Below are 113985 nucleotides of genomic sequence, written 5' to 3' on the forward strand. Positions count from 1 at the left end.
GAGCTCGCGCGGGGGCACCCCCATTCGCCCCGCTCACCAGCGCCGATGAGGCACCGCCCGTGCCCTGCGACCTGATCCGCCGGACAGGCCCTAGCCTGCCCGGTATGCCCGACGACACCACGCCCGCAGGGCGCGACGACCGGCCCGAGGAATCACGGCGGGTGCGCCTCAGCCGGACGTTCGACGAGGACGCGGAGCTGTACGACCGGGCCAGGCCCGGGTATCCGCCGGAGCTCTACGACGACCTCGCGCAGCTCGCGGACGCCGGCCTGGGCGAGCCAGGTGTGGGCCTGGCCGCGGGCGGTGGCCTCCTCAAGGGCCGCGGGATCGGTGCCGTGACGCAGTTCGGCGGCTGCGGCCTGGGCCCACATGGGCAGGCCCTTGCAGGCGCCGACGGCGGCATCGGCAGCGGCACCATCGCGAACGCCGGCTGAACGGAGATAGGTTCGGACCTCCCGGGCTCCCCACGGGGGCAGGGGCTCCTGCCGGGGGCGGGGGCGCAGGCCCGCCGCCCGTACAAGGCGATCTGGGTCAACCACGAGCCCCTCGCCTGACCCCGGCGCCCAGCGGGGCAAGGGGCGTGCACGCTCTCGTTCTAGCCGTTGATGTCGAGTGCTGTTCCGTACAGCCGGTCCACCTTCAACCGGATGACCACTCGGCGCTCGGCAACCAACTGCTCCAGAAACGCGTCCTCATCCTCCGGCTTCGCAGCCTGCGGGATCATTCCGAGCAGTTCCCGGCCGACCGCGTCGCCAGGAACCGTCGTGATCTCGGAGACCTCGGCCTCCCCTTCGGCGACGGCGAACGACCACACGTCGCCGCCCTGCACATGCAGCGAGGCACGCGGATCGCGTCGCAGGTGCCCGACCTTGATGCGGTCGGCCGTCGTGGAGAACCGCACGATGCGGGCCTCGGGGTCCCAGCTGTACAGCATGGTGGTCAGGTGCGGATGTCCACTGCGCTTGACGGTGGCGAGCGTGCCGAACTGCTGCTTGCCGAGCAGGTGGGAGAGGGCTTCGTCGGACAGGGGGCGAGGCGCTGGTCCTTGAGTCATGACGTGATCAACATCCGTGGCCGCCCAACAATTTCGTGCACACCGTGAGTCCCACTCCCACTTCCACGACACGCCCTAGAAGAGGCGGGTGCGCATGTGCTGGGTGAGGCTTTCGAGTATCTCGCGCAGCCACGCGCTGCGGACGGCCGGTAGTCGGACCAGGGTGTGGTGGAACGTTCCCCAGTCGGCCCGGAACAGGCGATGAGGGCGTGGCGGTGGCGGGTCGTCGCGCAGGACGCCGTCGGGTACGGCGCCCGGCGTGGGAACGGGCAGGTGCGGCCGGGGGAAGGCCGGCGACAGCCACACCCCGAACGGCAGCGGCACCGGGTACGCCGATGCGGCCGGGCCGGCGGGGACCCAGGTCTGCCCCGTCTGCGGGTGGACCGGCACGAGGACGATGTCGACGCCCGCGTCGGGGGCGGACATTCCCGGACCCGCCAGGACGGCACGCCGCGCCGGTGGGCCCGCGGGCAACAGGACGTCGAGAGTGCGTTGGAACACCTCCTCGGTCAGGCCGCCCGGGACGGTCACCGGCCCGCCGTGCGAGGCCGCCAGCAGGTGGGCGAGCGCCCGGCCGGCTGCCGCCTCCCACCGCGGACTCCATGACCAGTAGTGGCTCGTCCCGAGCCGCCCTCCCCACGTCGCCATCGGCTCGAACGGGGGCGTGCGCTTCCCCTCCGCCATCAACTCCTCCCAGGAGAGCGGGGCGGCATCGGTGCCGTCGACGAGGAGGCGGTGCACGGCGTCCGGGGAGAGCCACACCGCCTGCCAGAGCGAGCAGTCGTCGATCCTGCTCGCCACGGGCAGGCCGCACGTCTCGCAGACCATGTTGGGGCCGTCGGCTCCGTCGAGGCCGCAGCAGGCACCACCGCGCTTCTCCGGGATCAGCCGCGTGCCGCGGGCATCCCCGGGTGCGATGACGATCGCGCCGGGCACGCCGTCGGACAGGGCGTACACCGGCGCGTAGACGCCGCGGGCCGCGGCCTCGTCCGGACCGATCTCCTCCCACCTCCGCCACGGCGGCCCCCAGGGCTCCGGATCCACCGCGAACGTGCCGGACTCCATGAGCACCGGGAGCTGAATCCCGTTCCCGTACTTCTGATGGGCATGGGCCGGCAGGGCGACCTCGGACAGCGGCGCGGTCAGATGAGCGCCACACCCCGCACACGCGAAAACGAACAATGATCCTCCGCCTGGGCAAAGAGGGGCATCATCGCAGCACGGTGCCGGCCGGCCAACGTGTTGTCACCCGTGGTCGCCCAGTCTCAGCCCGCCAGCCCCAACTCCCGGGCGATCAGCATCCGCTGGACCTCGCTCGTGCCCTCGCCGATCTCCAGGATCTTGGAGTCGCGCCACATGCGGGCGACCGGGTACTCGTTCATGAAGCCGTAGCCGCCGTGGATCTGGGTGGCGTCGCGGGCGTTGTCCACGGCGATCGTGGAGGAGTACAGCTTGGCCAGGGCCGCCTCCTTCTTGAAGGGCTCGCCCATGACCAGGCGGCTCGCCGCGTCGCGCCAGGCCAGGCGGGCGGTGTGGGCCTTCATCTCCATGTCGGCGATTCGGAACTGGACGGCCTGGTTGGCGCCGATGGGCCTGCCGAAGGCGTGGCGTTCCTTGGCGTACTTGACCGACTCGTCCACGCAGCCCTGGGCCAGACCGGTCGCCAGGGCCGCGATGGCGATGCGGCCCTCGTCGAGGATGCGCAGGAACTGGGCGTAGCCCCGGCCCTCCTCGCCCAGGAGGTTGGCGGCCGGGACGCGGACGTCGGCGAAGGACAGCTCGCGGGTGTCGGAGGCGTTCCAGCCGACCTTGGAATAGGGGGCGGCCACCGTGAAGCCCGGGGTGCCGGACGGGACGATGATCGAGGAGATCCGTGGTTTGCCGTCCGGCTTGCGGCCGGTCACCGCCGTGACCGTGACCAACCCCGTGATGTCCGTGCCCGAGTTGGTGATGAAGCACTTGCTGCCGTTGATCACCCACTCGTCGGTGTCCGGGTCGAGGCGGGCCGTCGTACGGGTGGCACCCGCGTCGCTGCCGCCGTCCGGTTCCGTCAGGCCGAACGCGCCCAGGATCTCGCCCGAGCAGAGGCGGGGCAGCCACTCGCGTTTCTGTTCCTCGGTGCCGAAGAGGTGGACCGGCATCGCGCCCAGGGAGACGCCCGCCTCCAGGGTGATGGCCACCGAGGAGTCCACCCGGGCCAGCTCCTCCAGGGCGATGCCCAGCGCCAGGTAGTCGCCGCCCATGCCGCCGTACTCCTCGGGGAACGGCAGGCCGAACAGGCCCATCCGGCCCATCTCACGGACGATCTCGTAAGGGAACTCGTGCCGCTCGTAGAAGTCACCGATCTTCGGCGCCACGACGTCGTGGGCGAACTCCTCCACCGTGCGGCGGAGTTCCTCCAGCTCAGGGGAGAGGCGGTGGTCCATGGCGATCACTGGTCCTTGTGGGAGAGAGCACGAACGGTGCGGGACGGGCTGGGCCGGCCCAGCTGTTCGGCCATCCACACGCTGGTGGCGGTGAGACGGCCGAGGTCGACCCCGGTCTCGATGCCGAGGCCGTGGAGCATCCACACGAGGTCTTCGGTGGCGAGGTTCCCGGTGGCGGACTTTGCGTACGGGCAGCCGCCGAGGCCCCCGGCGGAGGCGTCGACCGTGGTGACGCCGTGCTGCAGTGCGGCGTAGGTGTTGGCGAGGGCCTGGCCGTAGGTGTCGTGGAAGTGCACGCCGATCACGTTCGTCGGCACGCCCGCCTCGTTGAGGGAGGCCAGGAGCTCCAGGACATGGCCGGGCGTGGCGACCCCGATGGTGTCGCCGAGGCTCAGCTCGTCGCAGCCCATGTCGGTCAGCGCCTTGCACACGCGCACCACCTGGTGGATGGGCACGGCGCCCTCCCAGGGGTCGCCGAAGCACATCGACACGTACCCGCGTACGTGCACGCGCCCGTCCTTGGCGTGCCGGACCACCGGTTCGAACACGGCCAGGGACTCGTCGAGGGTGCGGTTGAGGTTGGCCTTCGCGAAGGACTCGGTGGCGCTGGCGAAGACGGCGACGCGGCGGGCGCCGAGCGCGAGGGCGCGGTCCAGGCCGCGCTGGTTGGGCACCAGCACGGGCAGTGCCACGTCCAGATCGGCGACGAGCGGGAAGAGCTGCTCGGCGTCGGCCAGTTGGGGCACCCAGTTGGGGTGGACGAAGCTCGTCGCCTCGATGGTGGTGAGGCCCGCTCCGGCGAGCCGGCGGATGAACTCCGCCTTGACCTCGGTGGGCACGGCCGTCTTCTCGTTCTGCAGGCCGTCGCGCGCACCGACCTCGTGGATCCGCACCCGGGCGGGCAGATCCTGGGCCGGTACGTTCATGGGGAGTCCGTCGGCGGTCATTCCGCCACCTCCTCGTGCGGTGCGATGACGGCCAGCACCTGGTCCATGGCGACCGCCGTGCCGGGCCGCACGTCCAGTTCGGCGACCGTGCCGGCGTGCGGGGCGGAGATGACGTGCTCCATCTTCATCGCCTCGACCACGAGCAGGCTCTGGCCCGCGGTGACCTCGTCGCCGACGGCGACCTTCACCACCGTCACGGTGCCCGGCATGGGCGCGGTGAGCGAGTCGGCGCCCGCGTGCGCGGACCGGGTGAGGGACGCCGCCACCGGGTCGTGGTCGCGCACCTGCCAGGCGTCGCCGTCGCGGCCGAGCCAGTCGGCGGCCCGGTGGAAGGTGTGGCGGACGCCGTCGAGGGTGACGGCGACCCGGTCGCCGGTGACGGTGTGCGTGCCGCGCGGGACGTACTCCACCGGGTCCTGCACCCGCAGGTGGAAGCCCACCGGCTTCGGTGTACCGCCCAGCCGCCAGCCGCTCGGCACCGAGAACGGGTCCGTCCAGCCCTCGCCGGAGGGCCTGAGCGCCTCCAGCCGTACGGCCGCCGCCGCCTCGTACACCTCCTCGGGCACGTCCGTCGAAACCAGCTCGTCCACCACCCGCTCGACCAGCCCGGTGTCCAGCTCGCCCGCGACGACCGCCGGGTGGGCCAGCAGCCGCCGCAGGAACCCGGCGTTGGTCTGCACGCCCAGCGTGACCGTCTCCGCGAGGGCGGCCCGCAGCTTCCGCAGCGCGGTCGCGCGGTCCGGCCCGTACGCGATCACCTTGGACAGCATCGGGTCGTACAGGCTGCCGACCTCGGTGCCCTCGCTGAGCCCGGAGTCGGTGCGGACGCCGTCGCCCTGGGGCTCGTGCAGCCTGAGCACCGTGCCGCCCGTGGGCAGGAACCCGCGCGCGGGGTCCTCGGCGCACAGCCGGGCCTCGACGGCGTGCCCGGTGAGGGTGATGTCGTCCTGCCCGAACGGCAGCCGCTCGCCCGCCGCGACCCGCAGCTGCCACTCCACCAGGTCGAGCCCGGTGATGAGTTCGGTGACCGGGTGCTCCACCTGGAGGCGGGTGTTCATCTCCATGAAGTAGTACGAGGAGGGGTCCTCGCCGGGGACGATGAACTCCACCGTGCCCGCGCCCCGGTACCCGCACGAACGTGCCGCCTGCACGGCGGCCTCGCCCATCGCGGCCCGGGTCTTCTCGTCGAGGAGCACGCTCGGCGCCTCCTCGATGATCTTCTGGTGCCGCCGCTGCAGAGAGCACTCGCGCTCGCCCAGGTGGACGACGTTCCCGTGCCCGTCGGCCAGCACCTGGATCTCGATGTGCCGCGGCCGGTCAACCCACCGCTCCACGAGCAGCGTGTCGTCGCCGAAGGAGGCGCGGGCCTCGCGGCGGGCCGCGGCGATCTCCTCGTCCAGCACGGCCAGGTCCCGCACCAGACGCATGCCCTTGCCGCCCCCGCCGGCCGACGGCTTGAGCAGGACCGGCGCCCCCAGCGAGCGCGCCGCCTCCGCCAGTTCGGGGTCCCGCCCGCCGGGCACGACCGGCACCCCGGCGGCCTGCACCGTCTCCTTGGCCCGGATCTTGTCGCCCATCAGGGCGATCGCGTCCCCAGGTGGCCCGATGAAGACCAGCCCCGCCTCCTCGCAGGCACGCGCGAAGCCCGCGTTCTCCGCGAGGAAGCCGTATCCGGGGTGCACGGCCTGCGCGCCCGTGCGGGCGGCGGCCTCCAGCAGCCGCTCCACCGACAGATAGCTCTCGATCGCCGGCGCCGGACCGATCCGCACCGCGGTGTCGGCCTCCCGGACGTGCCGCGCGTCGGCGTCGGCGTCGGAGAACACGGCGACGGAGCGCACGCCCATCGACCGCAGCGTACGGATGACGCGTACGGCGATCTCGCCCCGGTTGGCCACCAGCACTGTGTCGAACATGGTCGTCAAGTCCCCCCTCACATCCGGAAGACGCCGAACTGGGGCGCCGTGTAGTCCCTTTGGGAAAGCGGCGCGTTGGCACAGGCGGTCAGGGCCAGGCCCAGCACCTGGCGGGTCTCCAACGGGTCGATGACCCCGTCGTCCCAGAGCCGGGCGGTGGCGTAGTAGGCGTTGCCCTGCCGCTCGTACTGCGCGCGGATCGGCGCCTTGAAGGCGTCCTCGTCCTCGGCGGGCCACTCCTCGCCCCGCGCCTGAAGCTGGTCCCGCTTGACGGTGGCGAGGACGCTGGCGGCCTGCTCACCGCCCATCACGGAGATCTTCGCGCCCGGCCACATCCACAGGAAACGGGGCGAGTAGGCCCGCCCGCACATGGAGTAGTTCCCGGCGCCGTACGACCCGCCGACCACCACCGTCAGCTTCGGTACGCGCGTACAGGCCACGGCGGTGACCATCTTCGCGCCGTGCTTGGCGATACCGCCGGCCTCGTAGTCCTTGCCGACCATGAAGCCGGAGATGTTCTGGAGGAACACCAGCGGGATCCCGCGCTGGTCGCACAGCTCGATGAAGTGGGCGCCCTTCTGGGCGGACTCGGAGAACAGGATGCCGTTGTTGGCGACGATCCCGACCGGGTGGCCGTGGATCCGGGCGAAGCCGGTGACCAGGGTCTGCCCGAACTCGGCCTTGAACTCGGCGAACCGGGAGCCGTCGACCACGCGTGCGATGATCTCGCGGACGTCGTAGGGGGTGCGGGGGTCGACGGGGACCGCTCCGTAGAGCCCGTACGGGTCCACCTTCGGCTCGACGGCGGGCCGGACCTCCCAGGGCAGGGGCCCGCGCGCGGGGAGGGTGGCGACGATGTCCCGCACGATCCTGAGGGCGTGGGCGTCGTCCTCGGCGAGGTGGTCGGTGACGCCGGAGACCCGGGAGTGCACCTCGCCGCCGCCGAGCTCCTCGGCGGTGACGACCTCGCCGGTGGCTGCCTTCACCAGCGGAGGCCCGCCGAGGAAGATCGTGCCCTGGTTGCGGACGATCACGGCCTCGTCGCTCATCGCCGGGACGTACGCCCCGCCCGCCGTGCACGACCCGAGCACGGCCGCGATCTGCGGGATCCCCGCGCCGGACATACGGGCCTGGTTGTAGAAGATCCGCCCGAAGTGCTCCCGGTCCGGGAAGACCTCGTCCTGCATGGGCAGGAAGGCGCCGCCGGAGTCGACGAGGTAGAGGCACGGCAGCCGGTTCTCGAGGGCGACCTCCTGCGCGCGCAGGTGCTTCTTCACCGTCATCGGGTAGTACGTCCCGCCCTTGACGGTGGCGTCGTTGGCGACGATCACGCACTCACGCCCGCCGACCCGACCGATACCGGCGATGACCCCGGCGGCCGGGGCCTGGTTCTCGTACATCCCGTCGGCCGCCAGCGGGGCCAGCTCCAGGAAGGGTGAGCCGGGGTCGAGGAGGGTGTCCACCCGGTCCCGGGGCAGCAGCTTGCCGCGCGCGGTGTGGCGGGCGCGGGCCTTCTCGCCGCCGCCGAGCGCCGCCGCGGCGAGCTTGCCGCGCAGCTCCTCGACGAGGGCGCGGTGCGCTTCCTCGTTGGCTCGCCAGGCCTCCGACGCGGGGTCTGCCGCGCTGTGAAGCTCCGGTGCCTCGTGCATCCTTGCGGTCCCCTCACCCAGTGATCGACTGTTAATGAGCGTTAACCATTTCCTTCAGGTTAACGAGCGCTAACCTCGCTGTCTAGAATTGTGCTCATGGCCACCAGAACCGACGCCTCCACCCGCCGCGAGCAGATCCTCAAGGAGGCCGCGCGGCTCTTCGCCGAACGCGGCTTCCACGGCGTCGGGGTCGACGAGATAGGGGCGGCGGTCGGCATCAGCGGGCCCGGCCTCTACCGCCACTTCCCGGGCAAGGACGCGATGCTCGCCGAGCTGCTGGTCGGCATCAGCGGCCAGCTGCTGACCGGGGCCAAGCGGCGCCTGGCGGAGGCCGACGGCGCGGCTGCCCCGGAGGCGGTCCTCGACTCGCTCATCGAGGGGCACATCGACTTCGCGCTCGACGACCGTCCCCTCATCACCCTGCACGACCGCGAGCTGGACCGCCTCCGCGACAGCGACCGGAAGCTGGTCCGCCAGCTCCAGCGGCAGTACGTGGAGCTGTGGGTGGAGGTGGTCCGCGAGGTCTACCCGGAGCTGGCCGAACCGGCGGCCCGCTCGGCCGTCCACTCGGTCTTCGGCCTGCTGAACTCCACACCGCACCTGGGCCGCGCCGGCTCCCTCCCGGGGCGGGGCACCACGGCGACGCTGCTGCACCGGATGGCGCGGGGGGCGCTCGCGGCGGCGTCGGGGGACCGGCCCGGCCCGGCGTGACGAGCGTTACGCCCGGCCCACCCTGGACCAGGTTCGTACTCACCGGTACCTTTGGTCTGAGCAAGCGCTTAGACACGCGCTGAGTACATGCCGGGATACGTGGAGGTGGCGCGGTGCGCCGGACGGTGTTCAACGAGGATCACGAGGCTTTCCGGGAGACCCTCCGCGCCTTCATCGAGGCCGAGGTCGTCCCCGTCTACGACGAGTGGTTCGCCGCGGGCCAGGCGCCGCGCGACTTCTACCACAAGCTCGGTGAGCTGGGCATATTCGGCATCAACGTGCCCGAGGAGTTCGGCGGCGCGGGCCTGGACACCCACAAGTTCGAGGCCGTCCTCTACGAGGAGACCGCCCGCGCGGGCGTCCAGTTCGGCGGCTCCGGCGTGCACGTGCTGCTCGCCCTGCCCTACATCAAGATGCTCGCCACCGACGAGCAGAAGAAGCGCTACCTGCCGAAGTTCGTCACCGGCGAGGAGATGTGGGCGCTGGCGATGACCGAGCCGGGCACCGGCTCCGACCTCGCGGGCATGAAGACCACGGCCAAGCTGTCCGAGGACGGCACGCACTACGTGCTCAACGGCGCCAAGACCTTCATCACCGGCGGTGTGCACGCCGACCGTGTGATCGTGGCCGCCCGCACCTCCGCGCCCACCGCCGAGGACCGCCGCTTCGGCATCTCCCTGTTCGCCGTGGACACCAAGTCCGAGGGCTACTCCATCGGCCGCAAGCTCGACAAGCTCGGCCTGAAGACCTCCGACACCGCCGAGCTGGCCTTCGTCGACGTCAAGGTGCCCGCCGAGGACCTGCTCGGCGAGGAGAACAAGGGCTTCTACTACCTCGGCCACAACCTGGCCTCCGAGCGCTGGGGCATCGCCTTCGGCGCCTACGCCCAGGCCAAGGCCGCCGTCCGGTTCGCCAAGAGCTACGTGCAGGAGCGGACCGTCTTCGGCAAGCCGGTCGCCTCCTTCCAGAACACCAAGTTCGAGCTGGCCGCCTGCCAGGCCGAGGTCGACGCGGCGGAGGCCGTCGCCGACCGCGCGCTGGAGGCCCTGGACGCGGGCGAGCTCACCCCCGCCGAGGCCGCCTCCGCCAAGCTGTTCTGCACCGAGGTCGCCCACCGCGTGATCGACCGCTGCCTCCAGCTCCACGGCGGCTACGGCTTCATGAACGAGTACCCGATCGCCCGCCTGTACGCGGACAACCGCGTCAACCGTATCTACGGCGGCACCAGCGAGATCATGAAGACGATCATCGCCAAGGACATGGGCCTGTAAGCGGCCCGCAATCACTGGCCTATACAACTGACTCCATGAGCCAGGCACTCCAGGAGCTCCTCGATCTGCTCGACCTCGAGCAGATCGAGGAGAACATCTTCCGCGGCCAGTCCCGGTCCGCCGTCGTCCCGCGCGTCTTCGGCGGACAGGTCGCGGCCCAGGCGCTGGTCGCCGCGGGGCGCACGGTCCCCGCGGACCGGCCCGCCCACTCCCTGCACGCGTACTTCCTGCGGCTCGGGGACCCCGGCGCGCCCATCGTCTACGACGTCGAGCGCATCCGCGACGGCCGCTCCTTCACCACCCGCCGGGTGGTCGCGATCCAGCACGGCAGGCCGATCTTCACCCTGTCGGCGTCCTTCCAGACGTACGAGGACGGCCTCGACCACCAGACCCCGATGCCGCCCGCACCCGACCCGGTCACCCTGCCCACCTCGCGGGAGCGGCTGCGCGGCTACGGCCATCTCGACCCGCAGGTCGTGGAGCGGTTCCTGGAGGCCCGCGAGGCGGTCGACCTGCGTTACGTCGACGAGCCGCCGTACGGGAGGTTCGGCGAGCCGCGCGACCCGCACTCCCAGGTGTGGTTCCGCGCGGGCGGCAAGCTCGAGGGCGCCATCGACATCCCCCTGCTGCACGTCGTCCTCGCCACCTACGTCTCCGACATGACCCTCCTGGACTCCGTGCTGCTCGCGCACGGGCGGGGCGGCTGGGCCGTCGGTGACGTCGTCGGCGCCTCCCTGGACCACGCCATGTGGTTCCACCGGCCGTTCCGCGCCGACGAGTGGCTGCTGTACGACCAGGAGTCGCCGTCGGCGTACGGCGGCCGCGGGCTCGGCCAGGCCCGCATCTACACCCAGGACGGGCGGCTCGCCATCTCGGTCATCCAGGAGGGCGTCGTCCGCGTCCCCAGATGAGACGCGGGCCCGCGGCGGGGCGGGGACGGCTCAGGACGCCGGCAGCCCCGCCTGCGCCAGCAGATACGCCGTCAGCGGGTCGTAGTGGCGCGGGCTGAGCACGTGGTCGTCGAGCGGGACGGCCACCTGCAGGGTGCCCTCCGACTCGGCCAGGAACAGGGCGGGGTCGTTGCAGTCCGCGTATCCCACCGCGTCGACGCCGTGCTGTCCCGCGTACCCCGCCCAGCCGTGGTCGGCGACGACCAGGTCGGGCAGCGGGCGGCCCTGGCGCTCAAGTGCCGTGAGAATGGCCCGCATCGGCTCCCCGGAGTGGGTGTGCCACAGGGTGGCGCCGTGCTCCAGGACGGCCACGTCCGCGAACTGCATCACGTAGCCCTCCTCCGTCTGCAGCCCGTCGGGGATGACGACGATCTCGCAGCCGGCGGCGCGCAACGCGGCGGCCGTGGCCCGGTGCACATCGAGCAGGCCACCGGGGTGGCCGGTGGCGAACAGCACCCGCTGCTGCCCGTCCGCGGCCTTGCGCAGCCGTCCCGCCAGGCGCTCCAGGGCGTCGACGGTCAGGTCGGGATCGATGGTGTCCTGGCCGTACCGGTACTCCGCGTCGTCGTTGACACCGACCCGCTCCGCCATCACCGCGAGCACGTCCTGCTCGTCGCGCCAGCGGTCGCCGAGTTCCAGGCCGAGCCAGAAGTTGCGCTCGCCGTTGGCCAGCCTGCGGTAGTGGGAGAGGTTGTTCTCGCGGGGCGTCGCGACGTCGCCCGCGATGCGGGTCCTCACAAGGTGGTCGACGAGCTCGGCGCGGCTGGGTGTCCCGGGTATCGGCATGCCTCCCATTGTGAGGCAGGCGACCGTCCGCGTCCCTGGCATGGCGCCCGCTGGGACGTGGGTCACTCAGCAGGTCACCTCATGTGTGCCGCAGGGCGAACCACAGCTCCATCCGGACGTCCGGGTCGTCCAGATCGGCGTCCAGAAGTGCCGCGCAGCGGGCGATCCGCTGCCGGACGGTGTTGCGGTGCACCGACAGGGCGACCGCCGTGCGGTCCCAACTGCCGTGCAGGGAAAGCCAGGTGCGCAGCGTCTCGGTGAGCGCGGCGTTCCCCGAGACCGGGCCGAGGAGTGCACGGGCGTGCGCCTCGGCCTCGCCGGGCGGTACCAACTCGGCCAGGCCCGGGCGGCCGCCGTGCCGGACCAGCGCGGTACGGGTGGCACGGGCCCGGGCCAGGGCACGGGCCGCCTGGGTGTCGGCGGCCGGCAGGTCGTCCGGCGTCACGGGGGCGCTCACCCCTAGGGCCCAGCCGGACTGCGGGGCGGGCTCACGGCCGGCCGGGACGAGGACCCGTACGACACCGTCCGCCAGGTCGGCCAGCGCGGACCCGAGGGCGGCGCCGAGCGCGGAGGCCGCCAGGGGATCGGGAGCCTGCCCCTCGGGCCGCGCGTGTACGACGACCCACCGCTGCGCCCCGAGCAGCGGGGCGACGTCCGCGGGCGGGACGCCCAGCAGCAGCCGCACCAGCGCCGACGAACGGGCCGCCCCCGCCCCGCTGTGATGCTCGCCGGTGAGCAGCGAGAGGAGGACGGCGGCGACGGAGGCGAGGGTGTGGTCCCCGGGCTCGCGCCGCACCGAGGCGACCCCGAGCACGAAGCCCCGGCCGGCGCCGAGGGCGTAGGCGGCCAGGTGGGTGCCGCAGACGGTGTCGGTGGCGGACGAGGGGGCCTTGGCCCGGTCGGGCCGGACCACTTCCGCGAGCCCCGCCAGCGCCGCCCGCACCTGCTCAGGAGGCTGGTCGCCCGCCGCCGCGATCTCGGTGCCGTCCGGGCCGTAGAGCGCCGCCCGGCCGTCGAGGTGCCGGGCCAGCCGGCGCAGCACCGAGGGCACCGGATCGGGGCGGGAGGCGGCGGAGGCGAGGCTCTGCTGGGCCTCCGTGACCCGGCGCAGCTCCGCCAGCCGGGCCTGCGCCATCAGCTGCCACACCGCGCGGGCCACCCCGGAGAACGTGGTCTCGGGCGGCACCTCCAGCAGGGGGAGCGCCTGGGCGTCGCAGGCGGCGACCAGGGCGCGCGGCACCGTGTCGTGCACCGGCGCCAGCCCGAACCCGAGGGCCGCCCCGCCCGCCGCGACGATCCGGGAGACGTAGTCGTCGAAATAGGTGCCTGCCCCGGCCGCCTCCGGCACGTGCACCCCCGCCGTCAGCAGCAGCTCGCCGCCCAGCAGGTACGGGTACGGGTCGGCCATCTCCGAGGTGTGCGCCCAGTGGATCACGACGCCGGTGGCGTCCGGGCCGGCGAGCTGTCTGAGGCCGAGGTCTTCCCGGGCCAGCAGCGCCGCGAGCGGGACCGGCGGGGTGGGTGGGACCGCGGGTGCCGAGGCGTCCGGCATGGTGTGCGTTTCCTTCATGGCATCGCCTGTATATGGATGAAACGTACACTTACGCCGCTGTCCTCGGCCACCTAGGGTCGACAGAGGCGTAGGCGCAGAACAAGAACCGCATGTGCGGCGAAGCGTAGGAAGAAGGCAGTACCCATGAGCAGCAACGAGACGCCCCGCGGCCCCGTCGACTCCTCCCGCGTCCCGCGGTACGCCGGACCGGCGACCTTCGCGCGGCTGCCCCGCCTCGACGAGGTCGGCACCACCGACGTCGCCGTGGTGGGCGTGCCGTTCGACTCCGGTGTCTCCTACCGGCCGGGTGCCCGCTTCGGCGGCAACGCCATCCGTGAGGCGTCCCGGCTGCTGCGCCCCTACAACCCGGCGCAGGACGCCTCCCCCTTCGCCCTCGCGCAGGTCGCGGACGGCGGGGACATCGCGGTGAACCCGTTCAACATCAACGAGGCCGTGGAGACCGTCGAGGCCGCCGCCGACGAACTGCTCGGCACCGGCGCCCGCCTGATGACCCTCGGCGGCGACCACACCATCGCGCTGCCCCTGCTGAGGTCCGTGGCGAAGAAGCACGGCCCGGTCGCCCTGCTGCACTTCGACGCCCACCTCGACACCTGGGACACCTACTTCGGCGCCGAGTACACCCACGGCACCCCGTTCCGCCGGGCTGTCGAGGAGGGCATCCTCGACACCTCCGCCCTCTCCCACGTCGGCACCCGCGGCCCGCTGTACGGCAAGCAGGACCTCACCGACGACGAGAAGATGGGCTTCGGCATCGTCACCTCCGCCGACATCTACCGCCGGGGCGCCGACGAGGTCGCCGACCAGCTTCGCCAGCGCATCGGCGACCGCCCGCTGTACATCTCCATCGACATCGACTGCCTGGACCCGGCGCACGCGCCCGGCACCGGCACCCCGGAGGCGGGCGGCATGACCTCCCGCGAACTGCTGGAGATCCTGCGCGGGCTGGCATCCTGCAACCTGGTGTCGGCGGACGTCGTCGAGGTGGCCCCCGCGTACGACCACGCGGAGATCACGTCGGTGGCCGCGTCGCACACGGCGTACGAACTGACGACGATCATGACCCGGCAGATCGCGGCGGCGAAGCAGGAGAAGGCGGCCAAGTGACCCACGACCACGACCTGGTACTCCGCCCGACGCCCGCCCAGACGGAGGCCGCGCTGAACCCTCCCCCCGGCCGAGGCGGCGGAGACCTGGTCGTGGAGAGCCTGGCCGGGCTGGGCGCGACGACCGTCTTCGGACTGCCCGGCCAGCACGCGCTGGGCATGTTCGACGCCCTGCGGCGGTCCGCGCTGCGGTACGTCGGCCTGAGAGTGGAGAACAACGCGGGGTTCGCGGCGGACGCGTACGGCCGGATCACCGGCGAGGCCGCGCCGCTGCTGCTGTCGACCGGCCCGGGAGCCCTCACCTCCCTGGCCGCGCTCCAGGAGGCGGCGGCCGCTTCCGCGCCCGTCCTGGCGATCAGCAGCCAGATCCCGACCGCGGGCCTCGGCGGCGGCCGGCACGGCTATCTGCACGAACTTCCCGACCAGGCGGCCTCGTTCCGGGGTGTGGTCAAGTCGGTCCACACCGTCCGCGCCCAGTCCCAGATCCCGTCGGCCATCGCGGCGGCCTGGAAGTCGGCGCTCACCGCCCCGCACGGCCCGGTGTGGGTGGAGATCCCGCAGGACGTACTGCTGGCGCCGACCGCCCTGCCGGTGGTGACGGCGGTGGACGCGACCCCGGACGAACTGCCCCCGCGCCCCGAACTGACCGCCCTGGCAGCCGACTTGCTGTCCCGCGCCACCCGGCCGGCGATCATCGCGGGCGGGGGAGTGGTACGGGCGGACGCCTCCGGCAAGCTGAGGCGGCTCGCCGAGCGGCTCCAGGCACCGGTGGTGACGACGTTCGGCGGCAAGGGCGCGTTCCCCTGGACGCACCCCCTGTCCCTCCAGTCCTGGCTGGAGGACCGGCACACGACGGACTTCCTGGAGGACGCGGACGTCCTCCTCGTCGTCGGCTCCGGACTCGGTGAACTGTCCTCCAACTACCACACGTTCAAGCCCCGCGGACGTGTGATCCAGATCGAGGCGGACCTCGGCAAGCTGGAGTCCAACCACCCGGCGCTCGGCATCCACGCCGACGCGCGCCTCGCACTCCAGGCGCTGCTGGAGACGGTCGAGGAGCGTGACGACGAGACGGCACGCGAGCGGGTCGGCACACTGCTCGCGAAGGTCGGCGAACGGATCGCCGCCCAGGAACTCACCCTGGAACAGGAGGTGCTGGCGTCGGTCCGCCGGGCCCTGCCCGCCGGCTCCCCGTCCTTCTGGGACATGACGATCCTGGCCTACTGGGCCTGGTCGGCCTTCGACCCCCAGGGCCCGAACACCATGCACTCGGCCCAGGGCGCCGGCGGCCTCGGCTACGGCTTCCCGGCGGCACTCGGCGCGGCCGCCGCCGACCCGACCCGCCCGGTGCTCGCGGTGTCGGGCGACGGCGGCGCCCTGTACTCGATCGCCGAGCTGGCCACGGCCCGCCAGTACGACCTCGACATCACCTGGCTGATCGTTGACGACGGCGGCTACGGCATCCTGCGCGAGTACATGACCGACGCGTTCGGCGAGGCCACGGCGACGGAACTGACCCGCCCGGACTACGTGGCCCTCGCGGAGTCCTTCGGGGTGCCGGGGGTGCGTACGACGCCGGAGACCCTGCAGGCGGACCTGGCGAAGGCACTGGCCTCACCGGGGCCTTCGGTGGTCGTGCTCCCGGCGGTACTGCGGATGTTCGCGCCGACGCACCTGGACTGACGGGACCGGCGCCCGGGATCAGCAGTAGCCCGGACCCACTCCGTCGATACGGCCGCCGAAGTCGCCGAGGTAGCGGGAGCGCCAGTCGCCGTTGTAGACGTCCCGCTTCTCGACCGGGTCCCAGTTGATGAAACACGCCTTGGTGCTCGCGACGGCCGAGCCGACGTGGTCGTGCAGGAAGGACGGCATGTCGCGGTAGCCGCTGCGGGCGGTCCACTCCCAGTAGCTGCCGCTGAAGCCCTCCCCGCTCCAGAAGCACACGGATCCGTCCGGACACGGGGGCGGGGCGGCGGCCCGCGCGGACGCCGCCTGGGCCGGCAGCACCAGGGCGGTGAGCGTGAGGACGGCGGCGAGGGACCAGGAACGAAGCGTCATGGGGCTCTCCGGAGAAGGCGGACGGAAAGCCCCGGCGGAACTGCCGGGGCTTCGCCATGCTCGTGCCCGGCGACGGGGACACGCCCGGGGACAAGATCGGCATCACCGGTGTGAGCGAACTAGTCGCACTTTCTGGGGCGTCAGCTCACGTCCGACGGGTCCAGACGGTAGACGGTCGACGTGCTGGAGGAGTTCGACGAACCGGTGGACCTGGACGGTGTGCTCGACGACGAACTCTTGCCGTACGCGCTCTCCTTCACCGCCGTGCCGTTCTTCTCCACCCAGGCGGTGATCTGCTGGTCGAGGCTGCTGTTGCCGCCCATACCTCCGCCGCCGAGCTGGATGTAGTGCAGCTCGCCCTTCTTCACGAGCTCCTTCAGCTTGGCCAGGGTCATCGCCTGGTCGGAACCGGTGAAGCCCCACATGGAGATGACCGGCTTGCCGGTGCTGATGATCAGCTGTCCGGCGCTCTGCGAATCGGACACCGCGAGCAGCCACTTGGCGCCGTCCTGGTGCTTCTCCAGATACGACACGAGCCCGCTGTCGGCGCCTCCCATGCCCGCCATGCCACCACCACCGAAGCCGCCGCGCCGACCACCGGGCAACTCACCACCCTGCTCGCCCGGTTGACCGGCCGCCTGGCCGCCAGGCGCGCCGCCCTCAGGGATTTCGCCGCCGCCGGGCGTCATCTGCCCGGGCTGTCCGCCGCCGGGCAGCTCACCGCCCGCCTGGCCGCCCTGCCGGGTACCGCCGGGCATCCCGCCGCCGGGACCGCCGGCGAAGCCGCCCCGGCCCCCGCCGGGACCGCCCCCGCCGGGGCCGCCGTTGCCGGTGGACGGGCCCGCCGTCGGGTTGGTGCCGCCCATGCCCCCGCCCCCCGAGGAAGCGAAGGCGGGCGAGGCGGCGTACGCCGTCGGGCCGGCGAGGGCCGCCACGATCGCCGCGGCCACGGACGCGGCGAGCAGCCGTGCCCGGTTGCCGGAACGGAAGACGAACAGGCCCACGACGGCCAGCACCATGAGCCCGCCGACGGCCGGCCACAGCCAGGTGTTCCAGCCGGAGGCCCGGCGCAGCAGCACGACCGCCCAGACCCCGGTGACCGCGAGTCCGGCGGGCAGCACCCATGACCAGCGCGCGTCACCGCCGCGGAAGGCACGCCACAGCATGACGCCGCCGCCACCGGTCAGGGCCGCGATACCGGGGGCGAGCGCGGTCGTGTAGTACGGGTGCATGGTGCCCTCGGCCATGGCGAAGGTCAGGTAGTGCAGGCCCAGCCAGCCGCCCCACAGCACCAGCGCGGCACGCGTGAGGTCGGTGCGCGGGGCCCTGCCGCACAGCACCAGGCCGCCGACGCAGGCGATCGCCGCGAAGGGGATCAGCCAGGAGATCTGCCCGCCGAGGATGTCGTTGAACATCCGGCCGATGCCCGCGGTCCCGGCGAAGGTGCCGCCCCCGCCCCCGCCACCGCCGCCGTTGCCCTCGCCGCCGAACACGCGGCCCAGGCCGTTGTACCCCATGATCAGGTTCCAGGCGCTGCCGTCGGTGGAGCCGCCGATGTACGGCCGGTCGTCGGCGGGCACCAGCGACACGGCCGTGGCCCACCAGAAGCTGGAGACGGCCAGGGCAACGGCGGCCAGCGCCAGGTTCACGGCCTTCTTCCGCCGGCCGAGCCGCGACGCGTACACGTACACGGCGAAGACGGCCGGCAGGGCGATGTAGCCCTGGAGCATCTTCGTGTTGAACGCGAGCCCGAAGCAGACCGCGGAGCCGAGCAGCGGCAGCAGCCTGCCGTCGCGGGTGGCGCGCAGGGCGAGTGCCGCGCCGGCGACCATCAGGAACACGAGGACGGTGTCGGGGTTGTTGTCCCGGTCGATGGCGACCGTGATCGGGGTCAGCGCCAGGACGAGCGCGGCGATGGCGGCCGCCGCGTGCCCGAAGACCCGCTTCACGGAAGCGTGCAGGATCCAGATGGTGCCCAGTGCGGCCGCGATCTCGGGGGCCATCATCTGCCAGGTGCCGTAGCCGAGGATCCGGCAGGACAGGCTCATGATCATGAGCGCGAACGGCGGCTTGTCGACGGTGATGAAGTTGCCCGCGTCGAGCGAGCCGAAGAACCACGCCTCCCAGCTCTTGGTTCCGCTGTAGACGGCCGCGCTGTAGAAGCTGTTGAGGCTGGAACCGGAGAGGTTCCAGGAGTAGAGCACCGCCGCGAGGATCATGATCGCGATCAGCGCGGGGAGGGACCAGCGGGGCGCCGCCTCCGTGGCCGCCGCGCGCGGGGCGGGCGCCGACGGCTCAGGGGTCACGGTCGGTCGGGGATGTGGATCGGTGGCAGATGTCACGGGCGCAGCCTGCCGGGCGGGCGTGGGTGAGGGCTGTGGCGCACCTGGCCGCCGCCTGTGAATACGCGCAGGGGCCGGTCATGCCCGTCGGCCGACTCGCCGTACAGGCTTTGCCCAACGATCAGCCGTCTTCGTACAACCATTCACTCGAACCTGTGAGTCATCAGATGCATGACTCACCGGAATTCCAGAAGGGCCCGAGTGCTGGCGGCCGTTGTCGGCGCCGCGGTGCTCATACCGGGCGTCGTCGCCGCCACCCCGGCCGCCGCGACGACCCCCACGGTCAGCTGTACGTCCGCCAAGGCGGGCCTGGCCGACAAGTTGCAGAAGGACATCACGGCGGCCCTCGCGAACCGCAAGGGCACCGTCGCCGTCGGTCTCTACGACCGCTCCACCAAGACGACCTGCACCCTGCGCGCGACCACGTCCTACGACTCGGCCAGCACCGTCAAGGTCACCGTCCTCGCCACGCTGCTGTGGGACGCGAAGAAGCACAACCGGTACCTGACGACCACTGAGCAGTCGCTCGCCAAGGCGATGATCACGCAGTCGGACAACGCCGCGACCACCAGGCTGTGGAAGCAGCTCGGCGTGACGAAGATCAAGGGCTTCCTGGCCGCCGCCGGCATGACGAAGACCACGCCCGGCGCGGACGGCTACTGGGGACTGACCCAGGAGAACGTCACCGACGAGCAGAAGCTGCTCCAGCTCGTCACCGCCAAGAACACGGTGCTGAGCGACAACTCCCGCGCGTACATCCTGAAGCTGATGAGCCAGGTCATCTCCTCGCAGCGCTGGGGCACGCCCGCCGGTGCGCCGTCCACCGTCGCCGTGCACGTCAAGAACGGCTGGCTGCAGCGCGCCACGCACGGCTGGCGGGTGCACAGCCTCGGCACCTTCAACGGCGCCGGACACGACTACATGATCTCCGTGCTGACGCAGGACAACAGCACCATGGACTACGGCGTCACCACCATCCAGAACGTCGCCAAGGCCATCCACAAGGACCTGGTGCCGACCACGTCCGGCGTCACCACCTACACCCCGACCAGCACGCCCCGCGAGGCTTTCGTGGCGGTGCCGGAACAGGGCTGACGCCCGGTCACCGAAAGGGGCCGACGCTTCACGAGGCGGTCTCCCGCCGGTCACCGGACCGTCCTACGGTGACCGGCATGCGCCTGAGAACCGTACTCGCCACGCTCACCGCCGGCCTGGCGGCGGCCACCTGCCTGTCCGCCGCCGGGCCTGCCGACGCCGCCGACAGCCACGCCTGTTCGCCCGCCGTCTCGATCGACCGCTTCTCCGACGCGCTCGACAAGACGACGTACCAGGGCACCTTCGTCGGCAACTTCTCCGCCCTCGCCGTGGACCGGCGTGGCACGCTCGCCGCCCTCTCCGACCGCTCGTCCCTGTTCTCCCTGGACGCGAGGACGCTCGCCCCGAAGGCCGTCGTCCCCCTCGCCGACGAGAACGGCGCCGCGCTCGACTCCGAGGGCCTGGTCGTCGACCGGGACGGCACCCGCCTGATCACCTCCGAGACCGAGCCGTCCGTACGCCGCTACTCCCGCGAGGGCAAGATCCTCGACCGGCTGCCCGTGCCGAGCGCACTCCAGGTCGCCCCGGCGGGCCGCGCCCAGTCCAACGGCACCTTCGAAGGACTCACCCTGCTCCCCGGCGGGCGCACCCTGCTGGCGTCCATGGAGTACGCGCTCTCCGGCGACACCGCCGGCATCGTCCGCTTCCAGACCTGGCGGCGGACGAAGGACGACCACTTCGGGCTCGGCGCCCAGTACGCCTACCGCACCGACCCCGGACTCGGCGTCCCCGAGGTGCAGGCGACCCCCGACGGCCGTCTGCTGGTCCTGGAGCGGGGCTTCACCTCCGGCGTCGGCAACACGGTCCGCCTCTATCTGGCCGACCCGCGCCGCGCCACCGACACCAGCGGCATCGAGAACCTGACCGGTCAGGCCGGCGTCCGCCTGATCAGGAAGACCCTGCTCACCGACATCGCCACCTGCCCGAGCCTGGGCGCCACCGCCAGGCAGCCCCAGCCCAACCCCCTCCTCGACAACATCGAGGGGATGGCGGTCACGGGCCGGGCGAAGGGCCGCCTGAAGGTGCTGCTGGTCAGCGACGACAACCAGAACGCGGTGCAGACGACGCGCTTCTACCACCTGCGGGTACGGATCGCCTGAGGCTTCACCGGTCCGGCAGGCCCCGTCCGGTCTGCCGGTCCGCGGCGCGGCTCGACGGGTGTGCCACGTCGTTCAGCAGGCCGCTCTGCGCGGTCAGATAGGCCAGTTGCGCGCGGCTGTTGCTGCCGAGCATGTCGGCCACCTTCTTGAGATGGCTGGCCACGCTGCGCGTGCTCATGCCGAGCCGGCTGGCGATGGCGGCGTCGGTGTAGCCGTCCACCATGAGCCGCAGGACGCGCAGCCGGGTTTCGTTGGTGAGGAGCCGGGGCCGCTGCTGGTCCTGCTCGTAGACGACCGGCTCGGCCCGCTCCCAGGTGTGCTCGAACGCCGACACGAGGAACTGCACGACGCCGACGTCGGTGACCCGCAGGGCGTGGTTGCGGTGCTCCTTCTCCTTGTCCGGGATGAAGGCGACGGAACGGTCGTAGATGAGCAGCCGGTCGAAGACCTCGTCCACCGTCCGCACCTGGACGCCGACCTCGGTGACGGCCTTGATGTAGTCGAGCGTGGGGCCGTGGCTGCGCACCGTGTGCTGGTACAGGGTGCGCTGCTTGACGCCCCTCTCGCGAGCCGCCAAGGCGATCGGTAGGGCTTCGACGAGCAGGTGCTCGGGTCGCCCGCCCCCTGGATGCGCGGTGAGGGACTCGTGCTGGGCGGAGCGGGCCGCATCGTCGATGGCGGCGGTGATCAGCGACGCTCCGGTGAGTCGCTGGACGGCGCCGTTGTCCTGCCGCCGCATGTCCCGGTAGACGCTCTCCACCTGCGCCATCGTCTCGTGCACCGCGGCCACGGCCTGCTGCTGCTCCAGGATCCGCTGCTCCAGTGGATGGGTCAGCGCGGCCGCGGCCACCTCGGGCGGAACCGGCACGACGGACCGCCGGTCGCCCACGGCCGGCGCCAGCAGGCCGAGCGCGTCCAGGCATCGGGGGGCGCCATCCCGTGCGGTTTTCCCGCGGAGTAAGGCGCGCCGGTAGAACTCCACCCCCTCGGAGCAGAGACCTATATGGTCGCCAGTTCCGCCTATGTCCGTTTCTTCACACATGGCACCGTCCCCCTTCTGAGTCATGCAACGCATGATCATGAACCCTGAAGCCGCTTCCGGCAAGCGTGCCTCGGGGAGCATTCTTTTTGTGTACGGCAGTACCGAAGGAAGGGCTGCCGGAAAGCATCCAGGGGGATCTGGAAATGAAGCGCATCTCGTTCGTTCGCGGTGTTGCCGGAGTGATGGGTGGGATCGCTGCCGCGGTAATCGCCTTTTCCGGGGTTTCCGCCGCCTCCGGTCACAGCGGGACGACCGCCGGCGACACGGTGGCCGTCGCGACCGCGCCCGGTGACGATCGCTGGGTCTGATCTGCTCGCCGACCTCCGGGAGGCAACGCCCCGCCAGTGCAGTACCCGTGACCGAATCGGCAGTCCGGGCATTTTGCATGCCTTTCTGAGATGTACGGGCCTTTTCGCATGGCCCTATGAAAAGGAGTTCCAAGAATGACCCTTGCAGTCACGGCCCCGAAGTGCCTCGTCTGCGACACCGAAATCGAGGCGCGTGCCGACTGGGAAAAGGGGGAGATCACCGAGTGCACGGCCTGCGGCCAGGAGCACGAGGTCGTGGAGAAGTCCGACGCGGTCGTCCGCCTGGACCTCGCCCCTGAGGTGGAAGAGGACTGGGGCGAGTGACCGCCTCGGACCAGGTCCTGGTCTCGGTCACGATGCTGCGGCCCGAGGAGAAGCTGCTCCTCGAGGCGCTGCGGGCCGCGGGGCTGGCGGCACGTCCGTTGCTGAGGGAGGAGTTGGCCGACGTGGTGGCGGGTCGGATCGACCCCCCCGCCCTCGCCCTGATCCGGAACCTCTCCCACCGCGACGCCATCGGCGTCTCCCATCGGCTCGAACACGCCGGCATCCCCACCCTCAACCGCGCCTCAACCATCGAGACCTGCAACGACAAGGGGCTGCAGGCGCTGCTCTTCGCCCGGCACGGCATCCCGCACCCGGTCACCCGGCACGCCTACAGCTACGACCAGGTCCGGGCCACCGTCGCCGAACTGGGCCTGCCCGCCGTCGTCAAACCCGTCAGCGGGTCCTGGGGGCGGGGGGTGACGAAGATGGCCAACGCCGAGTGCGTGGAGGCATGGGCCGGCGGCCGCGAATCCGCCGACGCGGCGGGGAAGCTGTTCCCCGTCGTCGTCCAGGAGTACGTCGACAAGCCGGGTCACGACATGCGGGTGGTCGTCGTGGGACGCACCCCCGTCGTGGCTATCGAACGCGTCTCGGGAGACTGGCGGACCAACACGCACCTCGGCGCCACCGTGCGGCGCGTCGAGATCACCGCCGAGACCGAGAAGCTCTGCGGACAGATCGTCGACATCCTCGGCCCCGGCTTCTACGGAGTCGACCTGGTCGAGGACCGGACCACCGGGGAACTGCTCGTCCTGGAGGTGAACGCCAACCCCGAGTTCGCCCGCTCGTCGTAAGCACGGGGTGAACGTGGCCGCCCACCTGGCCGCGTACGTCAGCGGACAACTCGCCCTCGCGGAGGCGCAACCGACCGCTGCGTAGGCACTCCGCCGGGTTGTGCCGCGATGCGCCGTCCGCGTGTCCGCATGTCTGCGGCGTGTCCGTCCGTGGCGCCGCCTTGGCCGGCCGGCCCGCGCGGCGGGGCGGCATGTTCCCTGCAGCCCCGCGCCCCTTCGGGGCGCACCCCACGGTCACCGGGCGTGGCCGGCCGCCGAGGAAGCCGGCCGGCCACCGCCGGGGCCGTATGCCGATCGTCACCGGAGCAGACCGGAGAAAGTCCCACACCATGGATCTTTTCGACAACGCCACGGTGCTCGCCCGCGTCCTGACCTCGGGCGTGGTCATGAGCATCGAGAAGAGCGACCGGGAACTGCCCGGTCTCGAAAGGCTGTTGACCAAGCAGACCGGACGCGCCAAGGCCGTCCTGCTCAACAGCCGCACCGGAGCCGTCCACGCGGCCCTCGCCGGCCAGGGCATCGGCCACGGCGACAGCATCCGGCTGCCCGGCGCCGACGCCGCAACCGAGGCGTTCGTGAACTGGCTCGGCGTCACCGTCACGGCCCAGGAAGGCCCGGCGGCGTACGACCACATCGCCGTGGACCATTCCCACGCCCACCGCCTGGCCGAGCTGGCAGCCGAGGCCACCGCCCCCGTGCTGGTCGTGGACCTCACCGGCCTCGGCTTCGGCCCCGCCGCCGCCGTTCTGACCGACGACGAGCGGATCTGGGCCCGCGCCGAGCGCCTGAAGATCTTCGGCGCCTACGACCTGCGCACGATGTGGACACAGGACGAGGCCGACGCCTCCCTGGTGCCCGGCGTCCAGTTCAACTACCGGCTCAGCCCGCTGGTGGCCGCCTGCCTGCGAATGGCCCTGACCCATGCGACGCGCCCCGCCGCCGTTTCCGGAGCCCACTGATGATCACTGACTTCCCGGCCGCACCGCTGCCCCTGCCCGACGCCGCCGAACTCGACAGCGAGCTCGCCGCCCTCGGCGGCGACCCGCTGATCCCCAAGTCGCTGCGCCGCACGCTCTTCCCGGTCATCACCAAGGAAGACGTGTTCAACCTGCTCCTCGCCCAGCGCCAGACACCCGAGAAGGTCGTCGCCGACTTCGCCGAGGCCTACCGCTCCTACGTCGGCGCCGCGTACGCCCTGCCCACTGCCAGCGGCACCTCCAGCCTGCACCTGGCCCTGGTCGGCGCGGGCGTACAGCCCGGCGACGAGGTGATCGTCCCGGCGTTCACCTTCATCGCCACCGCCCAGGCCGTCGTCGCCGCTCACGCGATCCCCGTGTTCGTCGACATCGATCCGGTCACCTACTGCATGGACCCACAGGCCGCGGCGGCCGCGATCACCGACCGCACCCGGGCGCTGATGCCGGTGCACGTGCACGGTCTGCCCGCCGATGTGCCCGCGCTGCGCGCCCTCGCCGACCGCCACGGCATCGCCCTGGTCGAGGACGCCTCGCACGCCCACTCCGCGAAGATCGGGGAGCAGGTCGCCGGCTCCTTCGGTGACGCGGCCGGCCAGAGCCTCATGGCCGACAAGAACTTCCCGCTCGGCGGCGAGGGCGGCATCGCCTTTTTCGCCACCCGGGACGCGTACGACCGTGCCGCCGCGTACCTGGAACGGCACGGCATCGACTACGGCATGTCCTGGGTCGCCGCCGCCTTCGGGACGAGCCAGCTGGGGCGCCTGCCGTACTACGACGCCATCCGCGCCCGCAACGCCGAGCTGCTCGGCGCCACGCTGCGCGAGACCGGCCTGTTCACCCCGCCGCACGTGCCCGACGGGCACACCCACGCCTACAACATGTACCGGGCCACCCTGCACCCCGAGGCCGTGGGCCTCGGTGACCTGCCGGTGTTCGCGGTCAAGGAGGCGGTGCACGAGCTGCTCGTCGCCGAGGGCGTGCCGGCCCGCGAGTGGCAGAACACCCCGATCCCCTGTCACCTGCCCTTCCAGCACCGCGACGGCTTCGGGGGAGGCTACCCCTTCACACTCAACCCGGCCGCTGTGCGTGACCACCGCCCGCAGGACTTCCCGGTCACCCTCGGGATGCTCGACTCCACCCTCGTGCTCTGCCGTGAGCTGCGCTCCCCGGTCGAGTACGAGCGCATCCTGCGCTACGCCGACGCCTTCCGGAAGGTCGCCCGGCGTCCGGACGCCATCCGCAAGCTGGTCGAGACGCGCGACTACCTCCGCCCGTACGAGAAGGCGGCCCGCCTTGGCTGACATCGCGCAGTCCTCCCCGGACGACAGGATCCGCGTCGCCGTCATCGGCGCCAGCGGCTACACCGGCGGTGAAGTGATCCGCCTCCTCCTCGAACACCCGCACGTGGAGCTCGCGTTCCTCTCCGCCGAGCGTGCCGCGGGCGCCACGATCGGCAGCGTCCATCCCTGGTTGCGCAACCACCCGCGCGCGGCCGGCCTCAGCTTCCGGCCGCTCGCCGACCTCGCGGACATCGAGCCCGTGGACATCGCCTTCGGCTGTCTGCCGACCGGCGCGCTGCCCGAGCGGCTGTCGCGGATCGCCGAGCGCGCCAAGCGGGTGCTGAACCTCGGCGGGGATTTCCGGCTGCGCGACGCCGGGCAGGTCCGCACCCACTACCCGGCCACCGCCGCCCACCCGCCGCTGGAGGATTTCGCGTACTACATACCGGAGTTGAGCGCCGCGGTGCCGGAGAGCCGGTTCATCAGCCTGCCCGGCTGCATGGCCGTCACAACGATCTACGCCCTCTACCCGCTGTTCGCGCCTGGCGAGCCACTGGTCGGTGACCGGGTGATCGTCGACGCCAAGACCGGTTCCACCGGCGGTGGCCGCGGGGTCGGTGAGCCGCCCGCCGAGCGCAGTGGCAATTTCCGCGTGCACAAGCTCCACGGCCACCGGCACGCGCCGGAGATCCGGCAGGCCCTCGCCGACTTCACGGGAGCCGCCGTCAACCTGCGCTTCTCCACCCACAGTCTCGACGTCGCCCGCGGCATCATGGTCACCGCGTACACCGAACTGCGCGACGGCGTAGCGGCGTTGGACGTCAAGCGCGCCTACGCCAAGGCGTACGTAGGGCGCCCGTTCGTCCGGGTCCGCCCGGCGCCCAAGGCACCGCAGGACTTCCCGATGCTCAAGGCGGTCGTCGGCTCCAACGTCGCCGAGGTGGCCATCGCCGTCCGTGACGGTCAGTGCGTCACCGTCGCCGCCCTCGACAACCTCATCAAGGGCGCGGCAGGGCAGGCGATCCAGGCCATGAACCTGATCTCCGGCTTCCCCGAGACGGCCGGACTGCCCACCACGGCGGTGTCGCCATGAACCGCCCCCTGTACGTCGTCAAGGCGGGCAGCGCGACCCTGGACCGCGGGCTCGTCCTGAAGGAGATCGCCGGCCTGGTGGCGCGCGGCGCCCGGGTGCTCCTGATCGCCGGGGGCGCCACCGGCATAGCCCGCCACTACGCGAAGATCGGCCGCCCCGAGCTCCGGCTGCGGCTCGCGAACGGCGACGAGGTCCGCTACTGCCCGCCCGAGGAGATGGCGCACCTCGTCGACGCCTACGAGCGGGTCACCCTGCCCGCCGTGGAGGAGGGCCTCACCACCCTCGGGCTGAGCGTGTTCACCGCCGTCGCCGCACGCGGCCGCCTGGTCACCGGCCGGGCCAACCGGCCCTTGAAGGCGCTGTCCGCCGAGGACCGCCCCCTGTTGGTCCGCGACCACCGGGCCGGTGTCCCCGTCACGGCCGAAACGGCACGGCTCACCGCCCTGCTGGAGGCGTACGACGTCGTCTGCCTGTCTCCGCCGGTCGCCGACGCCGCCGGCGGAGCCCCGCTGAACGTCGACGCCGACGTGCTCGCCGCGGTCCTCGCCGGCGCCCTGGGAGCCGACCACCTACGGCTGGTCACCGGCACCGCGGGGCTGCTCACCGACCCCGGCGACCCGTGCTCCACGCTGCCCGACGCCTATCGGGGCGACGGCGCCCGCTACGCCGGGGGCAGGATGCGGCAGAAGGTCCGCGCCGCCGAGATCGCCCTGGACGGAGCCGCCGACGTCGCCATCACCGGACCGCACACCCTGGGAGAGGGCACCGGCTGCACCCGCTTCTGGCCCACCCGCGAACCCGCCGCCGACCTCGCGCTGCTGACCCGCGTCGTCAGCGTGCCGTCGGTCTCCGGAGACGAGGCGGAACTCGCCGCCTACCTGGTCGAGTGGTGCCGCGAGCGCGGCATGGACGCCCACATCGACACCGCCGGGAACCTCGTCGCCGCCCGGGGCCACGGCTCCCGGCGGCTGCTGCTCCTCGGCCACCTCGACACGGTGCCGCACATATGGCCCGCCGACTGGCGCGACGGAGAGCTGTGGGGGCGCGGCAGCGTCGACGCCAAGGGCAGCCTGGCCGTCTTCCTGGAGGTCCTCGCGCACGCCGACATCCCCGAGGACGGCCGGCTGGTCGTGGTCGGTGCCGTCGAGGAGGAGATCTCCTCCTCCAAGGGCGCCTTCCACGTCCGCGACCACCACCCGGCCGACGCCGTCGTCGTCGGGGAACCCAGCGGCTCCGGGACCCTCACCCTCGGCTACTTCGGTCTGTTCAAGCTGAAGGTGACCGCCTCCGTCCCCACCGGCCACTCGGCCGGCATGGACGCGGTGTCCGCGCCGGACCGGCTGATCGCCGTCCTCGGCGAGATCCGCGCCGGTGTCCACGACGCGTCGCCGGACGCGCTGAGCGCCGTGATCGACCTCACCGGCGAGCGGGGGCGGGAGCATGACCGGGCCACCGGGATCCTCAACTTCCGCGTCCCGCCCGGCGTCGACCTCGACGCGCTGCGTGCCGTCGCGCTCGCGCACGCCGGCGACGGTGTGGACATCGAGGTGCTGCGCGCCACCCCCGGTCACAAGAGCGGACGCACCGGCCCGCTGGTGAAGGCGTTCACCCGGGCGTTCGCGGAGGCCGGGATCCGCCCCCGGTTCGTGGTGAAGAAGGGCACCTCCGACATGAACACCCTGGCCACGACCTGGCACGACGTGCCGATGGTGGCGTACGGGCCCGGCGACTCCGCCCTCGACCACACCGACGAGGAGCGTATCGGCGCGATGGAGTACCGCTCCGCGCGCTCGCTGCTGGCAGACGCGGTGAACCGCTGGTTCGCAGTGCCGGACGGCAGCCGTGGGGCCGAGGGGGACCGGTCATGAGCGCCGCGACCGAGTCCCTGGCCGCTCCCGTGGCCGAGGCCGCTCCCGGGCGGAGCGCCGTCCGGGCGGAGGCGCTCGCCGACCTCGCCGACCGCGCCGTCAGAGCCCGTCGTCTCGTCGTCGACATGGCGGCGAGCCCGCGCGGCTGCCACCTCGGCGGCAGCCTGTCCGTGCTGGACATCCTGATCGCGGGCCTGCACCGGGCCGCGACCGGCGACGGCACCGAGGTCGTGCTGAGCAAGGGACACGCGGCCGCCGGCCTGTACGCGGCGCTGTACGTCAGCGGCGTCCTGCCGGAGAACCCCGGGCCGCGCTACGGCCTGGCCGGTGAGCCGTACACCGGCCACCCGGGGCCCAAGGTGCCGGGCGTCCGGTTCCCGACCGGCAGCCTCGGCCACGGCGTCCCCTACGCCGCCGGGTGGGCGCTGGCCCGCCGGATCGGCGGCCGGGGCGGACTGGGCATCGCGGTCGCCGGTGACGGTGAACTGCAGGAGGGCCTGGTCTGGGAGACCTGCCAGGTCGCCGCAGCACAGGAGTTGGGCAATTTCGTGCTGGTTGTGGACCGCAACGGCGGTCAGAACGACGGGCTCGTGGCGGACATCTCGCCGCTGCCGTGCCTCGCCGAGCGGTTCGCCGCGTTCGGGTTCGACACGGCCGAGGTGGACGGCCACGATCTGGCGGCGCTGGCCGAGCTGTTCGCCGCGGACCGTTCCACTGCCCGCCGCCCCCTGGCTGTGATCGCCGACACCGTGAAGGGCAAGGGCGTACGCGCCGTCGAAGGCAGGGCCAACTCCCATTACGTCACCATCGACGCGGCCCGCGCGGCCCAGTGGAAGCGAGCCGTCCGATGACCGACTCGTTCGTGCCGGCACCGCTTTCGGGCCGTGACGCCTACCGTGACGAACTCACACGTATCGCCGGCGAGGACACCTCGATCCTCTGTCTGGAGGCCGACCTCGGCGGCAAGGGGCACCCCTTCCAGGTGGCTCACCCGGAGCGGTTCTTCAACCTGGGGATCGCCGAGGGCGCCATGGTCGACATGGCCGCGGGCCTGGCCGCCGGTGGCTACAAGCCGTTCGTCAGCACCTTCGCGCCGTTCGCGGCGCTGCGCGCCGCCGAGAGCCTGAAGCTGACCCTCGGTTACCTGAACGCCGGGGTCACCGTCGTGGCGCCGTACGCGGGTGTCTCCGGCGCCTGGTTCGGCACCACCCACCACTGCCTGGAGGACCTGGCGGTCCTGCGCAGCATGCCCGGTATCACCATCGCCGCGCCGTACGGCGAGGCCGAGATGCGTGCCGTCGTCCGGGCTGCCGCGCGTTCCGGACGGCCGCACTACATCCGCACCGGACGTAATGCGCGATACGCCTCGTTCGCCCTGCCGGAAGGCGAGCTGCCCCTTGTCAACTGGGAGTTCCGGGCCGACTCGGACGCCGTCTGCCTGGTGTCCGTCGGCGAGGAGGGCACCCGCCTCGCCGTCGCGGCGAGGACGGCGACGCCTGGTGTCGCCCACGCGCACCTGGTGTACGTCGATCACGAGCACCTCACCCGCGCCGCCGCCGAACTGGCCCGACACCACAGCCGGTTCGTGGTGGTCGAGGAGCACCGCGGCCAGGGCGGTGTCGCCGAGGCGCTCGCGCTGCTGCTGCCGCGCTGCGAGATCACCTCGGTCGCGGCCGACCGCACCTGGCCGTCGTACGGCGGCGACCACGCGCAGGTCATGGCCGCGCTCGGTCTCGACCTGCCCGCCGTCCTGCGGGCCCTGACCCGCGCAGGCGCCACCCCTCGCACCCACCGCCCCGCCGACCCCACAACGAGCCAGCCAAGGAGCATGACATGCACATTCTGATGATCGAATGCAACCCCAACGGCATCGCCGGCATCGCCAACGCCCTCGACCTCGGCCACGACGTCACCCTCGTCTCGGTCGACCCCGACTTCTACCTCGCCGTCTCCCCGCTGACCGAAGCGGCCTACGCGCACCCGAACTGCCATGTCGTCAAGAGCGAGGAGGCCTTCTCCATCGAGGAGCTGACGGCACTGGCCCGTCGGCTGCACGCCGAGCGGCCGGTCCACGGCGTCACCACCTACAGCGAGTACCACACCGTGCACACCGCCGCCGTCGCCGATGCGCTCGGGCTGCCGGGCATGAGCGTCGAGGGCGCCCGCAACGCCCGGCACAAGCACCTGACGCGCCTCACTCTGGCCGGCAGCGGCGTCCGCCAGCCGCGTTTCGCGCACGTCGCCGACGCCGCGGACCCCGCCGCCGTCGAGGCCGCCGTCCGGGAGATCGGCTTCCCCTGTGTCGTCAAGCCGTCCGACGGCACCGCCAGCCTGCACGTGCTGCACCTGAAGGACGAGGACGACCTGCGCGCCTACCTCACCGAACTCGCCGACGTCGCCGACTACGGGCGTGGCGTGACCCGCATCCCCGACGTGCTGATCGAGGAGTTCGTCACCGGCGAGCTGATCTCGGTGGAGTCCTGCGTCCTCGGCAAGGGCGAGGTGGTCAACCTCGGCCTGACCGACCGCCCGCTGAGCGGCTTCCCGCACTTCATCGAGATGGGCGCCACGTACTTCCGCGGCCACCCGCTCCAGGACGAGCTGTTCGACATGACCACGCGCGTGCTGAACGAACTCGGCGTGGACTTCGGATTCATCCACACCGAGTACCTGCTCGGTCCGGACGGCCCGGTGCTGTGCGAGGTCAACGGCCGTCTGATCGGCGGGATCGTACCGAGCCTGATGCAGCTCAGCTCCGGCGTCGACCCGTATCTGGAGGTCATCCGGCAGGCCCTGGGCGAGCGTCCCGAACTGCCCTTCCCCGGCGAGACCACGGCCGGCGGCCACTGGTTCGGCGCTCCGGTGGCGGGCACGGTCGAGCACATCGGCTTCGACGGGCTGGCGGACCTGCCCGGCTTCCACAGCGCCCTCGCCTACAAGAAGCCCGGCGCCGAGGTCACCCGCCTGTCGCGCAGCAACTTCGACTGGATCGGTCACGTCATCTTCACCGGCGCCGACCGCACAGAGGTCAACAAGCGCTGCGAGGAGGGCCTGGACCGCATCGACCTCCGGATGCGGGTCGAGGTGGCCCGGTGAGTCACCGCGAGCTGTCCGGCGTCGCGATCCCCGCTCTCGACGTCGGCGCACTCTTCGACGTCACCACCGAGGACGGCGTCTTCACCCGCATCGAGCCGTCCGGCGCCCGCCGGGGCGGTGAGCCCGAGTTGTGGCCCGGCTACACCGAGACCCACGCCCACGTCTCGCTGCCCGCCAACTGGGACGACACGGCCGACGACCCGCGGACCGTCGCGCTGCAGTACCTCTACCACGGGGTGACCCACGTGGTGGACATGTTCGGCTTCCCCCTGGTCGCCGACGCCTGGGAGGCCGGCCGAGCGGCTTCCCCCTGGCCCTTCCCGGAGATCGTCCACTGCGGCTACGCGGTCACCGCGACCACCGACACGGCCGGCCGCACCGGCCACGGTGTGGAGTTCCCGGCGCCGGTGCACATGCTCTCCGTCGAGGCGGACCTGGACCACGCGCTGCGCGCCAACGCCGAGCGCGGCGGCACCTTCCTGAAGGTGATGTTCACCGACGGCACCGAGCAACCGGGCAGCCCCGTGAAGTTCTCCCGGCTGTCGGAGCGGGTCCTGCGGTTCACCGCGCGGATCGCCGCCGAGCGCGGCATCACCGCGGTCATCGACTGCAACACCCTCCAGGAGACCCGCTGGGCCTACGCGTGCGGCTTCCGGCTCTTCGCCCACACCATGCGCGACCGCACCCTGGACGCCGCCGACTGGGCGGAGTTCGAGGGTGCCCGGTTCGTCTCCACCCTCACCGGCCTGCGTCCCATGGTCATGACGGGTGAGGAGTTCCTCGCCGAGTACGGCCACGAGGGCTTCGCCGAGACCCAGGATCCGCGCAACCTGGAGTTCGTCCGGGGCATCGAGAAGCCGTACGGCATCGAGTTCGGCTGCCAGGACACGCGCACCGCGGCGCTGGCCGACATGCGCCGCAACGCGCTCGCGGCGCTGGGCCGGGGCGCCCTGCTGGTCGGCACCGACTCCGGCAACACCGGCACCTACCACGGCTACTCGTTCCTGCGCGAACTCGACCTGCTGCGCGGCGACGACCCCGCGCTCGACGAGGCGTTGCGCCGCCAGGCCACGCTCGGCGGCCGCCGCTACTTCGACCAACTGCGGGGCGACCCCTCGCCCGCCCATCCCCTGCGGGTCGGGGCGAGCGCCACCTACAACCTGTTCGCCCCGGGCCGCCCCCTGGCGGCCCTGCCGCTGGCCACCGTCGTACGGGGCGTGGAGATCGACCGGCCCGCCATCGCGCGGACCATCGCGGACCTCAGGACCGCGCACCCGGAGACCCACCTGGAAGGAGAGGTCGCGCCGTGACCCCTGAACGCAGACGAGCCCTGATCGGCGTCAACGCCGGCATCTTCCTCGCCCACATCGGCAACTACATCTGGTTCCCCGTCTTCGTCGCCTCCCTCGGCGGCACCGACAGCGGCTTCTGGGCCGGCGTCGTGATGTGCATGACGTACGTCGGCCGTCTCCTCGCCACGTTCTTCTACGAGGGTGTCGCGGGCCGGATAGGCGTGCGCGGGGCGGTGTTCGCCGGCACCGCCGTCGAGGCCGTCTCGCTGGGCCTGATGGGCTTCGCCGGCGGAGTGGCCGCGTACAGCGTGCTCGCGCTGTTCATCGGTCTCGGCTCCGGGACCGCGTTCCCCGGCCTGAAGAACATCCTGGTGTCCTATCCGGACGACGAGCGGCCCAAGGCGCTGTCGACGTTCCAGATGGCGGCACAGGTCGGCCTGTTCGGCGGGGCGCTGGCCGGCGGTCTGCTCGTCGACGTGGACCTGCGGACGCTGTTCACCGTCGTGTTCGCGATCTTCATCGGCTTCTGCCTCGCGTCCTCGGCGTTCATTCCCCGCGACGGATTCCGGTCCGCCCCCGCGTCCGGAACCGCCCCCGCGCTCCGTCCGCCGCTGTTCAGCACGGCGGTGTTCAAGGGAGTCGAGGTGCGCGGCGCCACCCGTTATTTCCTGCTGTCGGCCGTCTTCTGGTTCCTGTCGATCGGCTTCATCGTCGGCATCCCGCTGCACATGGAGCGTTACGTCCCGGGCTGGGCGCCGGCGGCTCCCTTCTGGGTCACCGGCCTGACCGTCCTGTTCCTCCAGTACCCCCTGTTCAAGGCCCTCATCAAGCGGCTGGACCCCGGCACGGTCATGGCGATCGGGCTGGCCGGGATGACACTGGCGTTCCTCGCGTTCGGCGCGGGCCGCAGCGCGGCGTGGGTGTTCGCCGGCTGTCTGACGGTGGTGCTCGGCGACATCCTCTTCGTGCCCTCCTTCGACATGTGGGTCGCCCGCAAGGTCCCCGAGGACCGGCTGGCCAAGGCCATGGGAGCCATGCACTTCTTCCGCAGCGCCGGCAACATGGCGGGTTCGCTGCTCGCCGGTGTCCTCTTCGACGTCTCGCGCACGCTCGGCGTGCCGGGCGGGAACTGGTACGTCGCCGCCGCCGTGGCCGCCGGGTGCGCGCTGGTCTGCCTGGCGGGCCGCACCTCCGACACGGCGGCCGACACCCAGGACGCCGCAGAGAGCGACGACGAGCGGGCGGCCACCGGCGCCGGGGCGACGGGCTCCGGGGCTCAGGCGGCCGGTCAGACGGGCGGCGAGCAGGAGAAGGTGGTGGCGGATGCCTGAGGTCTGCGTCATCGGCGGCACCCGGTTCTTCGGCAAGCTGCTGGTCCGCCGGCTGCTGGACGAGGGCCACCGGGTCACCGTGGTCAACCGCGGCCGCACCCCCGATTCGTTCGGAGAGGTGGTGCGGCGGCTGCGCGCCGACGTCGACGCCCCCGGCGAGCTGGCCGCCGCGGTCGCGGGGGAGCGGTTCGACGCCGTGGTGCACCAGGTGTGCTACAGCCCACGCGCCGCCGTCGAGGCCGCGGAGGCCTTCGGGGAGCGCGCCGGGAAGTTCGTCCTGACCAGCAGCATGGAGGTGTACAACGCGGACACCTTCCGCTGGCGGATCCCGGCGCCGCCGATGAGCGCCTTCGCCCGCGAGGAGGAGCTCGACCCGGCGGCCTACGCCTACGACACCGAGCTGCCCTGGGACGACTCCGCCTGGCTGGGCGCCAACTACGGCGAGGGCAAGCGCCAGGCCGAGGCCGCACTGACCCGGCACGCGCGCGTGCCGGTGACCCTGGCGCGTGTGGCGCATGTGCTGGCCGCCGAGGACGACTTCACCGGGCGCTTCAGCTTCCACGTCGACCGGATCCGTCAGGGGCGGCCCGTGGTGGCCCATGCCGCCCCAGGCCGCACCTCCCTGGCGCTCGCCGACGACGTCGCCGGCTTCCTCGCCGGCGCCGCCGTCCGCGAGGTCACCGGGGCGGTGAACGTGGCCTCCCCGGACCGCGTCGACGTGTACGACGTCTGCGCCGCGGTGGAGCGGGCCACGGGCCGTACGGCCACGGTGATCGAGAAGGCGGACGCGGCCGGGGACCCCGACCTGTCGCCGTTCTCCTGCCCGGCCGACTTCGGCATGGCCACCGATCGCGCGGCCTCGTTCGGCGACCACTTCACACCGGCCGCGACTTGGCTGACCACCCTGGCCCGAAAGGCCGCTGCCACCCAGGAGGGAGACTGATGTTCGATCTGTTGGTGCTCATCCGGGTGTCCGACAGCGCCGACATCCCCACGGTCGCTGACGCCCTGGCCCGGATGCGCCCGCTGTGCCGTGCCGAGGACGGCTGCGTCGCCTGGGAGGCGTACCGGTCGCAGGCGGAGCCCGGCTGCTTCGTCCTGGTCGAGCGCTGGGCGAGCCGGGACCACTGGGAGGCCCACGGCGACGGTGACGCCATCCGGCGGATCTACGTCCCGGAGATCCTTCCGCGCGTCGAGCGCGAGGTGCACCCGAGCGCGCCCGTCGGCCCCGCCACCAGCGCGCCCGCACACGCGAATGTTGCGGCGGGATGAAATCGGCCCGCGTACACGTTGGTGCCTTCCGATAGACCAGGACGAAAACCGGAGGGCACCGCGTGACACCGCAACGGGGATGGGCACGACGACTGGCCGGATACGCGTGGCGCTATCCGAAGGACGTCGTCCTGGCCCTCGGCGCCTCGCTCGCCGGCATGGCCGTCATGGCGCTCGTCCCGCTGATCACCAAGGTGATCATCGACGACGTGATCGGCGACCACAGCCGGGACATGGCCCCCTGGGCGGGCGCCCTCGTCGCGGCCGCACTCCTCGTCTACGCCTCGGCCTACGTCCGCCGCTACTACGGCGGCCGTCTCGCCCTCGACGTCCAGCACGACCTGCGCACCGAGATGTACGGGACGATCACCCGCCTCGACGGCCGCCGCCAGGACGAGCTGTCCACCGGGCAGGTGGTCGGCCGGGCCACCAGCGACCTCCAGCTCATCCAGGGCCTGCTCTTCATGCTGCCGATGACCATCGGCAACGTGCTGCTCTTCCTGATCTCCCTGGTCATCATGGCCTGGCTGTCACCGCCGCTGACCCTGGTCGCCCTCGCGGTCGCCCCCGCGCTGTACTGGATCGCCAAGCGCAGCCGCTCCAGGCTGCACCCCGCCACCTGGTACGCCCAGGCCCAGGCCGCCGCCGTCGCGGGCGTGGTCGACGGGGCCGTCAGCGGCGTACGCGTGGTCAAGGGCTTCGGGCAGGAGGAGCAGGAGACCGGGAAACTCCGCGAGGTCGGCCGCCGCCTCTTCGCGGGACGCCTGCGCACCATCCGGCTGAACAGCAGGTACACCCCCGCACTCCAGGCCGTGCCCGCGCTGGGCCAGGCCGCCATGCTGGCCCTCGGTGGCTGGCTGGCCGTGGGCGGCCACATCACCCTCGGCACCTTCGTCGCCTTCTCCACCTACCTCGCCCAGCTCGTCGGCCCGGTCCGCATGCTCGCCGTGGTCCTCACCGTCGGCCAGCAGGCCCGCGCCGGCACCGAACGCGTGCTGGAGCTCATCGACACCGAGCCGTCGATGAAGGACGGCACCAAGACCCTCCCCGCGGACGCCCCCGCGAGCGTCGAGTTCGACGACGTGGCGTTCGGCTACGACCACGAACACCCGGTGCTCCAGGGCCTGAGCTTCGAGATCCGCCCCGGTGAGACCCTCGCCGTCGTCGGCTCCTCCGGCTCCGGCAAGTCCACCGTCTCCCTCCTCCTGCCGCGCTTCTACGACGTCACCCACGGCGCCGTCCTGGTCGGCGGCCACGACGTCCGCGAGCTGACCCTCGACTCACTGCGGGCCGCGATCGGGCTGGTCCCCGAGGACTCCTTCCTGTTCTCCGACACCGTCCGGGCCAACATCGCCTACGGCCGCCCCGACGCCACCCAGGAGGAGATCGAGGCCGCCGCCCGCGCCGCCCAGGCGGACCGTTTCATCGCCGAGCTGCCCGAGGGCTACGACACCAAGGTCGGCGAGCACGGCCTCACCCTCTCCGGCGGCCAGCGCCAGCGCGTCGCACTCGCCCGCGCCCTGCTCACCGACCCCCGGCTGCTCGTCCTGGACGACGCCACCTCCGCCGTCGACGCCCGCGTCGAGCACGAGATCCACGAGGCGCTGAAGCAGGTCATGCGGGGCCGCACCACCCTGCTCATCGCCCACCGCCGCTCCACCCTCAACCTCGCCGACCGCATCGCCGTCCTCGACGCCGGCCGCCTCGCCGACATCGGCACCCACGAGGAACTGCAGGAACGGTCCGCCCTCTACCGCCGCCTGCTCACCGACCCCGACGAGCTCGGCGGCGTCTCCCCGGGCCACGCCCAGCCCGCCGCACCCGACGAGGACACCTCCGTCCGGGACGAACTCGACGCCGAGTTCGACGCCGAGCGCGGCGTGACCCCCCGCCTGTGGACCGGCGACCGCGAACCGAAGGACACCGCCCTCGCCGGAACCCCGGCCACCCCCGAGCTCCTCGCCCAGGTGGAGGCGCTGCCCCCGGCCACCGACACCCCGGACATCGACGAGGCGCGCGCGGTCCGCCCGGAGGACTCCTACGGCCTGCGGCGCCTGCTCCACGGCTTCGGCCGGCCCCTCCTCGTCAGCCTGCTGCTCGTCGCCGTCGACGCCGGCATGGGTCTGCTGCTGCCGATCCTGATCCGGCACGGCATCGACCAGGGCGTCACCCGGATGGCCCTCGGCGCCGTCTGGTCGGCCTCGCTGCTCGCCCTGCTCGCCGTGACCCTCCAGTGGGCCGCGCAGATCGGCGAGACCCGGATGACCGGCCGCACCGGCGAACGCGTCCTGTACTCCCTGCGCCTGAAGATCTTCGCCCAGCTCCAGCGGCTCGGCCTCGACTACTACGAGCGCGAGCTGACCGGCCGGATCATGACCCGGATGACGACGGACGTCGACGCGCTGTCGACCTTCCTGCAGACGGGCCTGGTCACCGCCTTCGTCTCGGTCGTCACCTTCTTCGGCATCATGGTCGCCCTGCTGGTGATCGACGTCCAGCTCGCGCTGGTCGTCTTCGCGACCCTGCCCCCGCTGATCATCGCCACCTACTTCTTCCGCCGGGCCAGCGTGAAGGCGTACGAACTCGCCCGCGAGCGTGTGTCGGCGGTCAACGCCGACCTCCAGGAGTCGGTGTCCGGGCTGCGGATCGTGCAGGCCTTCCGGCGCGAGCGGGACGGCGGGCGCCGGTTCGCCGAACGCAGCGACAGCTACCGGCGCGCACGCATACGCGGCCAGTGGCTGATATCCGTCTACTTCCCCTTCGTGCAGCTGCTGTCCTCGGTCGCCGCGGCCTCCGTACTGATCGCGGGCGCCGGCCGGATCGAGGCGGCCACACTGACGACGGGCGCTCTGGTCGCCTATCTGCTCTACATCGACCTGTTCTTCGCCCCCGTCCAGCAGCTCTCCCAGGTCTTCGACGGCTACCAGCAGGCGACGGTGTCGCTGGGCCGCATCCAGGAACTGCTCCAGGAACCGACGTCCACCGAGTCCGCCGGGCAGCCGCGGCGGGTGCGCTCGCTCCGGGGCGACATCGCCTTCGAGAACGTGCACTTCGCGTACGGCCAGGACCACGACTCGGCGGACGGCGCCGACGAACAGGCGCTGACCGGTATCGACCTGACGATCCCCGCCGGTCAGACGGTCGCCTTCGTCGGCGAGACCGGCGCGGGCAAGTCGACCCTGGTGAAGCTGGTCGCCCGGTTCTACGACCCCACCGCCGGCCGGGTCACGGTCGACGGCACCGACCTGCGCGCCCTGGACCTCACCTCGTACCGGCACCGCCTCGGGGTGGTTCCCCAGGAGGCGTACCTCTTCCAGGGCACCGTCCGCGACGCCATCGCCTACGGCCGCCCCGACGCCACCGACGCCGAGGTGGAGGCCGCGGCCCGCGCGGTCGGCGCCCACGACATGATCGCCACGCTCGACGGCGGCTACCTGCACGAGGTCGCCGAACGCGGCCGCAACCTCTCGGCGGGCCAGCGCCAGCTCATCGCCCTCGCCCGCGCCGAACTCGTCGACCCCGACATCCTGCTCCTCGACGAGGCCACGGCGGCCCTCGACCTGGCCACCGAGGCCCAGGTCAACCAGGCGACGGACCGGCTGACGGGCCGTCGTACGACGCTCGTCGTCGCCCACCGCCTGACCACGGCCGCCCGTGCGGACCGGGTCGTGGTGATGGACCACGGCCGCGTCGCCGAGGACGGCACCCACGAGGAACTGCTCGCCCTGGACGGCCGGTACGCCGAACTGTGGCGGACGTTCATCGGACAGGCGGAGCCGGAGGAGCCGGTGGGGGCGCCCCGCTGAGCAACCGGTCGCCGCGTGCCGCTGACGATCGTGCAACCATCCGACATATGTCGTGCGTCCGTACATCAGTACGTTCATGGCTGGTACATGACCTATGTACGGAGGAACGACAGTGGACAGTGGTGCGATACGCCGGCGCCTGGCGCTCGGCGCGGCCGTGCTGGCCGCGTCCGGGGTGTTCGGCCTCGCGGCGCCGGGCGGCGCCCAGGCGGCGGCGATGACGTCCTGCGCCGGGCGCGAGGTGAAGACCCTGCCCTTCTCCACCGGCGCCGTGCACGTCTACAAGCGCAACGGCTACGTGTGCGCGCTCACCACCCCGAAGAAGAACGGCGGCAAGCGCGCGATGTCGGTCAGCGTCCAGGCGCGCGGCAACCGTCCCGTCGTCGACAGCGGCCGCTACACCCACCACGCCGGCCCGGTGACGGTGCACGCCGGCCACCGCTGCGTGTGGATCAAGGGCTCGGTGGGCCGCGGCTCGGTGAGCTCGGGCTGGATCCTGTGCTGACCCTGCGGGGTACTCACAAGCGGCGCGCGCAGCCCACCGGATCACGCCCGCCGAGCTGGACGTACAGGGCCGTGGACGGCGGGCACTGACGGCGGGCCGGCACCGCCTTCGTGATCCTGTACCGGGGCTTCCGGGTGCCCGAGCCGTCGCACGCCGTCTCGCGCACCCGGCCGCCGCCGGAGTCGTAGACGCAGTCACCCGGGACGGTGCGGGGACCGCCCCCGTCACCGGGGTCGCCGGGGTGCGGGGGTCGCAGGTTGCGCATGCAGGCGTAGCCCTGGGGGACAGCGCCCTCCCCGCCCTTCGGCGGGGACGAGCTCCGCGCGCCGATGTGCAGGACGAAGTCGGTGGTGGGCGGGCACAGCGGGCCGTGGCTCGCGGTGCCGTCGTGGCGGGCGACGACCCGGGCCGCCGCCCGTGCACCGGAGCACGGCACCTCGGTGAAGCCGGCGGTGCCGCGGGAGCCGCACTCGCCGACCGCGAGGAACCGGGCGCCGTAGCCGGTGGCCGGGATGGCCGTACCGGCGGGTGTGCCGTGCGCGGCGGGGCCGGGCGAGCGCTGGCAGCCCGTCAGCAGGGCGAGGGGCAGCGCGAGCAGCCCGCACACCAGCCCCACAGAACGTCTCACGCGCATCCCCATTCCCTCGGACACCCCCTGCCCAGCGTGACCCGTGGGGAGGGGTCGCGTCAGACGCTTCGGAGGCTTTCCGTCCCTTGTGGGGGTTACGCCCGATGCGTGACGTACGTCTAGTACGTCAGCCCATGGCCGATGGGATACAGCACCTGCGCCGGATCGTCCGCCCGCTGCACCGGCACCGGCAGCCTTCCGCGCGGCCCGACCCGCCCGGCGACCACCCGCGCGGCGGCGCGCAGTTCGACGTCGGTCCACGAGTAGGTCGCCAGGCAGGACTTCACGGAAGGCAGTACCGCGATGTCGTAGGGGTTGCGGACGGCGATCGCCACCACCGGTCGGCCCGTGCCGACCAGCCGTTCCACCAGCGTCTGCTGGCCGCTGCCCGCCGTGACGTTGTACGTCGCCACGACGACCGCGTCCACGTTCCGCGCCGCCGTGACCGCCTTGGCGACGGTCGCTTCGGAGGGGGCGGTTCCGGTCGTCAGGGCGGTGGCGGTGAAGCCGAGTTCGGTGAGGGCGGCGGCCAGGACGCCGGTGGGCGGGCCCGTGGTCCCGGAGGGCGAGGCCGGGTCGGCGCCGACCACCAGCAGCCGGGGGTGCGTACGGCGGGAGAGCGGGAGCAGCCGGCCCTCGTTGACCAGCAGGGTGGTCGTGCGCTCGGCGATGCGGTCGGCCGCGTCCAGGTGCGGGGGGATGCCGACCGTCCGGTGCACACCGGCCGCGTCGACGTACGGCTGCTCCAGCAGCCCCAGTCTCGACTTCAGCCGCAGGATCCGCAGGATCGACTCGTCGAGCCGAGCCTCCGTCAACTCGCCCTCCTTCACCGCACGCAGCACGGCGTTCCAGGCCACGTCCAGGCTGGGCGGGTTGAGCAGTTGGTCGACACCCGCCTTCAGTGCGAGCACCGGCACCCGGTCGTCCCCGTACTTCGTACGGACGCCCTGCATGCCGAGGGAGTCGGTGACCACGACACCGTCGTAGCCGAGCTCCCCGCGCAGGATGCCGGTGAGGACGGGCCGGGAGAGGGTGGCCGGGTCGCCGGAGTCGTCGAGGGCCGGGAACTGGATGTGCGCGGTCATGACCGAGTCGATGCCCGCCTTGACCGCCGCCCGGAACGGCACCGCGTCCAGCTTCTCCCACAGCTCCCGGCTGTGGGTGATGACGGGGAACCCGAAGTGGCTGTCGACGGCGGTGTCCCCGTGCCCCGGGAAGTGCTTGGCGGTCGCCGCGACCCCGGCCGCCTGATACCCCTGCACCTCGGCCGCCACCAGCCCGGCCACGGCCTGCGGGTCCGCCCCGAAGGAGCGTACGCCGATGACCGGGTTGGCCGGATTGACGTTCACGTCCGCGTCGGGGGAGTAGTCCTGACGGATGCCCATGGCGCGCAGCTCCGCCCCGGAGATCCGGCCCAGGGTGCGGGCGTCGGTGCGGGAGCGGCCCGCCCCGATCGCCATCGCGCCGGGGAACAGGGTCGCGGGCTTGCCGACGCGGCACACGGCGCCGTGCTCCTGGTCGGTGGCGATGAGCACGGGCAGACCGCGGGGCTGCTGGAGCGACGCCCGCTGGATCCCGTTGGACAGCTCCGCGATCTGCCGCGGATCCCGGGTGTTGTGCGCCCAGGTGAAATAGATGATGCCGCCGACCCGGTACCTGGCGACCAGCTCGGCGGCCGTGGCCACGCCGATCTCCTTCAGGTTGGCGTCGATGTCCGCCTGGTCGGGGGCGGTGGCCGAGTGCCCGTACACCCGCATCACGAACAGCTGACCGACCTTCTCCTCCAGTGTCATGCCGGAGATGAGGGCGCGGAGCTGCTTGTCACCGGGCTTCTTGTCACCGGGTGCGGCGTGCGCGGCTCCGCCGACCGTCACCGTCGCGGTGACCCCCGCCGTCGCGGCGAGGACGGTACGTCTGGAGGGCCGTGCGGCGTTTCCCGTGCTTCCCGTGCCGGTCTGGTGCACGTGCACTCCTTCCGGAAAGGATCCGCTGGAGGTCCGCTGAAGGAAACTTCCGAGAACTCACCCATATCCGGGAAGTTTCTGCCAGTCAAGGGAATGCACATTAACCAGAAAGGTCCCGCCACCGGCGCAGGCGGAGAAGGGCGCGCCGATGGCGGTGCGTCAGCCCAGCTCGTAGTCGAAGGAGTACGGGAAGGGCGACTCACCGGGGCGGTACGTGAAGGTGCCCGAGCCACGCAGCCCGGCCAGCTCCCCGGTGCCCGACCCCGGCACCACCTCGAAGGAACAGACGACGGAACCGTCCTCCTCGAACGATCCGCGCTCCTCCACCGCGAAGCTCCCCTCCCGGCCGTCCAGCCGCCCGGCGAGCAGCTCCAGGCCGGTGAACGTCCCCGTCTTCTCGGTGACGTAGACGATGGCGTACTCACACGTCGTACGGGCCGCCTCGATGCCGCCGGTGAAGGCGTTGACGACCGAGGCCCGGGCGAGCTTCGGACTCGCCCCTTCCGGAGTGACCGTGCGCTCCTCCCAGTCGGCGTAGGAGATGTGACCGGCGGTGTGCGTGGACATGCGGTTCCCTTCGACGAAGCGGTCTGCGCCTGTACCGCCAGCCTGCCGCCCGTACCTGACACCTTCTGTCAGGTACGGCATCCGATCGGCAGAATGACGGCATGCGCGCCGACCGCCTCCTCTCCCTGCTCCTCCTCCTGCAGAACCGCGGCCGGATGACCGCCCCCGAACTCGCGGCGGAGCTGGAGGTGTCGGTGCGTACCGTCTACCGGGACATCGAGGCACTGGGCGCCTCGGGCGTACCCGTGTGCGCCGACCGGGGCCCCGCCGGCGGCTACCGCCTGATGGACGGCTACCGCACCCGGCTGACCGGCCTCACCGACGCCGAGGCGGACGCCCTCTTCCTCGCCGGAGCGCCGGGCCCCGCTCGGGACCTGGGCCTGGGCGCCGTCCTGGCCACCGCCCAGCTGAAACTGCGGGCAGCCCTCCCGGCCGAGCTCGCCGACCGCACCCGCCGCATCCAGGAGCGCTTCCACCTCGACACCCCCGCCTGGTTCCGGGACGCCGACCCGGTGCCGTGTCTCGAACCGGTCGCGCGAGCGGTGTGGGAACAACGGGTGCTGCGCACGCACTACCGGCGCTGGCGCGGCGAGGTGCACCGGGAGCTACGCCCACTGGGCCTGGTCCTCAAGGGCGGCAACTGGTACCTGCTGGCGCTCGCCGACGGCACCGTACGCACGTACCGCATGTCCCGCTTCGTGACCGTGGACCTCACGGAGGACACCTTCGAACGCCCCGTCGGCTTCGACCTGGCCGCCCACTGGGCGGAGTCCTCCCGCCACCTGGAGCAGGCGCTCCACCAGGACACCGCCCGCCTGCGCATCTCCCCCCGGGCCCAGCGCCTGCTCCCGATGCAGTTCGGCACGCCCGGCAGACAAGCCCTGGACGGCGCCGGTCCACCGGACGACAAGGGCTGGGTCGAGGTGGAGATGCCGGTGGAGTCCCAGCCCGTCGCGGTCACCGACCTGCTCCGACTGGGCCCGGAGGCGGAGGTACTCGGCCCGGCCGAGCTGCGGCAGGCGGTCACCGAGGCCGTAGCCGCACTGGCGAGCCGCTACGGACTGGGCGGAGGCGGCTGACGACGACGTGCCCTGGCAACACCCTTCCGGGGATGGCCACTTGTTACTCTCCCCGGTCATGCGAGCCCTCTTTCCAGGATCCTTCGACCCGGTCACGCAAGGGCACCAGGACGTAGTCCGGCGCGCTGCCCGCCTGTTCGACGAGGTCGTCGTGTGCGTGATGTTCAATGCGAACAAGACCGGCCGCTTGCCCGTCGCGGAACGGCTGGACAGGCTCCGCGCGGCAGCGACCGACCTGAGCAACGTCACGGTCGACTCCCACACCGGCGGCCTGCTGGTCGACTACTGCCGCCGAGCCGCAATCGACGTCGTCGTCCGCGGGGTCCGTGGCGTTCGCGACCTGGACTACGAAATGCCGATGGCCCGTATGAACCACGAACTGGCCGGAGTCGAAACGTTCTTCATCGCCGCCGATCCCGCCCTGGCCCACATCTCCTCCACCCTCGTGAGCGAACTCCCTGCAGCGGGTGGGGGCGGCGGCCAGGGTTCCTGAGCCCCGTCCCGCGCGGTGAGGCCGACGTGCCGTTCAGGATGCCCGGGGGATCACGGTTCGCGCAGCTCCGGCGTGGTCGCGCCCACCGCCCCCACCGCCAGCAGGCACAGCAGACCGCCGATGATCAGGGAGGCGGTACCGGAGGTCCAGCCGGCCAGCAGGCCGCCGCGTACGTTGCCCAGGCTGGGACCGGCCTGGCCGACCATCGTCTCCGCCGCCGTGACCCGGCCCAGGAGGGCGTCCGGGGTCCGGGTCTGGACGATGGTGGAGCGGGAGAAGACGGAAACCGCGTCGCCCGCCCCCGCAACGACCAGCAGCCCCAGCCCGGCCCAAGGGTCGCTCGACATGCCGAAGACAACCAGCGCGCCGCCCCAGGTTCCGGCGCCGCACAGCATCACCAGCCCCGGCCGCGCGAGCCGGGTGACCGGCCCGGACAGGGCCGTCGCGGCGATCCCGCCGACCGCGAGGGCCGACAGGAACAGTCCCAGCGTGCGCGGGTCGTCACCGAAGCGTTCAGCGTTGACCAGGGGGAAGAGACTGACCGGGAAGGAGAGCACGGTCGCCGCCAGGTCGGTGATCAGCGCCCCGCGCACCACCCGGTGCCCGGCCAGGAAACGCAGACCGTCCAGCACGCCGTGCAGTCCAGCCCGTGACGGCTCCCCCTCGGGCGGGAGCGCCGGGAGGCCGAAGGCGCCGTAGAAGCCGACGCCGAAGCTGAGAGCGTCCAGCAGGTAGCAGACGCCGATGCCCGGCCAGCCCAGCAGCACACCGGCCACGGCCGGGCCGAGCAGCATCATCGACTGGCCGGCGACCTGGTTCAGGGCCAGTCCCGCGGCCACCTGTTCCTTGGGCAGCAGCCGCGGTACGAACACCCCCTGCGCGGGTGCGCCGAGCGCGCCGAACGCCGACTGCACGGCGACCAGGGCGAGGACGGCCGCCACGGGGACGTGGCCGGTGAAGCCCTGTACGGCCAGCAGCACCGAGCAGGCCGCCTGTCCGACGGTGGCGGTCAGGAAGATCCGCCGCCGGTCGCCCCGGTCCACCCAGGACCCGGCGAACAGGCCGAAGACGACCAGCGGGAGCGCCTGCGCCAGTCCGACCGCGCCGGTCCAGGCCGTGCTCGCGGTCATGGCCCACACCTGGTACATGACCGTCACCATGGTCATGAAGCCGCCCAGCACGGACACGGTCCGGCCGACCAGCAGCCGCCGGAAGGCGGGGGAGGTGTGCAGGGGGCGGGTGTCGAGGAGGGTCCGCGTCAGGCTCATGAGAGCGGCACGGGACGGCGCGGCGGCGGCTGCGGAATCACCGGCGGAGGCTAACCACCCGCCCGCCGCCCCTGCCACTCAATTAGCTTCCCTGCTCCTACGCCGAGTCGCTCAGCAGCCGCACCAGGTGCTCGCGGCCCGCGTCGAGCAGTCCGGGCAGCGGGGCGGCGGCCTCGTACCACCGTTTCTCGTACTCCCAGCACAGCCAGCCGTCCCAGCCGTGCCGGGAGAGCACCTCCAGGCACTCGGTGAGCGGCAGCACGCCGGCGCCGAGCGGCAGCGGGGTGGTGTCCTCGGCGGAGGCGATGTCCTTCACCTGGACGTATCCGAGGTGCGGGGAGAGCGCCGCGAACGTCTCGCTCGGCTGCTCGCCGCCCAGCCAGGTGTGCATCACGTCCCACAGCGCGCCGACGTGGCGGTGGCCCACGGGGCCGAGGATGCGGATCGCGTCGGCTCCGGTGCGGTGGGAGTCGTGGGTCTCCAGCAGGATCCGGACGCCGAGGGCGGCGGCGTCCTCGGCGGCCGTGCCCAGCCGCCGGGCGGCCGTGGCGTCGGCGTCGGCCCGGGACTGGCCGGGTTCGGCTCCCGGGAAGACACGTACGAAGGGGGCGCCGAGGTCGTGGGCGAGGTCGAGGAGCTGCCGGATTTCGCCGAGTACGGGTTCGTCCGGGCCTGGCGCGGCGACGCGTGCGTACCCGGCGAGCCCGAGCAGCCGGATCCCGGACGCCTTGAACGCGGCGGCGACGTCGGCCCGTTCGGCGGGGCCGAGGCCCGGGTGCACCGGTTCCTCCGGGTGGGCGCGCAGCTCGACGCCGTGGTAGCCGTGTTCGGCCGCGAGGGCCAGTACCTCCGGCACGGGCAGGCCTGGGACACCGAGGGTGGAGAACGCCAGCTTCATGGGGCGGACACTACCCGGGACCGCGCGTCACTCACCTGATTCGCGCGGATCAAGCCCCTCGGCCCTCCCCGCGCCCCCTATTCGGCGACGGGCCGGTACACGTTCACCAGCGCGCCCGTCTTCGCGGTGGTCGTCGACACCAGCTCCAGCGTCCGCTTGCCGCCGTCGGCCGGGAAGACCGACTTGCCGCCGCCGAGGATCACCGGCATGACGACGAGCTGCAGCTCGTCGACCAGCCCTTCCGCGAGCAGGGCCCGGACCAGGGTCGGGCTGCCCATCACGGCCAGGTCGCCACCGTCGGCCGCACGCAGCTCACGGACCCGGTTGAGGACCTCGGCGACGGGGATCCGGACCGTGTTGTCCCAGGCCAGCTCTTCGTCCCCGAGGGTGTCCGAGACGACGTACTTCCGGATCGAGTTCATCCGGTCGGCGAAGGGGTCCCCGGCCCGCTCCGGCCAGGCCGCCGCCATCGACTGCCACGTGCGCCGCCCGAACAGCAGCGCCTCCGCCTTCTCCAGCCCCGCGGCGAAGGCCCCGCCGACCACCTCGGGATCGAAGAACGGATGCGACCAGCCCCCGTGCGCGAACCCCCCGTCGGTGTCCTCCTCGGCCCCACCGGGCGCCTGCACGACGCCGTCCAGGCTCATGAACTCGGTGACTGTGACACGCATGGGGACCACTCCTAGTCGGCTGTGTTCGTGTGTGCTCAAGCCCTCCCGGGCGGTTACAGCGGGACAGACCCCGGCGGCGACGGAAAATCATCGCGGTTCCCGGACCTTCTTGACGCCGCTCCGCACTACTCAGCCCGTCTGGGGGCGCAGCCCCCAGGCGGCAGGGGCTTACCCCCGTGCCGGGTGCTGTATCCAGCCACGGCTCCTCCTCCCGCCGCCTCAGTCCCGCGGCACCCCGGAAGACCCCCGCACCATGAGCTCCCCCCGGACCGTCGCGATCCCCCCGGGCGGCGGGTCCTCGCGTCCCATGGCGATGCGGCCGGCCCGGGCCCCGGCCTCCGCGAGGGGCAGTCGTACCGTCGTGAGGGAGGGCACCGCGTCGATGCTGAACGGCAGGTCGTCGAAGCCGGCGACCGACACGTCCTGCGGGATGCGCAGTCCGGAGTCGCGCAGGGCGGCGCAGGCGCCGAGGGCGACGGAGTCGTTGGCGGCGACGACGGCGGTGAGGGAGGGGTCCCGGCGGAGCAGTTCCAGGGTGGCCTCGTAGCCGGAGCGCCGGTCGTAGCGGCCGTGCACCGTCCAGCGTTCCTCCTCCTCGATGCCGGCGGCGGCGAGCGCGTCGCGGTGGCCTTCGAGCCGGTGCCGGGTGGTGGTCCGCTCCTCGGGGCCGGCGATGTAGCCGAGCCGCCGGTGGCCGAGGCCGATGAGGTGTTCGGTGAGCTGCCGGGCGCCACCGCGGTTGTCGAAGGCGAGCGCGATGGCCTGGGTGTCGGGGGCCGGCGGCCGCCCGCACAGCACCACCCGGGTTCCGGCTTCCGTGAGCTTGCGCAGTTTCGCGGCCACCGCCGCCGCGTGCGGCGCCTCCTCGACCGCGCCGCCGGTGAGCACCACGGCCGCGGCCCGCTGCCGCTGCAGCAGCGTCAGATAGGTCAGTTCGCGTTCCGGTGAGCCGCCGGTGTTGCAGACGACGGCCAGTCTTTCCCCGCCGGCCCGTCCGCCGGGCCCGCCGATCTCGCCCTGGATGGCGCCGGCCATGATGCCGAAGAAGGGGTCGGCGATGTCGTTGACGAGGATGCCCACGAGGTCGGAGGTGGCTGCCGCCAGTGCGCTCGCCGGGCCGTTGAGGACGTAGTCCAGCTCGTCCACGGCCCGCAGGACCCGTTCCTTGGTGGAGGCGGCGACAGGGTAGTTGCCGTTCAGCACGCGCGACACCGTCGCGGGCGAGACCTGGGCGCGGGCCGCCACGTCCGCCAGGGTCACCGTCATCTCGTAGTCCTCCGGTCGCGCATGTCGTCGTACGTCTCGTACGTCCTCGTAGACAGGCCAGTCACTGCCACGGTTCCGTGCGGTGTCGAGCTGACCCTAAGGCCAACCACCCCTACTGTTCGACCCCTCGAACAATTCCGCTTGGACCAGGCCTTGTCCGGAGCACCGGTCAGAGGCTAGCTTCTCATGGTATAGAAAGCGCTTGCTGTATGACTTATGGTCGCAATGCTGATGAATGGGGACTGACGTGACACGCAAGACGGTGCGTATCGCCATGAACGGCGTCACCGGGCGCATGGGCTACCGACAGCACCTCGTCCGGTCGATCCTGGCCCTGCGCGAGCAGGGTGGCCTCGACCTCGGCGACGGCACCGTGCTGTGGCCGGAACCGGTCCTGGTCGGCCGCCGCGAACACGCCCTGCGGGAGATCGCGGACCGCCACGGTCTCGAGCACATCGCCACGGACGTGGACGCGGTGCTCGCCGACCGGGAGGTCGACATCTACTTCGACTCCCAGGTCACCTCCGCCCGCGAGGAGTCGATCAAGAAGGCGATCGCCGCGGGCAAGCACGTCTACACCGAGAAGCCCACCGCCACCGGCCTCGACGGCGCCCTCGAACTCGCCCGGCTCGCGCACGCCGCCGGCATCAAGCACGGCGTCGTCCAGGACAAGATCTTCCTCCCCGGCCTGCTGAAGCTGAAGCGGCTCATCGACGGCGGCTTCTTCGGCCGGATCCTGTCCGTCCGCGGCGAGTTCGGCTACTGGGTCTTCGAGGGTGACTGGCAGCCCGCCCAGCGCCCCTCCTGGAACTACCGCACCGAGGATGGCGGCGGCATCGTCGTCGACATGTTCCCGCACTGGGAGTACGTCCTCCACGAGCTGTTCGGCCGCGTGAAGTCCGTCCAGGCCCTCGCCGCCACCCACATCCCGCAGCGCTGGGACGAGAACGGCAAGCCCTACGACGCCACCGCCGACGACGCCGCCTACGGCATCTTCGAGCTGGAGGGCGGTGCCATCGCCCAGATCAACTCCTCCTGGGCGGTCCGCGTCAACCGCGACGAGCTGGTGGAGTTCCAGGTGGACGGTACGGAGGGCTCGGCGGTCGCCGGCCTGCGCAACTGCCGCGCCCAGCACCGCAGCGCCACCCCCAAGCCGGTCTGGAACCCGGACATCCCCGTCACCGAGGTCTTCCGCGACCAGTGGCAGGAGGTCCCGGACAACGCCGAGTTCGACAACGGCTTCAAGGCCCAGTGGGAGCTGTTCCTCAAGCACGTCTACGCCGACGCCCCCTACCACTGGGACCTCCTCGCCGGCGCCCGTGGCGTCCAGCTCGCCGAGCTGGGCCTGAAGTCGTCCGCCGAGGGCCGCCGTATCGACGTACCGGAGATCGCGCTGTGACCATCCGACTGCCCGACGCGCACGGCGCACTGCGGACCTACGAACCCCGCACCGAGCCGCTCGCCGCCACCCCCGGCACCCCCCTCACCTCCCGTACGGTCTTCTCGGCGGCGCACGTCGTCGCCGACCCGTACGCCGACGTGTCCCCCGACTCGCCCGCCGCCGTCGACTGGGACGCCACCCTCGCCTTCCGCCGCCACCTGTGGTCCCACGGGCTCGGCGTCGCCGAGGCGATGGACACCGCCCAGCGCGGCATGGGCCTGGACTGGGCGGGCGCCGCCGAGCTGATCCGCCGGTCCGCCGCGGAGGCCCGCAGCGTGGGCGGCCGGATCGCCTGCGGGGTCGGCACCGACCAGATCACCGGCGGGTCTCTCGTGGAGATCCGCGCGGCGTACGAGGAACAGCTCGCGCTCGTCGAGGAGTCCGGCGCCCAGGCGATCCTGATGGCCTCCAGGGCCCTCGCGGCCGCCGCCCGGGGCCCCGAGGACTACCTGGAGGTCTACGGCCACCTCCTGCGCCAGTCCGCCGAACCGGTGATCCTGCACTGGCTCGGCCCGATGTTCGACCCGGCCCTGGAGGGCTACTGGGGCTCCACCGGCCTGGACGCGGCCACCGACACCTTCCTCGAGGTCATCGCCGCCCACCCCGACAAGGTCGACGGCATCAAGATCTCGCTCCTGGACGCCCAGCGCGAGATCGACGTGCGCCGCCGCCTCCCGCAGGGCGTGCGCTGCTACACCGGCGACGACTTCAACTACCCCGAGCTGATCGCGGGCGACGAGCGGGGCTTCAGCCACGCCCTGCTCGGCATCTTCGACCCGCTGGGCCCGCTCGCGGCCGAGGCGGTACGGGTCCTGGACACGGGGGACACAGCCGGATTCCGCGCCCTCCTCGACCCCACGGTGGAGCTGTCCCGCCACCTCTTCCAGACCCCCACCCGCTTCTACAAGACGGGCGTGGTCTTCCTGGCCTGGCTCGCGGGCCACCAGGCACACTTCACGATGGTCGGCGGCCTGCAGTCCGCCCGCTCCCTCCCGCACTTCGCCCGCGCCTACGAACTCGCCGACGGGCTGGGCCTGTTCCCCGACCCCAAGCTGGCCGAGGAACGGATGAAGTCCCTGCTCGCCGTGTACGGGGTGCCCCAGTGACCGCTGCTCTCGAACGCGAACGCTTCTCCATCAACCAGATGACGGTGAAGCAGCTCTCGATGCCCGAACTCGTCGACGCCTGCCGCGACCTGGGCGTCACCAACGTCGGCCTGTGGCGCGAGCCGGTGCAGAGTCACGGCCTGGAGGCGACCGCGAAACTCGTCCGCGACGCGGGCCTCACCGTCACGACCCTGTGCCGCGGCGGCTTCCTCACGGCCATCGACCCGGCGGCACGCGCGGCGGCCCTGGCCGACAACCGCCGTGCCGTCGACGAGGCCGCCACCCTCGGCACCGAAGTGCTGGTCCTGGTCTCCGGCGGCCTGCCCGCCGGCTCGAAGGACCTGCACGGCGCCCGCGAACGCATCGCCGACGCCCTCGCCGAACTCGGGCCCTACGCCGAGGAACACGGGGTGAAGCTGGCCATCGAGCCCCTCCACCCCATGTACGCCGCGGACCGCTGCGTCGTCTCCACCCTCACCCAGGCCCTCGACCTCGCCGAGCGCTTCCCCGCCCACCAGGTCGGCGTCACCGTCGACACGTACCACATCTGGTGGGACGACCAGGCCCCCGCCCAGATCGCCCGCGCCGGAGCGAGTGGCCGCATCCACACCTTCCAGCTCGCCGACTGGACCACCCCCCTGCCCGAGGGCGTGCTCAACGGGCGCGGCCAGATCGGCGACGGCGCGATCGACATGCGCGAGTGGAAGGGCTACGTCGAGGCGGCCGGCTACACCGGTCCCATCGAGGTGGAACTCTTCAACGACGCGCTGTGGGCACGGGACGGCCGAGAGGTGCTCGCCGAGACGGCGGCGCGGTTCGCGGAACACGTGGGCGAACAGGCGGGCGAATAAAAAATTCCGGAATCCCGTGCAACCCTTCCCGCACCCGGTGGGTCGTACGTGGCATCAGGGCTTCTGAAGGGGGATCCGGGGGGATCACGGGGTTCTGATACGGGAGGGAAACGCCGAGGGGCCCGGTCGTCGGACCGGGCCCCTCGAAGCTTTCACCGAGCCCCTCGCAGACTTCGGGTCAGAAGAACACCCCGCACCGCAGCAGCACGTTCGCGTACGGCCGGGCCTCTCCCGTGCGTACGACCAGACGCGCCCCCGCCGACAGTTCCTTCAGCCGCTCGTGCGGCACCAGGGCGAGGCCGGGGAAGTGCCCGGCCAGCAGGGACGCCGCCGCTGGATTGGCCTCGCGCACCTCCGTCGCCGCCGTCGCGCCCTCCACCACCAGTTCGGCCAGCAGACCGTCCAGCACCTCGGCGAAGGACGGCACCCCGGCGCGGAAGGCGAGGTCGACGATGCGGGGGCCCTCGGGGATCGGCATGCCCGCGTCGCACACGAGGACGCCGTGCCCGTGGCCCAGTTCGGCCAGGGCGCCGGAGAGGTGACGGTTGAGGATGCCCGCCTTCTTCACAGGGTGTCCACCTCCGCCGCCGTCGGGAACGACTCCTGCGCGCCGCGTTTCGTGACGGCCGCCGCACCGACCCGGGCCGCGTGGGCCGCCGCCTCGGCGAGGGAGGAACCCGAGCCGAGCCGCCAGGCCAGCGCCGCCGTGAACGCGTCGCCGGCGCCCGTGGTGTCCACGGCGTCCACCTTCACCGACGGGACCCGCGTCACGCCTTCCATGGACGCGACCAGCGCGCCCTCGGCGCCCAGCGTGACGACCACCGAGCGCGGGCCCTTGGCGAGCAGGATCCCCGCCCAGTCCTCCGGACGGGCCCCCGCGGAGATGTCGCCCAGGATCACCCGCGCCTCGTGCTCGTTCACGATCAGCGGGTCGCAGGCCGCCAGCACCTCCGCCGGGAGCGGACGCGGCGGGGAGGGGTTCAGGACGAAACGGCTGCCCTCCGGCAGGTTCCGTACGACCTCCACGACCGTCTCCAGCGGGATCTCCAGCTGCGCCGACACCACCCGGGAGGCGTGCAGGAGGCAGCTCGCGGCACGCACGTCCGTCGGCGTCAGCCGGCCGTTGGCGCCCGGTGAGACGACGATGCTGTTGTCACCGGACGGATCGACGGTGATGAGCGCGACGCCCGTCGGCGCGCCGCCCACCAGCACGCCCACCGTGTCCACGCCGGCCGCCCGCTGCGAGTCGAGCAGCAGCCGGCCGTGCGCGTCGTCGCCGACCCGCGCCAGCAGGGCCGTACGGGCCCCGAGCCGGGCGGCCGCGACCGCCTGGTTGGCGCCCTTGCCGCCCGGGTGGACGGTCAGATCGCCGCCGAGCACCGTCTCACCGGCGCCCGGGCGCCGCTCGACGCCGATCACCAGGTCGGCGTTGGCCGATCCCACGACCAGGAGGTCGTAGTCGTACATGAATGGAACTCCCCTGAGAGATAACGCCCGTTCGCCTACGGGCGCCGGTCGTTCGCCTTCGCCGGTCAGCCGCTGAACCCGGCCACGTTCCCCTTCGTGACCACCTTCACCGGCACCTTCACCGTCGCCGCCACTTTCTTGGCCTGGATCGCCCGCAGCGCGTTGTCCACCGCGATCCTCCCGAGCTGGGTGGGCTGCTGGGCCACGGACGCGTACAAAGTGCCGTTCTTCACAGCGGTCAGGCCGTCCGGGGTGCCGTCGAAGCCGACGACCTGGACCGACTTGCCGGCCTTGGAACCCAGCGCCTTGACGGCGCCGAGGGCCATCTCGTCGTTGGCGGCGATGACGCCCTGGACGTCGGGGTGGGCCTGGAGCAGGTTCGACATCACGTCGAGGCCCTTGGTGCGGTCGAAGTCGGCGGGCTGCTGGGCCAGCACCCGGATGCCCGGGTAGGCCTTCAGGCCCTTGGCGAAACCTTCCGCCCGTTCCCGGGCGGCGGAGGTGCCCGCCTGGCCCTGCAGGATCACGATCCTGCCCTTGCCGCCGAGTTTCTCGGCGATCGTCTTCGCGGCGAGCTCACCGCCGGCCACGTTGTCGGAGGCCACCAGAGCGTCCACCGAGGCCTTGTTGACGCCCCGGTCCACCGCGATGACGGGGGTCTTCGCCTTGTCGGCGGCCCGCACGGACGGGCCCGCGGCGTCCGAGTCCACCGGGTTGACGATGACCGCGTCGAACTGGGAACTGGTGAAGTTCTGGAGCTGGTTGGCCTGCTGGGAGGCGTCGTTCTGAGCGTCCGTGACGGTCAGGTCCACGCCCAGCTTCTTCGCCTCGGCCTGGGCGCCCGCCCGGATCTGCACGAAGAACGGGTTGTTCAGGGTGGACAGGGACAGGCCCATCTTCGGATCGGCCGTGGCGGAGGAACCGCCGTGCAGGAACGAGGTCGCGCCCACGATCGCCACGGTGACCACCGCCGCGAGCGCGTACGTCCCCGCCTGCCTGCCCTTGCCACCGTCACCGGTGCCCGCGGCCACCGGGGTCGCCCCGGCCTTGCGGCGCAGCGTGTCGAGCAGCACCGCCAGCGCGATCACGACACCGATCACGACCTGCTGCCAGAAGGCGGAGACCGACAGCAGGTTCAGCCCGTTGCGCAGCACCGCCAGGATCAGCGCACCGATCAGCGTCCCCGACGCCTTGCCGGTACCGCCCGCCAGCGAGGCCCCGCCGATGACGACCGCGGCGATCGCGTCCAGCTCGTAGCCGTCGGCCGCCTGCGGCTGCGCGGAGGACAGCCGGGCGGCCAGCACGACACCCGCGGCGGCGGCGAACACACCGGACAGGGCGTAGATGGCCAGCTTCTGCCGCTTCACCCGCAGCCCCGACAGCCGGGCCGCCTCCTCGTTGCCGCCGATCGCGTACATGGACCGGCCGATGTACGTCCGCCCCAGCACGAACGCCGCGACGAGCCCCATGACGACCATGACCAGCACCGGCACCGGCAGCCAGCCGCCCAGCGTGTCACCGAGGTGCGAGACGGAACCGGGCAAGGCGATCGGGGAGCCCCCTGAGATGACCAGCGCCAGGCCGCGGGCCACCGACAGCACCGCGAGCGTCGCGATGAACGGCGGCAGCTTCCCGTAGGCGATCAGGAAGCCGTTGACCAGACCGGCCGCGAAACCGGTGGCGACGGCCAGCAGAACGGCTGTGAACACCGGCACGCCGTGCGCTGTCGCGCTCCACGCCAACACGGTGGCGGACAGCGCGGCCACCGAGCCGACCGACAGGTCGATGCCCGCCGAGACGATCACGAACGTGACGCCGAAGGCGAGGACGGCCGTCACGGCCGCCTGCACACCCACGTTGAGGAGGTTGTCGGTGGTCAGGAAGTCCCCGGACAGCGCCGACAGGGCGACGAGAAGGACGATCAGCGCGGTGAGCGCGCCGTTGTCGAGCAGGAGACGGCGGACCGCCGCGGCGCCACCGGCGCCCGTAGTGCTCTTGAGCGTGTCAGTGGCCACGGGGGGCCTCCAGTTCGGTGGGAGACGTGTTGTCGGTCGGGGGAGTGCTCACGGCGAGCGCCATCACGGCGTCCTGGGTGGCCTCCTCGGCGGCGAGCTCGCCCGCGATCCGGCCCTGGGCCATCACCAGCACCCGGTCGCTCATGCCGAGCACCTCGGGCAGATCGCTGGAGATCATGAGAACGGCGGCACCGGCGGCCGTCAGCTCGTTGATGAGCTGGTAGATCTCGACCTTGGCGCCGACGTCGATGCCGCGCGTCGGCTCGTCGAGGATCAGCACCCTGGTGTCGGCGAGCAGCCACTTGCCGATGACGACCTTCTGCTGGTTGCCGCCCGACAGCGTGCGCACATGCTGGCCGAGGCCCGCCATCCGCACACCCAGCTGCCCGGCGATCCGCTCGGCCGCCGTGTGCTGCGCCCTGAGGTCGACGAGCCCGGCCCGGGTCGCCGCCCGCATGGTCACCAGGCCCAGGTTCTCCTCGACGGAGGCGTCCAGCACCAGCCCCTGCCCCTTGCGGTCCTCCGGGACGAGCCCGATCCCGGCCGCCATGGCCGCGGGGACGTCGTGCCGCCTGAGTTCCGTACCGGAAACCCGCACGGCCCCCTCGTCGTACGGGTCGGCGCCGAACACCGCCCGTACGACCTCCGTACGACCGGCCCCGACGAGCCCCGCGATGCCGACGACCTCACCGGCGCGCACCTCGAAGCTCACGTCGTGGAAGACGCCGTCCCGGGTGAGCCCCTCGACGGTCAGCAACGCGGCGCCGGTGTCGGCGCGTTCACGCGGGTACTGCTGCTCGATGGACCGCCCCACCATCAGCCGTACGAGCTCGTCCTCGGGGGTGGAGGCCGGGACCTGCCCGACGGACCTGCCGTCCCGGATGACGGTGACCCGGTCGCCGAGCGCGGCGATCTCCTCCAGGTGGTGGGTGATGAAGACGACCCCGACGCCGTCCTCGCGGAGCCTGCGCACGATGGCGAAGAGCCTCTCCACCTCCTCGGAGGTGAGCACGGCGGTCGGCTCGTCCATGACGAGCACGCGCGCGTCCAGGCTGAGGGCCTTGGCGATCTCGACCATCTGCAGCCGGGCGATGCCCAGTTCGCGCACACGCGCGCGTGGGGAGACGCTGACGCCGACCCGCTCCAGGAGGACGGCCGCGTCGGCCTCCATCCGCTTCCGGTCGATCATCCCGAGCCGGCGCGGCTGCCGTCCCAGGAAGATGTTCTCGGCGACCGTCAGATCGGGGACGAGGTTGAACTCCTGGTAGATGGTGGCGATCCCGAGGCGCTCGGAGTCCTGCGCACCGTGGATGCGCACCTCCTCACCGCCGACCAGGATCCGCCCGGCGTCGGGCGTGTAGGCGCCGGAGAGCATCTTGATGAGGGTGCTCTTGCCCGCGCCGTTCTCACCGAGCAGCACATGCACCTCGCCCCGGCGCAGGTCGAAGTCGACGCCGTCCAGCGCGACCACGCCCGGGAAGGTCTTCCGTATGCCCTCGATGCGCAGCAACTCGTCCGGGTTGCTCACGTCGTGCTCCTTTGCACTGGGGAGGGGGGTTGCAGGGGAGAGGAGTTCTCGCCGCACGAGCGGCGTACGACGAGACGGGCGGGGAGGGTGACGGACGTGGGGGGACGTCCCTCGATGCGGTCGACCAGGGCCCGTACGGCGGCCCGGCCCAGCTCGCCCGTCGGCTGGGCGATCGCCGTGACCGGCGGATCGGTGTGCACGAACCACGGGATGTCGTCGAACGCGGCCAGCGCGATGTCGTCCGGCACGCGCAGCCCACGCGCGCGTACCGCGTCCAGCGCACCGAGGGCCATCAGGTTGTCGGCGGCGAAGACGACCTCGGGCGGCTCGGGCAGGTCGAGGAAGCCCTCGGTGACCCGCCGCCCGCTCTCCGCCTGGAAGTCGCCCTGGCCTGTGTAGGCGTCCGGGAGGGGGAGCCCGTACTCGGCCAGCGCGGCCCGGAAGGCGTCGACGCGCTCGCTGCCGGTGGTGGTGGCGGCCGGGCCCGCGATGATCGCCAGCCTGCGGTGCCCCAGCCCGTGCAGATGCGCGACGAGGTCCCGGATGGCCGCCTGCCCGTCGGCCCGTACGACGGGCACCTCCACGCCCGGGATCCACCGGTCCACGAAGACCATCGGCGTCCCCGCCCGCACGGCGTCCAGCATCAGCGGGGAGCCGCCGTCGGTGGGGGAGACCAGGAGACCGTCGATGCGGCGGTCGAGGAGCGTCCGTACGTGGTGGTCCTGGAGGTCCGGTCGCTCGTCGGCGTTGCCGATGATCACGCTGTAGCCGAGCGCCCGGGCCTCCTCCTCGACCGAGCGGGCCAGCTCGGTGAAGTAGGGATTCATCACATCGCTGATGACCAGGCCGAGGGTGCGGGTCTGGTCGGTGCGCAGCGAACGGGCGACGGCGTTCGGGCGGTAGCCCAGCGTCTCGACGGCGGCCCGCACGCGCGTGCGGGCGTCGGCGCTGACCGACGGGTGGTCGTTCAGCACCCGCGACACCGTCGCGACGGAGACGCCCGCCTCGGCGGCGACGTCCTTGATGCTCGCCATCGCCGGCTCCACCTCCTTGTGGAACTCGTGGAACTTCATGGAACCCATGGAATCGATTACATGTGGGTGTACGGAGGATTGGAATCGATTACACGGGGTTGGGGCAAGGGGGAGGGAGGGGGCTGAGACGCAATCGTGACCGAGCGCGACCCACGTCGGCAGACACGACGGTGATCGGGGTAGAACCTGTGCGGACCTTCGCCTGTGACGGCCAAGGCGCGCCTGCCATGATCGTCATCATGGGGATACACATCGCACCGGCCGCGGTGGCCGACTTCCACCAGGTCCTGAGTGATCACTCCCGTTACTGGGGCGAACGCGACCTCCGGTCGCTGCACCTTCTGGCCCTGGTGCAGGAGTTCGGTTCCACCTGCTTGGTCGCCCGGGCCGAGGACGGAATCCGGGGGTACGTCTTCGGCTTCGTCACCCCGGACGGCACCGGGTACGTGCATCTGATCGCCACGCGCGAGGATGCCCGTGGCACCGGTCTCGGGCGTCGTCTGTACACGGCGTTCGCCGAAGCGGCGGAACGTCACGGTGCCGGGAAGCTGAAGGCGATCACGTCAGTCGAGAACACCGGCTCGATCGCCTTCCATCGCAGCCTCGGCTTCGACACGGAGATCGTCGACGACTACAACGGCCCCGGCCGGGCCATGGCCGTCTTCCACCGAGACCTGCCGCTCGACATCTCGTGGCCCTGACCGACCAGCCGTCACCGGTTGAGCCAGTACGGCCCCCCAGTACTGGCAGAGCACGCAGTCGCTCCAACCAGGTGACCGGTGTGTGAGTGCAGGCAGGCGCTCGGTGACTGGCGGACATGGGCGAGCAGTGGACGGCAAACCCGCAGCTCACCGAGCTCGGACATGGCCCACGCCTGCCCATCACGCCCACCTCGCCACACTCGGCCGATACGCCCGTACGCCCCCCCTCTGGGGTCGGCCGAACGCCACTCATCTGCCCCCCGGGCACGATTGGTGGGTATGTACCAGGCCCGAGCTCAGTGACCTGCGACTTTCCCACCTCACGCTGGGACATATCCTCCAATTACCGTGCGACCTGTGACTGATGGCCAGTGTGACGAAGTGGTGAGGAGCTACCCCCTCCCCCCCCCACTCACCGATCGCCACCAAGCCCACCCGGCGTGCAGGCGAGGCGCGAGCGCGCCCCCGACCCTGCTCGAGCGCCCAGCCGACGGCAGGGACCGCCCTGCCCGGGCCCCGCTTTCCCCGGGCTGCCCGCTTGCTTCTTCCCCGTGCTGGAGCGAGCCGAGTCAAGGGTCGGCCGCAGGCCGATCGCCGAAGGCGACGCGCAGCGCCCTTTACTCGGCTCGCGGAAGCACGACACTGCAAAAGAAGCGGGCGGCCCCACGGTCACTCTCCAGCAAGGGCCCGGTTTCACCCGCCGCGTGTACGCGCTCCGAGCCGACCGTCACGCCGCCGCGACCAGCTCGCACCACACGTACTTCCCCTGGCTGCCGAACCGAGCCGACGGCTGCCAACCCCAGTACTCCGCGCACGCCATCACCAGGCCAAGCCCTCGCCCCTCCTCCGACTCCGCGATGTCGCCGAGCGGTTGCGGCGGCTCCGGCGGCGCCGGGTCCGTGTCCCATGCCCCGATCCAGACGACGCCCTCCGGTGAGCGGCGCACCCTCAGTGCGGCCGGCCCCTTCGTGTGGCGTACGGCGTTGGAGACCAGCTCCGTCGCGAGCAGCTCCGCGGTGTCAACCAGGCCGATCAGGCCGTGCATCGTCAGGATCAGGCGCAGGGTGCGGCGACAGATGGTGACGGCTCTGAGGTCGTTGGGGATGTGGAGGGTGTAGTCCCAGGTTTCAGGCATGCGTCAACTCCGTTCGAAGGATGGGGATTACGCGCACGGTGGCATTGCCGCAGCCGCCATCGCACGGCGGAGCGGTGCGCTTCCGCTGCGTGTGCGTTGCGTCACTGACGGTAGGGGTAACCTGTAATCCGTAGCAAGTCGATCGCGTAATCCACCCCCGAACGAGGAGCAACCAATGGTCCAGAGGCGCGAACCAACCGCACGGCAGATGCGCCTGGGGATCGAACTGCGCAGACTCCGCGAGGCGGCGGGACTCACCGCCATTGAGGCGGCGGCATTGCTCGGAGCGAATCGTGTCCAGATGAGCCACATCGAATCCGGGCTCGTGGGGGTGAGCGAGGAGCGGGTGCGCCGCCTCGCATCCCATTACGCCTGTACGGACGAGGAGTTCATCGACGCCCTGGTGGCGATGGCCGCCGATCGGACACGCGGTTGGTGGGAGGAGTACCGGGGTCTGTTGCCCACGCCGTTCCTGGACCTGGCCGAACTGGAGCACCACGCCACGTTCCTGCATGAGGTGGCGATCCTGCATGTGTCCGGCCTGTTGCAGACGGAGGAATACGCCCGTGCGCTCTTCTCCTCCCGGGTTCCTGAGCTCACGACCGAAGAGCTGGAGTTGCGCGTACAACACCGAATGCGACGTCAGCGAGCGTCCATCACATACCGGTTGGTGATCCACGAGGCGGCACTACGAATCAGGGTCAGCGACCGCGCCGCCTCCCGAGCTCAACTACTCAGGATCCTGGCGCTGTCCGAGGCGGACAACATCACCGTGCGTGTCATTCCCTTCGACCTGGACGGCTTCACCAGGGCCTCAAGCGCCATGACATATGTGGGTGGCCCCCTGCCCAAACTGGACACGGTGGTACGGGATGCGCCCCACGGCTCCGTGTTCATCGATTCTGCAGCGCAGCTCGACGCTTATCGAACGCGTTTCCGTAAGGTGGAGGCTGTTGCGCTCGCCCGGGACCGGTCGCGCGACTTCATCTACAAGCTGACCAAAGAGCTGTGAGGTGCCCATGCCCACCCCCGATAACTGGCGGAAGTCATCCTATTCCGGTGAGGGCGACGGCAACGCCTGCGTTGAGGTCGCCGCGACCATCACCCACACCTCCATCCGCGACTCCAAGGCCCCGTCCCGAGCCACCCTCACCTTCCCCACCCCCACCTTCAGCACCTTCCTGGAAGCCCTCAAAAAGCACCCGCACCCCTGATCGCCCACCCCCTGTCACACCCCACCGCTACCGTCGGACCATGGCTCAGGCGCAACAAGCGGCGACCCCCACGAACCAGGCGGCCCCCACACCCCCCACCGGCGACCGGCGGCTCGCCACCCTCGAAGGCGTGCTCGAAAGGATCACGTACGCCAACGAGGAGAACGGCTACACCGTCGCCCGGGTCGACACCGGAAGAGGCGCCGGTGACCTCCTCACGGTCGTCGGGGCGCTGCTCGGTGCCCAGGTCGGGGAATCCCTGCGCATGGAGGGCCGCTGGGGGTCGCATCCGCAGTACGGGAAGCAATTCCACGTCGAGAACTACACCACCGTCCTGCCCGCCACCGTCCAGGGCATCCGGCGCTATCTCGGCTCCGGGCTGGTCAAGGGCATCGGGCCGGTCTTCGCCGACCGGATCACGCAGCACTTCGGGATGGACACGCTCCGGATCATCGAGGAAGAGCCCGAACGCCTTGTCGAAGTCCCCGGTCTCGGGCCCAAGCGGACCAAGAAGATCGCCGACGCCTGGGAGGAGCAGAAGGCGATCAAGGAGGTCATGCTCTTCCTGCAGACCGTCGAGGTGTCGACCTCCATCGCGGTGCGGATCTACAAGAAGTACGGGGACGCGTCCATCTCCGTCGTCAAGAACCAGCCCTACCGGCTCGCCGCCGACGTCTGGGGCATCGGCTTCCTGACCGCCGACAAGATCGCCCAGTCCGTCGGCATCCCGCACGACAGCCCGGAGCGGGTGAAGGCGGGACTGCAGTACGCGCTGTCGCAGTCGACGGACCAGGGGCACTGCTTCCTGCCGGAGGAACGGCTGATCGCCGACGCGGTCAAGCTCCTCCAGGTCGACACCGGGCTGGTCATCGAGTGCCTGGCCGAGCTGGCGGAGCCCGCGCAGGAGGGTGAGGAGCCCGGGGTCGTCCGGGAGAAGGTGCCGGGCCCCGAAGGCGACTCGGAACCCGTCACCGCCGTCTACCTCGTCCCCTTCCATCGCGCCGAACTCTCCCTCTCCGCCCAGCTGTTGCGTCTGCTGCGTACCGACGAGGACCGGATGCCCGGCTTCCGGGACGTCGCCTGGGACAAGGCGCTGGCGTGGCTCGCGGCCCGCACCGGCGTCGAGCTCGCGCCCGAGCAGGAGGCCGCCGTGAAGCTCGCGCTCACCGAGAAGGTGGCCGTGCTGACCGGTGGCCCCGGGTGCGGCAAGTCCTTCACCGTTCGCTCGGTCGTGGAGCTGGCCCGCGCCAAGAAGGCGAAGGTCGTGCTCGCCGCCCCCACCGGGCGGGCCGCGAAGCGGCTGGCCGAGCTGACCGGGGCCGAGGCCTCGACCGTGCACCGGCTGCTGGAGCTGAAGCCGGGCGGTGACGCGGCGTACGACAGGGACCGTCCACTCGACGCCGATCTGGTGGTCGTCGACGAGGCCTCCATGCTGGACCTCCTGCTCGCCAACAAGCTGGTCAAGGCGGTGCCGCCCGGCGCCCACCTCCTCTTCGTCGGGGATGTCGACCAGCTTCCCAGCGTGGGCGCGGGCGAGGTGCTGCGCGATCTGCTCGCCGACGGCAGCCCGATCCCCGCAGTCCGCCTCACCAGGGTCTTCCGCCAGGCCCAGCAGTCGGGGGTGGTGACGAACGCGCACCGGATCAACTCCGGGCAGCATCCGGTCACGGACGGCATGAAGGACTTCTTCCTCTTCGTCGAGGACGACACGGAGGAGGCCGGGCGGTTGACGGTGGATGTCGCCGCCCGTCGCATTCCCGCCAAGTTCGGCCTCGACCCGCGCCGGGACGTCCAGGTCCTCGCCCCCATGCACCGCGGCCCGGCCGGCGCGGGCGCCCTGAACGGCCTGCTCCAGCAGGCCATCACTCCGGGCCGCCCCGACCTGCCCGAGAAGCGGTTCGGCGGCCGGGTCTTCCGTGTCGGCGACAAGGTCACCCAGATCCGCAACAATTATGAGAAGGGCAAGAACGGAGTCTTCAACGGCACGGTGGGTGTGGTCACCTCGCTCGACCCGGTCGACCAGCGTCTGACGGTGCTGACGGACGAGGACGAGGAGGTTCCGTACGATTTCGACGAGCTGGACGAGCTGGCCCACGCGTACGCGGTGACCATCCACCGGTCGCAGGGCAGTGAGTATCCGGCGGTGGTCGTCCCGGTCACCACCGGTGCGTGGATGATGCTCCAGCGCAACCTCCTCTACACGGCGGTCACCCGGGCCAAGCAGCTCGTCGTCCTTGTCGGTTCGCGCAAGGCGATCGGCCAGGCGGTGCGCACGGTGTCGGCCGGACGGCGGTGCACGGCACTCGACTTCAGGCTCCAGGGGACCGGACGGACGACCGGGCGGACCTGACATCACCAAAAATGATCGATCAAACGAGTCGGGAAGGTCACACAGCACTTCCAGATGGCGGACCGAGGGTGGAGGATGGGCAGGTTGGCGGCACTGAGTGCCGTCAGTAGGCCCAATGGTCGACCCCGAGTGCACTCTCCTGAGCCAAATGGGGGATGGTAGAGACAGTCAGGGCACCTCGAAGAAGAGGCACTACGTCGGTGAGGGAAGACGTGAGCGACAACTCAGTAGTACTGCGGTTCGGCGATGGCGAGTACACCTACCCGGTGATCGACAGCACCGTCGGCGACAAGGGCTTCGACATCGGGAAGCTGCGCGCCCAGACCGGTCTGGTGACTCTGGACAGCGGTTACGGCAACACGGCCGCATACAAATCCGCCGTCACCTACCTCGACGGCGAGGCGGGCATCCTGCGGTACCGGGGCTACCCGATCGAGCAGCTGGCCGAGCGCTCCACCTTCCTGGAGGTGGCCTATCTGCTGATCAACGGTGAGCTGCCGACCGTCGACGAGCTCACCACGTTCCAGAACGACATCACGCGGCACACCCTGCTGCACGAGGACGTCAAGAACTTCTACCGGGGCTTCCCGCGCGACGCCCACCCGATGGCCATGCTGTCCTCGGTCGTCTCGGCGCTGTCCACGTTCTACCAGGACAGCCACAACCCGTTCGACGAGAAGCAGCGCAACCTCTCGACCATCCGCCTGCTCGCCAAGCTTCCGACGATCGCGGCGTACGCGTACAAGAAGTCGATCGGTCACCCGTTCGTCTACCCGCGCAACGACCTCGGCTACGTCGAGAACTTCCTGCGCATGACGTTCTCGGTCCCGGCGCAGGAGTACGACCTGGACCCGGTCGTCGTCTCCGCGCTCGACAAGCTGCTGATCCTGCACGCCGACCACGAGCAGAACTGCTCGACCTCCACGGTCCGCCTGGTCGGCTCCTCGCAGGCCAACATGTTCGCGTCGATCTCCGCCGGTATCAACGCCCTGTGGGGTCCGCTGCACGGCGGCGCCAACCAGTCGGTGCTGGAGATGCTCGAGGGTATCCGCGACTCCGGCGGCGACGTCGACACCTTCATCCGCAAGGTGAAGAACAAGGAGGACGGCGTCCGCCTGATGGGCTTCGGCCACCGGGTCTACAAGAACTTCGACCCGCGCGCCCGGATCATCAAGGCCGCCGCGCACGACGTGCTCTCCGCGCTGGGCAAGGAGGACGAGCTCCTCGACATCGCCCTCAAGCTGGAGGAGCACGCGCTGTCCGACGACTACTTCGTCGAGCGCAAGCTCTACCCGAACGTGGACTTCTACACCGGTCTGATCTACCGGGCCATGGGCTTCCCGACCGAGATGTTCACGGTCCTGTTCGCCCTCGGCCGGCTGCCGGGCTGGATCGCCCAGTGGCACGAGATGATCAAGGAGCCGGGCTCCCGCATCGGCCGTCCGCGCCAGATCTACACCGGCGTGGTGGAGCGGGACTTCGTCCCGGTCGAGGAGCGCTGAGTCCCTTTCCAGGGCGTCCGGGGTGCGTGAGCCCTCGGACGCCTGATCGCGCTCAGGCGCAGGGCGGGCTTGACTGCGTTCAGGCGCATGACGCGCCCAGGCGCTCAGTGGCCCGCCCGCACACAAACGCATAGCAGAAGGCGCCCCGGAGCGCCGGTCCCCCCACGGGCCGACGACCAGGGCGCCTTCCCATGTCCCGGTGCGGATTCCCCCCACGGGATCCGGCCGGGCGCTCGGAGAGGACAGCGCCTGAATCGCTGTCTGAGCACAACGAGCAGAACCCGTCGCACTCCAGTGATGCGGTGCGATCTGCCGGGACAGCGCACGCAGGGAGGGCCGCTCAAAGCTTCCCGGTGTACGTGTCCCGGCAACGCATCTCTGAGGAAGTCCCCCAAGACATCCCCAGATGCCAGTCAGCGCCCCCCAAGACGCCGATCCGACATCGCCAACTTAGACCTTCGAACCCCTTCGATGGTTACGTTCGCATCACTGTGATCTGTGTCTCTTGCATATGTCCGTTAGATGCGCAAGAGCCCCGATACGGCGATCGGGACTCAAGCGTAAGGATGATGCGAGAGCCTCGTGAAGAGCTTATGTGAGGTATGCCCTGGACTCCAGGGGGACTCTGACATCGACTTCCGTAACCCCGGAGTAACTTGCGAGCCCGCACCGGAACACCTCACCGGAACCGCGGTGGAACCTCAGCGGAACGTCCTCAGCCGCAGGCTGTTGGTCACCACGAACACCGACGAGAAGGCCATCGCGGCCCCCGCGATCATCGGGTTCAGCAGCCCCGCCGCCGCCAGGGGAAGCGCGGCCACGTTGTAGCCGAAGGCCCACACCAGGTTGCCCTTGATCGTGCCCAGCGTACGCCGTGCCAGCCGGATGGCGTCGGCCGCCACCCGCAGGTCCCCGCGCACCAGCGTAAGATCGCCCGCCTCGATCGCCGCGTCCGTGCCCGTGCCCATCGCCAGGCCCAGGTCGGCGGCGGCGAGCGCGGCGGCGTCGTTGACCCCGTCGCCGACCATGGCGACGGTCCGCCCCTCGCCCTGGAGCTTGCGTACGACGTCGACCTTGTCCTCGGGCAGCACCTCGGCGACGACCTCCTCGATGCCCACGGTCCGTGCCACGGCCTCGGCCACCACCCGGTTGTCCCCGGTCAGCAGCACCGGCGTCAGCCCCAGCGCGCGCAGTTCGCGCACCGCCTCGGCGCTGGTCTCCTTGACCGCGTCGGCGACGGCGAGGACACCGCGGGCGGCTCCGTCCCAGCCGACCACGACGGCCGTACGGCCCTCCCGCTCGGCCCGGGAGCGGGCGGCGGCCAACTCCTCGGGCAGCTCGTCGAAGAGCCGCCCCACGGCCACCTCGCGGTTCGCCACGCGTCCGCGTACGCCCCGCCCGGGGACGTTCTCGAAGTGCTCGGCCGCCGGCAGCGGCCCGACCCGCTCCTCGGCGCCGGCGGTGACCGCCCGGGCGACCGGGTGCTCGGAGGCGTGCTCCAGGGCGCCCGCCAGCCGCAGTACCTCTTCCTCGTCGGCGCCCTCGGCGACGTACACCTCCTGGAGGGTCATCCGGCCGGTGGTGACCGTGCCGGTCTTGTCCAGGACGACGGTGTCCACGCGGCGGGTGGACTCCAGGACCTCCGGGCCCTTGATGAGGATGCCGAGCTGGGCGCCGCGCCCGGTGCCGACCATCAGCGCGGTCGGCGTCGCGAGGCCGAGCGCACACGGGCAGGCGATGATCAGTACGGCGACGGCGGCCGTGAAGGCGGCGACGGTGTCGCCGGTGACGGCCAGCCAGACGGCGAAGGTGCCGAGCGCGATGAGGATGACGACGGGCACGAAGACCGCCGAGACCCGGTCCGCCAGGCGCTGCACCTCGGCCTTGCCGTTCTGCGCGTCCTCCACCAGCTTCGCCATCCGGGCGAGCTGGGTGTCGGCGCCGACCCGGGTGGCCGCCACGACCAGCCGGCCGCCGGCGTTGACGGTCGCGCCGGTCACGGTCGACCCGGGGCCGACGTCCACCGGCACCGACTCGCCGGTCAGCATGGAGGCGTCGACGGCGGAGACGCCCTCGACCACCGTGCCGTCGGTGGCGATCTTCTCGCCCGGGCGGACCACGAACCGGTCGCCGACGGCCAGGGAGCTCACCGGGACGCGCACCTCACGACCGCCCACCCGTCGCCCACCACCGCCCTCGACGGAGAGCGCTTCGCGCTCGCCCTCCTCGTATCGCAGTACCGCGACGTCCTTGGCGCCGAGCTCCATCAGCGCCCGCAGGGCCGCCCCGGCGCGTCGCTTGGAGCGGGCCTCCAGGAAGCGGCCGAGGAGGATCAGGGCGACGACTCCGGCGGCCACCTCCAGGTAGATCGTGGACGAGCCGTCCATGCGCGAGACGGTGAACCGGAACTCGTCGTGCATCCCCGTCATGCCCGCGTCGCCGAAGAACAGCGCCCACAGCGACCAGCCGTACGCGGCCAGCGTGCCGACCGAGACGAGCGTGTCCATGGTGGCGGCGCCGTGGCGGGCGTTGGTCCAGGCGGCCCGGTGGAACGGCCACGCGCCCCAGACGACGACCGGCGAGGCGAGGGTGAGCGAGAGCCACTGCCAGTTGTCGAACTGCAGGGCGGGGATCATGGCGAGCAGGACCACGGGAAGGGCCAGCACGGCGGAGACGGTGAGCCGCCGGCGCAGGGCGGCGAGCTCGGGGTCCGGCTCGGTTCCGGCGGGCTGCTCCTCCTGGGCGGGCTCCGGCGGCGCGGGCTCCTCGGCGGTGTACCCGGTCTTCACCACGGTGGCGATCAGGTCGGCGACCTGGACGCCTTCGGGGTAGGTGACCTTCGCCTTCTCGGTGGCGAAGTTCACCGTGGCGCTCACGCCCTCCATGCGGTTGAGCTTCTTCTCGACGCGCGCGGCGCAGGAGGCGCAGGTCATGCCGCCGATGAGCAGCTCGACCTCGGCGCCGGCACCCGGCGCCGGGTCCGGCCCCGCACCGGAGGTCGTGCCTATGGCTGTCTCTGCGCTGGTGGTACTGGTCATGTCCGGACTCCAGACGACGGACCGGACCGCACGGAGCCAGTATCAGCTGGTCGGTACGGCCCGGTCGAGGGTGAACGGCAGATCAGGCGCGGCCCGCGAGGTCGAAGCCGGCCTCGTCGACGGCCGCGCGGACGGCCTCCTCGTCGAGCGGGGCGGTGGAGACGACGGTGACCTCGCCGGTCGACGCGACGGCCTTCACCGAGGTCACGCCGGGGATTTCGGAGATCTCGGCGGAGACGGAGCCCTCGCAGTGTCCACAGCTCATCCCGCTCACCTTGTAGACGGTGGTCACGGACGGGGTGTCGGTCGGGGCGCTCATGTCGTTACTCCTCGTCGTTGCGGGTGGGGCCGACGAGGCCCACGGTGGGGCCCGCACTCCCGAGGGTATACCCCTAGGGGGTATTTCTCCAAGAGGTGCCCCGGCGTGCCGGTGAACAGATCCAGGCGATGCCCAGCAGGGGGACGAGTACCGGGCCGCCGACGGAGAACACCGTGAAGAGGTGCTCCACCGCGGCCGCCGGCCGGGGCAGGTACCCGTGGGCGGAGTCCCACAGCGCGTGCAGCAGGCACACTCCGAGCCAGGCGCCGAGAACCGGTCCGCCTAGGCGGAAACGGCCGTTCGGGTGGCGGTGGGCGAGGAGCACCGCGCCCGCGACGGCCGTCCACAGGCCCTGCCCCAGGGGTGCCAGCACCCCGCGCAGCAGTTCGGCCCCCAGCAGCGCCCGCAGCCCGGCGTCACCCGGGACGACGGCCGCTTCGAGGGCGTGGCCCCAGCTCTCCAGCGCCGCGAAGCCGAAGCCGACGGCCGCGCCCAGCGCGAGCCCGGCGCGCATGCCGCGGATTCCGCTCAGCCGGCGCAGCGCGAACATCAGCGCGCCGAGCTTCAGCGTCTCCTCGACCGGGCCGACGGCGGCGAACGTCCACGGCGAGGGGTGGAGCAGGTGGTACTCCGCCGCCGACGCTCCGAGGACGCCGAGCGCGCCGCCGGCCAGGAAGCAGCCGAGCACCGCGCTGACGCCCAGGTCGCGCGCGTGCCGCTCGTAGGCCCACAGCACGAAGGTGACGGGGAGGAGGAAGCCGCCGAGCGGGATCAGGGTCGGCAGCAGCGCGGTGTCCGCCGTCGTGTAGGTCACCAGCGTGGTCAGCGCCCACAGCGCCAGACCGCCGCCCAGGCAGCGCCGCCACAGGCCCGCTCGGATGCGCGGATACGGGGGAGGGGGTTGCTGCGGGCCGGGGATGCGGGCGCGGGGCGCACCGGGCGGCGGAGGATGGGTCACGGCAGATCCCCTCGGGCTCCTGCTGGGTGATTTACCCGAACCCTATGCAGGTGTCCCGTGTGTCGCAGTCCGGGGGGAGGCCGGTGTGGTCCGTGCGGTGGAGTCGCTCGTAGTGTTCGCGTTGATCTCTGCGGTGGTACGGAAGGCGAGGCGAGGACACATGCGGGCTGTGGTGTTCGAGCGGTACGGGGAGCCGGCCGAGGTGCGGGAGGTGCCCGATCCGCGGCCCGCCGAGCACGGTGTCGTGGTGCGCGTCGAGGCCACCGGTCTGTGCCGCAGCGACTGGCACGGCTGGATGGGCCACGATGCGGACGTCACGCTGCCGCACGTACCGGGCCACGAACTCGCCGGGACCGTCGAGGCGGTCGGCGACCGGGTCACCGGCTGGCGCCCCGGCGACCGGGTCACCGTGCCCTTCGTCTGCGCCTGCGGCACCTGTCCCGCCTGCGCGGCCGGTGACCATCAGGTGTGCGAGCGGCAGACCCAGCCCGGCTTCCACCACTGGGGCTCGTTCGCCCAGTACGTCGCGCTGGACCACGCCGACGTGAACCTCGTCGCCGTCCCCGGGGAACTGTCCTTCGCGACGGCGGCCTCGCTCGGCTGCCGGTTCGCGACGGCCTTCCGCGCGGTCGTGCAGCAGGGGCGGGTGGCCGCGGGCGAGTGGGTCGCGGTGCACGGCTGCGGGGGAGTGGGCCTGTCGGCGGTGATGATCGCGGCGGCCGCGGGGGCACGGGTGGTCGCCGTGGACGTGTCACCGGCGGCGCTGGACCTGGCGCGCGGGTTCGGGGCGGCGCACTGCGTGGACGCCGCGCGGACGCGGGACACGGCCGCCGCTATCCGTGACGTGACCGGTGGCGGCGCCCATCTCTCCCTCGACGCGCTCGGGTCGCCCGCCACCTGCGCGGCCTCCGTGGAGTCGCTGCGCCGTCGCGGCCGGCACGTCCAGGTGGGCCTGCTGCCCTCGCCGGACGGCACGACCCCGGTGCCCATGGCCCGCGCCATCGCCCTGGAGCTCGAACTCCTCGGCAGTCACGGCATGGCCGCGCAACGCTACCCGGGCATGCTGGAACTGGTCCGCGCGGGCGTACTGCGGCCCGACCTGCTGGTGACGTCGACGATCCCGCTGGACGCGGCCCCGGCCGCGCTCGCCGCGATGGGTACGGCACCCGGCGCGGGAGTCGTCGTCATCGAGCCCTGGAGCTGACGTCCACGCGCCCTCAGGTCCGGTTGCGGCCGCGGTTGCCGGGTCTGGAGGCGACCCAGGCGCGGACGGTGTCGGCGTACCAGTAGGGCTTGCCGCCCTCCACGTGGTCGGGCGGGGGCAGCAGCCCGTGCTTGCGGTAGGACCGTACGGTGTCCGGCTGCACCCGGATGTGCGCCGCGATCTCCTTGTACGACCAGAGCCTTCGGTCGGTCATGAGCTGCACCTCCCTGCGTGCGCCGCGGCGGAGGCCGGGGGAGGCCGTCGGGGGAGCCGGGCGCTGCGCTGGTGATCACCAAGCCTGTGCCTGGTCAACGACGCAGAGTGACGACGGGAAGGGTCTGTCGGCCGGGTGTGACGAGGGGGCCGCGTACCCGGGACATGTGTGACGGGGCGGACGCGTTCGTGACAGAGGTGCAGCAGAAGTCGCGCGGGGGTGCGTGGGCGTGGCGCCTTGACGGACGCGCCGGGGGCGGACCGGACCCGACCGTTGACGGACACGCCGGGGGCGGACCGGGCCGTTGAGGGACACGCCGCGGGCGGGAACGGGCCCGAGCCTTGACGGACGCGCGGGGGCGACCGGGCCCGAGCCTTGACGGACGCGCCGGGCGGGAACCGAGCCCGAGCGTTGACGGACGCGCCGGGCGGGAACCGGGCCCGACGTCGTCCCTGATCCGGGCCGCAGGCTTCTCCGCGCCCGTGTCCGCCGTTCCGTCGCTTTGCCGAGGCGGCCCCGCCGACCGATCGCGCAGCCGAGCCACGACCCCGTCGGCACGACAGGCCGCTGCCGACGGCTGCCCGGAGGCCTGCGTCCCGCGCACGGTCGGGCGCCTGCGTCAGGCGCGACCGCCGTGTGCGCGCGGTCGGACACCGGTGTCACGCACGACCGCCGGAGGCCTGCGCCCCGCGCGCGGACCGCCGTGTGCCCGAGTCCCGGTCCGACCGCCGGAGGCCTGCGCCCCGCGCGCGGACCGCCGTGTGCCCGAGTCCCGGCCCGACCGCCGGAGGCCTACGCCCCGCAGGACCTCAGGAACGCGCGGGTTCGCCGGGCGATGGGGAGGGGCTTGTCCGGGGCGCACGGGTACATGTCCTGCTCGACGATCGCGAACAGGTCGACGTCGAGCTTCTGCGCCGCCTCCAGGACCGGGCCGAGCGCGGGCACCCCGGACGGCGGCTCGCACATCACGCCCTGGGCGACCGCGGGGCCGAACGGGGTTCCGTTGGCCCGGACGTCCGCGAGGATCTCCGGGTCCACCTGCTTGAGGTGCAGGTAGCCGATGCGTTCGCCGTAGGTCTCGATCAGCTTGACGCTGTCGCCGCCGCAGTAGGCGTAGTGCCCGGTGTCCAGGCACAGCGAGACCAGCGAGGAGTCGGTGCCGTCGAGGAAGCGGGTGACGTTGTCCTCGCTGTCGATGTGGGTGTCGGCGTGCGGGTGGACGACGATCGTCAGCCCGTACCGCTCCCGCACCTCGCGCCCCAGCCGCTCGGTCAGCGAGGTCAGGTTGCGCCACTGCTCGGCGGTGAGGGTGTCCGGCTCCAGGACCTCGCCGGTCTTGTCGTCCCGCCAGAAGGAGGGGATCACGACGAGGTGCCGGGCGCCCATCGCCTGGGCGAGCGCGGCGTTGTCGGCGACGTGCGCCCAGGTCTTCTCCCACACGGCCTCGCCGTGGTGCAGCCCGGTGAAGACCGTGCCGGCCGACACTTTCAGGCCACGCCGCGCCGTCTCCTCCGCGAGCAGGGCGGGGTCGGTCGGCAGGTAGCCGTACGGGCCCAGCTCGATCCACTCGTAGCCGGAGTCGGCGACCTCGTCGAGAAAGCGCTGCCAGGGCACCTGGGCGGGGTCGTCCGGGAACCAGACGCCCCAGGAGTCGGGCGCCGACCCGATCCGGATGCGGGACAGTGGGGCTTGTGGTGACAACGACGTCATGGCCGTCAGCGTGCGGGCCCGGAAAGCGCGTGTCAAGGTCTGGTCCGAATGTCTGGACAAAACATTGACAGGCTCCCGGGTGCGGGGCTACAAACCGGGGGGAGAGCCGTGACGAAGGGAAGCCGGATGGCGTACGACCTGATCACCATGGGGCGGATCGGAGTGGACCTGTACCCGCTGCAGACGGGAGTTCCGCTGGCCCAGGTGTCGTCCTTCGGCAAGTTCCTCGGCGGGTCGGCGACCAACGTCGCGGTCGCCGCGGCCCGCCTCGGCCGGCGCACCGCCGTGATCACCCGCACCGGCGACGACGCGTTCGGCGTCTATCTGCACGAGGCCCTGCGCGGCTTCGGCGTCGACGACCGGTGGGTCACCCCGGTCCCCGGGCTGCCCACGCCGGTCACCTTCTGCGAGGTCTTCCCGCCGGACGACTTCCCGCTGTACTTCTACCGGCAGCCCAAGGCGCCCGACCTGGAGATCGACGCCCACGAGCTCGACCTGGACGCGATCCGTGACGCGGGCATCTTCTGGGTCACCGGTACCGGCCTGAGCGAGGAGCCCAGCCGCACGGCGACCCTCGCGGCCCTCGCCCACCGCGCCAAGTCCGGTACGACGGTCTTCGACCTCGACTGGCGCCCCATGTTCTGGACGGACCCGGACGCGGCCCGCCCCTTCTACACCGAGGCCCTGCGCCACACCACGGTCGCCGTCGGCAACCTGGACGAGGTGGAGGTCGCCACCGGGGTCCGCGAACCGCACGCCGCAGCCCGCGCCCTCCTGGACGCCGGGGTGGAACTGGCGGTCGTCAAGCAGGGTCCCAAGGGTGTCCTCGCGGTGAACCGCGACGGCGACACCGCCGAGGTCCCCCCGCTCCCGGTGAACGTCCTCAACGGACTCGGCGCCGGTGACGCGTTCGGCGGCTCCCTCTGCCACGGCCTGCTGGCCGGCTGGGACCTGGAGACGATCATGCGGCACGCCAACGCGGCCGGCGCCATCGTCGCCTCCCGCCTGGAATGCTCCTCCGCGATGCCCACCCAGGACGAGGTGGCCGCCGCGCTCGAGGCCGGAGCGGTCCGGTGAGCGCCCGCCACGCCATGAGCGCCGAGAACGGCCTGAGCTCACCGAAGGTGGACGTCTCCGCACTGGTCCACACCCGCACCCACCACCCCGAGGCGATCGCCGAGGCCGCCGCCCGCCGGGTCCGCCGGCCCCTGCTGGGTACGAGCGGCCGGCTGATGATCGTCGCCGCCGACCACCCGGCCCGCGGCGCCCTCGGCGTCGGCGACCGCAAGCTGGCCATGGCCAACCGCGCCGACCTGCTCGAACGTCTCTGCCTGGCCCTCTCCCGCCCCGGCGTCGACGGCGTCCTGGCCACCGCCGACATACTCGACGACCTGCTGCTGCTCGGCGCCCTCGACCACAAGGTGGTCATGGGCTCGATGAACCGCGGCGGCCTGCAGGGCGCCTCCTTCGAACTCGACGACCGCTTCACCGGCCACCGTCCCGAGGACATCCAGCGCCTCGGCTTCGACGCGGGCAAGCTGCTGCTGCGCATCGACTACGACGACCCGGGCTCCCTGACCACCCTTGAGTCCACCGCCCGCGCCATCGACGACATGGCCGCCCGTCGGCTCCCGGTCTTCGTCGAGCCGTTCATCAGCCGCCGTGGCGACGACGGGCGGCTGCGCAACGACCTGAGCGCGGACGCGGTGACCAAGTCCATCGCCATCGCCTCGGGCCTCGGCGGCAGTTCGGCCTACACCTGGCTCAAGGTCCCGGTCACCGAGAACCCCGACGACATGGCCCGGGTCATGGAGACCTCCACGCTGCCCGCCGTACTGCTCGGCGGCGACATCGGCGACTCGCCCGAGGACCAGGTCGCCGCCTACGAGAAGTGGCGGGGCGCGCTCCAACTCCCGACCGTGCGCGGCCTGGTGGTCGGCCGGTCGCTGCTGTACCCGGCGGACGGCGATGTGGCCGCCGCCGTGGACACCGCCGTAGGACTGCTGTGAGGGCCGCATGACCAGCAACGACCTCTACCTCCGCCAGGGCGCGACCGCGGGCGCCCAGTATGTGCTCGACATCGACCCCAAGCGGGCCGGCTGGACCTACAGCAGCCTGCGCGTGGTCGAGCTGGAGCCGGGCGGCACCCACACGTTCACCACCGGCGACAGCGAATGGATCGTGCTTCCGCTGAGCGGCGGTTGTACGGTGCACGTGGAGGACGAAGAGTTCCAAGTCCTGGGCAGGGACAGCGTGTTCGACGGGGTCTCCGACTTCGTGTACACGCCCCGCGACGCCCGGGTCCAGATCGCCTCCGGCGCGGGAGGCCGCTTCGCCCTGGCAGGAGCGAAGTGCGAGCGACGACTCCCCGCCCGCTACGGCCCCGCGCCGGAGGTCCCCGTCGAAGACCGCGGCAGCGGCACCTGCGCCCGCCAGGTGCGCAACTTCGCCTCCGCGGACTCGTTCGACTGCGACCGGCTGATCGCCGTCGAGGTGATCACCCCGGGCGGGAACTGGTCCTCGTACCCGCCGCACAAGCACGACGAGCACCGGCCCGGCGAGGAAGCGGAGCTTGAGGAGATCTACTACTTCGAGATCGACGGCCCGAACGGTTTCGGCTACCAACGCGTATTCCCCTCCCGTGAGGGCGGATCGGACGTCCTCGCGGAGGTCCGCACCGGCGACGCCGTCCTCGTCCCCGACGGATGGCACGGCCCGTCGATCGCCCAGCCCGGCCACGCCATGTACTACCTGAACGTCATGGCCGGTCCGGGCGAGACTCGGGAATGGCGGATCTGCTTCCACCCGGACCACGTCGAAAGCACTGGGGGTTACCGATGACGGCGCAGACCTCAACGACGAGGCTCACGGTCGCACAGGCGCTCGTCCGCTTCCTGTCCGCCCAGTACACCGAGCGGGACGGGGTACGGCAGCGGCTGATCGGCGCCACCTGGGGCATCTTCGGCCACGGCAACGTGGCGGGCCTCGGGCAGGCGCTCGTCGAGTACGCCGGCGACATGCCCTACCACCAGGGCCGCAACGAGCAGTCCATGGTGCACGCGGCGGTCGGCTACGCGCGTCAGTCGAACCGCCTGTCCACGCACGCGGTGACGACCTCCATCGGCCCCGGCGCGACCAACCTGGTCACCGGCGCCGCGCTCGCCACCATCAACCACCTCCCGGTCCTGCTGCTGCCGGGCGACATCTTCGCGACCCGCCCGGCGGACCCGGTGCTCCAGCAGCTCGAGGTGCCGTACGCGGGCGACGTGTCGGTCAACGACTGCCTGCGCCCGGTGTCCAGGTACTTCGACCGGATCACCCGGCCGGAGGCCCTGATCCCGGCCGCCCTGCAGGCGATGCGCGTCCTCACCGACCCCGTGGACACGGGCGCCGTCACCCTCGCGCTGCCGCAGGACGTCCAGGCCGAGGCGTACGACTGGCCCGAGGAGTTCTTCGCCGAGCGGGTGTGGACCGTACGGCGGCCGGGCGCGGACCCGGCCGAACTCGCCGAGGCCGTACGGGCGATCCGGGCCGCGAAGCGGCCGCTCGTCATCGCGGGCGGCGGAGTCCACCACAGCCGCGCCGAGGAGGCCCTCGCCGAGTTCGCGGCGGCGACCCGGATACCGGTCGCGTCCACCCAGGCCGGCAAGGGCTCCCTGCGCCACGACCACCCGCAGGACGTCGGCGGCGTCGGCCACACCGGCACCGCCACCGCCGACGAACTCGCCCGCACCGCCGACCTGGTGATCGGCGTCGGCACCCGGTACACGGACTTCACCACCGCCTCCGGCACCCTCTTCGAGCACCCGGACGTCCGTTTCCTCAACCTCAACATCGCGCCCTACGACGGCCACAAGCTCGCCGGGATCCCGCTGGTCGCGGACGCCCGCAGCGGACTGCAGGAGCTGACCGAGGCGCTGGCGATGCACGACCACCGGGTCGCCGACCCGTACGCCGCCGAGTACAGCGAGGACAAGGAGCGCTGGGAGCAGCGCGTCGACGCCTGCTACGAGGCCGAAGAGCCCGACGTCCGGCCGACGCAGCCGCAGGTGCTGGGCGCGCTGGACGCGATCGTCGACGAGACGGACGTGATCATCAACGCGGCCGGCTCGCTCCCCGGCGACCTGCACAAGCTGTGGCGCACCCGGTCGCGTGACCAGTACCACCTGGAGTACGGCTACTCCTGCATGGGCTACGAGATCCCGGCCGCGATCGGTGTGAAGATGGCCGCCCCGGACCGGCCGGTCTGGGCGCTGGTCGGTGACGGGACGTACCTGATGATGCCGACGGAGATCGTCACGGCGGTGCAGGAGGGGATCGCGATCAAGATCCTGCTCGTGCAGAACCACGGGTACGCCTCGATCGGCGGTCTGTCGGAGTCGGTCGGCGGCGAACGGTTCGGCACCGCCTACCGCTACACCGCCGACGACGGCACCTTCACCGGCGCCCCGCTGCCCGTCGACCTCGCCGCCAACGTGGCCAGCCTGGGCATGCGGGTGCTGCGCGCGAAGACCGTGCGGGACCTGCGCGCGGCGCTCGCCGAGGCGCGGGCCGCCGACACTCCCACATGTGTCTACGTGGAGACCGAAACCGCAGACACAGTGTCGGGCGCGCCCCCGGCGCAGGCCTGGTGGGATGTTCCTGTGGCCGAGACCGCGACCCGATCGTCCGCGGTCAAGGCACGTGAGCTGTACGAACGGCACGTCTCGACCCGTCGCCGCCATCTGTGAAGGAGTACTCGGTCATGACGAAGATCGTCAACCACTGGATCGGCGGCAAGCCCGTTGAATCCGCCGCGGGCGCCTCGGGTACGTACGGGCCGGTCACGGACCCGGCGACCGGTGCGGTCACCACGAAGGTCGCGTTCGCGACGGTCGACGAGGTGGACGCGGCGGTCGCCGCCGCCAAGGACGCCTACGCGACCTGGGGCCAGTCCTCGCTGGCCCAGCGCACGTCCATCCTGTTCAAGTTCCGGGCCCTGCTGGACGCCAACCGCGACGCGATCGCCGAGCTGATCACCGCCGAGCACGGCAAGGTGCACTCCGACGCGCTCGGTGAGGTGGCCCGCGGTCTGGAGATCGTGGACCTCGCGTGCGGCATCAGCGTGCAGTTGAAGGGCGAGCTGTCGACGCAGGTCGCCAGCCGGGTGGACGTGTCCTCGATCCGGCAGCCGCTGGGTGTCGTCGCGGGCATCACGCCGTTCAACTTCCCGGCGATGGTGCCGATGTGGATGTTCCCGATCGCCATCGCGTGCGGCAACACCTTCGTGCTGAAGCCGTCGGAGAAGGACCCGTCGGCGTCGGTCAAGATCGCCGAGCTGCTGGCGGAAGCCGGTCTGCCGGACGGTGTGTTCAACGTCGTCCACGGCGACAAGGTGGCCGTTGACCGCCTGCTGGAGCACCCGGACGTCAAGGCGGTCTCCTTCGTCGGCTCCACCCCGATCGCCCGCTACATCCACACCACCGCCTCCGCCAACGGCAAGCGCGTACAGGCGCTGGGCGGCGCCAAGAACCACATGCTGGTGCTGCCCGACGCCGACCTGGACGCGGCGGCCGACGCGGCGGTCTCCGCCGCCTACGGCTCGGCGGGCGAGCGCTGCATGGCGATCTCCGCGGTCGTGGCGGTCGGCGCGATCGGCGACGAGCTGGTGGAGAAGATCCGCGAGCGCGCCGAGAAGATCAAGATCGGCCCCGGCAACGACCCGACGTCCGAGATGGGCCCGCTGATCACCAAGGTCCACCGCGACAAGGTGGCGTCGTACGTGGAGGGCGCGGCGGCCGAGGGCGCCGAGGTGGTGCTCGACGGCACGGGCTTCACGGTGGACGGCTACGAGGACGGCCACTGGATCGGCATCTCCCTGCTCGACAAGGTGCCCACGTCCGCGAAGGCCTACCAGGACGAGATCTTCGGCCCGGTCCTGTGCGTGCTGCGCGTCGACACCTACGAGGAGGGCGTGGCGCTGATCAACGCGTCCCCCTTCGGCAACGGCACCGCGATCTTCACCCGGGACGGCGGCGCGGCCCGCCGCTTCCAGCTGGAGATCGAGGCCGGCATGGTCGGCGTGAACGTGCCGATCCCGGTCCCCGTCGGCTACCACAGCTTCGGCGGCTGGAAGGACTCGCTCTTCGGCGACCACCACATCTACGGCAACGACGGCACGCACTTCTACACCCGCGGCAAGGTCGTCACCACCCGCTGGCCCGACCCGGCCGACGCCCCGGCGGGCGTGGACCTGGGCTTCCCGCGCAACCACTGACGTCCGCACGGTGCCCCGTCCTCTCCGTGGGAGGGGCGGGGCACCGGTGCGATCAGCTCTGCTTCTGCTTCATACGCACCGGAAGGTCACCGGAGCCGACCCAGACGTCCATGGTGATCGAGGTGATGCCGAGCGCCGTGCCCACCGGGGTGTCCCTGCCGTAGGCATCCTTCTGCGGAGGCTGCCGGCAGCGCCGCCGTACACGCCCTGACACCGGCGCGACTGCTTCGGCGCGACTTTTTTGACACCGGCCCTGCGGTTCCCGTACAGGCCAAAAGCGGGACGGCTGTTACGGAAACTGCCGTATTCGCGATCAATGGCGCTCGGAATCTACGGATTCCGTAGGCAAATACCCATTGACGCGCGGTTTTCGTCGGGGTTCCATTCCCCTCAATCCCAGCCGCCGGAGGCATCCGCACGAGTCGATCGGACCCGCCGCATGACCGATACGCTCCGCCCTGTCGAGACCGCCGACCTTGAGTCGGCCGGCAGTCCCCAGACCCTCAAGCGCTCCATCGGGGTGGTCGGCGGCACCTTGCTCACGCTGTCCTGCGTGACGCCCGCCTCCACGCTCTTCGTGGTCGTCCCGGACCTGTTCGGTTCGCTCGGCACCGCCACCGCCCTGACGATCGCCATCGGGTCGCTGCTGTGCGTCGCCGTGGCTTTCTGTTACTCGGAGCTGGGCACCCTCATCCCCAGCGCGGGCGGCGAGTACGCCATGGTGTCGACGCTGGCCGGGCGGCTCGCGGGCTGGCTGGTGTTCGTGCTGTCCCTGCTGGTCGTCATGATCGTGCCGCCGGTGATCGCCATGGGCACCGCCGACTACCTGGCACCGGTCGTCCACCTCGACCCGGCCATGACCGGCGCCGGCGTGATGCTGCTGGCCACCCTCGCCGGGCTGCTGGACCTGCGCGCCAACGCCTGGATCACCGGGATCTTCCTGGTGCTGGAGGTCGTCGCCGCCGGGGTCGTCGCCGTGCTGGGCTTCACGCACGCCCACCGTGGCCTCGGCAGCCTCACCGCGATGCAGGTCGCGGGCCCGAAGGGGCACACCGACACCGTCACGGCCATGCTGGTCGTCTCCGGGCTCGCCATCGCCCTCTTCGTCACCCAGGGCTTCTCGACCGCCGTCTACCTCTCCGAGGAGCTGGAGCACCCGCGTCGCAACGTCGCCCGCACCGTGCTGGCCACCCTCGCCATCTCCACCGTGGTCATCCTGGTCCCGGTCGCCGCCATCACCCTGGGCGCGTCCGACCTGAAGGAGCTGACCGGCGGTGACATCAGCTCCATGGTCACCGCCTGGTCCGACTCCGCCGTCGGCACCTTCGTCAGCCTGTGCGTCGCTCTCGCGATCATCAACGCGGGCATCGTCATGGTCATCCAGAACTCCCGCGTCCTGTTCGCCTCCGCCCGCGACAAGGCCTGGCCCGAGCCGGTCAACGACGTCTTCGCCAAGCTCGGCCGCTTCGGCTCCCCCTGGGTCGCCACGCTCGCGGTCGGCGTCCCCGGCGCGCTGCTCTGCTTCGTCGACCTGGACACGCTGTACGGCGTCACCGGCGTCTCCGTGACCGGCATGTACCTGCTCGTCGCCGTCGCCGCCCTGCTGGCCCGCCGCGGCCACCACAAGCACACGCCCGCCTGGCGCATGCCGCTGTGGCCCGCGATGCCGGTGCTGCTGATCGTGGTGCTCGGCTACGTCCTCAGTCAGCAGGAGACCAGCTATCTGCTGTGGACCGGCGGCATCACCGCCGTCGCCACCCTCTACTGGGCCCTCTACCTCCGCCCGCGCCGCGACACCCGCTGGCTGGTGTCCATCCCGGAGGACGCCCGGGCCTGACGCTCACGCGAAGTCCCACGTCACCACCGAGCACGTACCGTCGCCCTTGCCGCCCGCACTGCGATACGCGGCGAGGGCGACGTCGTTCCCGGTGTCGACCAGGACCCACATCCCGTAGGAGCCCAGCTCCCGCCCCAGCGCCGCGAGCCGGAGGACCAGCGCCCGCCCGACCCCCCGCCGCCGGTGGGGCTCCGCGACCGCGAGCTCGTACAGGAACATCTCGGTGCCCTTGTCGGGGTGGACGGTCTCGACGCCGCTGACGAAGCCCACGGGGACGTCGGCGCCGTCCTCGTAGGCCAGGAACAGATGGTGCCCGGCGGCCGTCAGGAAGCGCTCGGCCCACTCGGTGCGGACGGCGTGGTCGAAGAGGTGCTCGGCGGCGGCGACCTCGGCCACCGAGTTCGCGCGGCGGATTTCCATGGGTCTTCGTACCACGGCTGGTGTACGCGGCGGGAGGACCGTACTCCCCGGGGAGGGCCGGGGGTTCGGCCCCGGGGTTGCATCGGTTGTCGGCGGTGGCCCGTACCGTTGACGCATGGATCTTCGACTGCCCGGTGTGCGAGGGCTGCTTCGGGGGCCGCGGCGGATGCTGGCCGCCGCGGCCGCCGTCGTCGTGCTCGCCGGTGCCGGTACGTGGACGGCCGTCGCCTCCGACGACACGCCCCCGGTGCGCCGGACCGACCGGGTGATGAGCATGGGCGGCGGGGTGCGCATCGACACCTCGTACTTCACCTCCGGCTCCGCCGGCCGCCGCCCCGCCGTCCTGCTGGCGCACGGCTTCGGCGGCAGCAAGGACGACGTACGGCAGCAGGCGGAGGACCTCGCCAGAGACGGGTACGCGGTGCTGACCTGGTCGGCGCGCGGCTTCGGGCACTCGACGGGGAAGATCGGCGTCAACGACCCCAAGGGCGAGGTCGCCGACGTCTCCCGGCTCATCGACTGGCTGGCGAAGCAGCCCCAGGTCCGGCTCGACAAGGCGGGCGACCCGCGCGTGGGCATGGCCGGCGCCTCCTACGGCGGCGCCGTCTCCCTGCTGGCCGCCGGGTACGACCACCGGGTGGACGCCATCGCCCCGTCGATCACCTACTGGAACCTCGCGGACGCCCTGCTCCCGAACGGCGTGTACAAGAAGCTCTGGGCCGGGATCTTCTTCAACGAGGGCGGCGGCTGCGCCAGGTTCGAGCCCGCGCTGTGCCGGATGTACGACCGGGTCGCCGAGTCGGGCAAGCCGGACGCCGCGGCGCGGAAACTGCTCGAGGAGCGCTCGCCGTCCGCCGTGGCCGACCGCATCAAGGTGCCGACCCTGCTGACCCAGGGGCAGACCGACTCCCTGTTCACGCTCGCCCAGTCCGACGCCGCCGAGAAGGCGATCCACGCGAACGGCGCGCCCGTGGACGTCGACTGGATCGCGGGCGGGCACGACGGCGGCGACATGGAGACCGGCCGCGTCCAGGCGCGCGTCACCGCCTGGTTCGACCGCTACCTCAAGGGCGACAAGGGCGTCGACACCGGCCCCGCCTTCCGCAGCACCCGCACCGGAGGCGTCGACTCCACCGACGGCGCCGCCCAACTGCGGGGCGCGACCGCGGACACCTACCCGGGACTGGAGAGCGGCCGGCGGACGATCGCGCTGCGCGGCGGCGAACAGCACGTCACCAACCCCCCGGGATCCAGCCCGCCCGGTGTCTCCGCCCTGCCCGGCCTGGGCGGCTCGGGCGGCCTCGCCCAGTTGTCCTCCCTCGGAGTCGGGGTGTCCCTGGACTTCCCCGGCCAGTACGCCGCCTTCGACTCCGCCCCGGTGGGCGGCGACCTGCAGATCACCGGCTCGCCCACCGCCACCGTCCACGTCACCTCCACGAGCGAGGACGCCGTGCTCTTCGGGAAGGTGTACGACGTCTCGCCCGACGGCGGCCGGCAGGTGCTGCCCTCCCAACTGGTCGCCCCGGTCCGGGTCGCGGGCGCCAAGTCCGGCAAGGACGTCACCGTCACGCTCCCGTCGGTCGACCACGAGGTGCAGAAGGGCCACCGGCTGCGCCTCGTCCTCGCCTCCACCGACCTCGGCTACGCCTCCCCGGCGGCCCCGGCCACCTACACCGTCTCCCTGAAGGGCGGCGGCCTGAGCGTGCCGACGGCCCCCGCGGTGGACACGGCGGCGGCCCCGCTGCCCGCGTGGGTGTGGTGGCTGCCCGCGGCGGGCGCGGCGGCCGCGCTGGCCCTGCTGGTGACCGGCCGCCGCCGCACGGCCGCCCCGGGACCGGACCCCGAGCTGGCCGAAGTCCCGCTGCAGATAACGGACCTGAGCAAGCGGTACGCGAAGTCCGCGGACCGGTACGCGGTGCGGGAGCTGTCCTTCCGGGTGGAGAAGGGCCAGGTCCTCGGCCTGCTCGGGCCGAACGGCGCGGGCAAGACGACGACCCTGCGCATGCTGATGGGCCTGATCCGGCCCGACGGCGGCGAGATCCGCGTCTTCGGGCACGCGATCCGGCCGGGCGCGCCGGTGCTGTCCCGGGTCGGCGCGTTCGTGGAGGGCGCGGGTTTCCTGCCGCACCTGTCCGGTCGGGAGAACCTGGAACTGTACTGGCGGGCCACCGGCCGCCCGGCCGGGGACGCGCACCTGGAGGAGGCCCTGGAGATCGCGGGCCTCGGTGACGCGCTCGCCCGCGCGGTCCGCACCTACTCCCAGGGCATGCGCCAGCGCCTGGCCATCGCCCAGGCCATGCTCGGCCTGCCCGATCTGCTCATCCTCGACGAACCCACCAACGGCCTCGACCCGCCCCAGATCCGCGAGATGCGCGAGGTGATGATCCGTTACGCGGCCGCCGGGCGCACGGTGATCGTCTCCAGCCATCTGCTGGCGGAGGTCGAGCAGTCCTGCACGCACCTGGTGGTGATGGACCGGGGCCGGCTCGTCCAGGCCGGGCCGGTGGCCCAGATCGTCGGCTCCGGCGACACCCTGCTGGTCGGCACCGCCGCGCCCGTGGAGGAGCCGGTCGTGGAGAAGGTGGCCGCGCTGCCGGGCGTCGCCTCGGCCGTCCGCGCCGAGGGCGGGCTCCTCGTCCGGCTCGAAGCCGAGGCGAGCGCCCCGCGGCTGGTCGCCGAACTCGTCCGGCTCGACATCCCGGTGGAGTCCGTCGGCCCCCACCGCCGACTGGAGGACGCCTTCCTCACCCTGATCGGAGGCACGGCATGAGCACGCTCGCCGAGCAGCAGGAGACCGCCCCGCGCCCGGAGCCCGTCGGGACCGCCTCCGGCTACCGGGCCGGCCGCACCCTGCCCCTGAGGGTGGAGCTGGTCCGGCAGCTCAAGCGGCGCCGGACACTGATGATGGGCGGGATCCTCGCCGTCCTGCCCTTCGTCCTGGTCGTCGCCTTCGCCGTCGGCGGCGACCCCGGGGGCCGCAACAACCAGGTCACGCTGATGGACACGGCGACCTCGTCCGGCGCCAACTTCGCCGCGGTGAACCTGTTCGTGTCGGCGGGCTTCCTGCTGGTGATCCCCGTCGCCCTGTTCTGCGGGGACACGGTGGCCTCGGAGGCGAGCTGGTCCTCGCTGCGCTATCTGCTCGCCGCGCCCGTGCCCCGGGCCCGGCTGCTGTGGTCCAAGCTCGTCGTGGGGCTCGGGCTCAGCCTGGCCGCGATGGTGCTGTTGCCGGTCGTGGCGCTGGCCGTCGGCACGGCCCGCTACGGCTGGGGCCCGCTGCAGATCCCCACCGGCGGCGCGCTCGACTCGGGGACGGCGGCCCAGCGCCTGCTGGTGGTCGTCGCGTACATCTTCGTGTCCCAACTGGTCACCGCCGGGCTCGCCTTCTGGCTGTCGACGAAGACGGACGCCCCGCTGGGCGCGGTCGGCGGCGCGGTCGGCCTCACCATCGTCGGCAACGTCCTCGACGCCGTCACCGCCCTCGGGCACTGGCGCGACTTCCTGCCCGCGCACTGGCAGTTCGCCTGGGCCGACGCCGTCCAGTCGCGCCCCGAGTGGTCCGGCATGATCCAGGGCACCGCGATATCCGTCACGTACGCCCTGGTGCTGTTCGCCCTGGCCTTTCGCGGGTTCGCCCGGAAAGACATCGTGTCGTAGCGCAGCCCGCCAACCGGGTGAATCCCCGCAACCAATTCTGCGCCGCCGGGTTGATGAAGCAGTGGGGCATGCGACGCCACGAGAAAGGAACGCGCAGTGCTCAAGAGCTTCTGCCCTCGGTATGCCGGTGACAGCCGCTCCCACGGCGCTCGCCATCGGCGGCGATAACGGGCCGGGTTCGCTGCTCCGCCACGGTCACAGGGGCTTTCTCGGCGGGCTTTCCGTATTCCGGTCGGCCTGACGGCGGATCGGTCCAACCTCCCCCACCGTGTCATGGCCGGCCTTGGACGTCGATGTCCGTTCCGAGGCCGGCTTTCCCAGTTCTTCAAGCAGGAAGATAACCACATTGCGACAGACCCTGAGCAGGGGAGTGTTCGCGGCGACCGCCGCCACGGGCATTCTGTCCCTGTCCTGCAGCGCCGCCATCGCCGACGCGGACGCGCTGGGCGGCACCAAGGATTCCGGTGGCACGCTGGCCGGGAACGTGGTGCAGGTTCCGATCCATGCGCCGGTGAACATCTGCGGCAACACCATCAGCGGGATCGCGGCGCTCAACGCGGCGTTCGGCAACGACTGCGGCAACGACTCGCGGTCGAAGGCGTCCTCCGACGAGGACGCCGACACGCCGCCGTCGTCGTCGGGTTCGGGCGAGACGTCCTCGCCCGGCGACGACGATGACGACTGCCCGACGCCCACGCCGTCCACCACCCCCACCGCGACTCCGCCGCCCCCCACGCGTGTCGTCGAGAAGCCGCGTCCGACGACCCCGCCCACGCGGACCAGGACGGCGACGCCCCCGGCCGACGAGCAGCAGCAGGGTGAGCCGCCCCAGCTCGCCGAGACCGGCAGCAAGACGATGCTGGCGACCTCGGCCGCCAGCGCCGCACTGCTCGCCGGCGGGGTGCTGATGTACCGCCGCGGCCGCGCCGCCGCCCGGCGCTAGCGAAGTCCGGGGCGCCGGAAGCCGTCCCGCGGCCGGCCCGCCCGGCAGCGAGCCGGCTCCGGGCAGCGACGAGGACGCCGGCCTCCGGCGCACGGCATCCGCGCACCCAGGGCCAGGGCCGCTGACGGCCGGCTCACCGTCAGCGGCCCACGGGTACCCGCCCACGGTGCCTGGTCAGCGACGCACCGGCGTCGGCGCCCATTCCCGCTTGCCGGCTCCGGGTACGGGGATCGTCCCGCCCGCCGGGGTCTTCCGCAGCCGACGGCGTACCCCTCGCACGAGGGTCGAGGCCGTGAAGGTCGCGCCGTGGACGAAGCGCATGGCGGGCCCGAAGCCGGAGGCGGTGACCAGGCCCGCCATGAACAGGCCGGGATGGGAGGACTCGAACTCACGACCGACCGCGGGAGAGCCGTCGGGCAGCGCCGCCAGCGTTCCGCGCAACTCCTCGGAGAGCAGCCCGAGCCGGTCGCAGCGCGCCCGGAACCCCGTGGCGGCGATGACGTGTTCGGTCTCCAGCGTGCGCGGGCCGCCGTTGCGGCTCGCCAAGTCCAGCCGTACCCCGCCGGGCACCGCACGGGCCGAGGTGACCTGGTGGCCCGGCAGCAGCTCCACCGCGCCCTCCACCCGGTCGCGCACCCACCACGCACCCGCCGGCCCCAGCGCCGTGGCCGCGATGCGCTGCCGGGTCGGCTCCGGCAGGCGCCGGAAGTAGTTGGGGCGCTCGGAGTAGAACCAGTTCCGCCAGCCGGGGCCGAGCCCGCTGTGCGGGGAGCGGATGTTCTGCCACAGGGGGCGCTCCCAGGGCGGCGGCACGTCGTTCCACACCAGCCGGTCCGCCCGTGCCAGCACCCGTACCCGGGTGCCCTGCTCGGCGAGCAGCGCCGCGGTCTCCAGGGCCGCCTGGCCGCCGCCGATCACCGTGACGTCGCCGCCCCGGAAACGGTCCAGGTCGCTGTGGTGGCTGCTGTGCGTCACCAGCGCGGGGTGCAGTCCGCGCAGCGCCTGCGGTACCTCGACGAACGGCATCACACCGACCGCGAGCGCGACGGTCCGCGCGTGCAGCGCCTCCCCGTCCTCGGTCACCACGGTGAATCCGCCGGGAACGGACGCCACCCGGGTCACCATGCGCTCGTCCACCTCCGGTACGGCATGGCGCGCGAACCACAGGCCGTACGACGCGAACGCCTCGACCGGGATCGGCTCGGCGTGCCGTGCCGTCATGCCCTGCTCCGCGCAGTACACCTCCAGCCGCCAGCGCCCCGCCGGGTCGGAGAGGTTGGAGGCCCACGGCTCCGACTTCAGGAACATCCCGCGGGGCATGTTGTCCCGCCAGGAGGCCATGGGCCGGCCGAACACACGCAGGTTCAGCCCGGCTGACGCAGCATGGGAGGCGATCGACAGGCCGTAGGGGCCTGCCCCCACCACCACTAGGTCGTACATCATCAACTGCTCGCTTTCTCATCGTCGGTCAGGGCGGGGGAAGCCGCCCGGGGGGTCGGAAGCTGCGCCGGTGCCGGTGTCGTCGCGCCCAGCCGTTCCCGCAGCCGGCGGGACACATGGCGGCACCACAGGGCCCACATCGCCCATCCCGGGACGCGGTCGTCCCGGGCGTACCAGGCCAGTTCGCGTCCGCCCGGTGCCGGGCGCAGCGCGGCGAGCGGCGCGTAGTTCTCCACCACGAACGCCCGCCCCGCCGTCGGGATCCCGTCCGGCAGCGGGCGGCCCGTCAGATCCAGGTGCAGGGCGCGTACGACGTCGAGCCCGGAGCTGTCCGAGAACAGCCGGAACTGGGCGCCGGGGCGCGGGTTGAAGTCGAGGAGGTGATAGCGGCCGGTCGTGCCGCAGCGGCGGAAGTCCAGGTCGAAGACGCCGCGGTAGCCCAGCTCGCCGACCAGGCGCTCGGCCGACGCCTGCACCTCGGCGTTGGGGGTCCAGCAGCCCACCGCGGTCAGTCCCGCGCCACGGGGCCAGGCGAGCTGCTTGCGGCCCGGCCCGCCCGCGCGGACGGTGCCCGACCGGTCGGCGTAGCCGTGGAAGAACCAGTCCCGGTCCGGCCCGGGCGGCAGGTACGCCTGCAACAGCAGAGCGCTGCCCGCCTCCTCGGTGCGCAGGTACAGCTCCCGGGCCTGCTGCGCGGTGCGCACGAGCGCGGTGCTGCGCAGTCCGCTGCCGGCGGGCAGCAGCCAGGGCCGGCTCCACTTCGCGACCAACGGCAGCCCGAGCCGCCGCACGGCGTCGTCGACCGCCGCCGGGCCGTCCGGGACCAGGGTCACCGGGTGCGGGACGTCCGCGGTGGCGCACACGGCGGCCAGTTCCGCCTTGTCGGCGACGCGTTCGGCCAGCGCGCCCGGCATCGCCGGCAGCAGGTAGGAGGGCGCGAGTTCGTCCCGCAGCCGTGCCGTGGCGATCGCGCACGCGTCGTCCATCGGCACCAGGACGGCGGGACGGGCGACCCGGTCGGCCACCCGGCGCAGCACGGCGAGGATGTCGTCCGGGGAGGCGTCCGGGGGCGGCGGGGGATGCATCCGGCTCACGTATCGGGACCTGCGGACAGGGCTTCCCACCGCGTCGGCGACGACATGGACCTCCACGCCCGCCCTGCCGAGCGAACGCACGGCCCCGAGTGTTCCGTGGTGAAAGGGATTCCGGTCGGTCCGCAGCAGTACGGCGGGGACCCGGGTGTCGAGCAGCGACACGAATTCTCTTTTCTTCAGATTTCTTCAGATCGGCTCACCCGCTTGGGCGAGCGCTGTACTCGAAAGCCGTAATGGCGGTGGCGCCGCCGGCTTTCCTGTGCCTCACTTCAAATGACAGGGCGTCAAAAACGCGATGACCGAAAGTCCGGACGACAGCGAAGAAAGGTGCGGGCATGGCCCCAGAGCACAGGCGGGCCCGGGGCGGCCTGCTGGCCTTGGGCGCGGTGACGGTGGCCGTCTCCGCCGTCCTGGCCTCTGGTCTGTCGGCGAGGGTGGAGGTGCTGGACGACGACCGTGCCCCGGCTCCGGTGCCGCCCCCGCCCAGACCCGCGGTGAGCGTCCCGGCCGTTCCCGCACCCACCGTCACACCGCCGGTCCCCGATCCGCCGGCCGTCCCCGGCCTGCCGAAGCCGCCTTCGCTCCCGCCGCCGGCGCAACGGCCGGCCTTCGGGGCCTTCCTCGGCTCCGACGCCAGCGGCATCGCACGGATGCGCGAGCTCAGCCGCTGGCTGGGCGGCGCCGACCTGCGGGTCGGCCACACCTACCTGCCCGGCAACCGCTGGAGCGACATCGAGGGCGCCCTCGGCTTCCTCGACGCCTGGGCGCGCTGGCGGGACGAGAGGGCCGACCGGATGCTCGTCCTCAACGTCCCCCTGCAGGAACGCAACGAGGCGGGCGTCTCCGACGCCGAGGTCCGGCAACTCCTGCGGCGGGGCGCCGCGGGGGAGTTCGACCACCACTTCCGCGCCCTGGCCGAGCGGCTGGTGCGCCTGAAGGTGCCCGACACCGTCCTCGTGCTCGGCTGGGAGATGAACGGCGTCACCTACACCCACCGCTGCGGGCCGGACCCGGAGTCCTGGAAGAGGTACTGGAGGAGGATCGTCGCCACCATGCGTTCGGTGCCGGGCCAGAGGTTCCGGTTCGATTTCGCACCGAGCCGCGGCCGGGACGCCGTTCCGTGGACGCAGTGTTATCCGGGGGACGACGCGGTCGACATCATCGGCATGGATTCCTACGACCAGCCGGCCGGGCTGTCGTTCGACCAGCAGGTGACGGAGCCCTACGGACTCCAGGCGCACGTGGATTTCGCGCGAGCCCACCGCAAACCCATCTCGTACCCCGAATGGGGGCTTTTCCGCAACGGCGACAACCCCCAGTACATGGGGCGCATGCTCGCGTGGATGGACGCGCACCACCCGCTCTACAACACGCTGACCGACTACTGCCCGCACGGTGTGTGGCAGTGCGACGCCAACCCCGCATCGTCCCGCGTCTACCGGGAGTTCCTCTACGGCCGCACCGACCAGCCGCACCAGCACCCCACGCCCGCGTCGCACCCCACACCGCAGCCGACCCCGCCCGCCCCGCCGTCCCCGCCGGACTGCGCGTCGGTGGACCTCGGTGACTGGGTGGAGGACTGGCTCGGCGGACGGCTCTGCATCAGCTTCCACTGGTGAGCGCGCACCGGCCGGCGCGCCCACGAGCCCGGCCGGGTGCACCGGCGTCACCGCTTGCCTTTCACATCGGCGGCGGCGGCCGGGCCGGGCACCGACGCGGCGGGGGCGGGTTCGTCGTCCTTCAGGGGCCGCCTCGGCCGTGCCAGCAGGACCAGGCCGCCGAGCAACCCGCCCGCGCTCGCGCCCACCAGGGCGGTCACCGTCGTGGAAGCGGACGTGGGTTCCGTCGGCTTGCCCGCCCGGGAGAACTGCACGAGCTCGACATGGGTGCTGCGCTTGGCCGCGTTCGCCTGCCGGGTCAGCGAGCGGGAGACGGCGTTGGCCATGTCCTTGGCCCGCTGCGGGCGCGAGGAGGTGGCCGACACGGCGACCATCGGCGCGTCCGGTGAGGTGGCCGCCTGCACGCTGCGCTGCAACGTGCGCACCGAGACGCCCGCCCCGTACCGGGCGTCCGTGAGCACGGCGAGCTGTGTGGCGATGCGGCCGTAGGCCTGCGCGAAACCGAGGGCCGAGCCGGACTCGGCCTGCCCGGTCGGTACGACGATGACGTAGCTCGTGGCCGTGTACTTCGGAGGGGTCAGCTCGCCGTACGCGCCGCCGAGCAGGCCGCCGACGAGGGCGCCGGCCGCGAGCAGCGACCAGGACGGCAACCTGCCGACCCAGGCCGGGGACAGACGGCGCTGACGCTTCGGTGTGTCGGTCATGACGGGCTTGCTCCCAGAGGTGAAAGGGACGACGACGGGCTGGAGACCGCTGCTGCATACACGTCCATGAGCCGGGCTGCGCTGCGGGTGATGCTGTAGCGGTGCGCGGCCTCCGGGGCCGTGCGCGGCCGGGGGCCCGCCGCCCGGACCTCGGCGATCGCGCGGGCGTACGCCTCGGGGCCGCCGCGTACGCACCAGGCGCCGGCGGCGGCCGACGGCGGCAGGTCCTCGATCGCCGGGCAGGAGGCGTAGAGCACGGGCAGACCGGAGGCCAGCGCCTCGACGACCGCCAGGCCGAACGCCTCCTCCGTGGACGGGGCCGCGAGCAGGTCCATCGCGGAGGTGAGCGCGGGCAGGTCCGGGCCCGGGGAGCCGTCGGGGACGTAGGGACGTTCGCCGGTGAACAGGACACGGTCGGACACCCCGGCCTCGTGCGCCGTGCGGCGCAGCACGTGCTCCTCGGGCCCGCTGCCGACCAGCAGCAGCCAGTGGTCGTCCGGCAGCCGGGTGAGCGCGCGCACCAGGACGTCGAACCGCTTGCCCTGGGCGAGCCTGCCGACACCGCCGACGACGTACGCGCCCTCCGGCAGGCCGAGCCGCCGGCGGGTGAGCTCGCGCCGCTCCCGGTCGAAGCGGAAGCGGTCCAGGTCGATGCCGTTGGGGACGACCTCGATACGGGGCGCGGGCACGCCCCAGCGCTTCAGGCGGTCGGCCACCGTGGGGGAGACGGCGACCGTGGCCGAGCCGAGGCGTTCGCTGGCGAGGTACAGCGCGCGTACCCCCGCCGTCAGCGCGCGGCCCTCCATCTGCGAGTCGCCGAGGGAGTGTTCGGTGGCGACGACCGCGCGGACCCCGGCGATGCGTGCGGCGGGCCGGCCGTAGACGCAGGCCCGGTACAGGTGCGTGTGCACGAGGTCGTAGCGGCCGGCGCGGATCAGCCGGACCAGCCGGGGCAGGGCGGGCAGGTCGCGGTTGCCGCCCATGCCGAGGTGCGTGACGCGCACACCGTCGGCGGTCAGGCCCTCGGCGACCGCACCGGGGTTGGTGAGCGTGACGACGTCGCATTCGACGGGCAGGTGGCGCAGCATCAGGCGCAGCTGCTGTTCGGCCCCGCCGGTGCCGAGTCCGGTGATGATGTGCAGAGCCCTCATCTCACAGCCCCTCCACCGGACGCCGGCGCAGCCGGTGCAGACGGTGCTTGAGGTGCAGCCGCCAGGCCGTGTCGTTCTGGCCGACGTGTACGCGCGGCAGGGCGTGCGGGCCGGTCAGCGGGCCGGGATCGATGGCGCAGGCGTAGCCGTATCCCGCTTCCCTTACGGCCGCGACGGCGCGGGCGTCGACCGTTCCGTACGGGTAGCAGAAGCCGTCGATCCGGGTGCCGGTGAGCTCCTCGAGCCGTGCGCGGCTCTCGGTGACCTCGGTCTTGAGGGTGAGGTCGTCGGCCTTGGTGAGGTCGACGTGCGTCAGCCCGTGCGAGCCGATCTCCACGCCCTCGGCGGCCGCGTGCCGGATGCCGTCCGCGGTCAGCAGCGGCTTGCGCGGGCCGAGCGGGTCCCAGGCGTTGTCGCCGCCCAGCCGTCCCGGCAGGACGAACAGGGTGGCGCCGCAGCCCCAGCGGCGCAGGCGCGGCAGGGCCTCGGTGACGAAGTCGGCGTACCCGTCGTCGAAGGTGAGCCCGGCCAGCCCTCGCCCCTCGCCCCGGGCACGGGCGGCGAGGAGCTCGGCCACGGACACGCCCCGCAGCCCGTGCCGGCGCAGCCACGCGAGCTGCTTCTCCAGCCGCTCGGGCGTGACGGTGATGCGGTACGGGTCGTCGGAGCAGTCACCCACCGAGTGGTACATCGCCACCCACGGGATCGGGCCCGGACGGGGGACGGGGGGTCTGCCGGTGTCGAGGGAGTCAGCGGAATCAACGGGAGCGGCCATGTGTGAGCCTTCGTGTGACGGTGCGTACGGAGCGCAGTGCGGATGCGAGGCCCTGGGCCCCCGGGCCGGCGGAGCCCAGGGCCCAGGCGAGCGGGACGAAGACGGCGCTCACGGTCAGGCAGCCGGCCGCGAGACCCACCGCCGGGGAGTCGGGCCGGCTCGCGACGAACGCCCCGGCGACGGTGGCGACGACCGCCGCGCGCACCGGCCTGCTCAGCTCGGTCAGTACCTGCCGGACGTGGAGCGGGACGCTGTGCGGGCTGTCCTGCCGGTTCCGCAGGCCGGCCAGCAGCAGGGCGGCCGTGACGGTGATGCCGAGGGCGTTGGCGGCGGCGATCCCCGCGACACCGCAGGTGCCCACGGTCGCGGCGCCCACCCAGGACGTCACGGCGATGCCCGCGGCCATCGCGCCGACCGGGTACCAGCTCGGCCGGCCCCCCGAGAAGTACGTGCGGACCAGGGCGCCGACCAGGGTCTGGCCCAGCAGCCCGAGGGCGTACACGCGCATGACGTCGGCGGTGGCCGCCGTGTCGGCCGCGGTGAACGCCCCCCGCTGGAAGAGGAGTTCGATCATCTGGGGAGCGCAGGCGATCACCGCGCACATGCCCAGCAGCACCAGGCAGGACGCCACCGCCAGGTCCCGCTGCACACGGCGGCGGGCCCGTTCGGTGTCGCCGTCGGCGAGCGCCCGCGCCACCACCGGGAAGGTGACGGTGCACACCATCAGCGACAGCGTCATCGGGATCTGCGCGACCTTCTGCGCGTAGTTCAGGTGCGAGATGGCCCCGGCGGGCAGGGTGGAGGCGAGGAAGCGTTCGACGAGCACCTGCGACTGGCGGCACAGCGCGAACAGCAGTACGGCGGCGACCAGGGCGAGTTGCACCGGCCGCTCCTCGACGTCGGCCCCGGCCTCGCGGGACGGACGGGTACGTGTCGTGAGCTGCTGCCACAGCGAGGGGAGCTGCACCACCACCATCAGGCAGCCGCCCGCCGCGACCCCGACCGCCGCGGAGCGCACCCCCCAGTGCCCGCCGAGCAGGAACATCGCGGCGATGATGCCGGTGTTGTAGGCGACGTAGATCGCCGCGGGCGCGACGAACCGGCGGTGCGCCCGCAGGGCGGCGCTGCAGTAGCCCGCGAGCCCGAAGCCCAGCACGCAGGTGGCCGTGAACCGGGTGCAGTCGGCGGCGAGTTCCGGGTCGGGCAGTCCGGGAGCCAGGGCCTGCACCAGATAGGGGGCCGCCCCGGCGATCACCGCGGCCACCGCCGCGAAGGCGAGACAGAGCCGGGGCAGGGTGGCGACGACCAGGGCACGGACCGGGTCGCCCGGGGCGCCCCGGGCGCGGCGGGCCAGCGCCATGCTGAACGCGGGGATCAGCACCAGCGCCAGCCCGTCCTCGATGAGCAGCGTGGCGGCGAACTCCGGCACCGTCCACGCGACCAGGAAGGCGTCCGTGTCGCTCCCGGCACCGAACAGCCGCGCCAGCGCCTGGTCGCGTACCAGGCCGAGCACGGAGCCGGCGATGGACAGCGACGCCGTGACCAGCGCGGCCCTGGCGAGGAACTTCCGAGAGGCCGAGGTCGGGTCGGCGCCGTCCACGGCCATGTCGGCGGCGCGCGCCGCGGGGACGGTCGCCGCGGTGTCGCTCTCGGACCCGGGCGTTCGGGAAGGTCTCACCGTCATCGCGCCACGACCTCCTCGGCCCGCCGACCCGCCCGGGCGTGCGGCGCGGCCTGCGCGGGGGCGGTCGCCGTGCTGTTCGTCCGGGACCCGGGCGGTCGGACAGGTTTCGTCGTCATCGCGCCACGACCTCCTCGAAACGCGGGTCCGCGGCCGCCCGCGGCGCGGTCCGCGCCCGTTCGTCACCGGCCAGCGCCCACCACGCCACGAGCCCCAGGCCCATGGCGGTCAGCACGGTCGAGGGGCCGCCGATGTCCCCGTACACGAAGTCGGTCAGCAGCCAGACCAGCAGCCCGCAGGCGACGAGCGCGCAGTCGAGCCCCGGTCCGCGGCGGCCAATCAGCCTCCGCAGCCCGCACACCAGCAGCGCCAGCCAGCCCCCGGCGAGCGCCAGCAGCCCGATCAGGCCCTGCTCGCTGAGCACCAGCAGATACATGTTGTGCGGCGACAGCAGCGCCTGCCTGCGGTAGCTGACGCCCGCGCCCGCGATCTCGGCGCCCGAGGACAGCGCCAGGGTGGCGTGCCCGTCCCGGTACTCGGGGAAGCCCTTCAGCCCGACCCCGGTCAGCGGGTGCTGGCGCCACATGCCGGTGGCGGACGCCCACAGGGTGTACCGGTCGACGACGGACTGGTCGGGGGCGTCGGTGACCTGGGCGATGCTGTCGATCCGCTGCTGCAGCAACGCGCTGCCGACACCGAACCCGCCCACCAGGATCACGCCCACGGCGGCCACGGCAGCGGCCACCTTCAGCGCGCGCCGCAGCCCTGCCAGCACGAGCTGCACCGCGCAGGTCACGGCGGTCGCGATCCAGGCACCCCGGCTGAAGGACACCGCGAGCGGCGCCAGCAGGGCCAGCGCACACCCGGCGCCGACGGCCCGCTGCCGTACGGAGGCCCGGCCGAGGGCGATGCCCACCGCGCACACCAGGCCGAGGGCGACCGCCTCGGCCATGCCCATCACGTCCTGCGCCCCGAAGGTGCCGACCGCCCGGATGTCCGCGCCCTGGTAGGAGGCGCCGGTCCGGGTGACGAACTGGTGGACGCCGATGGCCCCCTGCCACAGGGCGAGCCCCACGAACGACCAGGCCAGCAGCCGGAAGTCGCCCCGGTCGCGGATCAGCAGCAACACCGCGGCCGGGACGAGCACGAAGACCTGCAGATAGCGGCCGAGGCCGGAGAGTCCGGCCTCGGGCGAGGAAGCCCCCATGGCGGCGAGGGTGAGCCCCACGACCGGCAGGCCCAGCACCACGGCCGCCGTGGGCGGCAGCGGGCGCCGCCGCTCACGCAGGAGACGGGTCACGCAGTACACCACCATCAGCCCGGAGACCACGTCGGCGGGCTCCGCGCCGCCCGGCGTCACCGGCAGGACCAGCAGGGCGACCACGGCCACCGCGGGCAGCACCGGAGCCGCCGCGGCGGCCCGGCGCGGGAGCGGTGTCAGGGCGTGGGTCACGTCGTTCAGCTCCCCGTCGGACGCACCAGCGAGGCCGCGGTGCGCAGCAGGATGCAGACGTCCTGCCACAGCGACCAGTTGTCGATGTAGGCGTTGTCGAACCGGCTGCGGTCCTCGATGGAGGTGTCACCGCGCAGCCCGTGGATCTGGGCGAGACCGGTGATACCGACCCGCATCCGGTGACGGGCCGCGTAACCGGGGTACGTCTGGCTGAACTGGGCCACGAAGTAGGGGCGTTCGGGCCGCGGGCCGACCAGGCTCATGTCGCCGCGGAGCACGTTCCACAGCTGCAGCAGCTCATCGAGCGAGGTGCGCCGCAACATACGGCAGAACCAGCGCATCTCGCTCTCGTTCGCCACGCTCCACCGGGTCGCGGACTCGTGCTCGTCGACCGGCCGGTGCGTACGGAACTTCAGCAGCGTGAACGGTCTGCCCTTCTTGCCGATGCGCTCCTGGCGGAACACCACGCCCGGCCCGTCGCAGATCCGCAGCGTCACCGCGCACAGCAGGAGGAGGGGACTGACCAGCAGCAGCAGCGTCCCCGAGACGAGGATGTCGAGCAGCCGCTTGCCCACGCCCTCGCGGCGCGCGGGGGACAGGTCCAGAAGCCGGCAGGAGAACCCGGCCAACCGCTCCTTCGCCGTGTACGACGGTGAGTCCGGGTCGACCTCCCACACCGCGCAGCCCGACTCGGCCAGCGTCTGCAGCAGCGACCCCTGTTCGGCGCGGGCGGAGGGGTGGACGGCCAGCACGGCGCGCACCCCGTTCTGGATGACCGCGCGCTTGACCTCCTCACCGGTCGTCAGCACCGGCAGGCCCTCGCCGGCGCCGTCCGGCTGGTCGGCGACGATGCCCACGGGGCGTACACCGCACCGCGGGTGACGCAGCAGGGCGGCGGCCACGCGTTGCGCGGTCGCCACCGGGCCGACGATGAGCGCGGTGTGCGGATGGCGCAGCAGCGCGGCGTGCCGCCGTCCGTGCACGACGCCGCGGAGCACACCGGCCGCCGCCGCCTGTACGGCGACGCCCGTCAGTACGGTGCCGACGGACAGGGCGTGCTCCGGCCGGTACGCCGCCACCAGCGCCGCGAGCGCCAGCCAGGTCACCGCGATGCGGCCCCATACGGCGGGCAGTTCCTCCAGCAGACCCGGCACCGGTGGCCGGACCTCGCGCGGGCGCAGCAGCAGGGATGCGGCGATCAGCACGGCCGCGAACACCGGCTGGTGCCGGGCCTCGGTGAGGGCCAGGGCACCGGCGAGGGCGGCGGTGCCGTCCGCGACGAGCAGCGGAACCGGTGAGTGCGGACGCGCCGGGGGCCGCGGGCCGGGGAACCGGAGACCGGTGGGCGTGCCGCGCGGCGGCATGAGCGAGACGGGTGAGGACTGGTGGTCCCTCGGCTGCACGCCGGGGGAGGGGACGGTACGTTCGGCGGTCACGAGTGGTTCGACTCCCTGTGCTCGGTGGGCGCGACGCGCTGTGTTGACTGGTTCGCCTCGGCGCCACCGCCGGTGTCGAGCGGCCGGCCGTGCTGGGCGCCGCGGGCCTGGGGATGGTCGAGCCCTCGGGGCGGGCCCGTCCTCGATGCGGTGGGCGGGGTGCCGAGCAGATCGCGGTAGACGTCCGCGACCGCCCTGGCGGTGTTCCGCACGTCATGGGTGGACAGCACGTGCCGGCGGGCCCGGTCGCCGAGCGACGCGCGCAGCTGCGGGTCGAGCAGCAACTCCGTGACCTGTGCGGCCAGCACCGCCGGGTCGTCCGGGGGGACCAGGCACCGGTCGGCGAAGGAGGCCGGCAGGCTCTCGCGGGCGCCGTCGACGTCCGTGACCACGACGGGCCGGCCGCAGGCCATCGCCTCCAGCGGCGCCAGTGCCATGCCCTCCCAACGGGACGGCAGGACGACGAGGTCGGCGGCCTGGTACCAGGGGCGGGCGTCGGCGACCGCGCCCGCGAACACCACCGACCCGGGGGCGTGTGCGCGAAGCCGGTCGCCGTCCGGCCCGTCACCGACGAGGACGAGACGGGCGTCGGGCACTTCGCGCACGACGTCGTTCCACGCCTGCAGCAGGACGTCCTGCCCCTTCTGCCGGCACAGCCGTCCCACGCACACCACGAGCGGCGCCGCCGGGTGGAGGCCGGCGAGCGATGGGAGCCCGGCCCGCACCGGACCGGCCGGGGCCGGGCGGAAGTGCTCGGGGTCGATGCCGTTGGGGATGACGGTCCACCGGCCGGTGATCCCGGCGCGTACGCCGGTGGCGCGCTCGGCCTCGCTGACGCACACGATCCGGGTGGCCCAACGCGCGCCCCGCCGCTCCCAGTTGAGCGCCAGTCCCGCGGTGACCCCGCCGACCGCCTCGAACGACCAGGCGTGCGGCTGGAAGACCGTGGGAATCCGCCCGCGCACCGCCAGGCGTCCGGCGAGACCCGCCTTCGCGCTGTGCGCGTGCACCAGGTCGGGACGCACCTCGCCGGTCAGCCGGGTGAGGTGCCGTACCTCCCGCAGCAGCGACGGGCCCGGCGACCGTGTCGCCGGCCAGTGCCGTACGGTCGCGCCGAGTTCCGCGAGCCGCGTGGTCAGTGCGCTGTCGGGGCAGGCCACGGTGACGTCCAGGCCGTCCGCCAGCTGTGCCCGGACCAGATCCGTCACAACGCGTGCGACCCCGCCGTCCACCGGTTGGGTGAGGTGCAGGACCCGCGGCCGGGGGCCGGTGGATGACAGATGCATATGCGCGGTTTCCTCGCTCGCGGAAGTGCTCGGGACGGGAGGCGACTGCTCAGCTCTGGGCGTCGACGGCGGCGAAGAGAACGCCGGCCCAGGCCGCGTCCCGCTCGGCACGGAGCCGGAGGGAGAGCTGGTCACCGCCGCGCTGCAGGCCCCTGCCGAGGTCGAACACGTCGGAGTCGTAGCCGAGGTTGTTGGCGTGCCACGGCACCCGCCCCGGGGGGTTGTCCCCGAGGTCGCTGATGGTGGAGTTCAGGACGTCGTCGGGCGGGTCGGCGGGGCCGGCGAGGTCGGTGGACCCGTCCCGCTCGGTCGTCAGGGTGAGCGAGTCACCGGTGGTGCCGCGGTCGCCGTTGTACGCCACCAGGCCGGCGTAACCCCACGCGCCCGGGCCGAAGTTGATGTCCCGCAGGCTGACCTTCGGTGTGTGGGCGCTCAGCCGTGCGAAGCCGTCCCACAGCGCGAGGTCGCGCAGCGGCTCCGCGGGGTTCTCGTAGGCGACCACGAGCGTCCAGCCGCCCCACGCCCCGGCCGCCGACCGGCCGCTCGCCACGTTCACCTGCGCCACGGTGTACAGGCCCGGCGCGCTGTCCCGCACCAGCTGCGTGACGTCCGCGGAGGCCTGGAAGGCCTCCGCGCCGTCGGCCACGCGGTGTCCGACGACCGTGTCGGCGACGACCGGCTTGTAGGCCCCGCCGGGCTCGGCGACGAGCACCCGCCCGTTGTCCTCCGACGGCTTCTGCTCACCCACGCGCAGGTTGCCGCCCCAGTACAGGCGCGCGTACGACACCCGGGAGCCGGCGGGTAGACGGACCTCCGCGCGGGAGGAGTTGTAGGTGTTCGGGTCGCCGTCGACGTCGACGTAGAACATGTCGAAGTCGCCGTTCACACCGCGCCCGCCCGCCTGCACCTCGGAGCACGCGGGTGCCGGGCGGCAGCTGATGGCGGTGTTGGCGGCGCGCACGATGCCGCCGTGCTGGTGCGCGCGGTACCGCTGGGCGAAGGAGAGGCTGCTCGACTCCGGTGCGGGCGCGGCGGCCGTCGCGACCGCCGGGAAGCCGCCGGGTGCCCACATCGCGGCAAGGGCGAGGACGCCCACCGTCGCACGGCGAAGCAGTGGACCCAGGGAAGGGGGCATGACCGTCGTGGCCCTTTCGGAACAGGTGGCGGGGGCAGCGGCAGAGCGCGATGTGTCCGCCGTGAGGGGAGCGTCGGGAGGTCCGCACGCTAACCGCTAACCGGACAAGTATGGTGAAACCAGACATGTGTGTCGGACCGGTGAAGCCAGTCGGCTCCCTGGAATCACGCCATCAGCGCACAAATCGGGCGATGTGTCATAGATGGCCCAGGGAACGGTCCGTGCCGCGCCGTTGCCCCGAACGGTGGCCGACCGGTTGCAGGCGACCACGGGTGCTTTCACGGTGGGCTCAGGATCGGCCCACCGAAAGGAACCCCCCATGCGTGCTCTGCCCACACGGCGTATCGCGTCCGGCGCACTGTGCGCCGCCCTCCTGGTCGGGATCACCGCGCCCGCCGCCATGGCGGCCGACCCGGCCCGCGAGCGCAGCCACGCGGCGTCGCCCGACGCGTCGCTCCCCGGGAAGGACGCGCTCGTCGCCAAGGTCAGAAGACTGGGCGCCCTCGGGAGCGGTATCACCCCGGTCACCGACCTGCTGAACGCCGTACTCGAGGCGGACAACGGCCGGCTGCCCGCCGCCGAGGCCAGGAAGCTGGGCGACGCCGCCAAGCGCGCCCTGGCCGAGGAGATCGCCAGGACCCCGGCGCAGCGGCGCGCCGCCGACACCACGAGCGACGCGCTGGACGCCCTGCGGGAGGCCATCGACAACCTCGTGAAGGCGGTCACCGCCGACACCGTCGACGAGGTGCTTCCGACGGTCACCGACCTGCTGACCGATCTGATCGACCGCCTCACCGCTGCGCTGGTCGACGGCTCGCTGCCGGCGTCGGACGAGTCCGTGTCGACTCCGGTGACCGAGGTGCCTGCCGTCACGCTTCCCGCGATCACGATTCCGGCGATCACGTTTCCCGCGATCACGCTGCCGACGGTGGTGCAGCCGACTCCTTGAGCGTCGTACCACGCGCCCTCACCGGTCCGTCGTGGTGCCGGTCCGCCGGAACCGCACCACTGCGGACCGGAACTGATCTCATATGAGGACTTGCAATCTTGGGTGTTTCCGGTTTCCGCTCCGGTCACGGCTCGTTAGGCACGGCGACAGAGTCCCCTCCGGCAACCTGCGTTGCCGCGGAAAGGAACACGATGAAGTCCCTGAAGGCTGCCGCCGTCGTTGCCGGATCCCTGATCGCCGCCAGCGTCGGCGCGCCTGCGTTCGCCCAGGACGCCTCCGTCGCTCCCGTCGCGCCCGACGCCCACAGCGCGCCCGACCTCCAGAGTGCCGCCGCGACTCAGAGCGCTCCGGCGGACCAGAGTGCGTCGGCGGTTCAGAGCGCCCCGGTCGCGCAGAGTGCTCCTGCGGCCCCCAGCGCCCAGGCCGCCCAGAGTGCGCCTGCCGCTCCGAGCGCCCCGGTCGCGCAGAGCGCCCCGGCCGCTCCGAGCGGACCCGTGGCTCCGAGTGCTCCCGTCGCGCAGAGTGCTCCGGCGGCTCCGGCCGCGCCGGTCGCGCAGAGCGCCCCGGTCGCCCCGGCGGCTCCGGCTGCGCCGGTCGCGCAGAGCGCCCCGGTCGCCCCGGCGGCCCCGGTCGCGCAGAGCGCCCCGGCGGCCCCGGCGGCCCCGGCAGCTCCGGCCGCTCCGGTCGCGCAGACCGCTCCGGCCGCTCCGGCCGCTCCGAGCGCCCCCGCCGCCGCGCCGGCGACCCAGCCGGGCACCCCCGAGCTGGCGAACACCGACCTCAGCGGCGGCCTGTCGACCAAGTTCCCCACGGTGAACGGGCACAGCTCGCTGATCCCCTCGGCGAAGGACGCCTCGAACACCCTGGACAAGGTCAAGCCGGTGCACGGCAACCTGTGGCTGTAAAGGCTGGAAGCACGCCCTACGGAGGGACGGACCTCGGTGCACACCGAGGACCGTCCCTCCGCGTGTGCGGGGCGATCACCGGCCTGGCCGCGCGGCGGTGACCGCGCGGGACGTTCGGCGGTTAGCGCTACGGACAACCGCACCGGACGAGGAGTCAAGCATGGTCGTCAGCATCGGCGGAGCATCGGCGGAGGCCGAGCAGGGAGCACCGGACCCGGCACCGCCAGGACCGGCCGACCGCACACGGCGGAACGCGACGCTCGGCCTGGTCGCCTGCGCGGTGACCGCCGCACTCGCCCCGGTGGCCGTCGCCCTGCGGTTCTCCCGCCAGGGATCCGCGGCCGAAGACGCCCTGGACGACACCGCGTTCGACCAGACCTACCGCGGTCGCCGCATCCTGGGCATGTGGATGCCCGCCGCGGGCGCGTCCGGTGACGGCCGGTGGCATGTGACGGTGGACGGCCGTCCGCTGCATCTGATGCGCCGGGCCGACGGTACGTGGCTGAGCATGGTCGACCACTACTGCTCGTACCGGACACCGCTCGACGCCGCCCGCGCCGCCGTCGACGAACTCGGCCCCGGCCGGCGGCTGCGGGATGTGGCCCCGGGACCGATGGGCGCCCGGCCCTCGCACAGGGGGGACCGGCATGGCGTACGTGCGTAAGGACGCCGCCACGCTCACGGCGGCCGAGAAGCGCCGGTTCGTCAACGCGCTGCTGGAGGTCAAACGACGGGGCGAGTACGACCAGTTCGTGCGGACGCACATCGAGTACTTCTCCCCGGACGGCGAACAGGGGCTGCGCGCGGCGCACATGGCGCCCTCCTTCCTGCCCTGGCACCGCCGGTTCCTGCTGGAGATGGAGGGCGCGCTGCGCCGGGTGGACTCCTCGGTGACGATTCCCTACTGGGACTGGACACGCGACCGCACGACCACCTCCGTCCCCTGGACCGAGGACCTGCTCGGCGGCGACGGGCGCCGCTCCGACCACCGGGTGACGACCGGCCCGTTCGCCCACCGGCAGGGCCACTGGACCCTCAAGGTGAACGAGAGCGACGAGGAGTTCCTCACCCGGGACCTCGGCCACTCGCGCGACCCACTCGACCTGCCCACGAAGAGCGAGCTGGAGTGGGCGCTGGCGGACCCCGCCTACGACGTCGCGCCCTGGGACTCGACGGTCACCCGAGGCTTCCGCAACAAACTGGAGGGCTGGGGCACCGGCCGGGGCAGCGCCTCCTGGTACAACCACAACCGGGTCCACCGCTGGGTCGGCGGGGTGATGCTCAGTGGCGCCTCCGTCAACGACCCTGTCTTCTGGCTGCACCACGCCTTCATCGACCTGCAGTGGTATCGCTGGCAGTCGCGGCACCGCGGGGCCCGCTACCTCCCCGAGACACCGCCCGGCTCCGGCGACGGACAGCACGGACGGATCGTGGCCCGGCACCAGAAGCTGCCGCCGTGGGACGTGACTCCGGACGAGCTCGAGGACGTCGGCCGGATCTACCGGTACGCATGAGCTGACGCGGCTTCACGGCAAGAGCCCCGGCGCTGTGGCGCGCCGGGGCTCTCGTCGTGGCAGGACGGCTGAGGTCAGTTGCCGTAGTGGTGCTTCTTGTGGTGACCGTTCTTGCAGGTGTTGCCGATGGCCGGGTTGAGCAGACCGGCCGCGCTGACCGTGTTGTTGCACACGTTGATCGGCGCGTGGATCGGCACCTGGATGACGTTGCCGGACGTCACGCCGCCCGAGTTGATCGCCGCACCCTCGGCACCGGCGCCCGCCGCGGCGATACCGGCCCCGCTGAGGACCACAGCACCCGTGCCCAGAGCGGCGATCCCCGCCTTCGCGATGAGAGACATCACGTTCTCCTTAGTGACTTCGGTAAGCGCGGCGGCATGTTGCTCGACCGCACTCCACGCTCAACGCGGCGGCCGAAGACCAGTTACGGCGTTTGTCCATGGATCACCCTTTGACGCACCACCGGCCCGGATAGATGCCGGATTGGGCCAGCTGGTGGAGGTGTGCGGTGTCGAAACGTCCTTTTAGTGAACCATCCTCTAAGTTGAGCACCGTCAGTGACCAGGCCATCACGGACTGTGTCGACATGAGAACGGAGAGGTAATGCGCAAGTTCCAGAGGGTCGCAGTCGTCGCGGCCATGCTCGGCAGCGTCGGCTTCCTCGGTGCGGGCATCAGCCAGGCCCACGGTGACGAGGACGGCAAGTTCAAGGCGGACAACAAGCAGAACCAGAAGTGCTCGGCGGACTACACCGGCTTCACGGGCACCTCGGCGGGCAACGACATCCTCACGCCGAGCAACGTCAGTGGCCTGCAGCTGACCGACAAGAGCGAGCACACGTCGGTGGAGTGCACCCAGATCTGGGCCATCGGTCACTGACCGCCGGTACGCGTAACCTCAGCAGGCCCCGAGGGCTCAAGCCCTCGGGGCCTGCTGCTCGACTCCCGGTTCATCTATTTATCCCATTTATGGCGACTTTGGACGATTGCGCGTTTCTCCCATCAAAAGCCTCGAATGCTGCCTACAGTTCGTGACTGTCAGTGTCCAGTCCGCCACGGGCTGTGTCGACACGAGAATTGGAGAGGTAATGCGCAAGTTCCAGAAGGTTGCGGTTGTCGCGGCCGTGCTCGGCAGCGTCGGCTTCCTCGGCGCGGGCGTCAGCCAGGCCTACGGTGACGACGACGCGACGGTCAAGCTGGACAACAAGCAGAGCCAGAAGTGCTCGGCGGACGGGACCTACCTGACGGGTACCAAGGCGCTCAGCGACGTCACCACCTCGACCAACGTCGGTGGCCTGCAGTACAACGACAAGAGTGAGCACACGTCGGTGACCTGCAACCAGATCTGGACCGTCGGTCACTGACCACTTCAGCCGTGTCCGACAGGCCCCGGGGTTCGACCCCGGGGCCTGTCGCTGCCTTCTCGGTGTGCGGAGTCCGTCCGCCGATGTGCGGTAAGAAATTTCCTCTTTGCGCGTTTCTCGCGAGAAAAGGCGCAAATGTCATCTAAAGTTGGTGACTGTAAGTGTCCAGTCCGTCGCGGACTGTATCGACACAGGAAACGGAGAGGTAATGCGCAAGTTCCAGAAGGTTGCGGTTGTCGCGGCCATGCTCGGTAGCGTCGGCTTCCTCGGCGCGGGTGTCAGCCAGGCCCACGGTGACGACGACGCGTCCGTCAAGCTGACCAACAAGCAGAACCAGGACTGCTCGGCGGACTACACCGGGTACACCGGCACTGAGGCCGCCAGCGGCATCACCACCGCGACCAACGGCACCGGCTTCCAGTACAACGACGAGAGCAAGCACAAGTCGGTGAAGTGCACCCAGATCTGGACCATCGGCAAGTGATCGCCACCAGCTGATCTGGACGGGCCCCGGAGTGCGAACCAGGTGTTCGCGCCCGGGGTCCGTCGTTTGATGTCAGAAGCATCGAATTATTCCACTTTTGGGGATGCATACGCATCGGCGCGTTTCGTCCAACGAAAGGCCCATGTGTCACCTACAGTGGGTGACCATCGGTGGCTGGCTCGTTACGGCCTGTGTCGACTCAACAAGGAGAAGTAATGCGCAAGTACCACAAGGCGGCAGTCGCCGTTGCCATGCTCGGCAGCGTCAGCTTCCTGGGCGCCGGTGTCGGCAACGCTGCCGATGGGGCGGAGCAGGCCAAGCTCGACCAGACGTGCGCGGCGAACGACTCGTCCGTGGGGGCAGGGCTCATCAACATCCACAACGTCAACGTCGTGGTCAACCTCCTCGGCCTCCAGTACACCGACCAGAGCAAGCACAAGTCGGTGAACTGCACGCAGGCCGTCCCGGTCAAGTGACGACGGCTTCGCCGTCCGGTCACGAGGGCCGACTGTAAAGGAAAAGGCATATGCTCAATTCGAAGAAGATCGCTGCGGCCGCCGGCGTCCTGGGGAGCTTTGCTCTGATCGGTGCCGGTGCCGCCCAGGCCTTCGCCGGGGAAGGCTCCGGCAAGTGCGCCGACGACGGCAAGGGTCATGTGCGCTGCGTGCAGGTGAGTGAGTATCAGATCACCACCGACAAGCGCGGAAACATCACCATCGTCAACGATGCGACGCAGAACTGCCCCGCCGCGCACGGCCAGGTCGAGTGTGTCAGCAGCTTCGCCGTCCCTGGCAAGCACTCCTGACCTTCACCGCCCCGTACGGTGCCATATGGCCGGGACCCGATATCGGGTCCCGGCCATTGCTGTGTAATCGACGGGGTGTTGTCGCGGGGTCCTTAATCCGTTCGGATGATTTGTCGCCGTATTTATTGTCTGTTGCCGCCCCGTTCGGAGTCACTGGGTGTAGACGCCAGTGCGCTGCCCATCCACTGCGCCGAGAAACCGGCAGTGAAGCTTCAAGGGGCAGCCATGGGTATACGTTCGAGGAAGAACAGACGGATGCTGATCACCGCGGCCGCCGCCCTGTTCCCCGGTGCCGCATTCGCCGTGGGCTCCGTCGTCAATTACGTGGCCGGCGTCGTGCAGATCACGTTCATCGCCGCAGGAGCCGCCTGCTCCAGTCTGGCCGCCTACGTCGCATTGCGCGCGAAGGCCAGGCTCGCCGACGCGGAGATCGCGGCGTTCAGCGAGAACCTCTGCGCCATCGTGGAGAACCTGATACGGCTCGCCCATGAGCCGAACGGCACCAACGAGCTCAGGATCCAGACCGTCGACTGGATCACCACCCTGGTCGCCACGAAGGCCGGACCCGGCACCCGATGCGCCTACTACGCCCTGGAGGAGGACGGCCGCCGCCTCAGACGACGAGGCCAGTACGGCGACGTCAGCCAGGCACCCGACGAGTACACCGCCGACGAGGCGGACGGCAGGGACCTGCTGTGGGCGCTCGGCCGCAAGACCGCCGTCAGGATCGACGACACGTTCTCGACCAGCGGCTACCCGACGATCAACCTGGGGGACGGCTACCGGTCGTCCATCGTCGCTCCCGTGTACGTGGGGGACCGGCCCGTGGGAGTCCTCATCCTCGACGCGCCCGACGTCTGTGCGTTCGCCGAGACCGGCGAGGGCTTCGTACGCCTGTTCTCGCTGCTCCTCGCGGCCGTGCACAGCGCCGAGAGGGGATCACGGCTTGCTCCCGGCTGACGACTCGACGGCCCGGCGGTCGCCTTCCCGGTCATGCCCCCGGGGGCGGCGCAGCGCCCAGACGGCCACCGGCGCGCCCGCTCCGACCAGTGCCGCCGCCATGCACAGCCCGGCCTGATACCCCGTCCGCAGGGCTTCGGGGGACGCGGCACCCCCGGACCGCGCCGAGCGTTGCGCGAAGGTCACGACGGCGCCCACCAACACGATGCCGAACACCCCGGAGAGCTCACGGGTGGCGCTGAACAGGCCCGCGGCGAAGCCGGACAGCTGACGGGGCGCGGACTCCAGGGCCCGCGTCGTCACGGGCAGGGCCAGCGCGGAACCCGCGCCCACCGTCGCCAGTCCCGGCAGGAGGTCGACGAGGTCGCCGTAGGAACTGCCCAGCGCGACCAGCAGCAGGCCGCACGCCACCAGGAGCAGCCCCGACGCGGCGATCCGGCCGTCTCCCCACCGTCTGGCCATGACCGCGATGAACGGAGCCGTGACACACAGCGCCAGGACCACCGGAGTGAACGTCAGCCCCGCCTGGGTGGGACTGAGCCCCAGACCGCTCTGCAGGAACTGGGAGGTGTAGAAGTAGACGCCGGTCACCCCCAGCCCCCACAGCAGCTGGGCGACCAGTCCGCCCAGGAAGGGCCGTCGGCGCAGTAGTCGGCCGAGCGCGGCACTGCGGCGGGGTTCCGGCCGGCAGCACAGCGTCACCACCCCGGCGACGGCGGCGACACCCGAGACGACGACCGTCGGCTCACCGAATCCGTACGCGGGCCCCTGGATCAGGCAGTAGACCAGGGCGGCCAGGGAGAGACAGGTCAGCGCGATCACACGGTGCGGCACCGCCGTGAAGCCACCCGGCGGGCGGGGTGCGCCGCGGTCGGCGCCGGGCAGGGCGAGGGCGCCGACGAGGAAGCCGACGATGCCCAGGGGGACGTTCAGCGCGAACAGCCACTGCCAGCCCAGGTGCTGTGTCACGACACCGGAGATGACCGGCCCGAAGGCCAGCGCGGAGGCCAACGCCGCCGTCGTGGCGCCGAATCCGGCCGTGCGCACACTGCGCGGCAGGTCGTGGGACATCACCGCCAGCGAGGCCGGCAGGATGAACGCCGCGCCGGCGCCCTGCACGGCACGGAAGCCGACGAGCATCCCCTCCGAGCCCGACAGCGCACAGCACACCGAGGACCCGGTGAACACCGCGAGCCCGGTGAGCAGCGACCAGCGCCGTCCCCGGGTGTCGGTGAGCTGGCCCGCGAACAGCAGAAAGGCCGCGAGTGACAACGGATATGCGGTGGCCACCCACTTCAGGCCCGTGTCGCTCATACCGAGTTCCCTGCGCATCTCGGGCAGCGCGACATTCACCACGGTGTTGTCGAGAGCCGTCAGGAACGTGGCCAGAATGACCGCCGTGACGACGCTCAGGGTGCGAAGCCTCACGTGCGAAATATAGGCGCTGGTGACTCGTGGGTTGAGCGTACCGACGGATTGTATCGGCGTGTCACCGAAGAAGCGGCACAGGTCCGTGTTTCGCTGTTGCTCTTCGCTGTTGTTCCGCTGCTTTCGTCCGGAACCCCTCGCGCGTGAAGGTTCGGTGAGCCAGTGCCATTCCTGGTGACAGAAACCATCAGCCACCATCTTGCCCAAGCCGCCGCCCTCACACCCGACGAGACGGCCTTCACGTTCGTCGACCACAGCGCCGACACCAGGGGCGTGGCCTCCTCGCTCACCTGGCACGAACTGGACGAGCGGGTACGGCGGACCGCCCGCGCCCTGCGCTGTGCCGACACCGCGGGGGAAAGAGTGGCGGTGGTCGCTCCGCAAAGCCTGGAATACGTCGTGGGATTCCTCGCCGCCGCCTGTGCCGGTGCCATTGCGGTTCCCCTCTTCCCGCCTTCCTTGCCCGGCCACGAGGAGAAGCTCGTCGCGGTACTCCGGGACGCCTCGCCCAGGTTTCTGCTGACCGTGGAGGAACAGCGGAAGCCGCTCATGGAATTCTGCGCGGCGCACGGCATGTCCGCCGACTTCCGCGTCGTCACCGAACAGGAACTCGCGCGGAACTCGGCGGGACTGCGCGAGGATTTCGACGAGCCGCTGCCGGACGACGTGGCATACCTGCAATACACCTCGGGCTCCACCCGGATTCCGTCCGGGGTGGCGATCACGCACGCCAATGTGTGCATCAACGCCCGGCAGGCTCTCGACGCCTACGACATCCGCCGGGGCCGCAACTGCACGGTGGGATGGCTGCCGCTCTATCACGACATGGGACTGGTGTCGACGATCGCCATGCCGGTCATCGGTCATCTGCCGTCGGTCCTCATGGACCCCCTGGCGTTCATCCAGCAACCGGTGCGCTGGCTGCGCCTGCTGACCCGGCATCACGGGGCGTTCACCGCCGCGCCCAACTTCGCCTACGACTACTGCGTGCAGAGGGTGGACGCCGAGGAACGCGCCGAACTCTCCCTGGAGTCCGTCGCGGCCATGGTGAACGGCAGCGAGCCCATCGTGTCCCGCACCCTGGAGCGCTTCCAGACGGCCTTCGCGCCCGTCGGGATGAGGCGCACGACCATGCGCCCCTCCTACGGGCTGGCCGAGGCGACCGTGTTCGTGTGCGCGTCACCGGCGGGCGAGGAGCCGGCCGTCACCCCCTTCGACCGGCAGGCCCTCGGGGAGGGGACCGCGCGCACGCTGGACAGCAGCGACGACCGGGTGATGGTCGAGCTCGTCGGATGCGGCCGGCCTACGGGGCAGGAGATGGCGATCGTCGATCCCGCGACGGGACGACGCCGGGAAGACGGGGTCATCGGTGAGATCTGGCTGCGCGGCCCCAACATCGGCCGCGGCTACTGGAACCACCACGAGCAGAGCGAGGCCGTCTTCCACGCGGTCCTCGACGGGGACGACCCCACCGAACCATGGCTGCGCACCGGCGACCTGGGTGTGTGGCACGACAAGCAGCTCTACGTCACCGGCCGGCTGAAGGACCTGGTGATCATCGACGGGACCAACCACTACCCGCACGACATCGAGGAGACCGTCCAGTCGGCCCATCCGGCGATCCGCCCGCACCACATCGCCGCGTTCTCCCTGTCCGGCGACGACGGCGAGCGGCTGGCCGTCGTCGCCGAGCACGCCCGGGACGTGACCGGGTCCCAGGAACTCGCGCAGGAGGTGACCCGGGCGGTGCGGTCCGCGGTCGCCGCCAGACACGGCGTCGCCGTCCACCACTTCGTGCTGGCACCGCCCGGCAGTGTGCCCCGCACCACCAGCGGCAAGGTCGCCCGCAGCGCCTGCCGCGACCAGTACCTGGCAGGCGCGTGGGCGGACGGAACAGGCGCCTGGAACCGATGACCGGCCCTGTGCGGGCCGCAGGGAGAGGGACAGATGCGAGGAATGCAGTCGGCCGCCCGGCCCGGCCCGGAACCGGCCTCCGCCGCGGAGCTACGTGCCTTCCTGCGCCGGCTCCTCTCCGAGACCTGCGGCATCCCCGAAACAGGCCTGGACGACACCCGGCCGCTGGTGGACTACGGCCTCACCTCCCGCGCCGCCGTCGGGGTCACCGGACGGCTGGAACGATTCCTCGACGCGCCGCTGCCGGCCACGCTGCTGTGGGAGAACCCCACCATCGGATCGCTCGTGGAGCGTCTGACCAGCGGTGAGCGAACCGAACCGGAGGGACGCACCGGGAGCGGCAGCACCGAACCGGCGGCAGAGCCGGGCCCCGTCGCGGTGATCGGTGTCGGCTGCCGTCTGCCCGGCAACCTCAGCGGCCCCGAGGCCTTCTGGAAGCACCTGATCGCGGGAAGCGACCTCGTCGGCACCGTCCCCGCCCGACGCTGGCGGGACTTCGCCCACCTGCCCGGTGCGGCCGCACTGATGGCACGCACCACCCGCCGGGGCGCCTTCCTCGACGACATCGAGGCGTTCGACGCCGACTGCTTCGGCATCACGCCGCGCGAGGCGGAGGTGATGGACCCCCAGCAGCGCCTGCTGCTGGAGGTCGGCTGCGAGGCCCTGGACCACGCCGGGCGTCCCGCGTACAGCCTTCAGGGCAGTGACACCGGGGTGTTCGTCGGTCTCAGCGCCCTGGAGTACGGACACCTGACCACGTCGGACCCCGCCCGACTCACCCCGTGGACCAGTACGGGAGCCGCCGGGAGCATCGCCGCGGGCCGGCTGTCGTACCTCTTCGACCTGCACGGACCGAGCATCACCGTCGACACGGCCTGTTCCTCGTCCCTGGTGGCGGTGCACCAGGCGTGCCGCAGCCTGCGGGACGGTGAGTGCGACACGGCGCTCGCGGCGGGCGTCAACGTCGTGCTCTCGCCCACGGTCACCGCCTCCTTCCAGCAGGCCGGAGCACTCGCGGCGGACGGCCGCTGCAAACCGTTCGACGCCGCCGCCGACGGCATCATCCGCGGCGAGGGCTGCGGCGTCGTCGTCCTCAGACGGCTGGCCGACGCCCTGCGCGACGGCGACCGGGTGCTGGCCGTCATCAGGGGTACGGCGGTCAACAGCGACGGCCGGTCGGCGGGTCTGATGGCCCCCAACCCCGCGGCACAGGAACGTCTGCTCCGCGGCGCGCTGGCCGACGCCCGGATCGACGCCGCCGGAATCGACTACGTCGAGGCACACGGCACCGGCACCCTGCTGGGCGACCCCATCGAGGCCGGCGCACTGGGTGCCGTGCTCGGCCGCGGCAGACCGGCGCACCAGCCCCTGCTCATCGGCTCCGTGAAGAGCAACCTGGGCCATCTGGAAGGCGCCGCGGGGATCGTCGGCCTGATCAAGACGGTGCTGGCACTGCACCACGGCCGCATCCCGGGCAGCCTGCACTTCCACCGGCCCAACCCGCACATCGACTTCGACTCCCTCGGGCTGCGTGTCGTCACCGGGCCCGTCGCCTGGCCGGACCGGGGCACCCGGCCGGCCCGGGCAGGCGTGTCCGCCTTCGGTTTCGGAGGCACCAACGCGCACGTCGTCCTGGAACAGGCGGCGGCCGCCGCACCGCACACCGGGAGCCGGGACGGCCATGCCGCGCCCGCGGAGGTTCTCGTCGTGTCGGCCCGCTCCCACGACAGGATCGGCGACGTCGCGACCGGCCTCGCCCGGCTGCTGTCGGCCGACGACGCACCCGCGCTCAGGGACGTCTCCCACACCCTGGCCCGTAACCGGAGAGGGCCCGGGTGCGCCGCCGTCGTCGCGCGCACCCACGAGGAGGCCGCCGGACTCCTCGGCGCCCTGGCCCGCGGAGAGCAGGCCCCGGGCTGTGTGCCGCCCGGCACCGACGACCGGGCGGCGCGGCCCTCGGGCACCCGCCGTCCCGTCCTCGTCTTCTCCGGTCACGGCTCCCAGTGGCAGGGCATGGGGCTGGGCCTGCTGAGGGACGATCCCGTGTTCGAGGCGGCGGTCCGTGAGCTGGACCCGGTGTACCTCAAACGGACGGGCCGGTCGCTGCGGGACATGCTCGGGCAGACATCGGCGGCACCCGGCGTCGAGCACGTCCAGCCGCTGCTGTTCGGGATGCAGATCGCCCTGGCGCGCACCTTCCTCGCCCACGGGGTCGAACCCGCCGCCGTCATCGGTCACTCCGTGGGAGAGGTCGGCGCCGCGGTCGTCGCCGGCGCCCTGGACGTCGACGACGGTCTGCGGGTCGTCCTCGACCGGTCGGCCCGGCTCGCCGGTCTCGACAGCGCAGGCGCCGGCGCCATGGCCGCGGTGGAACTGGCCGACGAGGAACGCGAGGAGGTCCTGTCGCGTTTCCCCGGCGTCGAGATCGCCGTGCACTTCTCCCCGCGCAGATCCACCGTCGCCGGGCCGGCCCTGGCCGTGCGCGGCCTGGTCGACGAGCTCACCGGCCGGGGCCGTATGGCACGGCTCCTCGACGTCGGCGGAGCGGGACATTCCGCCGCGATCGATCCGATCGTGCCGGGGCTGCGCGAGGCCCTGAGCACGCTGCGGCCCGGCACCGCGCACCTCGCCTGGTACAACACCGTCCTCGACGACCCGCGTGCCCCCGTCCAGGCCGACGCCGCCTACTGGTGCGCCAACGTCCGCCGCCCCGTCCGACTGCGGCAGGCCGTCGCCGCGGCCGCCGCCGACGGACACGACCTCTTCCTGGAGATCTCGCCCCACCCCGTCGCCCAGATCCCCCTGACCGAAACCCTGCAAGCCGCCGGCGCCCCCGAAGCGGTGGTGGTCCCCGCCCTGCACAAGCGGATCGACGAGGCGGTCGCCCTGCGCGGCGCGCTCTTCCGGCTGCACCTCGCGGGAGCCGGAGTGGACGAGGACCGGCTCTGGCCCGCGGGGACACGGATCCCGCTGCCCAGCCCGCCCTGGCGCCACGAACGCCACTGGTTCGCGAGCCGCACCCCGGCAGCGGGTGACCCCCGCGCGGGCCACTCCCCACTGGGCCGTCGCACCGACGACCCGCGTACGGGGGCGGTGCTCTGGCAGACCGAGCTCAGCGCGGACGGCGACCGTAGAGCCGTACGACAACTCCACGGCCGCACCGTCCTCACCCTGCCCGCGGCCGCCGCCCTCATGATCGCGGCGGCCCAGGAGATCCACGCGCGGGACGGGCTTCCTGAACTGCGCCTGGAGGACGTGGCCGTCCACCGGTGGCTGCCCCTGGCCGGCAGGACACCGGTGACCGTCGTCTGGGACCCCTCCGACGCCGGCGCCACCGTCACCGTCAACGCCCGCACCACGAGCGGCACCTGGACCTGCCACGCATCGGCGCGGATCCCCACCGAACCGGCATCGGCTCCCGACGTCCCGCCCACCCCGCCGGACGTCGTCAGCCACTGGAGCCGCGCCGACTCCGGGGACCACGCCGGGGAGTCGTACGAGGAACTCCTCGCCGCGATGCTGTACGCGCCGGCCGACGCCGATGCCACTCCCGCGGGCCTGCGGTCCCTGCACCTCCAGCACCCCGGCGCCCTGAGCACGCAGTACACCCTCCACGCCTTCGAGGACGCTTCCGACGGAAGCTGGGACGTCGTGGCGGACGCGGCCGACGCGTGCATCACCGCGAAGGGGCTGCGCCTTCGCCCCGCCGGGGAGGATGAGGTCCCCCGGCACCTCGAGGCGCTCGCCCACGACATCCAGTGGCAGAAGTCGGCCGTCCCGCTCCCGGCACCGCTCGACAGCGCCCTGATCCTCGTAGGCGACAGGGGCCCCGGCACCGGCGAGGACGCACTGGCCACCGGGCTCGCGGAGGAGCTGGCGGAGGCGCTGGCGGCGAAGAACGTACGGACCACGACCCGGCCGCTCACCGCGCCCACCGACCGATTGTTCGACGACTGGCCGCAGGGAACGGCTCCGGCGGCTCCCCGCGCCGTCGTACTGCTCCTCGGCGCCACCCCAGGGTCCCCGGCCGACGCCCTGTGCGGCGCCGCGCGGGTCGCTCGGCAGCTCGCCGCCGACCGCCACGCCCAGCACCGGCCCCGGCTCTGGCTGGTCACCGTACGGGCCCGGGCCTCCGCACCGGGCGAGCCCGGCAAGCCCGAACTGGCCTGCCTGCGCGGTCTCGTACGCA

General features: G+C 72.0%; 100 protein-coding genes (1 of these 100 only partly in view). 57 read left to right on the top strand and 43 right to left on the bottom strand.

All coding sequences use genetic code 11. From position 1 onward, the window contains the following. Nucleotides 1–104: 104 nt before the first annotated feature. Nucleotides 105–434 carry a hypothetical protein gene (locus ACFY0F_RS00005; protein WP_388786458.1) on the top strand — a complete coding sequence of 110 codons (330 nt, stop codon included), beginning with the start codon at nt 105–107 and terminating at the stop codon, nt 432–434. A gap of 161 nt (nt 435–595) precedes the next feature. On the opposite strand, the gene ACFY0F_RS00010 is transcribed toward ACFY0F_RS00005, so the two are convergent. The 6 genes from ACFY0F_RS00010 to ACFY0F_RS00035 all read right to left on the bottom strand — a co-directional run bounded on the left by ACFY0F_RS00010 (nt 596) and on the right by ACFY0F_RS00035 (nt 7989). Further along, nucleotides 596–1054, bottom strand: a complete 459-nt coding sequence (locus ACFY0F_RS00010) for a PPOX class F420-dependent oxidoreductase (protein ID WP_388786460.1) — start codon at nt 1052–1054, stop codon at nt 596–598. Nucleotides 1055–1129: 75 nt separating this feature from the next. Next, the gene (locus ACFY0F_RS00015; RefSeq protein ID WP_388786462.1) at nt 1130–2236 is read right to left on the bottom strand and encodes a hypothetical protein; all 1107 of its coding nucleotides are present in this window, start codon (nt 2234–2236) and stop codon (nt 1130–1132) included. A gap of 83 nt (nt 2237–2319) precedes the next feature. Beyond that, a complete protein-coding gene (locus ACFY0F_RS00020) occupies nt 2320–3480 on the bottom strand; it encodes an acyl-CoA dehydrogenase family protein (RefSeq protein WP_388786465.1) in 1161 nt (386 codons plus the stop codon). Nucleotides 3481–3485: 5 nt separating this feature from the next. Continuing rightward, complete coding sequence (locus tag ACFY0F_RS00025) at nt 3486–4427, bottom strand: hydroxymethylglutaryl-CoA lyase (protein ID WP_388786467.1); 942 nt, start codon at nt 4425–4427, stop codon at nt 3486–3488. Further along, entirely contained in the window at nt 4424–6340 is a 1917-nt protein-coding gene (locus ACFY0F_RS00030) for an acetyl/propionyl/methylcrotonyl-CoA carboxylase subunit alpha (RefSeq protein ID WP_388786470.1), read from the bottom strand. Before ACFY0F_RS00030 ends, ACFY0F_RS00025 begins: the two co-directional genes overlap by 4 nt. Nucleotides 6341–6357: 17 nt before the next feature. Beyond that, nucleotides 6358–7989, bottom strand: coding sequence for a carboxyl transferase domain-containing protein (locus ACFY0F_RS00035; RefSeq protein WP_388786473.1), 1632 nt, complete (start codon nt 7987–7989; stop codon nt 6358–6360). A gap of 96 nt (nt 7990–8085) precedes the next feature. Here ACFY0F_RS00035 and ACFY0F_RS00040 point away from each other — a divergent pair, with 96 nt between their 5' ends. From ACFY0F_RS00040 to ACFY0F_RS00050, 3 genes are all read left to right on the top strand, one after another. After that, nucleotides 8086–8700, top strand: a complete 615-nt coding sequence (locus tag ACFY0F_RS00040; protein ID WP_388786476.1) for a TetR/AcrR family transcriptional regulator — start codon at nt 8086–8088, stop codon at nt 8698–8700. Between the two features lie 113 nt (nt 8701–8813). Then, complete coding sequence (locus tag ACFY0F_RS00045; protein WP_388786479.1) at nt 8814–9971, top strand: acyl-CoA dehydrogenase family protein; 1158 nt, start codon at nt 8814–8816, stop codon at nt 9969–9971. 35 nt (nt 9972–10006) lie between these two features. Then, nucleotides 10007–10882: an acyl-CoA thioesterase gene (locus ACFY0F_RS00050; protein WP_388786481.1), complete on the top strand. Its 876-nt coding sequence runs from the start codon at nt 10007–10009 to the stop codon at nt 10880–10882. Between the two features lie 30 nt (nt 10883–10912). Here the strand turns inward: ACFY0F_RS00050 and ACFY0F_RS00055 are convergent, their stop codons facing one another. Both ACFY0F_RS00055 and ACFY0F_RS00060 read right to left on the bottom strand, forming a co-directional pair. After that, nucleotides 10913–11707, bottom strand: a complete 795-nt coding sequence (locus ACFY0F_RS00055) for a phosphatase (protein ID WP_388786484.1) — start codon at nt 11705–11707, stop codon at nt 10913–10915. Between the two features lie 79 nt (nt 11708–11786). Then, nucleotides 11787–13277 carry a PucR family transcriptional regulator ligand-binding domain-containing protein gene (locus tag ACFY0F_RS00060; protein WP_388786487.1) on the bottom strand — a complete coding sequence of 497 codons (1491 nt, stop codon included), beginning with the start codon at nt 13275–13277 and terminating at the stop codon, nt 11787–11789. Between the two features lie 126 nt (nt 13278–13403). On the opposite strand from ACFY0F_RS00060, the gene speB reads away from it, so the two are divergent. After that, nucleotides 13404–14384: an agmatinase gene (gene speB, locus ACFY0F_RS00065; protein WP_388786490.1), complete on the top strand. Its 981-nt coding sequence runs from the start codon at nt 13404–13406 to the stop codon at nt 14382–14384. Then, nucleotides 14381–16066: a thiamine pyrophosphate-binding protein gene (locus ACFY0F_RS00070; RefSeq protein ID WP_388786493.1), complete on the top strand. Its 1686-nt coding sequence runs from the start codon at nt 14381–14383 to the stop codon at nt 16064–16066. The genes speB and ACFY0F_RS00070 overlap by 4 nt, the downstream gene beginning before the upstream one ends. Nucleotides 16067–16084: 18 nt before the next feature. Here the strand turns inward: ACFY0F_RS00070 and ACFY0F_RS00075 are convergent, their stop codons facing one another. Both ACFY0F_RS00075 and ACFY0F_RS00080 read right to left on the bottom strand, forming a co-directional pair. Then, nucleotides 16085–16441: a peptidase inhibitor family I36 protein gene (locus tag ACFY0F_RS00075; protein WP_388786497.1), complete on the bottom strand. Its 357-nt coding sequence runs from the start codon at nt 16439–16441 to the stop codon at nt 16085–16087. 140 nt (nt 16442–16581) lie between these two features. Continuing rightward, nucleotides 16582–18783 (bottom strand): glycosyltransferase family 39 protein, encoded by a 2202-nt coding sequence (locus ACFY0F_RS00080; protein ID WP_388786500.1) that lies wholly within the window; start codon nt 18781–18783, stop codon nt 16582–16584. Nucleotides 18784–18954: 171 nt separating this feature from the next. Between ACFY0F_RS00080 and ACFY0F_RS00085 the strand changes: the two genes are divergently transcribed. Both ACFY0F_RS00085 and ACFY0F_RS00090 read left to right on the top strand, forming a co-directional pair. Then, nucleotides 18955–19878: a serine hydrolase gene (locus ACFY0F_RS00085; protein WP_388786503.1), complete on the top strand. Its 924-nt coding sequence runs from the start codon at nt 18955–18957 to the stop codon at nt 19876–19878. 77 nt (nt 19879–19955) lie between these two features. Beyond that, complete coding sequence (locus ACFY0F_RS00090) at nt 19956–20978, top strand: esterase-like activity of phytase family protein (RefSeq protein ID WP_388786506.1); 1023 nt, start codon at nt 19956–19958, stop codon at nt 20976–20978. A 4-nt stretch (nt 20979–20982) separates the two neighbouring features. On the opposite strand, the gene ACFY0F_RS00095 is transcribed toward ACFY0F_RS00090, so the two are convergent. Further along, entirely contained in the window at nt 20983–21867 is an 885-nt protein-coding gene (locus ACFY0F_RS00095) for a LuxR C-terminal-related transcriptional regulator (protein WP_388786509.1), read from the bottom strand. A gap of 296 nt (nt 21868–22163) precedes the next feature. Between ACFY0F_RS00095 and ACFY0F_RS00100 the strand changes: the two genes are divergently transcribed. From ACFY0F_RS00100 to ACFY0F_RS00175, 16 genes are all read left to right on the top strand, one after another. Next, the gene (locus ACFY0F_RS00100) at nt 22164–22328 is read left to right on the top strand and encodes a hypothetical protein (RefSeq protein ID WP_388786511.1); all 165 of its coding nucleotides are present in this window, start codon (nt 22164–22166) and stop codon (nt 22326–22328) included. Between the two features lie 135 nt (nt 22329–22463). Beyond that, on the top strand, nt 22464–22652 hold the full coding sequence (locus ACFY0F_RS00105) for a lysine biosynthesis protein LysW (protein ID WP_388786513.1): 189 nt from the start codon (nt 22464–22466) through the stop codon (nt 22650–22652). Then, nucleotides 22649–23446, top strand: coding sequence for a RimK family alpha-L-glutamate ligase (locus ACFY0F_RS00110; protein WP_388786516.1), 798 nt, complete (start codon nt 22649–22651; stop codon nt 23444–23446). The genes ACFY0F_RS00105 and ACFY0F_RS00110 overlap by 4 nt, the downstream gene beginning before the upstream one ends. Before the next feature lie 329 nt (nt 23447–23775). Continuing rightward, entirely contained in the window at nt 23776–24405 is a 630-nt protein-coding gene (locus ACFY0F_RS00115) for a degT/DnrJ/EryC1/StrS aminotransferase (RefSeq protein ID WP_388786519.1), read from the top strand. Then, complete coding sequence (locus tag ACFY0F_RS00120) at nt 24405–25724, top strand: DegT/DnrJ/EryC1/StrS family aminotransferase (protein ID WP_388786522.1); 1320 nt, start codon at nt 24405–24407, stop codon at nt 25722–25724. Before ACFY0F_RS00115 ends, ACFY0F_RS00120 begins: the two co-directional genes overlap by 1 nt. Continuing rightward, nucleotides 25717–26796: an N-acetyl-gamma-glutamyl-phosphate reductase gene (gene argC, locus ACFY0F_RS00125; protein WP_388786525.1), complete on the top strand. Its 1080-nt coding sequence runs from the start codon at nt 25717–25719 to the stop codon at nt 26794–26796. Before ACFY0F_RS00120 ends, argC begins: the two co-directional genes overlap by 8 nt. Continuing rightward, nucleotides 26793–28664: a M20/M25/M40 family metallo-hydrolase gene (locus tag ACFY0F_RS00130; RefSeq protein WP_388786528.1), complete on the top strand. Its 1872-nt coding sequence runs from the start codon at nt 26793–26795 to the stop codon at nt 28662–28664. Before argC ends, ACFY0F_RS00130 begins: the two co-directional genes overlap by 4 nt. Next, nucleotides 28661–29515 carry a thiamine pyrophosphate-dependent enzyme gene (locus tag ACFY0F_RS00135; protein WP_388786531.1) on the top strand — a complete coding sequence of 285 codons (855 nt, stop codon included), beginning with the start codon at nt 28661–28663 and terminating at the stop codon, nt 29513–29515. Before ACFY0F_RS00130 ends, ACFY0F_RS00135 begins: the two co-directional genes overlap by 4 nt. After that, nucleotides 29512–30510 carry a transketolase family protein gene (locus ACFY0F_RS00140; protein WP_388786534.1) on the top strand — a complete coding sequence of 333 codons (999 nt, stop codon included), beginning with the start codon at nt 29512–29514 and terminating at the stop codon, nt 30508–30510. The genes ACFY0F_RS00135 and ACFY0F_RS00140 overlap by 4 nt, the downstream gene beginning before the upstream one ends. Beyond that, nucleotides 30498–31760 (top strand): ATP-grasp domain-containing protein, encoded by a 1263-nt coding sequence (locus ACFY0F_RS00145; protein ID WP_388786536.1) that lies wholly within the window; start codon nt 30498–30500, stop codon nt 31758–31760. Before ACFY0F_RS00140 ends, ACFY0F_RS00145 begins: the two co-directional genes overlap by 13 nt. Further along, nucleotides 31757–33070, top strand: a complete 1314-nt coding sequence (locus ACFY0F_RS00150) for a hydrolase (RefSeq protein WP_388786539.1) — start codon at nt 31757–31759, stop codon at nt 33068–33070. Before ACFY0F_RS00145 ends, ACFY0F_RS00150 begins: the two co-directional genes overlap by 4 nt. Next, complete coding sequence (locus ACFY0F_RS00155) at nt 33067–34383, top strand: MFS transporter (protein WP_388786541.1); 1317 nt, start codon at nt 33067–33069, stop codon at nt 34381–34383. Before ACFY0F_RS00150 ends, ACFY0F_RS00155 begins: the two co-directional genes overlap by 4 nt. Then, nucleotides 34376–35326, top strand: coding sequence for an NAD-dependent epimerase/dehydratase family protein (locus ACFY0F_RS00160; RefSeq protein ID WP_388786544.1), 951 nt, complete (start codon nt 34376–34378; stop codon nt 35324–35326). Before ACFY0F_RS00155 ends, ACFY0F_RS00160 begins: the two co-directional genes overlap by 8 nt. After that, complete coding sequence (locus tag ACFY0F_RS00165; RefSeq protein WP_388786547.1) at nt 35326–35655, top strand: putative quinol monooxygenase; 330 nt, start codon at nt 35326–35328, stop codon at nt 35653–35655. The genes ACFY0F_RS00160 and ACFY0F_RS00165 overlap by 1 nt, the downstream gene beginning before the upstream one ends. A 62-nt stretch (nt 35656–35717) precedes the next feature. After that, the gene (locus ACFY0F_RS00170; RefSeq protein WP_388786549.1) at nt 35718–39461 is read left to right on the top strand and encodes an ABC transporter ATP-binding protein; all 3744 of its coding nucleotides are present in this window, start codon (nt 35718–35720) and stop codon (nt 39459–39461) included. A 112-nt stretch (nt 39462–39573) separates the two neighbouring features. Then, the gene (locus tag ACFY0F_RS00175; protein WP_388786552.1) at nt 39574–39966 is read left to right on the top strand and encodes a hypothetical protein; all 393 of its coding nucleotides are present in this window, start codon (nt 39574–39576) and stop codon (nt 39964–39966) included. 13 nt (nt 39967–39979) lie between these two features. Here the strand turns inward: ACFY0F_RS00175 and ACFY0F_RS00180 are convergent, their stop codons facing one another. From ACFY0F_RS00180 to ACFY0F_RS00190, 3 genes are all read right to left on the bottom strand, one after another. Next, nucleotides 39980–40600, bottom strand: a complete 621-nt coding sequence (locus tag ACFY0F_RS00180) for a hypothetical protein (protein ID WP_388786555.1) — start codon at nt 40598–40600, stop codon at nt 39980–39982. Between the two features lie 113 nt (nt 40601–40713). Beyond that, nucleotides 40714–42558: a glycoside hydrolase family 3 protein gene (locus ACFY0F_RS00185; RefSeq protein ID WP_388786558.1), complete on the bottom strand. Its 1845-nt coding sequence runs from the start codon at nt 42556–42558 to the stop codon at nt 40714–40716. A 159-nt stretch (nt 42559–42717) separates the two neighbouring features. Further along, nucleotides 42718–43125: a DUF3224 domain-containing protein gene (locus tag ACFY0F_RS00190; protein ID WP_388786560.1), complete on the bottom strand. Its 408-nt coding sequence runs from the start codon at nt 43123–43125 to the stop codon at nt 42718–42720. 101 nt (nt 43126–43226) lie between these two features. Between ACFY0F_RS00190 and ACFY0F_RS00195 the strand changes: the two genes are divergently transcribed. Further along, nucleotides 43227–44204: a helix-turn-helix transcriptional regulator gene (locus ACFY0F_RS00195; RefSeq protein ID WP_388786563.1), complete on the top strand. Its 978-nt coding sequence runs from the start codon at nt 43227–43229 to the stop codon at nt 44202–44204. Nucleotides 44205–44262: 58 nt separating this feature from the next. Continuing rightward, nucleotides 44263–44697 (top strand): pantetheine-phosphate adenylyltransferase, encoded by a 435-nt coding sequence (gene coaD, locus ACFY0F_RS00200; protein ID WP_388786565.1) that lies wholly within the window; start codon nt 44263–44265, stop codon nt 44695–44697. A 50-nt stretch (nt 44698–44747) separates the two neighbouring features. Here the strand turns inward: coaD and ACFY0F_RS00205 are convergent, their stop codons facing one another. The 4 genes from ACFY0F_RS00205 to ACFY0F_RS00220 all read right to left on the bottom strand — a co-directional run bounded on the left by ACFY0F_RS00205 (nt 44748) and on the right by ACFY0F_RS00220 (nt 48800). Then, complete coding sequence (locus tag ACFY0F_RS00205) at nt 44748–45965, bottom strand: MFS transporter (protein ID WP_388786568.1); 1218 nt, start codon at nt 45963–45965, stop codon at nt 44748–44750. 97 nt (nt 45966–46062) lie between these two features. Then, entirely contained in the window at nt 46063–46863 is an 801-nt protein-coding gene (locus ACFY0F_RS00210; RefSeq protein WP_388786572.1) for a sugar phosphate isomerase/epimerase family protein, read from the bottom strand. 77 nt (nt 46864–46940) lie between these two features. Then, entirely contained in the window at nt 46941–47534 is a 594-nt protein-coding gene (locus ACFY0F_RS00215) for a dihydrofolate reductase family protein (protein ID WP_388786575.1), read from the bottom strand. Nucleotides 47535–47753: 219 nt separating this feature from the next. Continuing rightward, nucleotides 47754–48800 (bottom strand): LacI family DNA-binding transcriptional regulator, encoded by a 1047-nt coding sequence (locus tag ACFY0F_RS00220; protein WP_388786578.1) that lies wholly within the window; start codon nt 48798–48800, stop codon nt 47754–47756. Nucleotides 48801–49047: 247 nt separating this feature from the next. Here ACFY0F_RS00220 and ACFY0F_RS00225 point away from each other — a divergent pair, with 247 nt between their 5' ends. The 3 genes from ACFY0F_RS00225 to ACFY0F_RS00235 are packed head-to-tail and all read left to right on the top strand — an operon-like array spanning nt 49048 to nt 52198. After that, on the top strand, nt 49048–50199 hold the full coding sequence (locus ACFY0F_RS00225) for a Gfo/Idh/MocA family protein (RefSeq protein ID WP_388786581.1): 1152 nt from the start codon (nt 49048–49050) through the stop codon (nt 50197–50199). Beyond that, a complete protein-coding gene (locus tag ACFY0F_RS00230; RefSeq protein WP_388786583.1) occupies nt 50196–51347 on the top strand; it encodes a dihydrodipicolinate synthase family protein in 1152 nt (383 codons plus the stop codon). The genes ACFY0F_RS00225 and ACFY0F_RS00230 overlap by 4 nt, the downstream gene beginning before the upstream one ends. 38 nt (nt 51348–51385) lie before the next feature. After that, nucleotides 51386–52198, top strand: a complete 813-nt coding sequence (locus ACFY0F_RS00235) for a sugar phosphate isomerase/epimerase family protein (RefSeq protein WP_388789095.1) — start codon at nt 51386–51388, stop codon at nt 52196–52198. 178 nt (nt 52199–52376) lie between these two features. Here the strand turns inward: ACFY0F_RS00235 and rbsD are convergent, their stop codons facing one another. The 5 genes from rbsD to ACFY0F_RS00260 all read right to left on the bottom strand — a co-directional run bounded on the left by rbsD (nt 52377) and on the right by ACFY0F_RS00260 (nt 58242). Beyond that, nucleotides 52377–52766 (bottom strand): D-ribose pyranase, encoded by a 390-nt coding sequence (gene rbsD / locus ACFY0F_RS00240; RefSeq protein WP_388786586.1) that lies wholly within the window; start codon nt 52764–52766, stop codon nt 52377–52379. Further along, a complete protein-coding gene (locus tag ACFY0F_RS00245) occupies nt 52763–53665 on the bottom strand; it encodes a ribokinase (protein ID WP_388786589.1) in 903 nt (300 codons plus the stop codon). The genes rbsD and ACFY0F_RS00245 overlap by 4 nt, the downstream gene beginning before the upstream one ends. Before the next feature lie 65 nt (nt 53666–53730). Next, on the bottom strand, nt 53731–55680 hold the full coding sequence (locus ACFY0F_RS00250) for a substrate-binding domain-containing protein (RefSeq protein ID WP_388786592.1): 1950 nt from the start codon (nt 55678–55680) through the stop codon (nt 53731–53733). Continuing rightward, nucleotides 55670–57208, bottom strand: coding sequence for a sugar ABC transporter ATP-binding protein (locus tag ACFY0F_RS00255; RefSeq protein ID WP_388786596.1), 1539 nt, complete (start codon nt 57206–57208; stop codon nt 55670–55672). Before ACFY0F_RS00255 ends, ACFY0F_RS00250 begins: the two co-directional genes overlap by 11 nt. Beyond that, nucleotides 57205–58242, bottom strand: a complete 1038-nt coding sequence (locus ACFY0F_RS00260) for a LacI family DNA-binding transcriptional regulator (protein ID WP_388789097.1) — start codon at nt 58240–58242, stop codon at nt 57205–57207. Before ACFY0F_RS00260 ends, ACFY0F_RS00255 begins: the two co-directional genes overlap by 4 nt. Nucleotides 58243–58469: 227 nt before the next feature. Here ACFY0F_RS00260 and ACFY0F_RS00265 point away from each other — a divergent pair, with 227 nt between their 5' ends. Then, nucleotides 58470–58943 carry a GNAT family N-acetyltransferase gene (locus tag ACFY0F_RS00265; RefSeq protein ID WP_388786599.1) on the top strand — a complete coding sequence of 158 codons (474 nt, stop codon included), beginning with the start codon at nt 58470–58472 and terminating at the stop codon, nt 58941–58943. A gap of 727 nt (nt 58944–59670) precedes the next feature. Here the strand turns inward: ACFY0F_RS00265 and ACFY0F_RS00270 are convergent. After that, entirely contained in the window at nt 59671–60078 is a 408-nt protein-coding gene (locus ACFY0F_RS00270; protein WP_388786602.1) for an ATP-binding protein, read from the bottom strand. Between the two features lie 175 nt (nt 60079–60253). On the opposite strand from ACFY0F_RS00270, the gene ACFY0F_RS00275 reads away from it, so the two are divergent. The 4 genes from ACFY0F_RS00275 to ACFY0F_RS00290 all read left to right on the top strand — a co-directional run bounded on the left by ACFY0F_RS00275 (nt 60254) and on the right by ACFY0F_RS00290 (nt 65144). Continuing rightward, nucleotides 60254–61090, top strand: coding sequence for a helix-turn-helix domain-containing protein (locus tag ACFY0F_RS00275; protein ID WP_388786604.1), 837 nt, complete (start codon nt 60254–60256; stop codon nt 61088–61090). A gap of 7 nt (nt 61091–61097) precedes the next feature. Beyond that, entirely contained in the window at nt 61098–61292 is a 195-nt protein-coding gene (locus ACFY0F_RS00280) for a DUF397 domain-containing protein (RefSeq protein WP_388786607.1), read from the top strand. A 40-nt stretch (nt 61293–61332) separates the two neighbouring features. Beyond that, nucleotides 61333–63642, top strand: a complete 2310-nt coding sequence (locus tag ACFY0F_RS00285; RefSeq protein ID WP_388786609.1) for an ATP-dependent RecD-like DNA helicase — start codon at nt 61333–61335, stop codon at nt 63640–63642. A 212-nt stretch (nt 63643–63854) separates the two neighbouring features. Next, nucleotides 63855–65144 carry a citrate synthase gene (locus ACFY0F_RS00290; protein WP_388786611.1) on the top strand — a complete coding sequence of 430 codons (1290 nt, stop codon included), beginning with the start codon at nt 63855–63857 and terminating at the stop codon, nt 65142–65144. Between the two features lie 701 nt (nt 65145–65845). Here the strand turns inward: ACFY0F_RS00290 and ACFY0F_RS00295 are convergent. The 3 genes from ACFY0F_RS00295 to ACFY0F_RS00305 form a co-directional block, all read right to left on the bottom strand. After that, entirely contained in the window at nt 65846–68182 is a 2337-nt protein-coding gene (locus ACFY0F_RS00295) for a heavy metal translocating P-type ATPase (protein ID WP_388786614.1), read from the bottom strand. An 82-nt stretch (nt 68183–68264) separates the two neighbouring features. Further along, entirely contained in the window at nt 68265–68501 is a 237-nt protein-coding gene (locus ACFY0F_RS00300) for a heavy-metal-associated domain-containing protein (protein WP_388786617.1), read from the bottom strand. Nucleotides 68502–68574: 73 nt separating this feature from the next. Next, nucleotides 68575–69459 carry a PrsW family glutamic-type intramembrane protease gene (locus ACFY0F_RS00305; RefSeq protein WP_388786620.1) on the bottom strand — a complete coding sequence of 295 codons (885 nt, stop codon included), beginning with the start codon at nt 69457–69459 and terminating at the stop codon, nt 68575–68577. A gap of 160 nt (nt 69460–69619) precedes the next feature. Between ACFY0F_RS00305 and ACFY0F_RS00310 the strand changes: the two genes are divergently transcribed. Next, nucleotides 69620–70663, top strand: a complete 1044-nt coding sequence (locus tag ACFY0F_RS00310; protein WP_388786623.1) for a zinc-dependent alcohol dehydrogenase family protein — start codon at nt 69620–69622, stop codon at nt 70661–70663. 13 nt (nt 70664–70676) lie between these two features. Here ACFY0F_RS00310 and ACFY0F_RS00315 read toward each other — a convergent pair whose 3' ends face one another. Both ACFY0F_RS00315 and ACFY0F_RS00320 read right to left on the bottom strand, forming a co-directional pair. After that, nucleotides 70677–70877: a helix-turn-helix transcriptional regulator gene (locus ACFY0F_RS00315; protein ID WP_388786627.1), complete on the bottom strand. Its 201-nt coding sequence runs from the start codon at nt 70875–70877 to the stop codon at nt 70677–70679. A 792-nt stretch (nt 70878–71669) separates the two neighbouring features. Further along, complete coding sequence (locus tag ACFY0F_RS00320) at nt 71670–72587, bottom strand: sugar phosphate isomerase/epimerase family protein (RefSeq protein WP_388786630.1); 918 nt, start codon at nt 72585–72587, stop codon at nt 71670–71672. 126 nt (nt 72588–72713) lie between these two features. Between ACFY0F_RS00320 and iolC the strand changes: the two genes are divergently transcribed. From iolC to mmsA, 5 genes are read left to right on the top strand one after another with little or no spacing between them, the layout of a single operon-like run. Next, the gene (gene iolC, locus ACFY0F_RS00325) at nt 72714–73664 is read left to right on the top strand and encodes a 5-dehydro-2-deoxygluconokinase (protein WP_388789100.1); all 951 of its coding nucleotides are present in this window, start codon (nt 72714–72716) and stop codon (nt 73662–73664) included. A gap of 14 nt (nt 73665–73678) precedes the next feature. Beyond that, nucleotides 73679–74596 carry a deoxyribose-phosphate aldolase gene (locus ACFY0F_RS00330; RefSeq protein WP_388789103.1) on the top strand — a complete coding sequence of 306 codons (918 nt, stop codon included), beginning with the start codon at nt 73679–73681 and terminating at the stop codon, nt 74594–74596. Nucleotides 74597–74603: 7 nt separating this feature from the next. After that, complete coding sequence (iolB, locus tag ACFY0F_RS00335) at nt 74604–75428, top strand: 5-deoxy-glucuronate isomerase (RefSeq protein ID WP_388786633.1); 825 nt, start codon at nt 74604–74606, stop codon at nt 75426–75428. After that, nucleotides 75425–77317, top strand: a complete 1893-nt coding sequence (iolD, locus tag ACFY0F_RS00340) for a 3D-(3,5/4)-trihydroxycyclohexane-1,2-dione acylhydrolase (decyclizing) (protein ID WP_388786636.1) — start codon at nt 75425–75427, stop codon at nt 77315–77317. Before iolB ends, iolD begins: the two co-directional genes overlap by 4 nt. Before the next feature lie 14 nt (nt 77318–77331). Continuing rightward, complete coding sequence (mmsA, locus tag ACFY0F_RS00345) at nt 77332–78843, top strand: CoA-acylating methylmalonate-semialdehyde dehydrogenase (protein WP_388786639.1); 1512 nt, start codon at nt 77332–77334, stop codon at nt 78841–78843. Between the two features lie 52 nt (nt 78844–78895). On the opposite strand, the gene ACFY0F_RS00350 is transcribed toward mmsA, so the two are convergent. Then, the gene (locus tag ACFY0F_RS00350) at nt 78896–79057 is read right to left on the bottom strand and encodes a hypothetical protein (RefSeq protein WP_388786641.1); all 162 of its coding nucleotides are present in this window, start codon (nt 79055–79057) and stop codon (nt 78896–78898) included. A gap of 225 nt (nt 79058–79282) precedes the next feature. Between ACFY0F_RS00350 and ACFY0F_RS00355 the strand changes: the two genes are divergently transcribed. Beyond that, nucleotides 79283–80680: an APC family permease gene (locus ACFY0F_RS00355; protein WP_388786643.1), complete on the top strand. Its 1398-nt coding sequence runs from the start codon at nt 79283–79285 to the stop codon at nt 80678–80680. Between the two features lie 3 nt (nt 80681–80683). Here ACFY0F_RS00355 and ACFY0F_RS00360 read toward each other — a convergent pair whose 3' ends face one another. Continuing rightward, nucleotides 80684–81100: a GNAT family N-acetyltransferase gene (locus ACFY0F_RS00360; RefSeq protein ID WP_388786645.1), complete on the bottom strand. Its 417-nt coding sequence runs from the start codon at nt 81098–81100 to the stop codon at nt 80684–80686. 115 nt (nt 81101–81215) lie between these two features. Here ACFY0F_RS00360 and ACFY0F_RS00365 point away from each other — a divergent pair, with 115 nt between their 5' ends. The 3 genes from ACFY0F_RS00365 (at nt 81216) to ACFY0F_RS00375 (ending at nt 85700) form a co-directional block, all read left to right on the top strand. Continuing rightward, on the top strand, nt 81216–83870 hold the full coding sequence (locus ACFY0F_RS00365) for a CocE/NonD family hydrolase (protein WP_388786647.1): 2655 nt from the start codon (nt 81216–81218) through the stop codon (nt 83868–83870). Beyond that, on the top strand, nt 83867–84757 hold the full coding sequence (locus ACFY0F_RS00370) for an ABC transporter permease (RefSeq protein ID WP_388786650.1): 891 nt from the start codon (nt 83867–83869) through the stop codon (nt 84755–84757). Before ACFY0F_RS00365 ends, ACFY0F_RS00370 begins: the two co-directional genes overlap by 4 nt. Nucleotides 84758–85103: 346 nt before the next feature. Beyond that, complete coding sequence (locus ACFY0F_RS00375) at nt 85104–85700, top strand: chaplin (protein ID WP_388786653.1); 597 nt, start codon at nt 85104–85106, stop codon at nt 85698–85700. 174 nt (nt 85701–85874) lie between these two features. Here ACFY0F_RS00375 and ACFY0F_RS00380 read toward each other — a convergent pair whose 3' ends face one another. Beyond that, complete coding sequence (locus ACFY0F_RS00380; protein ID WP_388789106.1) at nt 85875–87140, bottom strand: NAD(P)-binding domain-containing protein; 1266 nt, start codon at nt 87138–87140, stop codon at nt 85875–85877. 2 nt (nt 87141–87142) lie between these two features. Further along, nucleotides 87143–88396, bottom strand: coding sequence for an ATP-grasp domain-containing protein (locus ACFY0F_RS00385; RefSeq protein WP_388786656.1), 1254 nt, complete (start codon nt 88394–88396; stop codon nt 87143–87145). A gap of 173 nt (nt 88397–88569) precedes the next feature. Between ACFY0F_RS00385 and ACFY0F_RS00390 the strand changes: the two genes are divergently transcribed. Then, complete coding sequence (locus tag ACFY0F_RS00390) at nt 88570–89853, top strand: glycoside hydrolase family 26 protein (RefSeq protein WP_388786659.1); 1284 nt, start codon at nt 88570–88572, stop codon at nt 89851–89853. Nucleotides 89854–89900: 47 nt separating this feature from the next. On the opposite strand, the gene ACFY0F_RS00395 is transcribed toward ACFY0F_RS00390, so the two are convergent. From ACFY0F_RS00395 to ACFY0F_RS00430, 8 genes are all read right to left on the bottom strand, one after another. Then, the gene (locus ACFY0F_RS00395; RefSeq protein ID WP_388786661.1) at nt 89901–90557 is read right to left on the bottom strand and encodes a lipopolysaccharide biosynthesis protein; all 657 of its coding nucleotides are present in this window, start codon (nt 90555–90557) and stop codon (nt 89901–89903) included. Beyond that, on the bottom strand, nt 90554–91708 hold the full coding sequence (locus ACFY0F_RS00400; protein ID WP_388786664.1) for a glycosyltransferase: 1155 nt from the start codon (nt 91706–91708) through the stop codon (nt 90554–90556). The genes ACFY0F_RS00395 and ACFY0F_RS00400 overlap by 4 nt, the downstream gene beginning before the upstream one ends. Nucleotide 91709: 1 nt before the next feature. Beyond that, a complete protein-coding gene (locus ACFY0F_RS00405) occupies nt 91710–92483 on the bottom strand; it encodes a polysaccharide deacetylase family protein (RefSeq protein WP_388786667.1) in 774 nt (257 codons plus the stop codon). Beyond that, nucleotides 92467–94167 carry a murein biosynthesis integral membrane protein MurJ gene (gene murJ / locus ACFY0F_RS00410; RefSeq protein WP_388786670.1) on the bottom strand — a complete coding sequence of 567 codons (1701 nt, stop codon included), beginning with the start codon at nt 94165–94167 and terminating at the stop codon, nt 92467–92469. Before murJ ends, ACFY0F_RS00405 begins: the two co-directional genes overlap by 17 nt. A 112-nt stretch (nt 94168–94279) precedes the next feature. Beyond that, nucleotides 94280–95617 carry an O-antigen ligase family protein gene (locus ACFY0F_RS00415; RefSeq protein WP_388786673.1) on the bottom strand — a complete coding sequence of 446 codons (1338 nt, stop codon included), beginning with the start codon at nt 95615–95617 and terminating at the stop codon, nt 94280–94282. A gap of 5 nt (nt 95618–95622) precedes the next feature. Beyond that, nucleotides 95623–97053: an exopolysaccharide biosynthesis polyprenyl glycosylphosphotransferase gene (locus tag ACFY0F_RS00420; RefSeq protein WP_388786676.1), complete on the bottom strand. Its 1431-nt coding sequence runs from the start codon at nt 97051–97053 to the stop codon at nt 95623–95625. After that, entirely contained in the window at nt 97050–98339 is a 1290-nt protein-coding gene (locus ACFY0F_RS00425) for a glycosyltransferase family 4 protein (RefSeq protein ID WP_388786679.1), read from the bottom strand. Before ACFY0F_RS00425 ends, ACFY0F_RS00420 begins: the two co-directional genes overlap by 4 nt. Before the next feature lie 49 nt (nt 98340–98388). Further along, entirely contained in the window at nt 98389–99474 is a 1086-nt protein-coding gene (locus ACFY0F_RS00430; protein ID WP_388786682.1) for a DUF3344 domain-containing protein, read from the bottom strand. Nucleotides 99475–99793: 319 nt separating this feature from the next. On the opposite strand from ACFY0F_RS00430, the gene ACFY0F_RS00435 reads away from it, so the two are divergent. The 4 genes from ACFY0F_RS00435 (at nt 99794) to ACFY0F_RS00450 (ending at nt 102842) form a co-directional block, all read left to right on the top strand. Further along, nucleotides 99794–100423, top strand: a complete 630-nt coding sequence (locus ACFY0F_RS00435; protein WP_388786684.1) for a hypothetical protein — start codon at nt 99794–99796, stop codon at nt 100421–100423. 191 nt (nt 100424–100614) lie between these two features. Next, complete coding sequence (locus ACFY0F_RS00440) at nt 100615–101328, top strand: hypothetical protein (RefSeq protein WP_388786687.1); 714 nt, start codon at nt 100615–100617, stop codon at nt 101326–101328. A 160-nt stretch (nt 101329–101488) separates the two neighbouring features. Beyond that, nucleotides 101489–101992 (top strand): tyrosinase family oxidase copper chaperone, encoded by a 504-nt coding sequence (locus tag ACFY0F_RS00445; RefSeq protein ID WP_388786690.1) that lies wholly within the window; start codon nt 101489–101491, stop codon nt 101990–101992. Next, entirely contained in the window at nt 101976–102842 is an 867-nt protein-coding gene (locus ACFY0F_RS00450; RefSeq protein ID WP_388786692.1) for a tyrosinase family protein, read from the top strand. The genes ACFY0F_RS00445 and ACFY0F_RS00450 overlap by 17 nt, the downstream gene beginning before the upstream one ends. Before the next feature lie 74 nt (nt 102843–102916). Here ACFY0F_RS00450 and ACFY0F_RS00455 read toward each other — a convergent pair whose 3' ends face one another. Then, on the bottom strand, nt 102917–103183 hold the full coding sequence (locus ACFY0F_RS00455) for a chaplin (RefSeq protein WP_388786695.1): 267 nt from the start codon (nt 103181–103183) through the stop codon (nt 102917–102919). 262 nt (nt 103184–103445) lie between these two features. On the opposite strand from ACFY0F_RS00455, the gene ACFY0F_RS00460 reads away from it, so the two are divergent. The 6 genes from ACFY0F_RS00460 (at nt 103446) to ACFY0F_RS00485 (ending at nt 106454) form a co-directional block, all read left to right on the top strand. Continuing rightward, nucleotides 103446–103721, top strand: a complete 276-nt coding sequence (locus ACFY0F_RS00460; RefSeq protein ID WP_388786699.1) for a hypothetical protein — start codon at nt 103446–103448, stop codon at nt 103719–103721. A 208-nt stretch (nt 103722–103929) separates the two neighbouring features. Next, the gene (locus tag ACFY0F_RS00465) at nt 103930–104205 is read left to right on the top strand and encodes a hypothetical protein (RefSeq protein WP_388786702.1); all 276 of its coding nucleotides are present in this window, start codon (nt 103930–103932) and stop codon (nt 104203–104205) included. Between the two features lie 208 nt (nt 104206–104413). Beyond that, nucleotides 104414–104689 (top strand): hypothetical protein, encoded by a 276-nt coding sequence (locus ACFY0F_RS00470; RefSeq protein ID WP_388786705.1) that lies wholly within the window; start codon nt 104414–104416, stop codon nt 104687–104689. Between the two features lie 215 nt (nt 104690–104904). Beyond that, on the top strand, nt 104905–105165 hold the full coding sequence (locus tag ACFY0F_RS00475) for a hypothetical protein (RefSeq protein WP_388786706.1): 261 nt from the start codon (nt 104905–104907) through the stop codon (nt 105163–105165). A 50-nt stretch (nt 105166–105215) separates the two neighbouring features. Next, entirely contained in the window at nt 105216–105494 is a 279-nt protein-coding gene (locus tag ACFY0F_RS00480; RefSeq protein ID WP_388786708.1) for a hypothetical protein, read from the top strand. Nucleotides 105495–105719: 225 nt separating this feature from the next. Continuing rightward, nucleotides 105720–106454 carry a GAF domain-containing protein gene (locus ACFY0F_RS00485; protein ID WP_388786710.1) on the top strand — a complete coding sequence of 245 codons (735 nt, stop codon included), beginning with the start codon at nt 105720–105722 and terminating at the stop codon, nt 106452–106454. Here ACFY0F_RS00485 and ACFY0F_RS00490 read toward each other — a convergent pair. Further along, nucleotides 106434–107882: an MFS transporter gene (locus ACFY0F_RS00490; protein ID WP_388786712.1), complete on the bottom strand. Its 1449-nt coding sequence runs from the start codon at nt 107880–107882 to the stop codon at nt 106434–106436. The genes ACFY0F_RS00485 and ACFY0F_RS00490 overlap by 21 nt on opposite strands. 174 nt (nt 107883–108056) lie before the next feature. Between ACFY0F_RS00490 and ACFY0F_RS00495 the strand changes: the two genes are divergently transcribed. Further along, complete coding sequence (locus ACFY0F_RS00495) at nt 108057–109796, top strand: fatty acyl-AMP ligase (protein ID WP_388786714.1); 1740 nt, start codon at nt 108057–108059, stop codon at nt 109794–109796. Between the two features lie 33 nt (nt 109797–109829). Then, nucleotides 109830–113985, top strand: the 5' portion of a protein-coding gene (locus tag ACFY0F_RS00500) for an SDR family NAD(P)-dependent oxidoreductase (RefSeq protein ID WP_388786717.1). Its footprint extends 2384 nt past the window's final position; the window shows 4156 of its 6540 coding nt (coding positions 1–4156); it begins with the start codon at nt 109830–109832; the stop codon falls past the right edge of the window.

Source organism: Streptomyces sp. NPDC001544, from assembly GCF_042894285.1.
Lineage (GTDB): Bacteria > Actinomycetota > Actinomycetes > Streptomycetales > Streptomycetaceae > Streptomyces.

Excerpts from the sequence above, each read along its gene's own strand:
- ACFY0F_RS00370 (WP_388786650.1), top strand. The coding sequence starts at position 83,867 with ATGAGCACGCTCGCCGAGCAGCAGGAGACCGCCCCGCGCCCGGAGCCC.
- ACFY0F_RS00030 (WP_388786470.1), bottom strand. The coding sequence starts at position 6,340 with ATGTTCGACACAGTGCTGGTGGCCAACCGGGGCGAGATCGCCGTACGC.
- ACFY0F_RS00020 (WP_388786465.1), bottom strand. The coding sequence starts at position 3,480 with ATGGACCACCGCCTCTCCCCTGAGCTGGAGGAACTCCGCCGCACGGTG.
- ACFY0F_RS00360 (WP_388786645.1), bottom strand. The coding sequence starts at position 81,100 with ATGGAAATCCGCCGCGCGAACTCGGTGGCCGAGGTCGCCGCCGCCGAG.
- ACFY0F_RS00310 (WP_388786623.1), top strand. The coding sequence starts at position 69,620 with ATGCGGGCTGTGGTGTTCGAGCGGTACGGGGAGCCGGCCGAGGTGCGG.
- ACFY0F_RS00435 (WP_388786684.1), top strand. The coding sequence starts at position 99,794 with ATGCGTGCTCTGCCCACACGGCGTATCGCGTCCGGCGCACTGTGCGCC.
- ACFY0F_RS00275 (WP_388786604.1), top strand. The coding sequence starts at position 60,254 with ATGGTCCAGAGGCGCGAACCAACCGCACGGCAGATGCGCCTGGGGATC.
- ACFY0F_RS00025 (WP_388786467.1), bottom strand. The coding sequence starts at position 4,427 with ATGACCGCCGACGGACTCCCCATGAACGTACCGGCCCAGGATCTGCCC.
- coaD (WP_388786565.1), top strand. The coding sequence starts at position 44,263 with ATGCGAGCCCTCTTTCCAGGATCCTTCGACCCGGTCACGCAAGGGCAC.
- ACFY0F_RS00300 (WP_388786617.1), bottom strand. The coding sequence starts at position 68,501 with ATGAGCGCCCCGACCGACACCCCGTCCGTGACCACCGTCTACAAGGTG.
- ACFY0F_RS00220 (WP_388786578.1), bottom strand. The coding sequence starts at position 48,800 with ATGACGGTGACCCTGGCGGACGTGGCGGCCCGCGCCCAGGTCTCGCCC.
- ACFY0F_RS00400 (WP_388786664.1), bottom strand. The coding sequence starts at position 91,708 with ATGAGGGCTCTGCACATCATCACCGGACTCGGCACCGGCGGGGCCGAA.
- ACFY0F_RS00140 (WP_388786534.1), top strand. The coding sequence starts at position 29,512 with ATGACCGACTCGTTCGTGCCGGCACCGCTTTCGGGCCGTGACGCCTAC.
- ACFY0F_RS00165 (WP_388786547.1), top strand. The coding sequence starts at position 35,326 with ATGTTCGATCTGTTGGTGCTCATCCGGGTGTCCGACAGCGCCGACATC.
- ACFY0F_RS00355 (WP_388786643.1), top strand. The coding sequence starts at position 79,283 with ATGACCGATACGCTCCGCCCTGTCGAGACCGCCGACCTTGAGTCGGCC.
- ACFY0F_RS00445 (WP_388786690.1), top strand. The coding sequence starts at position 101,489 with ATGGTCGTCAGCATCGGCGGAGCATCGGCGGAGGCCGAGCAGGGAGCA.
- ACFY0F_RS00475 (WP_388786706.1), top strand. The coding sequence starts at position 104,905 with ATGCGCAAGTACCACAAGGCGGCAGTCGCCGTTGCCATGCTCGGCAGC.
- ACFY0F_RS00330 (WP_388789103.1), top strand. The coding sequence starts at position 73,679 with ATGAGCGCCGAGAACGGCCTGAGCTCACCGAAGGTGGACGTCTCCGCA.
- ACFY0F_RS00365 (WP_388786647.1), top strand. The coding sequence starts at position 81,216 with ATGGATCTTCGACTGCCCGGTGTGCGAGGGCTGCTTCGGGGGCCGCGG.
- ACFY0F_RS00450 (WP_388786692.1), top strand. The coding sequence starts at position 101,976 with ATGGCGTACGTGCGTAAGGACGCCGCCACGCTCACGGCGGCCGAGAAG.
- ACFY0F_RS00120 (WP_388786522.1), top strand. The coding sequence starts at position 24,405 with ATGATCACTGACTTCCCGGCCGCACCGCTGCCCCTGCCCGACGCCGCC.
- ACFY0F_RS00010 (WP_388786460.1), bottom strand. The coding sequence starts at position 1,054 with ATGACTCAAGGACCAGCGCCTCGCCCCCTGTCCGACGAAGCCCTCTCC.
- ACFY0F_RS00040 (WP_388786476.1), top strand. The coding sequence starts at position 8,086 with ATGGCCACCAGAACCGACGCCTCCACCCGCCGCGAGCAGATCCTCAAG.
- ACFY0F_RS00090 (WP_388786506.1), top strand. The coding sequence starts at position 19,956 with ATGCGCCTGAGAACCGTACTCGCCACGCTCACCGCCGGCCTGGCGGCG.
- ACFY0F_RS00460 (WP_388786699.1), top strand. The coding sequence starts at position 103,446 with ATGCGCAAGTTCCAGAGGGTCGCAGTCGTCGCGGCCATGCTCGGCAGC.
- mmsA (WP_388786639.1), top strand. The coding sequence starts at position 77,332 with ATGACGAAGATCGTCAACCACTGGATCGGCGGCAAGCCCGTTGAATCC.
- ACFY0F_RS00405 (WP_388786667.1), bottom strand. The coding sequence starts at position 92,483 with ATGGCCGCTCCCGTTGATTCCGCTGACTCCCTCGACACCGGCAGACCC.
- ACFY0F_RS00390 (WP_388786659.1), top strand. The coding sequence starts at position 88,570 with ATGGCCCCAGAGCACAGGCGGGCCCGGGGCGGCCTGCTGGCCTTGGGC.
- ACFY0F_RS00320 (WP_388786630.1), bottom strand. The coding sequence starts at position 72,587 with ATGACGTCGTTGTCACCACAAGCCCCACTGTCCCGCATCCGGATCGGG.
- ACFY0F_RS00465 (WP_388786702.1), top strand. The coding sequence starts at position 103,930 with ATGCGCAAGTTCCAGAAGGTTGCGGTTGTCGCGGCCGTGCTCGGCAGC.
- ACFY0F_RS00210 (WP_388786572.1), bottom strand. The coding sequence starts at position 46,863 with ATGAAGCTGGCGTTCTCCACCCTCGGTGTCCCAGGCCTGCCCGTGCCG.
- iolB (WP_388786633.1), top strand. The coding sequence starts at position 74,604 with ATGACCAGCAACGACCTCTACCTCCGCCAGGGCGCGACCGCGGGCGCC.
- ACFY0F_RS00100 (WP_388786511.1), top strand. The coding sequence starts at position 22,164 with ATGAAGCGCATCTCGTTCGTTCGCGGTGTTGCCGGAGTGATGGGTGGG.
- ACFY0F_RS00005 (WP_388786458.1), top strand. The coding sequence starts at position 105 with ATGCCCGACGACACCACGCCCGCAGGGCGCGACGACCGGCCCGAGGAA.
- ACFY0F_RS00285 (WP_388786609.1), top strand. The coding sequence starts at position 61,333 with ATGGCTCAGGCGCAACAAGCGGCGACCCCCACGAACCAGGCGGCCCCC.
- ACFY0F_RS00135 (WP_388786531.1), top strand. The coding sequence starts at position 28,661 with ATGAGCGCCGCGACCGAGTCCCTGGCCGCTCCCGTGGCCGAGGCCGCT.
- ACFY0F_RS00105 (WP_388786513.1), top strand. The coding sequence starts at position 22,464 with ATGACCCTTGCAGTCACGGCCCCGAAGTGCCTCGTCTGCGACACCGAA.
- ACFY0F_RS00260 (WP_388789097.1), bottom strand. The coding sequence starts at position 58,242 with ATGGCGAGCATCAAGGACGTCGCCGCCGAGGCGGGCGTCTCCGTCGCG.
- ACFY0F_RS00280 (WP_388786607.1), top strand. The coding sequence starts at position 61,098 with ATGCCCACCCCCGATAACTGGCGGAAGTCATCCTATTCCGGTGAGGGC.
- ACFY0F_RS00455 (WP_388786695.1), bottom strand. The coding sequence starts at position 103,183 with ATGTCTCTCATCGCGAAGGCGGGGATCGCCGCTCTGGGCACGGGTGCT.
- ACFY0F_RS00180 (WP_388786555.1), bottom strand. The coding sequence starts at position 40,600 with ATGCGCGTGAGACGTTCTGTGGGGCTGGTGTGCGGGCTGCTCGCGCTG.
- ACFY0F_RS00380 (WP_388789106.1), bottom strand. The coding sequence starts at position 87,140 with ATGTACGACCTAGTGGTGGTGGGGGCAGGCCCCTACGGCCTGTCGATC.
- ACFY0F_RS00295 (WP_388786614.1), bottom strand. The coding sequence starts at position 68,182 with ATGACCAGTACCACCAGCGCAGAGACAGCCATAGGCACGACCTCCGGT.
- iolC (WP_388789100.1), top strand. The coding sequence starts at position 72,714 with ATGGCGTACGACCTGATCACCATGGGGCGGATCGGAGTGGACCTGTAC.
- ACFY0F_RS00425 (WP_388786679.1), bottom strand. The coding sequence starts at position 98,339 with ATGCATCTGTCATCCACCGGCCCCCGGCCGCGGGTCCTGCACCTCACC.
- ACFY0F_RS00485 (WP_388786710.1), top strand. The coding sequence starts at position 105,720 with ATGGGTATACGTTCGAGGAAGAACAGACGGATGCTGATCACCGCGGCC.
- ACFY0F_RS00395 (WP_388786661.1), bottom strand. The coding sequence starts at position 90,557 with ATGACCGACACACCGAAGCGTCAGCGCCGTCTGTCCCCGGCCTGGGTC.
- ACFY0F_RS00115 (WP_388786519.1), top strand. The coding sequence starts at position 23,776 with ATGGATCTTTTCGACAACGCCACGGTGCTCGCCCGCGTCCTGACCTCG.
- ACFY0F_RS00245 (WP_388786589.1), bottom strand. The coding sequence starts at position 53,665 with ATGTACGACTACGACCTCCTGGTCGTGGGATCGGCCAACGCCGACCTG.
- ACFY0F_RS00060 (WP_388786487.1), bottom strand. The coding sequence starts at position 13,277 with ATGAAGGAAACGCACACCATGCCGGACGCCTCGGCACCCGCGGTCCCA.
- ACFY0F_RS00315 (WP_388786627.1), bottom strand. The coding sequence starts at position 70,877 with ATGACCGACCGAAGGCTCTGGTCGTACAAGGAGATCGCGGCGCACATC.
- murJ (WP_388786670.1), bottom strand. The coding sequence starts at position 94,167 with ATGACGGTGAGACCTTCCCGAACGCCCGGGTCCGAGAGCGACACCGCG.
- speB (WP_388786490.1), top strand. The coding sequence starts at position 13,404 with ATGAGCAGCAACGAGACGCCCCGCGGCCCCGTCGACTCCTCCCGCGTC.
- ACFY0F_RS00195 (WP_388786563.1), top strand. The coding sequence starts at position 43,227 with ATGCGCGCCGACCGCCTCCTCTCCCTGCTCCTCCTCCTGCAGAACCGC.
- iolD (WP_388786636.1), top strand. The coding sequence starts at position 75,425 with ATGACGGCGCAGACCTCAACGACGAGGCTCACGGTCGCACAGGCGCTC.
- ACFY0F_RS00160 (WP_388786544.1), top strand. The coding sequence starts at position 34,376 with ATGCCTGAGGTCTGCGTCATCGGCGGCACCCGGTTCTTCGGCAAGCTG.
- ACFY0F_RS00265 (WP_388786599.1), top strand. The coding sequence starts at position 58,470 with ATGATCGTCATCATGGGGATACACATCGCACCGGCCGCGGTGGCCGAC.
- ACFY0F_RS00430 (WP_388786682.1), bottom strand. The coding sequence starts at position 99,474 with ATGCCCCCTTCCCTGGGTCCACTGCTTCGCCGTGCGACGGTGGGCGTC.
- ACFY0F_RS00085 (WP_388786503.1), top strand. The coding sequence starts at position 18,955 with ATGACTCACCGGAATTCCAGAAGGGCCCGAGTGCTGGCGGCCGTTGTC.
- ACFY0F_RS00190 (WP_388786560.1), bottom strand. The coding sequence starts at position 43,125 with ATGTCCACGCACACCGCCGGTCACATCTCCTACGCCGACTGGGAGGAG.
- ACFY0F_RS00075 (WP_388786497.1), bottom strand. The coding sequence starts at position 16,441 with ATGACGCTTCGTTCCTGGTCCCTCGCCGCCGTCCTCACGCTCACCGCC.
- ACFY0F_RS00235 (WP_388789095.1), top strand. The coding sequence starts at position 51,386 with ATGACGGTGAAGCAGCTCTCGATGCCCGAACTCGTCGACGCCTGCCGC.
- ACFY0F_RS00130 (WP_388786528.1), top strand. The coding sequence starts at position 26,793 with ATGAACCGCCCCCTGTACGTCGTCAAGGCGGGCAGCGCGACCCTGGAC.
- ACFY0F_RS00050 (WP_388786481.1), top strand. The coding sequence starts at position 10,007 with ATGAGCCAGGCACTCCAGGAGCTCCTCGATCTGCTCGACCTCGAGCAG.
- ACFY0F_RS00145 (WP_388786536.1), top strand. The coding sequence starts at position 30,498 with ATGCACATTCTGATGATCGAATGCAACCCCAACGGCATCGCCGGCATC.
- ACFY0F_RS00470 (WP_388786705.1), top strand. The coding sequence starts at position 104,414 with ATGCGCAAGTTCCAGAAGGTTGCGGTTGTCGCGGCCATGCTCGGTAGC.
- ACFY0F_RS00055 (WP_388786484.1), bottom strand. The coding sequence starts at position 11,707 with ATGCCGATACCCGGGACACCCAGCCGCGCCGAGCTCGTCGACCACCTT.
- ACFY0F_RS00270 (WP_388786602.1), bottom strand. The coding sequence starts at position 60,078 with ATGCCTGAAACCTGGGACTACACCCTCCACATCCCCAACGACCTCAGA.
- ACFY0F_RS00440 (WP_388786687.1), top strand. The coding sequence starts at position 100,615 with ATGAAGTCCCTGAAGGCTGCCGCCGTCGTTGCCGGATCCCTGATCGCC.
- ACFY0F_RS00205 (WP_388786568.1), bottom strand. The coding sequence starts at position 45,965 with ATGAGCCTGACGCGGACCCTCCTCGACACCCGCCCCCTGCACACCTCC.
- ACFY0F_RS00215 (WP_388786575.1), bottom strand. The coding sequence starts at position 47,534 with ATGCGTGTCACAGTCACCGAGTTCATGAGCCTGGACGGCGTCGTGCAG.
- ACFY0F_RS00480 (WP_388786708.1), top strand. The coding sequence starts at position 105,216 with ATGCTCAATTCGAAGAAGATCGCTGCGGCCGCCGGCGTCCTGGGGAGC.
- ACFY0F_RS00035 (WP_388786473.1), bottom strand. The coding sequence starts at position 7,989 with ATGCACGAGGCACCGGAGCTTCACAGCGCGGCAGACCCCGCGTCGGAG.